Source organism: Longitalea arenae (assembly GCF_016924755.1).
In the GTDB taxonomy this organism is placed as follows: domain Bacteria; phylum Bacteroidota; class Bacteroidia; order Chitinophagales; family Chitinophagaceae; genus Niastella; species Niastella arenae.
Window position 1 is genome coordinate 230,685 of record NZ_JAFFJX010000002.1, and the last position, 115,343, is coordinate 346,027.

89 protein-coding genes and 1 tRNA gene (1 of these 90 only partly in view) are annotated in these 115,343 nt (G+C 45.6%); 58 read left to right on the forward strand and 32 right to left on the reverse strand.

The features are described from left to right. Positions 1-321: 321 nt before the first annotated feature. Both JT717_RS05950 and JT717_RS05955 read left to right on the forward strand, forming a co-directional pair. Complete coding sequence (locus tag JT717_RS05950; RefSeq protein ID WP_205509284.1) at positions 322-714, forward strand: response regulator; 393 nt, start codon at positions 322-324, stop codon at positions 712-714. 47 nt (positions 715-761) lie between these two features. Then, the gene (locus JT717_RS05955) at positions 762-1,835 is read left to right on the forward strand and encodes a sugar transferase (protein ID WP_205509285.1); all 1,074 of its coding nucleotides are present in this window, start codon (positions 762-764) and stop codon (positions 1,833-1,835) included. Between the two features lie 278 nt (positions 1,836-2,113). On the opposite strand, the gene atpC is transcribed toward JT717_RS05955, so the two are convergent. Both atpC and atpD read right to left on the reverse strand, forming a co-directional pair. After that, entirely contained in the window at positions 2,114-2,371 is a 258-nt protein-coding gene (gene atpC, locus JT717_RS05960) for an ATP synthase F1 subunit epsilon (protein WP_205509286.1), read from the reverse strand. A gap of 137 nt (positions 2,372-2,508) precedes the next feature. Further along, the gene (gene atpD, locus JT717_RS05965; protein ID WP_205509287.1) at positions 2,509-4,008 is read right to left on the reverse strand and encodes a F0F1 ATP synthase subunit beta; all 1,500 of its coding nucleotides are present in this window, start codon (positions 4,006-4,008) and stop codon (positions 2,509-2,511) included. A gap of 142 nt (positions 4,009-4,150) precedes the next feature. On the opposite strand from atpD, the gene JT717_RS05970 reads away from it, so the two are divergent. Continuing rightward, the gene (locus JT717_RS05970; RefSeq protein WP_205509288.1) at positions 4,151-4,393 is read left to right on the forward strand and encodes a hypothetical protein; all 243 of its coding nucleotides are present in this window, start codon (positions 4,151-4,153) and stop codon (positions 4,391-4,393) included. A gap of 22 nt (positions 4,394-4,415) precedes the next feature. Here the strand turns inward: JT717_RS05970 and JT717_RS05975 are convergent, their stop codons facing one another. Further along, positions 4,416-4,571: a hypothetical protein gene (locus JT717_RS05975; RefSeq protein ID WP_205509289.1), complete on the reverse strand. Its 156-nt coding sequence runs from the start codon at positions 4,569-4,571 to the stop codon at positions 4,416-4,418. An 81-nt stretch (positions 4,572-4,652) separates the two neighbouring features. On the opposite strand from JT717_RS05975, the gene JT717_RS05980 reads away from it, so the two are divergent. Continuing rightward, positions 4,653-5,816, forward strand: coding sequence for a hypothetical protein (locus JT717_RS05980; protein WP_205509290.1), 1,164 nt, complete (start codon positions 4,653-4,655; stop codon positions 5,814-5,816). A gap of 274 nt (positions 5,817-6,090) precedes the next feature. Here JT717_RS05980 and JT717_RS05985 read toward each other — a convergent pair whose 3' ends face one another. The 5 genes from JT717_RS05985 to JT717_RS06005 form a co-directional block, all read right to left on the reverse strand. Next, positions 6,091-7,023, reverse strand: coding sequence for an NAD-dependent epimerase/dehydratase family protein (locus tag JT717_RS05985; RefSeq protein ID WP_205509291.1), 933 nt, complete (start codon positions 7,021-7,023; stop codon positions 6,091-6,093). A gap of 153 nt (positions 7,024-7,176) precedes the next feature. Then, positions 7,177-10,227 carry an efflux RND transporter permease subunit gene (locus JT717_RS05990; protein WP_205509292.1) on the reverse strand — a complete coding sequence of 1,017 codons (3,051 nt, stop codon included), beginning with the start codon at positions 10,225-10,227 and terminating at the stop codon, positions 7,177-7,179. 148 nt (positions 10,228-10,375) lie between these two features. Next, positions 10,376-11,416, reverse strand: coding sequence for an efflux RND transporter periplasmic adaptor subunit (locus JT717_RS05995; protein WP_205509293.1), 1,041 nt, complete (start codon positions 11,414-11,416; stop codon positions 10,376-10,378). A 253-nt stretch (positions 11,417-11,669) separates the two neighbouring features. Next, entirely contained in the window at positions 11,670-13,034 is a 1,365-nt protein-coding gene (locus tag JT717_RS06000; protein ID WP_205509294.1) for a TolC family protein, read from the reverse strand. A gap of 68 nt (positions 13,035-13,102) precedes the next feature. Beyond that, entirely contained in the window at positions 13,103-13,735 is a 633-nt protein-coding gene (locus JT717_RS06005; RefSeq protein WP_205509295.1) for a TetR/AcrR family transcriptional regulator, read from the reverse strand. Between the two features lie 161 nt (positions 13,736-13,896). On the opposite strand from JT717_RS06005, the gene JT717_RS06010 reads away from it, so the two are divergent. From JT717_RS06010 to JT717_RS06020, 3 genes are all read left to right on the forward strand, one after another. Next, entirely contained in the window at positions 13,897-15,855 is a 1,959-nt protein-coding gene (locus JT717_RS06010) for a DNA polymerase III subunit gamma/tau (RefSeq protein WP_205509296.1), read from the forward strand. A 272-nt stretch (positions 15,856-16,127) separates the two neighbouring features. Then, positions 16,128-17,777, forward strand: coding sequence for a pyruvate dehydrogenase complex dihydrolipoamide acetyltransferase (locus JT717_RS06015; RefSeq protein ID WP_205509297.1), 1,650 nt, complete (start codon positions 16,128-16,130; stop codon positions 17,775-17,777). A 330-nt stretch (positions 17,778-18,107) separates the two neighbouring features. Next, positions 18,108-18,962, forward strand: coding sequence for a hypothetical protein (locus tag JT717_RS06020; protein WP_205509298.1), 855 nt, complete (start codon positions 18,108-18,110; stop codon positions 18,960-18,962). Positions 18,963-19,066: 104 nt separating this feature from the next. Here the strand turns inward: JT717_RS06020 and JT717_RS06025 are convergent, their stop codons facing one another. Next, positions 19,067-20,908 carry an outer membrane protein assembly factor BamB family protein gene (locus JT717_RS06025; protein ID WP_205509299.1) on the reverse strand — a complete coding sequence of 614 codons (1,842 nt, stop codon included), beginning with the start codon at positions 20,906-20,908 and terminating at the stop codon, positions 19,067-19,069. Between the two features lie 409 nt (positions 20,909-21,317). On the opposite strand from JT717_RS06025, the gene JT717_RS06030 reads away from it, so the two are divergent. From JT717_RS06030 to JT717_RS06090, 13 genes are all read left to right on the forward strand, one after another. Next, the gene (locus JT717_RS06030) at positions 21,318-21,917 is read left to right on the forward strand and encodes a hypothetical protein (RefSeq protein ID WP_205509300.1); all 600 of its coding nucleotides are present in this window, start codon (positions 21,318-21,320) and stop codon (positions 21,915-21,917) included. A gap of 36 nt (positions 21,918-21,953) precedes the next feature. After that, on the forward strand, positions 21,954-23,540 hold the full coding sequence (locus JT717_RS06035; protein WP_205509301.1) for a flotillin family protein: 1,587 nt from the start codon (positions 21,954-21,956) through the stop codon (positions 23,538-23,540). A gap of 90 nt (positions 23,541-23,630) precedes the next feature. Next, the gene (locus JT717_RS06040) at positions 23,631-24,494 is read left to right on the forward strand and encodes a UbiA family prenyltransferase (RefSeq protein WP_205509302.1); all 864 of its coding nucleotides are present in this window, start codon (positions 23,631-23,633) and stop codon (positions 24,492-24,494) included. Further along, positions 24,487-25,587, forward strand: coding sequence for a type III polyketide synthase (locus tag JT717_RS06045; protein ID WP_205509303.1), 1,101 nt, complete (start codon positions 24,487-24,489; stop codon positions 25,585-25,587). Before JT717_RS06040 ends, JT717_RS06045 begins: the two co-directional genes overlap by 8 nt. An 84-nt stretch (positions 25,588-25,671) precedes the next feature. Beyond that, positions 25,672-26,424, forward strand: a complete 753-nt coding sequence (locus JT717_RS06050) for a methyltransferase domain-containing protein (RefSeq protein WP_205509304.1) — start codon at positions 25,672-25,674, stop codon at positions 26,422-26,424. 39 nt (positions 26,425-26,463) lie between these two features. Next, positions 26,464-27,603 (forward strand): NAD(P)/FAD-dependent oxidoreductase, encoded by a 1,140-nt coding sequence (locus JT717_RS06055; protein WP_205509305.1) that lies wholly within the window; start codon positions 26,464-26,466, stop codon positions 27,601-27,603. Continuing rightward, complete coding sequence (locus JT717_RS06060; protein WP_205509306.1) at positions 27,587-29,101, forward strand: DUF5723 family protein; 1,515 nt, start codon at positions 27,587-27,589, stop codon at positions 29,099-29,101. Before JT717_RS06055 ends, JT717_RS06060 begins: the two co-directional genes overlap by 17 nt. 698 nt (positions 29,102-29,799) lie before the next feature. Next, positions 29,800-30,306 carry a GbsR/MarR family transcriptional regulator gene (locus JT717_RS06065; protein WP_205509307.1) on the forward strand — a complete coding sequence of 169 codons (507 nt, stop codon included), beginning with the start codon at positions 29,800-29,802 and terminating at the stop codon, positions 30,304-30,306. Positions 30,307-30,631: 325 nt separating this feature from the next. Beyond that, positions 30,632-31,726, forward strand: coding sequence for an epimerase (locus JT717_RS06070; protein ID WP_205509308.1), 1,095 nt, complete (start codon positions 30,632-30,634; stop codon positions 31,724-31,726). A 126-nt stretch (positions 31,727-31,852) separates the two neighbouring features. Next, positions 31,853-32,224 (forward strand): CoA-binding protein, encoded by a 372-nt coding sequence (locus JT717_RS06075; protein WP_205509309.1) that lies wholly within the window; start codon positions 31,853-31,855, stop codon positions 32,222-32,224. Positions 32,225-32,421: 197 nt separating this feature from the next. Beyond that, positions 32,422-32,880: a hypothetical protein gene (locus JT717_RS06080; RefSeq protein WP_205509310.1), complete on the forward strand. Its 459-nt coding sequence runs from the start codon at positions 32,422-32,424 to the stop codon at positions 32,878-32,880. Positions 32,881-32,956: 76 nt separating this feature from the next. Beyond that, positions 32,957-34,543 carry a T9SS type A sorting domain-containing protein gene (locus JT717_RS06085; protein ID WP_205509311.1) on the forward strand — a complete coding sequence of 529 codons (1,587 nt, stop codon included), beginning with the start codon at positions 32,957-32,959 and terminating at the stop codon, positions 34,541-34,543. 62 nt (positions 34,544-34,605) lie between these two features. Beyond that, positions 34,606-35,079, forward strand: coding sequence for a ribonuclease H-like YkuK family protein (locus JT717_RS06090; RefSeq protein ID WP_081146811.1), 474 nt, complete (start codon positions 34,606-34,608; stop codon positions 35,077-35,079). A 94-nt stretch (positions 35,080-35,173) separates the two neighbouring features. On the opposite strand, the gene yihA is transcribed toward JT717_RS06090, so the two are convergent. Next, complete coding sequence (yihA, locus tag JT717_RS06095; protein WP_240347858.1) at positions 35,174-35,845, reverse strand: ribosome biogenesis GTP-binding protein YihA/YsxC; 672 nt, start codon at positions 35,843-35,845, stop codon at positions 35,174-35,176. 100 nt (positions 35,846-35,945) lie between these two features. Between yihA and ubiE the strand changes: the two genes are divergently transcribed. The 4 genes from ubiE (at position 35,946) to JT717_RS06115 (ending at position 39,766) form a co-directional block, all read left to right on the forward strand. Further along, positions 35,946-36,695 carry a bifunctional demethylmenaquinone methyltransferase/2-methoxy-6-polyprenyl-1,4-benzoquinol methylase UbiE gene (ubiE, locus tag JT717_RS06100; RefSeq protein ID WP_205509313.1) on the forward strand — a complete coding sequence of 250 codons (750 nt, stop codon included), beginning with the start codon at positions 35,946-35,948 and terminating at the stop codon, positions 36,693-36,695. Next, positions 36,662-37,408 carry a type IX secretion/gliding motility protein PorT/SprT gene (gene porT, locus JT717_RS06105; protein WP_205509314.1) on the forward strand — a complete coding sequence of 249 codons (747 nt, stop codon included), beginning with the start codon at positions 36,662-36,664 and terminating at the stop codon, positions 37,406-37,408. Before ubiE ends, porT begins: the two co-directional genes overlap by 34 nt. Before the next feature lie 92 nt (positions 37,409-37,500). After that, positions 37,501-38,118, forward strand: coding sequence for a porin family protein (locus JT717_RS06110; RefSeq protein WP_205509315.1), 618 nt, complete (start codon positions 37,501-37,503; stop codon positions 38,116-38,118). Positions 38,119-38,188: 70 nt separating this feature from the next. Beyond that, positions 38,189-39,766 (forward strand): c-type cytochrome, encoded by a 1,578-nt coding sequence (locus JT717_RS06115; RefSeq protein WP_205509316.1) that lies wholly within the window; start codon positions 38,189-38,191, stop codon positions 39,764-39,766. A 65-nt stretch (positions 39,767-39,831) separates the two neighbouring features. Here JT717_RS06115 and JT717_RS06120 read toward each other — a convergent pair whose 3' ends face one another. Beyond that, entirely contained in the window at positions 39,832-42,933 is a 3,102-nt protein-coding gene (locus tag JT717_RS06120) for a T9SS type A sorting domain-containing protein (RefSeq protein WP_205509317.1), read from the reverse strand. A gap of 507 nt (positions 42,934-43,440) precedes the next feature. Next, complete coding sequence (locus JT717_RS06125) at positions 43,441-45,015, reverse strand: hypothetical protein (protein WP_240347859.1); 1,575 nt, start codon at positions 45,013-45,015, stop codon at positions 43,441-43,443. Positions 45,016-45,174: 159 nt separating this feature from the next. On the opposite strand from JT717_RS06125, the gene JT717_RS06130 reads away from it, so the two are divergent. The 4 genes from JT717_RS06130 to JT717_RS06145 all read left to right on the forward strand — a co-directional run bounded on the left by JT717_RS06130 (position 45,175) and on the right by JT717_RS06145 (position 51,146). After that, positions 45,175-46,563, forward strand: coding sequence for a dihydroorotase (locus JT717_RS06130; RefSeq protein ID WP_205509319.1), 1,389 nt, complete (start codon positions 45,175-45,177; stop codon positions 46,561-46,563). A gap of 26 nt (positions 46,564-46,589) precedes the next feature. After that, positions 46,590-47,903, forward strand: coding sequence for a MutS-related protein (locus tag JT717_RS06135; protein WP_205509320.1), 1,314 nt, complete (start codon positions 46,590-46,592; stop codon positions 47,901-47,903). A gap of 8 nt (positions 47,904-47,911) precedes the next feature. Then, positions 47,912-49,504, forward strand: a complete 1,593-nt coding sequence (locus JT717_RS06140; RefSeq protein ID WP_205509321.1) for a M1 family metallopeptidase — start codon at positions 47,912-47,914, stop codon at positions 49,502-49,504. Between the two features lie 97 nt (positions 49,505-49,601). Then, on the forward strand, positions 49,602-51,146 hold the full coding sequence (locus tag JT717_RS06145) for a YifB family Mg chelatase-like AAA ATPase (RefSeq protein ID WP_205509322.1): 1,545 nt from the start codon (positions 49,602-49,604) through the stop codon (positions 51,144-51,146). A gap of 75 nt (positions 51,147-51,221) precedes the next feature. Here the strand turns inward: JT717_RS06145 and JT717_RS06150 are convergent, their stop codons facing one another. Further along, complete coding sequence (locus tag JT717_RS06150) at positions 51,222-51,878, reverse strand: sugar transferase (RefSeq protein WP_205509323.1); 657 nt, start codon at positions 51,876-51,878, stop codon at positions 51,222-51,224. Between the two features lie 562 nt (positions 51,879-52,440). Between JT717_RS06150 and JT717_RS06155 the strand changes: the two genes are divergently transcribed. The 3 genes from JT717_RS06155 (at position 52,441) to JT717_RS06165 (ending at position 54,868) form a co-directional block, all read left to right on the forward strand. Beyond that, the gene (locus tag JT717_RS06155; protein ID WP_205509324.1) at positions 52,441-53,262 is read left to right on the forward strand and encodes a glycosyltransferase; all 822 of its coding nucleotides are present in this window, start codon (positions 52,441-52,443) and stop codon (positions 53,260-53,262) included. A 111-nt stretch (positions 53,263-53,373) separates the two neighbouring features. After that, the gene (locus tag JT717_RS06160; protein WP_205509325.1) at positions 53,374-54,510 is read left to right on the forward strand and encodes a glycosyltransferase; all 1,137 of its coding nucleotides are present in this window, start codon (positions 53,374-53,376) and stop codon (positions 54,508-54,510) included. 10 nt (positions 54,511-54,520) lie between these two features. Beyond that, on the forward strand, positions 54,521-54,868 hold the full coding sequence (locus JT717_RS06165; protein ID WP_205509326.1) for a hypothetical protein: 348 nt from the start codon (positions 54,521-54,523) through the stop codon (positions 54,866-54,868). 501 nt (positions 54,869-55,369) lie between these two features. Here the strand turns inward: JT717_RS06165 and JT717_RS06170 are convergent. From JT717_RS06170 to JT717_RS06185, 4 genes are all read right to left on the reverse strand, one after another. Continuing rightward, positions 55,370-56,371, reverse strand: a complete 1,002-nt coding sequence (locus JT717_RS06170) for an FkbM family methyltransferase (protein WP_205509327.1) — start codon at positions 56,369-56,371, stop codon at positions 55,370-55,372. Between the two features lie 273 nt (positions 56,372-56,644). Beyond that, positions 56,645-57,382 (reverse strand): hypothetical protein, encoded by a 738-nt coding sequence (locus JT717_RS06175; RefSeq protein ID WP_205509328.1) that lies wholly within the window; start codon positions 57,380-57,382, stop codon positions 56,645-56,647. Between the two features lie 65 nt (positions 57,383-57,447). Continuing rightward, positions 57,448-61,668, reverse strand: coding sequence for a glycosyltransferase (locus tag JT717_RS06180; protein ID WP_205509329.1), 4,221 nt, complete (start codon positions 61,666-61,668; stop codon positions 57,448-57,450). 16 nt (positions 61,669-61,684) lie between these two features. Next, complete coding sequence (locus JT717_RS06185) at positions 61,685-62,449, reverse strand: hypothetical protein (protein ID WP_205509330.1); 765 nt, start codon at positions 62,447-62,449, stop codon at positions 61,685-61,687. Between the two features lie 104 nt (positions 62,450-62,553). On the opposite strand from JT717_RS06185, the gene JT717_RS06190 reads away from it, so the two are divergent. The 5 genes from JT717_RS06190 to JT717_RS06210 are packed head-to-tail and all read left to right on the forward strand — an operon-like array spanning position 62,554 to position 70,321. Next, positions 62,554-64,446 carry a glycosyltransferase family 4 protein gene (locus tag JT717_RS06190; protein ID WP_205509331.1) on the forward strand — a complete coding sequence of 631 codons (1,893 nt, stop codon included), beginning with the start codon at positions 62,554-62,556 and terminating at the stop codon, positions 64,444-64,446. A gap of 53 nt (positions 64,447-64,499) precedes the next feature. Continuing rightward, entirely contained in the window at positions 64,500-66,635 is a 2,136-nt protein-coding gene (locus JT717_RS06195; protein WP_205509332.1) for a glycosyltransferase, read from the forward strand. Further along, entirely contained in the window at positions 66,605-68,776 is a 2,172-nt protein-coding gene (locus JT717_RS06200) for a glycosyltransferase (protein ID WP_205509333.1), read from the forward strand. The genes JT717_RS06195 and JT717_RS06200 overlap by 31 nt, the downstream gene beginning before the upstream one ends. Positions 68,777-68,779: 3 nt before the next feature. After that, the gene (locus tag JT717_RS06205) at positions 68,780-69,577 is read left to right on the forward strand and encodes an ABC transporter permease (RefSeq protein WP_240347860.1); all 798 of its coding nucleotides are present in this window, start codon (positions 68,780-68,782) and stop codon (positions 69,575-69,577) included. Positions 69,578-69,583: 6 nt separating this feature from the next. Then, positions 69,584-70,321, forward strand: a complete 738-nt coding sequence (locus JT717_RS06210; protein ID WP_205509335.1) for an ABC transporter ATP-binding protein — start codon at positions 69,584-69,586, stop codon at positions 70,319-70,321. A gap of 79 nt (positions 70,322-70,400) precedes the next feature. Here JT717_RS06210 and JT717_RS06215 read toward each other — a convergent pair whose 3' ends face one another. After that, complete coding sequence (locus JT717_RS06215; RefSeq protein ID WP_205509336.1) at positions 70,401-71,717, reverse strand: O-antigen ligase family protein; 1,317 nt, start codon at positions 71,715-71,717, stop codon at positions 70,401-70,403. A 174-nt stretch (positions 71,718-71,891) separates the two neighbouring features. Between JT717_RS06215 and JT717_RS06220 the strand changes: the two genes are divergently transcribed. Beyond that, positions 71,892-72,971, forward strand: coding sequence for a glycosyltransferase family 4 protein (locus JT717_RS06220; RefSeq protein WP_205509337.1), 1,080 nt, complete (start codon positions 71,892-71,894; stop codon positions 72,969-72,971). Then, a complete protein-coding gene (locus JT717_RS06225) occupies positions 72,968-74,104 on the forward strand; it encodes a DUF1972 domain-containing protein (protein WP_205509338.1) in 1,137 nt (378 codons plus the stop codon). The genes JT717_RS06220 and JT717_RS06225 overlap by 4 nt, the downstream gene beginning before the upstream one ends. A 63-nt stretch (positions 74,105-74,167) precedes the next feature. Here JT717_RS06225 and JT717_RS06230 read toward each other — a convergent pair whose 3' ends face one another. Both JT717_RS06230 and JT717_RS06235 read right to left on the reverse strand, forming a co-directional pair. Continuing rightward, positions 74,168-75,421: a hypothetical protein gene (locus JT717_RS06230; RefSeq protein ID WP_205509339.1), complete on the reverse strand. Its 1,254-nt coding sequence runs from the start codon at positions 75,419-75,421 to the stop codon at positions 74,168-74,170. A gap of 17 nt (positions 75,422-75,438) precedes the next feature. Continuing rightward, positions 75,439-76,707, reverse strand: coding sequence for a flippase (locus tag JT717_RS06235; protein WP_205509340.1), 1,269 nt, complete (start codon positions 76,705-76,707; stop codon positions 75,439-75,441). Positions 76,708-76,787: 80 nt separating this feature from the next. Here JT717_RS06235 and JT717_RS06240 point away from each other — a divergent pair, with 80 nt between their 5' ends. The 5 genes from JT717_RS06240 to JT717_RS06260 all read left to right on the forward strand — a co-directional run bounded on the left by JT717_RS06240 (position 76,788) and on the right by JT717_RS06260 (position 84,120). After that, complete coding sequence (locus JT717_RS06240; protein ID WP_205509341.1) at positions 76,788-77,633, forward strand: hypothetical protein; 846 nt, start codon at positions 76,788-76,790, stop codon at positions 77,631-77,633. 114 nt (positions 77,634-77,747) lie between these two features. Further along, positions 77,748-79,022 (forward strand): O-antigen ligase family protein, encoded by a 1,275-nt coding sequence (locus JT717_RS06245; RefSeq protein ID WP_205509342.1) that lies wholly within the window; start codon positions 77,748-77,750, stop codon positions 79,020-79,022. 316 nt (positions 79,023-79,338) lie between these two features. Next, positions 79,339-81,129 carry an ABC transporter ATP-binding protein gene (locus JT717_RS06250; RefSeq protein WP_205509343.1) on the forward strand — a complete coding sequence of 597 codons (1,791 nt, stop codon included), beginning with the start codon at positions 79,339-79,341 and terminating at the stop codon, positions 81,127-81,129. Between the two features lie 46 nt (positions 81,130-81,175). Beyond that, on the forward strand, positions 81,176-81,640 hold the full coding sequence (locus JT717_RS06255) for a DUF983 domain-containing protein (protein ID WP_205509344.1): 465 nt from the start codon (positions 81,176-81,178) through the stop codon (positions 81,638-81,640). Positions 81,641-81,837: 197 nt separating this feature from the next. Next, positions 81,838-84,120, forward strand: coding sequence for a GH92 family glycosyl hydrolase (locus JT717_RS06260; protein ID WP_205509345.1), 2,283 nt, complete (start codon positions 81,838-81,840; stop codon positions 84,118-84,120). A gap of 112 nt (positions 84,121-84,232) precedes the next feature. Here the strand turns inward: JT717_RS06260 and JT717_RS06265 are convergent, their stop codons facing one another. The 5 genes from JT717_RS06265 to JT717_RS06285 all read right to left on the reverse strand — a co-directional run bounded on the left by JT717_RS06265 (position 84,233) and on the right by JT717_RS06285 (position 91,824). Then, positions 84,233-86,071, reverse strand: coding sequence for an ATP-binding protein (locus JT717_RS06265; protein WP_205509346.1), 1,839 nt, complete (start codon positions 86,069-86,071; stop codon positions 84,233-84,235). Between the two features lie 123 nt (positions 86,072-86,194). Next, positions 86,195-86,839 carry a response regulator gene (locus JT717_RS06270; RefSeq protein ID WP_205509347.1) on the reverse strand — a complete coding sequence of 215 codons (645 nt, stop codon included), beginning with the start codon at positions 86,837-86,839 and terminating at the stop codon, positions 86,195-86,197. Positions 86,840-87,151: 312 nt separating this feature from the next. Next, entirely contained in the window at positions 87,152-88,732 is a 1,581-nt protein-coding gene (locus JT717_RS06275; protein WP_205509348.1) for a DUF1501 domain-containing protein, read from the reverse strand. A gap of 16 nt (positions 88,733-88,748) precedes the next feature. After that, on the reverse strand, positions 88,749-90,440 hold the full coding sequence (locus tag JT717_RS06280) for a DUF1800 domain-containing protein (RefSeq protein ID WP_205509349.1): 1,692 nt from the start codon (positions 90,438-90,440) through the stop codon (positions 88,749-88,751). Between the two features lie 208 nt (positions 90,441-90,648). Next, on the reverse strand, positions 90,649-91,824 hold the full coding sequence (locus JT717_RS06285; RefSeq protein WP_205509350.1) for an acetyl-CoA C-acyltransferase: 1,176 nt from the start codon (positions 91,822-91,824) through the stop codon (positions 90,649-90,651). A gap of 789 nt (positions 91,825-92,613) precedes the next feature. On the opposite strand from JT717_RS06285, the gene JT717_RS06290 reads away from it, so the two are divergent. Both JT717_RS06290 and JT717_RS06295 read left to right on the forward strand, forming a co-directional pair. Continuing rightward, positions 92,614-93,780 carry a quinone-dependent dihydroorotate dehydrogenase gene (locus tag JT717_RS06290; protein WP_205509351.1) on the forward strand — a complete coding sequence of 389 codons (1,167 nt, stop codon included), beginning with the start codon at positions 92,614-92,616 and terminating at the stop codon, positions 93,778-93,780. Positions 93,781-94,063: 283 nt separating this feature from the next. After that, the gene (locus JT717_RS06295) at positions 94,064-94,852 is read left to right on the forward strand and encodes a TerC family protein (RefSeq protein ID WP_205509352.1); all 789 of its coding nucleotides are present in this window, start codon (positions 94,064-94,066) and stop codon (positions 94,850-94,852) included. Between the two features lie 300 nt (positions 94,853-95,152). Here the strand turns inward: JT717_RS06295 and JT717_RS06300 are convergent, their stop codons facing one another. Further along, a complete protein-coding gene (locus tag JT717_RS06300; protein ID WP_205509353.1) occupies positions 95,153-95,881 on the reverse strand; it encodes an RsmE family RNA methyltransferase in 729 nt (242 codons plus the stop codon). Positions 95,882-95,983: 102 nt separating this feature from the next. Beyond that, positions 95,984-97,567, reverse strand: coding sequence for a replicative DNA helicase (dnaB, locus tag JT717_RS06305; RefSeq protein ID WP_205509354.1), 1,584 nt, complete (start codon positions 97,565-97,567; stop codon positions 95,984-95,986). A 438-nt stretch (positions 97,568-98,005) separates the two neighbouring features. Between dnaB and JT717_RS06310 the strand changes: the two genes are divergently transcribed. The 4 genes from JT717_RS06310 to JT717_RS06325 all read left to right on the forward strand — a co-directional run bounded on the left by JT717_RS06310 (position 98,006) and on the right by JT717_RS06325 (position 101,483). Further along, the gene (locus JT717_RS06310; RefSeq protein WP_205509355.1) at positions 98,006-98,248 is read left to right on the forward strand and encodes a hypothetical protein; all 243 of its coding nucleotides are present in this window, start codon (positions 98,006-98,008) and stop codon (positions 98,246-98,248) included. 54 nt (positions 98,249-98,302) lie between these two features. Further along, positions 98,303-98,551 (forward strand): hypothetical protein, encoded by a 249-nt coding sequence (locus tag JT717_RS06315; RefSeq protein ID WP_205509356.1) that lies wholly within the window; start codon positions 98,303-98,305, stop codon positions 98,549-98,551. A gap of 179 nt (positions 98,552-98,730) precedes the next feature. Next, positions 98,731-101,163, forward strand: coding sequence for a phenylalanine--tRNA ligase subunit beta (gene pheT, locus JT717_RS06320; protein WP_205509357.1), 2,433 nt, complete (start codon positions 98,731-98,733; stop codon positions 101,161-101,163). A gap of 32 nt (positions 101,164-101,195) precedes the next feature. Next, the gene (locus JT717_RS06325) at positions 101,196-101,483 is read left to right on the forward strand and encodes a hypothetical protein (RefSeq protein WP_205509358.1); all 288 of its coding nucleotides are present in this window, start codon (positions 101,196-101,198) and stop codon (positions 101,481-101,483) included. 5 nt (positions 101,484-101,488) lie between these two features. Here JT717_RS06325 and JT717_RS06330 read toward each other — a convergent pair whose 3' ends face one another. After that, entirely contained in the window at positions 101,489-101,743 is a 255-nt protein-coding gene (locus tag JT717_RS06330) for a hypothetical protein (protein ID WP_205509359.1), read from the reverse strand. A 140-nt stretch (positions 101,744-101,883) separates the two neighbouring features. Between JT717_RS06330 and JT717_RS06335 the strand changes: the two genes are divergently transcribed. From JT717_RS06335 to JT717_RS06360, 6 genes are all read left to right on the forward strand, one after another. Further along, entirely contained in the window at positions 101,884-102,174 is a 291-nt protein-coding gene (locus JT717_RS06335; RefSeq protein ID WP_205509360.1) for a cell division protein ZapA, read from the forward strand. Positions 102,175-102,512: 338 nt separating this feature from the next. After that, positions 102,513-104,066 (forward strand): ribonuclease Y, encoded by a 1,554-nt coding sequence (gene rny / locus JT717_RS06340; RefSeq protein ID WP_240347861.1) that lies wholly within the window; start codon positions 102,513-102,515, stop codon positions 104,064-104,066. A 92-nt stretch (positions 104,067-104,158) separates the two neighbouring features. Continuing rightward, positions 104,159-104,536, forward strand: coding sequence for a 50S ribosomal protein L19 (gene rplS, locus JT717_RS06345; RefSeq protein ID WP_205509362.1), 378 nt, complete (start codon positions 104,159-104,161; stop codon positions 104,534-104,536). Positions 104,537-104,719: 183 nt separating this feature from the next. Beyond that, positions 104,720-104,959, forward strand: a complete 240-nt coding sequence (locus tag JT717_RS06350) for a Sec-independent protein translocase subunit TatA/TatB (RefSeq protein WP_240347862.1) — start codon at positions 104,720-104,722, stop codon at positions 104,957-104,959. Between the two features lie 66 nt (positions 104,960-105,025). Further along, entirely contained in the window at positions 105,026-106,471 is a 1,446-nt protein-coding gene (gene gatA, locus JT717_RS06355; RefSeq protein WP_205509363.1) for an Asp-tRNA(Asn)/Glu-tRNA(Gln) amidotransferase subunit GatA, read from the forward strand. A gap of 148 nt (positions 106,472-106,619) precedes the next feature. Continuing rightward, on the forward strand, positions 106,620-107,711 hold the full coding sequence (locus JT717_RS06360; protein WP_205509364.1) for a lytic transglycosylase domain-containing protein: 1,092 nt from the start codon (positions 106,620-106,622) through the stop codon (positions 107,709-107,711). Positions 107,712-107,765: 54 nt separating this feature from the next. On the opposite strand, the gene JT717_RS06365 is transcribed toward JT717_RS06360, so the two are convergent. The 4 genes from JT717_RS06365 to JT717_RS06380 form a co-directional block, all read right to left on the reverse strand. Next, the gene (locus JT717_RS06365) at positions 107,766-109,001 is read right to left on the reverse strand and encodes an anthranilate synthase component I family protein (protein WP_240347863.1); all 1,236 of its coding nucleotides are present in this window, start codon (positions 108,999-109,001) and stop codon (positions 107,766-107,768) included. Positions 109,002-109,093: 92 nt separating this feature from the next. After that, entirely contained in the window at positions 109,094-109,555 is a 462-nt protein-coding gene (locus tag JT717_RS06370) for a hypothetical protein (protein ID WP_205509366.1), read from the reverse strand. A 94-nt stretch (positions 109,556-109,649) separates the two neighbouring features. Beyond that, positions 109,650-110,915 carry an adenylosuccinate synthase gene (locus JT717_RS06375; RefSeq protein WP_205509367.1) on the reverse strand — a complete coding sequence of 422 codons (1,266 nt, stop codon included), beginning with the start codon at positions 110,913-110,915 and terminating at the stop codon, positions 109,650-109,652. Between the two features lie 322 nt (positions 110,916-111,237). Next, positions 111,238-113,466 carry a RelA/SpoT family protein gene (locus tag JT717_RS06380; RefSeq protein WP_205509368.1) on the reverse strand — a complete coding sequence of 743 codons (2,229 nt, stop codon included), beginning with the start codon at positions 113,464-113,466 and terminating at the stop codon, positions 111,238-111,240. Positions 113,467-113,632: 166 nt separating this feature from the next. Here JT717_RS06380 and JT717_RS06385 point away from each other — a divergent pair. From JT717_RS06385 to tig, 3 genes are all read left to right on the forward strand, one after another. Next, positions 113,633-113,714, forward strand: a tRNA-Leu gene (locus tag JT717_RS06385). Between the two features lie 198 nt (positions 113,715-113,912). After that, positions 113,913-114,734 carry a universal stress protein gene (locus tag JT717_RS06390; protein ID WP_205509369.1) on the forward strand — a complete coding sequence of 274 codons (822 nt, stop codon included), beginning with the start codon at positions 113,913-113,915 and terminating at the stop codon, positions 114,732-114,734. Positions 114,735-114,812: 78 nt separating this feature from the next. Next, positions 114,813-115,343, forward strand: the start of a protein-coding gene (gene tig, locus JT717_RS06395; protein WP_205509370.1) for a trigger factor. 849 nt of this gene lie beyond the right edge of the window; only the first 531 of its 1,380 coding nucleotides appear in the window; it begins with the start codon at positions 114,813-114,815; the stop codon falls past the right edge of the window.

Here is a 115,343-nt window from a genome sequence, read left to right on the forward strand (position 1 = left end):
CGAGGGATGGGTACCGGGGGGTATTGCATTTATTGGGTTTTGTTATTACTTTTATTGTGCCTATCCATTGAAAGCCGTAAGGATTAATTATTTGTAGCTTATCAACACCACAAATCCTTAGAAATTCCCCACAAACTGGTTAACACTATCACCAAGTAGAAAGTTAATCTAACAATCCTGTAAAGCCGTTTTTCCTATTGTATATTATTCCCGGCATTCATATGTCCGCGAGTATGTAGTCCAATTCCTGTGCGGACCGTATGCATCTGTATGTCTTATAGAAACCGGTTAATTCTTTTGTTCAGCATTTAACGTACAAGAATGAGAAGAAGCATACTGGCTATTGACGATAGCAAAGCGATCAGGTTTCTGTTACATACGGTTTTGGGAAAAGATCACCAGGTTGTTACCGCCCCTGATGCCTGTTCGGCCATGTTCTGGTTAGCAAAGAAAAAATTACCCGATCTCATCATCGTTGACCCGCAATTGTCAGATGTGCAGGATTGGGAACTGATCGCCGAATTTACATCCAGCGCTATTTACCGGGATATTCCTCTCATTGTACTATCATCCCTCGACAAAGAGGTAATTGCTGCCAAATGCCTGCAATATGGAATTGCAGATTATTATACGAAGCCATTTAATCCGCTTGAATTAAACGAAACAGTTCAAAAAGTTATGAGCAGGGTGGCACCAGTTTCGCATGTGCACTAAAGTGAAAGCCGGGAAATAACCGGGATTGAACAATTAAAATGTCTTCTATGGATCTAACAATTCTACCCACGAAAAAAATTATTAATACATACAAACGTTACAGTTTGCCTGTAGCTGAAGAACCAACTGACATTACGAAGTTGCAGTTCTTCTATGTAGGTACCCAAGCCCGTTATACCGAACAACTAAAGGAGTATTTTGCATTCGGTTATTCCAGTGTGTCGGTCGACAGCGCCATTTTCACATTAAAAAGATTATTAAAGAAACAGGATGCGGTTACCATCCCCGACGTCATTATTGCCGACGGATCCCTGGGCACAGACCGTTTGGTAGCACTGCACCAGTTCATTTACAGCCATAAAATAATGGCCAGCATTCCTTTCGTTGTGGAAGCCTCCGGCTTATCCAATGAAGTTTTAGCCAAATTGAAAACATATACGTTTATTGACGAGCTGTTGCTCCTGCATGAGTTCACGGCTCCTGACCTGGAGCGTAAACTGGGCTTTTTGCAAAAGATGAAACAAAAGCGTTTACAAGCGCCCGAAAGCTGCCAGGTAGAAACTTCTTTCCCCAGGTATGCGAGTAAACGCGCCTTGCTGAAAAGAGGGCTTGACCTCGCCATTTCATCAGTAACCCTGGCCTTGCTGGCGCCGCTGATGCTGCTGATAGCGCTGGCAGTTAAATTGGATACCGGAGGCCCTGTATTGTATACTACCATCCGCACCGGCCGTGGTTACCGCATCTTCCAATTGTACAGGTTCAATACGATCATCCAGGATGCCGGTAAAATAAAAAATGGGGTTTTGATCAGTAAGATCGGTTTGTTCCTGCGCAAGACCAGCCTCGATGAACTACCGCAATTACTGAACGTTTGGCTGGGCGACCTGTCGCTCGTAGGGTACCGCGCGTTGCCATTATACGAAGCGGAAAAATTGACGACCAATGCCGCCGCCAATCATTTCCTGGCTCCGGCCGGTATCAGCTGGCAAACGCAAAAAGAAGGCAAGCTGGTTATACCGGCAGAAATGCAGCTGGCTACGGAAGCCGATAAATCCGATCTGCTGTATGACATCTGGCGCATGGCCAACAAGCCTTCAACAGTAATTCAAGAGAATGCCTGATCTACATTTATATTGAACAGTTGTGTTTAGCTATCAACAGTAGGATCTCCTGCCTTTTGGTAGGAGATTTTTTTTGGAGCTGCCCGGCAGGACGGCTTTGCCTTTGCGTTGGTTGGAGTGTTTTGCCCTTAGCTTTCAGTTATTTGCCACCAGTGCGTTTTTTGCGTTTTGGCCTGAACCTTCAGCTTTAGCCTAAAGCACTATTTGCGCTGTGGCCAAAAAAAATCCTCCCGACCAAAGCCGGGAGGAAGATATAATTGAATCTAGCTGAAAGTAAGTTATTCTGCCGTAGTAGCGCCTTCTACCAGCACGGTAGTTTTATTGTTCAGCACTTCTACAAAACCACTCTGGATATCGTAATAAGCCAGGTGATTACTTTTATCTTTTAACACTTTTACCCGGCCCGATTTAAGCGCGCTTACCAGCGGAGCGTGTTTGTCAAGCACTTCAAACAAACCGGTTATACCTGGCAGTTGAACGCCATACACTTCACCACTGAACAGCTTTTTCTCCGGAGTTAATATCTCTAAATTCATAATGTGCTAATTTGCTAATGTGATAATATGCTAATTATCTCTATGCAACAGACTAATATTATGTCAGCTCTCAAATATTCCAAAATTGAAGGCCGCGTTTAAGCATTAGCTAATTAGCAAATTAGCTAATCAGCTAATTAACCTTGGGCCTGCGCCAACAGTTTCTTACCTTTTTCGATAGCGTCGTCGATCGTACCTACCAGGTTGAAAGCTGCTTCCGGATAATCATCTACTTCACCATCCATGATCATGTTAAAGCCACGGATCGTTTCTTCGATGGGTACCAGTACGCCTTTCAGACCGGTAAACTGCTCAGCCACATGGAATGGTTGTGACAGGAATCGTTGTACTTTACGGGCGCGGAATACAGTTTGTTTATCCTCTTCGCTCAACTCATCCATACCGAGGATGGCGATGATATCCTGTAATTCTTTATAACGTTGGAGGATCAGTTTTACGCGGTTAGCGCAGTTATAGTGAGCATCACCCACGATCTGCGGCGTAAGGATACGGCTGGTAGAATCCAGGGGGTCAACCGCAGGATAGATACCTAAGTCGGCGATTTTACGGCTCAATACTGTAGTAGCATCCAGGTGGGCGAAAGTAGTAGCCGGAGCGGGGTCGGTCAAGTCATCCGCAGGTACGTAAACCGCCTGTACGGAAGTGATTGAACCGTTTTTAGTTGAAGTGATACGCTCCTGCATCAAACCCATTTCTGTAGCCAGGGTAGGTTGGTAACCCACCGCAGAAGGCATACGTCCCAACAGCGCCGATACTTCAGAACCGGCCTGGGTGAAACGGAAGATATTATCAACGAAGAAGAGGATGTCGCGGCCTTTGCCCTGTCCGTCACCATCGCGGTAGTACTCAGCGATCGTCAGACCACTCAGGGCCACACGGGCACGGGCGCCTGGGGGCTCGTTCATTTGTCCGAATACGAAGGTAGCTTTGGAATCAGACAGCTCTTTCATGTTCACTTTGCTCAGATCCCAGCCGCCATGTTCCATGCTGTGTTTGAAATCGTCGCCGTATTTCATAATGCCGGCTTCGATCATTTCACGCATCAGATCGTTTCCTTCGCGGGTTCTTTCACCCACACCGGCAAACACTGATAAACCGGAATATGCTTTTGCGATATTGTTGATAAGCTCCTGGATCAATACTGTTTTACCCACACCGGCACCACCGAATAAACCGATCTTACCACCTTTTGCATAGGGCTCGATGAGGTCAATTACTTTGATACCAGTGAATAATACTTCCTGGGAAGTACTCAGGTTCTCAAATGCCGGGGGTTTGCTGTGAATGGGACGGCCGCCAACTTTAGGAACAGCAGGCAAACCATCGATAGGATCGCCGGTCACATTGAACAGACGGCCCTTAATTGCTTCACCGGTTGGCATGGCAATGGCAGCACCGGTATCTGCTACTTCCATTCCCCGCACCAGACCTTCGGTACCGTCCATGGCGATACAACGAACGCTGTCTTCACCCAGGTGTTGCTGCGCTTCAAGCACCAGCACTTCACCATTTTGGCGCTTTAATTCAAGCGCATTATAAATTTCAGGGAGTTTTCCTTCAAACTGCACGTCTACTACAGCACCGATGATCTGCTTGATCTTACCAACATTTGGCATATAATAGTTTGATTTTGCGTGAGCGTTTATTTAACTACTTTGATTTTCAACGCTTTAATTACAATTCAAAGCAGCCTTTTTAATTTCGGCTGCAAAGGTAAGTGATGGATGGATAATTTGGTATTTTAAACGGTGACATTTTTTGGAGGGTTGCCAGTTACCGGTTGCCGGTTACCAGTTACCGGGTGCTGGTTGCCGGTTACCAGTTACCAGTTGCCGCGGTTTCAGGTTACAGGTTACAAGTTTCAGGGCCAGTTGCCGGTTGCCGGTTACCAGTTACCGGGTACCGGTTGCCAGTTACCGGGTACCGGTTGCCAGTTACCGGGTACCGGTTGCCAGTTACCGGGTACCGGTTGCCAGTTACCGGTTACAGGTTTCAGGTTAGAGGGCCGGTTACCGGATACCAGTTACCGGTTACCGGTTGCCGGGTGCCAGTTGCCGGGTGCCGGGGCCTCTTTGCCTTCTCTATGCCTTTTTGCCTCTTTGCCTTTTTGCCATTTGCCTTTTGCCTCTTTGCCTTTTTGCCATTTGCCTTTTGCCTCTTTGCCTTCTCTATGCCTCATTCCCTTTTCTTGCCTTTATTAGCGCTTTTTCGCTTTATTTGTACTTTGAAAACGGACACTGCGATATCCTTATAGCCGAACATGCAATTAATTGAAGTAACGACATCAAGTACAGCCAGAGATTTCATTAGGGTAAACGTTGAACTAAATAAGTCCAACCCGAATTACATCCGCCCCCTCGATAAGGATGTGGAAGAAGTTTTCAATCCCGAAAAAAATAAAAGCTTCCGGCATGGCCAATGCACCCGCTGGATCTTAGTCGGCCCCGATGGAAAATATCTTGGCCGCATTGCCGCATTCGTAAATAAAAAGTACAGGAACAAAGGAGATGAATTCCCCGTAGGCGGTATCGGGTTTTTCGATTGTATCAATGACCAGTCCGCCGCCGACATGCTCTTTGATGTTGCCAAACACTGGCTCATGCAGCGCGGCGTGGAAGCCATGGACGGCCCCATTAATTTCGGGGAACGCGACCGCTGGTGGGGCCTGGTGACCGAAGGCTTCCAGGAGCCTCTGTACTGCATGAACTATAACCCACCCTATTACCGCCAGCTGTTCGAGACCTATGGGTTCCGCCCTTTCTTTAACCAGATCTGCTTCGGCCTGAACCCGAAAAAGAAATTGAGCGACAAACTGCATGAACGGCATGCGCATTATGCCACCCCCGATTACCGCTGTATCCGCATCGATAAAAAACAACTCGGCAAATTCGCCGGCGACTTTGCCTATATATATAATAAGGCCTGGGCCGGTCACGGCGGTCTGAAGGAATTGAAAAAAGACCAGGTACTGCTGATGTTCAATAAAATGAAGCCAGTCATGGACGAACGGATCATCTGGTTCACCTACCACAAAGAACAGCCGATCGCCATGTTCATTAACCTGCCCGACCTCAACCAATGGTTCAAATACCTGAACGGTCAGTTCAGCTGGTTCCATAAGCTGAAATTCCTCTGGATCAAAAAAACCAAACCCTGTAAAAAATGCACCGGGCTGGTATTTGGTATTGTTCCTGAATTTCAGGGCAAGGGCATCGATGCCTATATGATCGTTGAATCGGGCAAGGTGATTCAATGGCAAACGCCCTATACCGAATATGAAATGCAATGGATCGGCGACTTCAATCCCAAAATGCTGAACGTTGCCGCCGGCCTGGGCGATACTTTCCGCAGCCGGGTATTGACCACGTATCGATATCTGTTCGACAGAACCCGGCCTTATAAGCCACACCCTATGGTGAGCTGATTCTCCCCCGGCCTCATCCCAGCCCCTAAAGAGGGAGTAATTATTCGTTGCCCTTACTGGTCATGAAGGGTGAATGGAGAAATTGGTGAATAGGCAATGGATCCTTCATTCTCAACTTGTCCCGCACCTTAGCCAGGATCTGCTAACCAGCTTTGCATCCTTCTGCCTTTTGTCTTTTTGCTTTGTTGCCTTGTTGCCTATTGCCTGGTTGCTTTGTTGCCTTATTGCCTTTTGCCTTGTTGCCTATTGCCTTGTTGCTTTGTTGTCTTGTTGTCTATTGCTTCAAAGCCCACTGCACTGTTTCTTTTATTCCTTCAGAATAGGATGTGGGCGTAAAGCCAAAGGCATTGTTGAACTTTTCTGAACTGAACAGGTAAGGATATTCGTTCTGGTAATTCATTTCTATTAATTCTTTCATGGTACGATTGAACAAACCGGCTACACGCAGCATCCAGTTGTGGATCACAGTCACGCCATTAGGCTTTTGCAGTAGCGCAGCGGCCTCTTGCACAAACTGCCGCCCGGTAATCAGCTCACTGGCTGTTGGTAAATGCCAGGTTTGATGGAAGGCATCGGGCCGGTTGGCCAACAGGTAAAGCGCTTTTGCCGCATCGGACACATAGGTGATGGAATGCGGTTGGTCTGCATTGCCCAGCCATTGCGCTTTCTTTCCCTTTAACAGGTTCTGGATCACCAGCAGGTTCGGCACACTGGTCTTAAATCCGATAGGGCCATAAAAATCTGCACTGCGTGCGATCATGGCTTGGAGCTTACCTGCTTTGCTTTCCTGCAGCAATTGGTTGGCGATGCGAGCCCTTATTTCTCCTTTTTTACTACAGGGATTGAGCGGCGTTTCTTCACTCATCCACCCATTGACCTTTCCATACATATATACGTTATCGAAGAAAATAAGTTTTGCCCCCGTTTCCTTGCAGGCATTGCTCACATTGGTCATGATCAATGGCCATTGTGCCGCCCAGATGCGGCTATCGTAAGGCAAACCTATCAACAGGTATACAATGGATGACCCCTTGATGGCGTTCAGGGTCTGCTGGTAATTGGTAGCATCTGCGGCAACGGCTTCCGCACCGCTTACTGATCTTGCTTGCCTTGATACCAAACGCAGTTTCTCTTTGTTATTAATTAGGATGGGAACTAACTGGTCGGCCACAGCGCCTCTGGCGCCAAAGATGGTATGTATGTTCATAAATGATATAATTCCTGATTAAGTGGTTTGTTACCCTTATTTTTGAATAATTCGAATCGATACCTGGCAGCAATAGTAAATGCCAGTAGGGATTTCTTTCGTGACTCGCTTCTTTCCGCAGCACCGGTCTCCCTGCGCCCGCTCTCTGCGCTATCAACCTGTCAACACCTCACTGATCTTCGGCGCCAATAATTTATACAGCACCGGCGTTACGATCCTGGTCAATAAAGTTGAACTGATCAATCCCCCGATGATCACCAAAGCAAGTGGTGAATACAAAGGATTATTTTCCATTACGAGTGGCAGCAATCCACCGATCGCAGTTAAGGTGGTTAGAATAATGGGCACAAACCGCGTTTCACCCGCCTCCTGGATGGCTTTATCGAGACTCATACCCTGTTTGCGAAGCTGATCGGTATAATCAACCAGCAAAATTGAGTTTTTTACTTCAATTCCGATCAGGGCAATCAAACCAATTACAGCCACAAATGAGAAAGTGTTGCCGGTAGCCAGTAACATCAGCACGGCGCCGATAATTCCCAATGGTATTACTGAAAGCACTATGAGCGTTCCGCGAAATGTTTTGAACTCCAGGATCAGCGTACGCAGGATCCCGAAGATGGTTATGAGAACAATGGTGCCTAATCCGCCAAAGCTTTCCTGGCTGGCCTCTACTTCCCCGGCAGCCACATAATGCGAATTTGGTGGAAAACGCATGGTATCCAGTTGCTTTATGATACCCTCCGTTAGTTTACCGGTGTTGTACCCGCTTTGCACAAATGCAGTGGTCACCGTATAGCGATCTTTATTGTAGTGTTTGATCGTGACAGGAGAAGTTTCAAAGCGGATATCGGCTAATTGGTTCAGGGGAATGGAAGCGCCGGTCAAACTGCTTACATATACTTTACCAAATGCATCGAAGGTTTGCCTTTCTTCACGCGGCAGGGTAACCGTAATATTGTATTCATCACCATTCTCTTTTCTGAAAGTGCCAATGTTCAGTCCGGCTACCGCCATCCGGATGGTGCGGTCAATCTCATTTACCGGAACGCCCAGCAACCCTGCTTTTTCTTTATTAACCTTCACCCGCAGATCGGTTTTCAGGGTAGTGAGCTCATTGTTCACATAAATGGTGCCGGGTGTCTTTTTTAGCAGCGCTTCTACGCTAGCCGCCAGCCTGCGTAAAGTATCCAGGTCTTCACTAAACAGGCGGATCGCGATCGGCGCCTCTACCGGCGGGCCCTGTTCAAAATCCTTTACTTCAATTTTTGCATTGGGATAATGTTTGAATTTTGCCCGTAATTCATCTATCAGTTCTCTTTTTTCCGCAGGGGGTGTTTCTTTCAATTGCACAAAGAGCTGCGCATAATTGCTCACTTCGTTCTGTGGTATCACATTATAATATATCCGCGGGTTGCCACGGCCTACATTGGTAGCATAATTCTTCAAATCGGGAATATTGTTGATCTCCTTTTCCACATACCGGGCTACCTGGTTGGTGGCTTGCAAACTGGTGCCCAAAGGCGTTTCAATATTGATGAGGAACATCGGCTTTTCAGACGCGGGGAAAACACTAAACCCTACTACCGGCACCAGGGCCAGCGAGCCCACAAAAATGGCCAGTGCTACCAGGAGGGTGGTAACCGGACGGGCAATGGCGGTATTCAGTAATCGGCGATAGGAACCACCAATGAATTTTTTCAAACCCCGCATGAACAAATTGCCCTCAGGGTTCTCATGATTGCTTAAGATCCGGCTCGATAGGAACGGCACGATCGTAAGCGAAACAAACAACGAGGCCAGCACCGTGGTAACAACCGCAGCCGGTAAACTACGGATGAAATCTCCAGCGCCTTCCGGCAGGAACATCAGCGGTAAAAAGGCAAATATTAAAGTGATGGTACAACCGATCACCGCCAAACCGATCTGTTTGGTGGCCGACATAGCTGCTTCGCGCCGGCTATACCCCATGCGCAAATAGCGCTCGATATTCTCTACCACCACAATACTATCATCAACCAGTAAACCCAATGCGACCACCATGCCGACAATGCTCAGCTGGTTAATGGTTATTCCAAACAGGTCGAGTAAAAACAGACCAATGGCCAGTGACAGGGGTATTGATATCATTACTACTATGGATGCGCGCACACCCAGCGGCAGGAGCGTCAGCAAGACAAGGAATATGGCAATAGCGAAATCCCGGGTAAAGCCGCCGAGCCGCGTACGAACGCTCTGCGCATTATCGAAGCTTTGTTCATAGCTGATGTTTTTTGGAAGCTCTTTGCGAAAATGGTCAAGCACCGGTTTTATTTCTTTTTCAACGGCGAAAATGTTAGTGCCCATCTTACGGCTGGCCGTAACAAATACACCACGTTTACCATTTAACCGCGCGATATAGGTTTGTTCTTCATAATTGAAATCTACCTGCGCAACATCTTTCACATATACCAGCTTTCCATTCACATTGCTTACAATGGTATTTCTGATCTCCCCGATGCTTTTATAATCTCCGCTGGTCTTGATGTTGAATTTCTTCTCCCCCATTTCAATACTGCCACCCGGGATATTCACATTTTCGCTTTGAATAGCACCCAGTACTTTATTCAATGGAATATTATATTGCGCTAGTTTTTCCAACTGTAGCGACACCCGTACCTGCTGCTGGGGAAAGGCCCAGTTGTCAACATTTTTTAAGGTTTTAATCTTTTCCAGGCGTTCTTTCAATTGCTTGCTCCATTCCTCCAGGTCTTTATAAGGTGCTGTTTCACTCAACAGCGCTATTTGCAAGATGTTTACATCTGATGGGTTGAACTTCAGGATATCAATATCCAGGATATCGTTTGGCAATTCATTGCGAAGGGCATCCATTTCACGAACAACGTCCTGGTATTTTTTATCAGGATCCATTTCGTATTTGAACTCTACCTGGATCACAGCCAATCCATCATCTATACGGCTGATGACACGTTTGATATCATCCAGCTCATTCATCCTCTTTTCCACCGGATCAACCACCAGTTCTTCCATATCTTTCGGACTGGTACCGGGATACACCACCACGACACTGAACTGGGGCGCTGCAAAGTCGGGATCTTCGCCACGCGGCATGTTCAGGAGTGAATTAACACCTATTGCGATCAGCATCACAAACACGATGAGTGTGAACTGATAATTTTTTACAGAGAAATCAGTTATCTTCATAACAGCCTGGTTTGAATTTGTAACATTGTTTTAAAGCGCAGTAACTGAAAACCGGAGTTGATGTCTTTTATTGGTCTGATCGTACCATTCGCTCAACACCGTCAACAGTTCATTTCCAATAGAAGAATCCTCTTTCATATACGATGTTTTATTGTATTACTTTCACAATAGATCTGTGTGTCAGATAGCCTACCCCTTCGGTGATGACTTCTTTTGCACTGTCTAATCCACTCACGATGGCCGCTTTATTGTTTTCAAGAAATGCGATGGTCACTTTGTTCCTGGTGACTGTTTTTCCATCGGCATTAACGGTATACACATAACCCGTTTTGCCATCTGCTTCGGAAATGGCGCCGATAGGTACCAGGGTGACTGTTTGCTCGGCGGCTGGCTGTAAACGCACGGTAGCAAATAAACCGGCCGCAAAACGCGCTCCGCCTGGTAATACTTTTACTTCTATTTCATAAGTGCCACTTGCCATGTCGGCGCCCTGGGCTATTTCGGTAATGATGCCGGTAAAAGTTCTGTTGGGATAAGCATCTATTTCTACGGACGCCTTATCGCCTCTTTTCAATACAGCCCAGTCTTTATCTGATACCCCAAAGCGGATCACCCAGTCATTACCCGCTGTGCCATTGAATTCGAATACGGGCGAACCGGGATTGGCAAATTCTCCTTCATTCATGAGTTTTTTCAGAATGGTGCCGCTTTCGGTGGCGCGGATCTGCGCATATTGCTGGTTGAAACGCGCAATGCGCAAACCTTCTTCTGCAACCTGTAGCTGGGTGGTAACGTTCTGCAATTGTTCCAGGGTAGCCACAGTATCGTTGTACAGGTTCTTTACCCGGTTCACATCCCGTTGTACTTTTTCAACACCCTGCGCAGCCTGCTGCACCTGTGCATTTATTTCGGTAAGATTGAGCGTTGCCAGCAGCTGTCCTTTTACAACATGATCGCCCTCTTTTACATATATTCTTGAAATGATACCGCCTGTTTTGAACAATAACCTGGCTTCGGCAGTAGAGGCCATAATACCTGAATATTTTAGGACCGGTGCATAACGGGTAGTGGTAACCGGCTGCAGTTTTACGGCAATAGCTTCATCGGTTACACTGTCCGCCTGTGAACCGCCGTTGCAGGCTGATAATAAACTTGCTGCTACCGGGATCAATAGAAATATGCGTTTCATGTGATAATTTTTTTATTGTTTCTTTTGCCACATGGAATTTGCCATAAAAATTTCCATCGCACTCGACATTAGTTTGCTCGAAAATTTTTATCGCTTATTTCAGTTTGAAAGATTTTTGTTAAATGAGGGGTTTGCTCTTAATGAATGGCTAATGTTGGGATTGTGCGATTTTGAGATTTCCGGATTTTGAGATTTAGGGATTTGGCACTGGGGGTGAGGTTCAAATTGGAACTAATGCCGAAATACCCAAATCTCAAAATGAGAAATCATAGGAGGCGGTCGCCCTTTCCAGTTCAGCAGCGCGGGCTAACACAGCGAGCTGCGCCAGGGAATAATTCAGCTGGGCATTGGTTAACTGGGTGCGGGCATCAATGAGCTCTAATTGCAGGGCCTGCCCTTCACGGAACCGCCTTTCTGCAAAACGATAGGTTTCTGTAGCACTTTGCACTTCATCTGTACGTGCGGCCAGGGTTTGTATGGCCGAACGGTAATTGGCGGCCGAAGTAAACACCTGCAATGTGAGTTGCTGCGCTACATCTTTGTACTGCGTGTTAAGCTGCTCGAGGTCCAGCTCCGATTGCCGGATCTTATACTTATTATCATTGCTTTTGAACAGATCCCATTTGAACTGCAGTCCGCCTAACTGGTAGAACTGATCATTGTTGAAGTGAAAGCCGAACCCCTGAAAGCCGATATTATAAAAAGCGTTGAGTTTAGGCACCAGGTAATTACGGTTCATCTTAAGACTGGTGCCCAGTACTTTTTGAGCGCTTTGTAATTTCATCAGCTCTTCCCGCTGCGCCGGCAGTTCCAACGGGGCATTGATAGTGGTATTCAGCCGTTCGAACAAGGTTGTATCGGCAAGAATCGGCGCATCCAGTGATTGATTTAAAAGACAATTGAAATAAGCGGCCGCATTTAACTGCTGATTGTTTGCAGCGATCAGAGAGGCTTTCACCTGGCTCACCTGGGCTTTTGCTCGTAACACCGATTCTTTGGTGGCCATGGCATTCTGCATTAATTTATCGCTTACCCGCAGGTTTTCACTGGCCAGTGCCAGCGCATTCGTATAAATGTCAACGGCTTTACCGGCCTGCAGGTATTGATAATACGCTTCCTTGATATTCTTCACCAGTTCGCGTTTATAGATATCGATATCCGCCTGTTGATTATGGATCATTTCCTGCTTGATCGCCTTGTTGTAATGTAGATCTCTATTCACTATCGGCACTACTACTTCCAGCCTGGTGTCGTGAAAGTCGTTTGGCAGAAAGGCGATGGACTGGTTCTCCACCTGCGGAAATTTGTTCTGTCCGGTTAGCTGATTAAGCGTAGCATACACATTATTCAAGAGGTCGCCGATGGGAATATCCTGTGTACGGCCGCCAGTTGCCAGGGTATATTGTGAATTGAGGCTGGCCTGCGGATAAAATAAGGCTTTCGCGCGTTTCAGGTCCAGTTCGGCCTTCTGCCGGTCGAATGTTTTCTGCTGCAGCGCCAGATTTCCTTCCAGCCCTTTTTTAATATATTGATCGAGAACTGTTTGTGCAGTTGCAGAATAGGCAAAAAACATCCCCGCAACCCCGATAGCGATCGGGACTGATAGACTCTTTTTCATAAGTCGATCTGTTTATTTTATGATGTAAATATTCTTAACAGTGTTAATCATTGAAGCAAAAAAAACCATTAGGTTTTATTGCCGGATGCGTCGAGCACATTTAACAACCAGGTCAGTCCTTTATTCATCATCGGCACCATTTCTTCCCGGGGTACTAATTTATCGAAGCGGTTACGGATAGCCAGGGCCACCATACCATGAACCATACCCCAGATCGCCATTGCAATCGCATGTACATCGCCTTTCTCTATCAGGTTCTTATCCATGCATTCCTGGATGGTCTCCTTCAACTTGCCCAAGGCCTGGTCACCGCTTTTCCACTGGCAATTGTCTATCGTTTGTAAAGCTTCCATGGGCGCCTGCAGGATGAACATCAGATCATAGAATTCGGGGTTCTCCAATCCAAACTTCATGTAGTACTCGCCCATTTTGTGCAGACGAACGACCGGGTTCTTTATTGTAAAAATGTCGGCCGTATATTCAGCCATTTTCTGAAATCCTATTTCATGCAAGTTGAACAGGATCTCGTTCTTGTCCTTGAAATACAGGTACACCGTGGTTGGACTGTATTCAATAAGATCGGCGATCTTTCGGATGGAAACATTTTCATAGCCTTGTTCCACAAATAGTTTCATGGAAGCGTCTAATATTGCCTTTCTCAGATCCTGCTTTTGTTTTTCTTTTCTTTCCGCAATGCCCATAATAGTTAATTAACGACACAAATATACTTAACACTGTTAAGTTGTCAAATTTTTATCCCCTTTTCTTTAAAACTTTCTAAACCCCACTTTCACAGCAAAAGAAGGTGACTTGTGCCTACTTTAGCCGGGATTTCACATTATTCTTACATTTGCGACATACCATGGATAAATTCATTGTTTCAGCCCGGAAATATCGTCCGCAGACCTTTGATACGGTCGTGGGACAAGCCCATATTACCACCACCCTGCAAAACGCGATCAAAAACCGCCAGCTGGCGCATGCCTTCCTGTTCTGCGGTCCGCGCGGGGTTGGTAAAACTACCTGTGCCCGTATTCTGGCTAAAACCATCAATTGTGAGAAGCCTACGCCGGAAGGCGAGGCCTGTAACGCCTGTCCCTCATGTGTGGCTTTTAATGAAGGAACTTCGCTGAACATTCATGAACTGGATGCGGCCAGTAACAACTCGGTAGACGATATCCGCTCCCTGGTGGAACAGGTGCGCTTTGCTCCCCAGGCCGGAAAATATAAAGTATATATCATTGACGAGGTGCATATGCTCAGTTCCTCGGCGTTCAATGCTTTTCTTAAAACGCTGGAAGAACCGCCTTCTTATGCCATCTTCATTCTGGCCACTACCGAAAAGCATAAGATCCTGCCCACCATCCTCAGCCGATGCCAGATCTTCGATTTCAAACGCATTACCAGCAACGATACGGTAGAACACCTGCAGCACATTTGTACAAAAGAAGAGATCAATGCCGAGAAACCGGCTTTGCAGGTAATTGCCCGCAAGAGTGAAGGTTGTATGCGCGATGCGCTCAGCATTCTCGACAAAATAGTAAGTTTTACAAGCGGCACGGTCACTTATCAGAATACCCTGGAACATTTGAACATCCTGGATGCAGATTATTATTTTAAAATGATCGACTGCATGCAGCAGCAGGACCTGGCGGGGGCTATGTTGCTCTATGACGACATAGACCGCCAAGGCTTTGAAGGCGACCTGGTGTTGAATGGTTTTTCAGAATTCATTCGCAACCTGCTGGTATGTAAAGATGAAAAAGTTGCCAGATTGCTGGAAGTAGTTGAAAGTTTCCGCGACAAATACATTGCTACTGCGCAAAAAACGCCGGTAGCGTATCTTATCAGCGCGCTGAATATCCTGAACGAAGCCGAGATCAATTTCAAAGGCGCCCGCAACAAAAGATTACACACCGAACTGGCCATTATAAAATTAACCTACCTGCAGCAGGCCCTGGAACTGACGGCCACCGGCGATGGTATTGGTAAAAAAAAAGTAGTTGAAAATGCGCAGTCGGTTGCTTTCCGCAAGCTGGGCATGGTAGAAGCCAAAAGTCAGAAACCGGAAGCGGGAGGGCAGAGGTCAGCGGCCGGAGCTCAGAAGCCGGAAGCACGAAGCCAGCAGCCCGAAGCGGGAGCGCTGCCGCAAGCACAGCAAAACGCAACAACCGCCTATCGCCAGCCCTCCGATGAAGCCAGGTTGATGATAGAAGAACCTTCGGTTGATTATATCAGTCCGGAAGAAGAGGAACAGAATTATCTGAACGCCATGCAATCGGCGCCCACATCGGGTCAGCCGCAGCCGGCGAACCGGCCACTGGCAACGACCGCCAAAACTTCCTCTGCTGCCGCGGGCAGCCAGGGCGGTGCGGCGAAACTTGGCACCCTGGAATCCATCCGCCAGAAATTCGCCAACAAACAGGTAGGAAATGCCAATCCGGTCATTCCGCTGACGTATGATAAATTGCGGGAACACTGGGCCAACTTCTCTCAAAAATTAAAAGACAATAAGAATCCTGCCGCCCAATCTTTCGACCTGGCGCAATTGATAATTGTTAACGAGAACGCTTTCGAGATCGTTACGAACAATAACCTGGAGCAGAAATTCATTGAAGGAGAAAGGCGTGAACTGTCGGAGTACATGCAGCAGCATTTCAATAACCGCACCTTATTGTTCACGATTGTCGTTACCGACAATCCGGTCATCCAGGAGCCAACGGAGCGTCCTCTTTCAACAAAGGAGCAATACCAGAAGCTGGTGGAACAGTATCCGCTGGTGAATGAGCTGCGAAGCAAATTGAAATTAGGTTTTGATTAATGCCGGTTACCGGTTTGCTGGTACCAGTCGCCAGCTTTAACGTCGAGCCTTTAAAGGTAAATAATACAAATTATGGCATGAGCCGGCAACTATGACCCCGCCTGTGGGCCGGACAAGCTCTAATATGGAGACATTTACTTAAAATCTCCTCTGATCGCATGTTTCGGGAAACCGGTATCCGGTAACTGGCAACCGGTTTTTCCAATTGCTCATTTTGCTGTAATTTCGACCACTCAAATCGAAAAATCAGAAATATCAAATAAGAAATATTTATGGCTGAAGTGATCTTAATGCCCCGCCTGAGCGATACCATGACAGAAGGCGTGATAGCGGCCTGGCATAAAAAGGTAGGCGACAAAGTAAAGAAAGGCGACTTACTGGCTGAGGTGGAAACCGATAAGGCCACCATGGAACTGGAAAGTTATAAAGATGGCACCCTGCTTCATATTGGTACTGAGAAAGGGGGAAAACTACAGGTAAATGATCTGCTGGCCATTATTGGTAACGCCGGCGAAGACATCAGCTCCCTGCTGGGTGGTGGCGGTCAGAAAGCCGCAGCTTCAGCCGCACCCGCAAAACCGGAAGAACCTGCCAAAACAGAAGCCAAAGCCGAAGCCAAACCTGCCGGCGAATCACTCGATCTGGCCAATATGCAGGAAGTGATCCTGATGCCCCGCCTGAGCGATACCATGACAGAAGGCGTAATTGCCGCCTGGCATAAGAAAGTGGGCGACAACGTGAAAAAAGGCGATCTGCTGGCCGACGTGGAAACCGATAAGGCTACCATGGAGCTGGAAAGCTATAAAGAAGGTAAATTATTATATATCGGTGCACAAAAAGGCGACAAGGTTCCTGTAAACGCCCTGCTTTGCATCATTGGCGATGAGAAGAAAGTAGATGTAGAAAAGATCGTAGCTGCCGCCAAAGGTGGCGTGATGACCAGCGGAGGCGCTGCCAAAAGCCAGCCCGAAGCTGCTGCCCAGACTACCCAAACTGCCAGTGCACAGACGCAGACAGCTGCTCCTGCTGCTACTTCAGAAAATGGCCGCGTAATTGCTTCTCCCCTGGCCAAAAAATTAGCTTCAGAAAAAGGTATTGATATTTCGAAAGTAGCCGGATCCGGCGACGGTGGCCGCATCATTAAAAGAGATATTGACAATTACGTTCCTGCTGCAGGCGGACAACAGGCTGCTGCAACAGCTGCTCCTCAACCAGGCAAGGCTCCTGCTATTGCTGGTCAGGAAAGCTATGAAGAGATCCCTGTATCGCAAATGCGTAAGGTAATTGCCAAACGTTTGTCTGAAAGCAAATTCACTGCTCCTGAATTCTACCTCACCATGGAGATCAACATGGATAAAGCAGTAGAAAGCAGGGCAAAGCTGAATGATATTTCTCCGGTTAAGATCTCTTTCAACGACATGGTATTAAAAGCCTGCGCCATTGCCCTTAAACAACACCCATGGGTAAACAGCAGCTGGAGAGGTGATCACATCCGCATGAACCATCATGTGAATATCGGTGTGGCCGTAGCTGTTCCTGAAGGCTTACTCGTACCCGTTGTACGTTTTGCCGATCAGAAATCATTATCACAGATCGCTACAGAAGTAAAAGATTACGCAAAGAAAGCAAAAGATAAAAAACTGCAACCCAGCGATTGGGAAGGCAGCACCTTTACCATCAGTAACCTGGGTATGTTTGGCATTGAGGAATTCACCGCCATCATTAACCAACCAGACTCCTGCATTCTGGCCGTAGGCGCCATTAATCAGGTTCCCATTGTAAAAGATGGTCAGATCAAAGTAGGTAATATCATGAAAGTTACCCTAACCTGCGACCACCGCGTGGTTGACGGTGCAACGGGTGCCGCATTCCTGCAAACCCTGCAAGGTTTACTGGAAGAGCCCCTGCGCATGCTCGTGTAATTAATTCATTGTAACCTGAAATAAAGTAGGTCTCACCGTTGTGGTGGGACCTTTTTGTTGGGGTATGGGCGGTTGCAGTGAGCAGTTGGCAGTTCGCAATTCGCAGTTGGCAGTTTGCAGTGGGCAGTTGGCAGTTCGCGGTTGCCGTTGGCAGCTGGCAATTGGCATTCAAACGGCGGCCTTGTTGCCTTTCTGCCTTTTTGCCTCGTTCCTTGTATTGCCTTGCTGCCTTTCTGCCTTGTATTGCCTTGTTGCCTTTCTGCCTTGTATTGCCTTGTTGCCTTTTCCCTACTTTTTAGCTACTTTTATCGCCATTCAAGACCCAACCCCATGAAACCTATATTACTGTTCTTCTCTGCCATCATAATTCTTAACTCCTGCTCTGATAATGCCAGCACCGGACTGCCTTTCACCAAAGATTCGCTGATCGGCAACTGGATGATGATCAGGGTAAAACAAAACGCAATCATCCTCTCCGGACGCAGCGATGCATTTTACGATTACCGCGATTCAGTAATGGAGCCTTTATACAATAACCTCGAAATGGCCGCCTTTCGCTTTCAACCTACAGGCGTGGTGACGGTTGACGAAGGCAAGGTTGAAAAAACAACCGGGAACTGGGTGTTCAACGACAAACGGGAACTCCTGATGCAGTATAAATACCTTATCGAAAAAAACAAATCCCTGTTCTCGGTAAAACATTACTGGCACGATAGCCTGCAGCTGGAAAATGTGATCGAGAGAAATACAGACACAATGTATGTCACTTACTACCTTGTAAAATTAAGGACCAACGATACCGTTCCCGACCTCTTCGACCCTGCCATCAATAAATGGCGCGAAAGACCACAACAGGCCGAAAGCGAAGATGCCATTAAATTACGGCTGAAACAGGTTTTATATTATTACTCCGCCTACTTTGCCAACATTTCAGCCAACAAAGTACCGTACTTCAATATCACAAAGATCCTGGCCCCTATTAAGTTCTATAGCGGCGGCATTGGCGTTAAACGTTATAAGGAAGACGACGACTGGACGAAGGTCTTTTACGATAACGAGGACGCAAAAAAAGCACACGTGATGCTTAATCATGCTTTCGATAACATTAAAGGTTACCCTGACAGAGGCCGCGATTATGTACAGGAATATATAGCTGCCCTGAAGATGGTAGCTGATGCTTTATAGTGAATGGACAATAGCAAATAGTGAATAGGTCGCAAATGTGCAGATCAATAAACGGACTTGCACCGCCGAACGACATTGACCATTCACCATTGGCCATTGATTAATTATTTAACGCTTAGCAACACCACCTTCCCATCCATGGTAGAAGCAATCAATTCTTTCTTACTCAGCACCCGTATGGTATTTACCATGGAATTATCGATCTTGTAAGCCCAGCTGGTCTTTTGAGTAGCGGGATCAATAGCGTATACCACGCCATTGCGTGTACCAAAGAATACCTGCCCGTCTTTTTCAATCAGCATCGATGGCACATGCTCATAGCCAAAACCGGCATTCATTACCCAGGCAGGCCGCTGTTCGGTGCGGCTCGTAGCATATGCCGCCACCGTATCCTGCATGGTTTTTCCGTATACGTACTTACCATCGGCCGAAATGCCGATCGATTCCCGTACGCGCGTTTCACTATTCTTCCATAATGTATTGCCTGTAATTGCATCAATGGCGTATAAGGTTCGGTTCGGACAAACCACATACACTACACTGTCATGCGCCACCGGAATACAGGCGGCAGGCGAGAAATTGATGACGGAAAAACCCGGGTTCCATTGCCAGGCCAGCTGTCCGTTACTCCTGTTCACTGCATATAAATGTTTATCCCAGGCGCCGAAGATCACTGAATTACCATAGATCAAAGGGGTGCTCACCACCGGCCCCTGAAGGCCGTTGAAGGTCCAGATAGCAGCGCCGTTCTTTAAGTTCAGCGCCCTGAAACGATGATCGCTGCCCCCAATGAAAACCGTATCGCCAACGATCACCGGGGAACCCAGCACTGAAGCATCCGTTTTTACTTTCCAGATCAATTGTCCCGAGCTAACATTTAAACAATAGACATGGCCATCACCTGAGCCCAGCACCAGCTTTCCGGCCTGCACCGCAGGTGAAGAAAAAACAGCGCCATTCGTTTTATAACTCCATTTCTTTTTACCGTCTTTTTGCGACAAAGCCATTACGACCCCGTTCTGGTTTCCGAAAACCACGAGGTTATTGGCAACTGCCGGTGTGGATATCACATTGGCATCGGAAGAATATACCCATTTCGGTTTTACCTGAGGGTAATTTGTATTGATGACATAGGAAGGCCGCTCAAAACGTTTGGATGTATCGATCTTACTGAATGTAACTTTCGTCCAGGAAGGCAGGGTTTCAACGCCCGGCCTGCGCTCGGTATACACTACGGAGTCATTATAAACATCCACCAGGTTATAGCCGCCAACCGCAGCTTTGGCGCGCAGGTTCGAACGGCCCATCACCCCGGGAATACCTTCAAAATTCAATGCATGGTTATTATGACCATGACCACAAATAATAAGTTTTGTATTAAAGTGTTTCAAGCGGTCAGTGATCTCGTACCAGTTATCGAGACTGTTATCAATGGGATAATGATTACAGAAAATAATGGGCTTGTCTTTGGGGGTTTTAGCCAGCAGGCTATCGAGCCAGACAATGGCGCTGCGGGGAATATGTCCATCGCTCATTCTTACATAGGGGCCTGAAGCGCAGCCAATGAAACGAACGCCATTGTAATCGAAATGAAATTTGTCGTAACCGAAGGTGCTGGTATAATGGTCGCCACCGCTTTCACTCCACCCCGTGTCGTGATTACCCGGAATGATATAATACTTCACTTTTAAACTGTCGAGGATCTGTTTCGCAACCAGCAACTGGGCATCGGTGCCCAGTTCGGTAATATCGCCGGTGATGATCACGAAGGCCACATCAGGCTGTTCGTTGATATCCCGAACGGTTCGGCGCAAGTCTTCCTCGGCCGATCCATTAGGTGAACCGACGTGGGTATCACTGATATGAATAAAACGGAAAGATTTAATTTGTGCCGAAAGGGTCATGCACCCCAACAGCAACATGGAGATAATAAAAAGCCTTTTCATGGCTGGCAAATTAATATATAATTGAGCTGCAACTACCAGCACAAAACAGCAAGCATATTAAATTATCATTTCGGGGATTTGAGGTTTGCGGATCTTTCGATTCTGACCTTTCTGGATTTTGCCAAAAGGTTAGCATCTAACTACGTCTCAAAGATGCCGTAATCGCATATCAGAAAACTTAGGACTCGCCTGTAATTTTTGCATTATTTCCGCTACCAATTATAAAAGAATGCAACATGATGAACGCCGAACGTGAAACACCAAAAACCAAACGCTTAATGCGGTACGCTTAATGCTGCTTTCCGCATCAGCGAACGTTGAGTAGGCAGGCTTTGATCCAGGACCGTAGCGATCAGCATTTACCGTTCTACGTTCTGCGTTTTCCACTCAATTAAAACCCTTAACCACTATGTTACTAAGTATTGCTGACTGGTGGCAGCACCTCGGGAACTTCGAAAAGGTCCTTTGGGGTATTGCCCTTGTGTTCTCTTCACTTTACCTGCTGCAAAGCGTATTATCCATTTCGGGCGGTGATGCCGATCATACGGGTGGTGATGCAGACAGCGATGTAAACCACGATGATGGTATAGATCACCAGTTCTTTACGATCAAGAATATGATCGCATTTTTCACCATGTTCGGCTGGGTGGGCATTGCCAGCCATTACAGTGGTATGAGCAAGATAACAACCATTCTGCTTGGCCTGGCTGCAGGAACCATCCTTGTGTTAATGATGATGTTCATTTTGAAGAATATGAGCAAACTGCGTCACAATGGCGCCATGCAAATGCAGAACGCGATCAATAAAACAGGTACTACTTATCTTTTTATTCCAGCCAAAAGGGGCGGCGTTGGTAAAGTTCATATTAAAGTGCAGGGAACACTGCATGAATTGCCGGCCATTACAGATGATGAAACAGAAATTGCCACCGGCAAACTCATCCGGGTAAAGAACATTATCAACGACCGCATTTTACTGGTAACAGTTGCAGACAATAGTCTTTTTTAAAAATCAACCAACATATCAACCCTTAATTTTCCACGTATGGATTACATTCTCATTGCGGTGGCAGGAACTGTGCTGTTCCTGTTCATCCTTATCATTTCGATGTTCAGACGATACAAACGATGTCCCAGTGACCGGGTGCTCGTTGTATACGGTAAAGTAGGCCGCTCACAAGATGGTACTGAAGGTAACCTGAGCGCCAAATGTATTCACGGCGGCGCCGCTTTTATCTGGCCCATCATCCAGGATTATTCATTCCTCGACCTTACGCCAATTTCCATTGAAGTGAACCTTACCAATGCGTTAAGTAAGCAAAACATCCGCGTTGATGTGCCTTCCCGCTTTACGGTTGGTATATCAACCGAACAGGGTGTTATGCAGAATGCCGCTGAACGTTTGCTGGGTTTGCGGCAAGATCAGATCCATGACCTGGCAAAAGATATTATCCTGGGACAAATGCGGCTGGTAGTGGCCATGATGGATATTGAAGAGATCAACAGCAACCGGGATAAGTTCCTCTCAAATATTGCTTCTAACGTTGAAGCGGAGCTGAACAAGATCGGCCTCAAAATGATCAACGTAAACGTAACCGATATTAAAGACGAAAGCGGTTATATTGAAGCGCTGGGTAAGGAAGCTTCTGCGAAAGCCATCAATGAAGCAAAGAAAAGCGTGGCCGAGCAGGATAAAGTGGGTGAAATAGGTAAAGCGATCGCCGAAAGAGAACGCGACATCAGCCTGAAGCAAACCCAGAAAGAGCGCGACGTACAGATTGCCGAAACACAACGCGACCGCGATACCAGGATCGCCGTAGCTGAAAAAGACAAAGAGATCCTCATCGCAGGGGCAAAAAGAGATGAACAGATCGGCAAGGTAGAAGCAGAAAGAGATACCCGTATCAAATCGGCAGAAGCGAACTCTATTGCGGTACAGGGGGAAAACCTGGCAAAGATCCAGATCGCCGATTCAGAAGCTTCCCGTCGTGAACGCGAAGCGGAAGCCCTCAAACGCGCCATCGCTGCTGAAAAAGTACAGGCGGCGAAAGCTTTGGAAGAAGCATACCTCGCTGAACAGAAAGCGGAAGATGCACGTGCTGAAAAAGAACGTGCATCTCAAAACGCGAACATTGTGGTAACCGCTGAGATCCAAAAACAGAAAGCCATCATTGAAGCGCAGGCCGAAGCCGAAAAGATCAGGGAGAAAGCAAAAGGGGAAGCAGACGCCATTTATGCGAAACTGGAAGCGGAGGCGCGTGGTATGTATGAGATCCTGACCAAACAGGCGGAAGGCCTTGACAGGATCGTGAAAGCTGCCGGCAATAATCCGAAAGATGCCGTGCTCTTGCTCATCTCAGATAAACTGCCTGAGCTGGTAAGAATGCAAACCGATGCTATCAAGAACATCAAGATAGATAAGGTTACAGTTTGGGAAAACGGCCAGAACGGCGCTGACAAAAGCTCAACCGCCAACTTTATATCGGGCATGTACAAGGCGGTACCTCCGTTAAAAGATATATTTAACATGGCTGGTATGGACCTGCCCTCTTACCTGGGCCATACAAAGAAAGAGGAGCAGAACCACAAGGAAATAGCGAATAACGCAACGGAACTTATGGTAAAAGAGTAATATACCGTTAACCGTATTACGGTTCGCAACAAGCCACGGTTACTATATTATCACTATCTTTAAAGAGTCCCGCAACAAGCGGGGCTCTTTATGTTACGATCATCTACCATACAATTACTTCGGTTTCATTTTTCCTTCTTTCTGTTACCGGTATACCTATTCGCTGTAAGCCAGGTACCGGCTATTCATACAGCAGATGCCCTGCTGATCTTTTTTATACTGCATTTGCTGGTGTATCCTTCGAGCAACGGGTACAATTCTTATATGGATCGCGATGAAACGAGTATCGGCGGCATTAAAACGCCGCTCCCGCCTACCCGGCAGTTATTCTATGTAAGCATAATGATGGACCTCATGGCGATCGGTTTAAGCTTCATCATCGGCTACTGGTTTACTATTTGCATAGTGGCTTATATAGCCGCATCAAGAGCATACAGTTACCGGGGCATCCGGCTGAAGAAATATCCGGTTGCAGGCTATCTGACCGTCATCATTTTTCAGGGCGCCGTAACATTTTTTATGGTATATCATGGAAGCAGTATCAATAAAACACTGGCAGTGCCGCCAGCCGGCATGGCAGCGGCCAGTTTACTGATCGGTGGGTTTTATCCGCTCACCCAGATCTATCAGCATGAGGCCGACAGGAAGGACGGCGTTATTACCATCAGCGCTTTACTGGGCTACCGCGGCACTTTTATTTTTACCGCCCTGGTGTACAGCATAGCAATGTGTGTGCTTGCCTGGTGGTTCATCAGCCATGACCAACAAATAAAGTTCCTTGCATTAGCAACTATGATGCTGCCCATTCTCGTATATTTTTTCAGTTGGGCCGGTTTGGTTTGGAAAGATGAACAAAGGGCCGATTTTTCCAATACCATGCGCATGAATATACTGGCGTCTATCTGCACGAATCTGGCTTTTCTTACCTTATTAATCTGGAGGGGATTTGAGTAAAATTATTGCCATTGGTACTGCGGTGCCTTCATTCCGGCACAATCAACAGGATATTCTGCAATTCATGCAGCTGATCTATTCGTACACAGAGGCCGACAGGCGACGCTTGCGCTTTTTGTACCATCAGAGCCATATCGATACCCGTTATTCCGTCATTCCCGATTACAGCCGTCCCTGTGCTGAATGGAAGTTCTATCCACATAGCGAAAACCTGGAGCCATTTCCTTCGCTGGAGCAACGCATGACCTGGTATCACAAATACGCCCCGCAGTTGTCGGTAAATGCCATTCGCGATTGTCTCGATGGCAAATTATCAGAATCGGCTATCACCCACCTGATCACGGTCAGCTGCACCGGCATGAGCGCTCCCGGGCTCGACCTGTATGTAATGGAGCTGCTCGATCTGCCGCGGCACACGGCGCGCTCTTCTATCAATTTCATGGGCTGTTATGCCGGCATTCATGCATTGAAAACAGCCGACGCCATTTGCAAAGCCGACCCGCGGGCGAAAGTACTGATCGTATGCACCGAACTGTGCACATTACATTTTCAACGCGAGCCAACGATCGACAATATTGCATCGAGCCTCTTATTTGCCGATGGCAGTGCTGCTGCCGTTGTAACCGCCGATGATCATCCCGCCAAAGGCATTCGTCTCGATGGATTTTATTCAGAAGTGATCCCCAAAGGCAAAAAAGACATGGCCTGGGAAATTTCATCTACGGGCTTTCTGATGACCCTGAGCAGCTATATACCCGATCTGCTGGAAGAGGATTTCAGCCATTTCACTTCCAGGGCGCTGGCAAACTCGGGGTTAAGCCTCCAGGATATTGGCCACTGGTGTATACATCCGGGCGGAAAGAAAATCCTCGAAGCCGTTCACAAAACACTGTCGTTACCTGCCCACGAATTACAGGCTTCGCACGATATACTGCAGCAATATGGCAACATGTCGTCGCCTACCATACTGTTCGTGCTGAAGAAAATGATGCCTTCCCTCCTCCACAACCATAACAGGAAAGAACATATTTTCGGCGCGGCCTTCGGCCCGGGCCTCACTATGGAAACCTTTGTAGCCTCTGCGAATTCCTAATATTTTGTTATTAGCCGTCAGGCTGCATCTTTCCGGCGGCTTTGCCTGTTTCGCGGGTCGATTAGAAAATCATAAATTACAATCGTGAATTTTCGCCACCGATCATACCAGCTTGAATTGCTCGACCGTCCGGATATTCCATTTGAAGACATCGAACGGAATATGCAGGAATTGAATTTCATTAATACCTGGCTGGGCGGCCATGCGATCACGCTCCAAGGCGTACAGGCCATACTGAATATAGAAAACCCTGCACCGCCGACCGAAGTTTTCGCGAAGCCGGTCACCATTTGCGAAATAGGTTGTGGCGGTGGCGATAACCTGGCAGCGATTCAAAAATGGTGTAACCAAAAGAGCATCCCGGTAAACTTTATCGGCATTGACATCAACCCCCATTGCATTGATGTTGCCGGCAAAAGATTGCTGGATAACACCCAACTCATCAATGCAGATTACAAGACCGTTGAACTAAAGGCGCAACCGGATATTATTTTCTCTTCCCTGTTCTGCCATCACTTTTCAGACCGGGAAATGGTAAAGCAGCTGCAATGGATGAAAAGCAATGCCCGGCTCGGGTTCTTTATAAATGATCTGCACCGGCACCGGGTGGCTTATTATTCCATTAAACTGCTCACTGCTTTGTTTTCGAACAGTTACCTGGTAAAACACGATGCGCCTTTGTCGGTAGCCCGGGGATTCACCAGGGAAGAATGGTTGCAGTTTTTCAATATAGCCGGCATTAGTGAATGCTCCATTGAATGGAAATGGGCCTTTCGCTGGCTGATCGTATGCAGGAATACAAAACCAGAAAATAACACTAACCGGAAAAGGGAATAAGGCAAACACAACTATTTACAGAAACAGTAAAACCTGAACTTGAGCCTTCAACCCAAATATGATATAGCTATTGCAGGCGGAGGACTGGCAGGACTTGCCCTGGCCATTCAAAGCGCCCGTGCAGGTTACAAAACCCTGCTGGTGGAAAAAGAAAAATATCCTTTTCACAAGGTATGCGGCGAGTATATCAGCCTCGAAAGCTGGAATTTTCTGCAGGATCTCGGCCTGCCCCTGAGCGACATGCAGCTGCCTGTTATCAACCGGTTACTCATCAGTACACCTGATGGTAACTATCTTGAAACCACGCTGCCACTGGGAGGTTTTGGCATCAGCCGGTATACGATCGATAGCCTGCTGGCCAATATTGCCCGGCAGGAAGGCGTTACCATGCTTGAAGAGACCAAAGTAATGAATGTGGTATACCGCAACAATGCATTCCTGGTGTTTACCAGCAAAGGCGATATGGAAGCCCAGGTTGTAGCCGGCGCATATGGCAAAAGAAGCAACCTGGATGTGAAATGGAAAAGACAGTTCACTACAGTAAAACCCAATAAGCTGAATCACTATATTGCCGTAAAGTATCATATCCGCACGCATCATCAGGCCGACCTGATCGCCCTCCACAATTTTGAAAATGGCTACTGTGGAATTTCCCAAATTGAGGAAAACAAATATTGCCTCTGCTACCTCACGACGGCTGCTAACCTGCGCAAATGCCGGAATGATATTAGCAGTATGGAAAAGGATATTCTTATGAAGAATCCTTTCCTGGAAAAGATATTTTCCAACGCTGAAATGCTCTATGAAGAGCCATTAACCATTTCCAGGATCTCTTTCAACAAAAAAACACAGATCGAGAACCACGTCCTGATGATCGGCGACACAGCAGGGCTTATTGCACCCTTGTGTGGTAATGGCATGAGTATGGCCCTGCATAGCAGCAAACTAGCCTTCGAAGAGATCAATTCGTTCTTACAGGGACGAATTAACCGCTATGAAATGGAAATTCAGTACACCCAGCAATGGGAAAAAGAATTTGGCCGGCGCCTCCAGGCCGGACGTTTATTGCAAAGTTTTTTCGGAAGCACTATCCTATCCAACGTACTCATAAAACTGGTAAAGCCTTTTCCAAAGTTTGTAGCGTTCCTAATACAGCAAACACATGGAAAACCCTTTTAAGCGGAGAACTTCTTTATTGCCTGTTATAATTTTACTGCTGGTTTACGCGCATGGTCATTCGCAAAATTATTATGCGATCCAGGGCAGCAATTATGCAGGCAGCCTGGGCATTGGCAATAACCCGGCCTCCATCGTTAATACACCTTACAAATGGGATATCGATCTGTTTTCAATACAGGAGAAAAATGCCACCAATGGCGTTGTCATCCGTAATTATTCCTACCTGGGCAATCCGCGCAATTCTGAATATACTATTGAAGAAGGTGATTTCCGTCGCTTTGCCTATACCGACTTTAATGTAAACCTGTTGAACGCACGCCTGGCGCTCAATCGCAAACAGGCTATCGGCATAGGCATTAACCTGCGGGGTTATGCCCAGGCAAGCACAGGCCCGGTAAATTTTATCGATACCTTAGGATCAACGCGCGACTTTTTTGACCTGGGTAATTATACCCGGAAATTATATGGCGATATGGTGCACAGCAGCTGGGCTGAGTTTTTCGTTACCTGGGCGCAAACCATCTGGGACCGTGCAGACGCCCGCCTCAATGCCGGCATTACCGCAAAGGTCTCCCGCGGCCTCTCCGGCGCCTATATCAACATCGTGAACGGCACCGTGTCGCAAACCATCCATGGTAATTCCTTTGCCTATACCATGGAAGATGCCTTTGTAGAATATGCCTACTCCCATAATTACGATACCTGGCAGGACGAAAAAAATACCAGGCAGAACCTAAAGGATTTTCTAAAAAATACCCAAACCGGCCTTTCTTTCGATCTGGGTGCGGAATACCTCATCAAACCCGGACAGGTATCGGCTGTTTTTGATGAAGACACTTATTACGACTATGACTGGAAGATCGGATTATCGATACTGGATATTGGATTCAACCGATTTCAGTATGGGCGGAACAGCCGCGTTCATACCGGCTTCCAGGACAATATCACCGACACCGTGCTTGATATCAGATTCGCCGACATAAGCAACCTCGACGACTTTAATAACAGAGTGGTTGGTGTTGCCGGCAGCAGCCAGCAGCCAGGGGGTAGATTTCATGTCGTGAATCCTACAAGGCTGGTATTGAACGTTGACCATTTTATCACCGGCGCCTGGTATGTAAATGGAAATGCATCATTGAACCTGTCATCGTTAAGTGGCAGCCAGTGGCGCCTGTCTGAATTGAATATGCTGACCATTACACCCCGTTGGGAAACCAGGCGCCTGGGCTTTTACCTGCCTGTGCATTTTAACACCAAAGAACAGTTGTGGGTCGGCGGGGCTGTAAAACTGGGGCCTTTGTTAATGGGTGTTCATAACTGGGCCACTGTATTTTCCAAAAATAAAACACAAAATGGTGGCGCTTATCTTGCCCTGGTTATCCGGCCAGGTAAACATACGGACGAGCGTACAGATAAAAGACTTAGCTGTCCCAAAGAACGCATTAGATACAAAAAGAACCGCCTGGGCCAGCAATTAAGTTGCCCGCCACGGCGATAATGCTTGCGGACGGCGCAGGAACCGAATGACGTGAACCATAAGAAATTGCATGCAGGCCCCCGCGGCGCATTTCGTTTATTGCGCATAAAACGCCTTTAGCGGTACCTGCAGCGCGTTAACTTTTATCGATTTGTATCACCGACATGGGGAGTACCCCCCGTTTCTTACCAGCGCATCCACACGCTTAAGATTTGCATCATCGGTTGTGGTACCCACATAGCCTCACCAGCGCATCCCTTGCGTTGATTAATCTGGTCACCAGCGGGCACTCGTTAACGATTTGTATTACCGGTTGTAGTACCCGTATTGCCTCACCATCACCGCATGCACTGGCTAACGATCTGTATACCGGCTGTAGTACCCGTATAGCCTCCATCACATGCAGTTCCTAACGATTTGCATTACCGGTTGTAGTACTCACATAGCCCCATCACCGCATGCACTCCCTAACGATTGTATTACCGGCTGTAGTACCCGTATTGCCTCACCATCACGGCATGCACACGCTAACGATTTGTATACCAGCTGTCCCCGCATAGCCTCCTTCGCATCCACTCGCAACGATTTGCATTCCGACTTCGAGTGCCGCAGCCTGGCTGCTATATTAACACCGGCACACCCACCTGCACTTTATAAAATATATTTCACTAAGTTTTGAAACTTCAGAAATAGAGCCTAATTTTGAGTGAAGGAATATTATGAAACTGGAAGAAGCGCAACAGCAATTCATTGCCTCCTGGGGGGCCTTCGGATCCCATTGGGGCATTAACCGCACCATGGCGCAGATCCATGCATTATTGATGATCAGTCCTGACCCGTTGAGCCAGGATGACATCATGGAAAAGCTGAACATCAGCCGGGGGAATGTAAATATGAATATCCGTGACCTGGTAGACTGGGGACTGGTATTTCGCATACTTATCCCGGGGGAACGAAAAGAGTTTTTTTCTGCCGAAAAAGATATTTGGAAAGTAGCCACGCAGATCGTGAAAGAACGGAAGAAAAGAGAGCTGGACCCCATGCTGCGCCTGCTCGATCAGTTGGAAGACGTAGAGGGCGATAAAAAAGACAAACACATTAAACAGTTCACCGAAACCATCAGCAGCATCAGGCGCTTCGGCTTACAGGCCGATAAAATGCTCGATGGTCTGGTCAGGGCCGATGAGAATTGGTTCCTGGGCAACCTGATGAAAATCTTCCGGTAAACAGCCGGCTTCGAATAATGCAGAATGACGGTGCTTATTAATCTTGTGCCAAGCCCGGAACAACTGTGAAATATTACAGCGATCATCAACTATAATGTATACATTCAAAATTGCCGGTTCGCCGGCTTTTATTAAGCCTATGCATTTCACTATTTTCTGAAAATATGAAAAGAATGGATAAAGTCCTGGTGTACGAATGCAAACATGGTTAACTGCTACCACCTTATCTCGTCTGTGAACCCGCCAGTGCGATCGGCTTATGCTATCTGCCTGTTTGTGCCTTTTGCGAAATAAACAGCGCCTCTCAACCTTTAAACGCACATGTATGAAACACAAAAAAATAGTCATTGCCGGCGGTACAGGATTCATCGGCCAGGCAATGGCCCGGTATTTTGGCAAAGAAAATCATGTAATAATACTCAGCCGCCAGGTAGTAGACAATCAGAATAACAATTATGAGCAACCGCTGGTTACAGCAGCTGGCGGCTATAACATTACTTACTGGCGATGGGATGGAGAACATGTAGAGAAACATTGGCTGCAGGATCTTGATGGAGCAGACATTGTTATAAACCTTGCCGGCAAATCGGTGAACTGCCGCTATACTGAAAAGAACAAATCGCAGATCATCAAGAGCCGTACGCAGGCTACCAAAACCATTGGAGAAGCCATACGGCAATGTATCGTTCCGCCAAAACTTTGGATCAATGCCGCTTCAGCAACTATTTACCGGCATACGACCCACAAACCCAACGACGAGTTCACCGGCCTTATCAGTGAGGCGAGGGCCGACAATATGCCGTATTCCTTTTTCGATCAGCTGCGATACAGGTACAAAAAATGCATGATACGGTTAAAGGAAGGCAGAAACAGCGAGCGCTATAAAGAACTTGACAAGGATTTCTCGGTACAGGTTTGCAAACAATGGGAACAGGCGCTTTTTGACCAACGCACGCTTTTTACCCGAAAAATTGCATTGCGCACGGCTATTACGCTGGGACAGGGCGGTGTAATGATCCCTTACTGCATTCTGGTAAAAGCCGGGCTAGGGGGCTATCAGGGCAATGGCAAACAAAGGTATAGCTGGATACACATAGAAGACCTGTGCCGGATGATTGAATGGTGTTATGAGCACAATGAGCTGGAAGGCATTTACAATGCCAGTGCACCGACGGCCGTGACCAATGCCGAATTTATGCATACCCTGCGCCGGATAACAGGTAAGCGTTTCGGCCTGCCGGCCTTTACGTGGATGCTGGAAGCCGGCGCTGCGCTCATAGGCACTGAAACAGAATTGATCTTAAAAAGCCGCTGGGTGTATCCGGCCAGAATGCTGCGATCCGGCTTTTCGTTCAGGTATAACGCACTGGAGCAAGCGCTCGCAGATATCATGAGTAAACTGCCCGGGAAAAAATATTAATTTTTAGAATATCAATCGGTGGTGCATTGCATCGCGTTATGAACACATTATGTACTGTTTTGTTTACCGGGAAATATTATAGTTTTGAATGACAACCATTGCCGTAAACAGATTGTTTTATAACATATGGAAAGAGCTAATAAAAAGACATTGGTACTGGGCGCTTCGGAAAATCCGAACCGTTATAGTTTTCTGGCTATAAATAGTTTACGCAGGCATCAGCACCCGGTGGCAGCCATTGGCCGGAAGCAGGGCCGGGTATCGGATGTTGATATAACCACTGAGAAAAAACCCCTTGATACGGTTGATACAGTTACCCTCTACCTCAATCCCCTGCATCAGAAAGAATACTACGATTATATACTATCCCTTCAGCCAAAACGTATTATATTCAATCCTGGCGCAGAAAATGCTGAACTGTATGAGCTTGCAAAAAAGAACGGCATTCAGCCATTGGAAGCCTGCACTTTAGTGTTGTTAAGCACGGGCCAGTACTAAATAGTGATAGTAAATACCCCTAGTAGTATCCATATTTAACACTCATAAACATCGATTATTCCCCTGTTGTAAAATAACCGAATATCATTTTCGTTCTACATTTGTGTTAGATCGAAAGGCACAAAGATCGATAGACTAACACACCCTAAGACCCATACCAACGTAATCCAGATCCGTACAATTTAAACCCGTACAAAATGAAAAACCAACAAGCTGTCGGGCTCTTAGTGGCATGCTTATTCGCATTCCAAAGCTTATCGGCCCAACAACAACCCATCACCCAAAGGCCTTTTCTAAACAAGGCTACCTCACTTAACCAGCTTCCGTTAAAACTGGAATGTAATCTTTCTTTATTAAAAAAGTTGTCCTCTTCCCGCGTATCGGAAAAAGTAGACCTGGCGCTCGGCAATTTCGAATTTGCCGGCGAACTGGTTGAAAAAGTAAAACAGGCAGCCGGTGTGGAAACCATGAACATCCGTTCAACCACAATGCCCGGCGCATTCTGTACGGTATCGGTAATTACCCAGCCCGACAATTCGCAAAAACTGGTAGGCCGCATCATCAACCCCCATGCAGATGAGGTACTGGTACTAACAGAAGAAAACAACCGATATTACTGGATAAAGAAACCGAAAGCCCATTTCCTGGTTGAATAAACATCCTGAGCGCGTATAACCTATAGAAACCTTTTGAGCACTATTTAGTTTAACCTCCAAATCCGCATCAGATCCAATGAAAACCATTTTCACCCTACTGTTTTCACTTGCAGTTACGTCTACCTTGCAAGCACAGGTTCCCTCCCTGAACAGTTATCCATCGGCCAGGGCCACCATTTACCTTGACTTCGACGGACAATACGTAACCGGCACCTCCTGGAACTGGAGCGGCCCTATTAACGCCCAGCATTCGGGCTTCACTACCGATGGCATGACCGAGATCTTTAACCGGGTTGCCGAAGACTACCGCATTTTTAACGTTAACATTACAACCGATTCAACCGTATACGCAGCAGCCCCTTTGAAGCAACGCATGCGGGTGATCATTACCCCTACCCACCAATGGTATGGCAGTGCAGGCGGCGTAGCCCTGGTTGGCTCTTTTTCCTGGGGCGACAATACACCTTGCTGGGTATTCAGCAGTCTGCTCGGAACAAATCCCAAGTATGTGGCCGAAGCTGCTTCGCATGAAGCCGGTCATACCCTTGGCCTGCAACACCAGAGTGCTTATACCACCGCCTGTCAGAAAACCGAATACAATCCCGGCACCGGAACTGGTGAAACCAGTTGGGCGCCTATTATGGGTGTAGGGTATTACAGGAACATTACTACATGGCACTATGGCACCAACGTGTATGGCTGTAATTATTACCAGGACGATATGGCCATCATTTCGGGCCCGGCCAACAATTTTGGCTACCGCACCGATGATATTGGCAATACGCATATGTCAGCCACTTCTGTTGGATTTACCAACACGGGCTTTACTACTACCGGCTTAATAAACTCCGGTACCGACAAGGATGTTTTCAAATTTACAATTGCTAATCCAACCTACGTTCACCTGAGTGCAGTGCCGCAGAACGTAGGCTCTAATAATTCAGGCGCTAACCTCGACATCAAAGTAAGCCTGTTGAACGATAAAGCAGATACCATTGGCCAGTACAATCCTGCTGCTTTAGTGAATGCCAGCATCGACAGTAACCTGAACACGGGTACTTATTACCTGGTGGTGGAAGGCACAGCAAATGCACACCTGGTTAAAAACGAAAGCCTGGGGTACTATTCCATCAGCGCTTCACCTATAGCTATATTACCTATTCACCGGCTGGCATTATCAGGTAAGGCAAATGCAGGAACACATACCCTGAGCTGGTCGTATGAGGCCGATGAAGCGGTTAAACAGATCGAGATCCAGAACTCAAGAGATGGCGTTCGCTACGAAGCGCTGGCCCAGCTAAGCCCCGGTACCAGGAACTTCTCATGGAAGCCATTAACTGACAATGCCCCTTTTTATCGCGTGCGCGTGATCACTGCGGCTGAGGAAAGATCATACTACTCGAACGTAGTTACACTGCGCGACAGAAACGACGATAAAGCTCTTGCAAGGATCATGAACACCATGGTCACTAATGCGATCGTTGTTAACGCTGACAAAGAAAATAACTACCAGGTACTCGATGGCACCGGCCGCCTCTTACAACGCGGAAAACTTGTTTCCGGCACAAATAACATTGATATAACAAATGCACAAAAGGGCCTGGTGCTGCTTAAAATACAGGGCGAATCGGAGACTGCTACCTGGAAATTAATAAAACAATAATAAGCATCTGATTTGGTAAAAAACGGGTTTTTCGGTAAATTCGAAAAACCCGTTTCGCTATGATGTTATGGAGAAAATTTAATGGCGACCCGATTGACCTGCCAATTATCGATGCCGTTGAGAATGCGATCAAACGAGAAACTGAAAAGGGGTATCACCTGAAAGTTTGTATCGGTACCGATTCACAGGTAAAGGGTGCAGAAACAGAATTTGCTACGGTGATTGTTTTTCTACGTGAAGGACATGGAGGTTTCATGTTCATACACAATGAAAAGACCAGGAAACAATACAGCATCAAAGAAAGGATGCTTGTAGAAGTGGCCAAGAGCATCGAGATCGCTTATGATCTTTGTCACCTGTTCACCCTGTACAATGTAGACATGGAAGTGCATGCGGACATTAATACCAATCCGCATTTCAAAAGCAACGATGCCTTGAAGGAAGCCATGGGCTACATTCTGGGAATGGGCTTTGCCTTTAAAGCCAAACCTGAAGCTTTCGCCAGTAGCAGTTGTGCCAATAAAGTAGTTAACTAGAAACCCTCACGCAGCAAACGGAGGGTTTTTTAATGTTCAGTTGTGTACACTTCACAACTCGGGGTCTTGTCGCCTCTATTGTTTGTAACACGTATCACATGTCGCTTTCGCTTCCTGCATTAGCCGCCTCAATATTACAGGCATCAATAAATTGCAGTAATTTTTCCCTTCCCATTTTCTTCTCGGCACTGGTCACAAAATGTTGTGGTAAGAACTGCCAGGTCTTACGCATGGCGTCAAGGAATGACTTTACATTCTTACTCACTTCTTTTTGCGTTTCTTTATCGGCTTTAGTAAATACCAGGGTAAACGGCACCTGCCATTCGCCTAACTGGTTTATAAAATCAAGATCGAGCTTTTGCGGGCTGTGCCGGCTGTCGATCAGCACAAACACGTTGATCAGGTTTTCGCGGTTACGGAGATAGTTCTCGATCATTTTCTCCCATTGTTTACGCTGCGTTTGCGAAACTTTGGCAAAGCCATAACCCGGCAGGTCAACCAGGTACCAGGCAGTAGTTTCCGCGCGCCTCGCTGCAGCGGGAGCATTTGGCCCGGAAATGCTTTTTATATCGAAATGGTTGATCAATTGCGTTTTGCCGGGCGATGCAGATGTTTTGGCCAGTTTGTGGTTATCACAGATCATATTGATCAATGAGGATTTGCCCACGTTACTGCGGCCAATAAAAGCATATTCGGGCCGGTCGGCCTTGGGACATTTGGTATAATCAGGGCTGCTGATGAGATAGGTGGCTGACTGAATGATCATGCTGCAAGATAGAACTAGTTTATGGTTTGAAGTTTGCGGTTTCTGGTTCTTCACCCCTAAACGATAAACCACAAGCAATAAACTATTAACTTTGCCGCCCATGTCGAAATATTCACACGATAATATAGTGCCGTTCAACGAGTCGAAGCAGACCAAAAAAGAGCAGGTAGCGGCCATGTTCGATCAGATCGCCTTCCGGTACGATTTTCTGAACCGCTTTTTATCGGGCGGTATCGATGTCTCCTGGCGTAAGCGTGCCATTAAGGAGCTCAAAGAGCTAAATCCCCGCATGGTGCTGGATGTGGCTACCGGTACTGCGGATGTAGCCATAATGACATGGAAGTACCTGCGGCCAGAAAAAATTGTTGGCATAGATATTTCGGAGGGAATGCTTGGATTAGGCCGGCAGAAGATTGATAAATTATTGCTTAATAAGCAAATAGAATTGTTAAAGGGCGATAGTGAGGCAATAAATTTTCCCGACCAGACGTTTGATGCCATTACAGTGGCCTTTGGTGTACGGAACTTCGAAAACCTCGAAAAAGGACTCTCGGAAATGTTCCGTGTATTAAAGCCTGGTGGTAAAGTAGTTATACTTGAATTCTCGAAACCCCGTAAAACGGGCTTCAAAAGTTTATATAACCTTTACATGAACATCGTTGCGCCGCGTGCGGGGCAATGGCTGTCGAAAAACAAAGACGCGTATCAATATTTGAATCAATCAGTAAAAGCATTTCCCGAAGGCGAAACATTTCTACATATTTTACAACAAGTTGGGTTTACGAATACTACACTAAAACGGCTGAGTTTAGGAATATGTACAATTTATTGCGGCGTAAAAGCCAGTTAAAAGGATGGGCAGCAGGGCTAATGCTTTTGGTTACCTCTCAACAGGTAAACGCTCAATTAAGGGATGCATTGAATCTTCCCGATCATGATAGTAAAAAATATTATCTGGGTATTGGGCTTATTTACAACAACTCCCGCTTCCAGGTAAGCCAGCACCCCTCATTTCTCAATGAAGACAGCGTAATGGTGTCGGAGCCGGAAAATGTAGGCGGGTTCGGACTGGCGGGTATGCATACCCTGCGTTTGTCGAACCGCTTTGAACTGCGGGCGATTTTTCCCCAATTATTATTCGCTTATAAGAATCTCACCTATCATATAAAGCACCCCGATGTAAGTAAAAATGAACAACCTATCATGACAAAAAGGGTTGAAAGCATCTTACTCGGTTTGCCCATACACCTCAAATTCAGGAGCGACCGCATCAATAATTTCAGGGTATACATGTTCGGGGGCGCCAAATTCGAGTATGACCTGGCCTCCAATTCTACCGCCCGCAAAGCAGAGGACCTGGTAAAACTGAAAAAATACGATTTTGGGGTAGAAGCCGGCATTGGCTTCAACTTTTACTTCCCGGTATTTATTCTTTCGCCAGAGATCAAGGTGAGTAACGGTCTGTCGAATATTCACTCCCGCGATGTGAACCTTAAATATTCCCGCGCCATCGATCAGCTGAACTCCCGCATGATCGTATTTTCGCTTATATTCGAAGGTTAATAGTAAGGGTTCGGAAAAAATGATCACACAGGTAAGTAAGGCATACTGATGCCATTGCTCCTGTTTTTTATTTTTTAAACCCCTTACACACAATGAAGTTTTATCCTTACCTGATTGTAGCAAGCCTGTTCATTTGTAAGATCAGCACCGCCCAAAACCACATTCATTTTGGCATAAAAGGAGGCTGCGGGCTTTCGACTTTTGAATACAAAAAAAGGGATCGGGGCTATTATAACCTGGAGCTTACCTGGACACCCAGCTTTTACGGCGGGTTTATGGCAAATGCCCCCTTCGGAAAATTTTTCTTTCAACCCGAAGTACTTTATTCACTTCGCGGATTTCGCTATCCGAATCATACCCGGGGCACCCGGTATCATTACCTGTCTATGCCATTGCTGCTTGGATTTAAACCTTTGAAAAACCTGAGCATCCTGGCAGGCCCCGAGTTTGGGTATGTGCTTTCATCGCGGTCGCATTTTACTATGAACGGACCAGCCAATACTACCAAATACATTACATACAGGAATACGATTGATATCGATGCCGGTTTAGCCTGGGCCATCACCCCCAAACTACAGGCTGAAGCCCGTTATGTATGTGGCATTAAACCTTTATACAGGGAAGCAACTACATCAGGGACCAATCCGGAATTTAAAAAGGACGGTTATGGTTATGTTTTTCAAATCGGAGCCAGTTACCGGTTAAGATAATACCACAAGCAGCTTTTAATGTATGGAATATACATCCCCTGACATCTTACTGTAACTATACACCCAGCGTATGAAAACATCCCTCGTTATTATAGGTCTGCTGGTAACCGCTCTGTACGGCTGCAACCAGCGTGACAAAACAACTAACCGCTTACTTGGTCCCGGCAGACTGGCCTCCCAGGTCTTCCAGATAGACAATAGCAAAGACACTATCCTGCACACAAAAAAAGGAGCGATCATCCGTATTCCGCGGGGCGTATTGTCTTCGGTTAATAAAACAGTGCAGCTGGAGGTGAAAGAAGCTTACAGTATGCAGGATATTTTAAGAGCGGGATTAACCACCCAAAGTAACGGCCGGCCATTAAGCAGCGGCGGAATGATCTATATAAATGCAGTGGGCGAAAACACCGTAAAGATCACTCAGAAAATATCGATTGCGATACCTGCCCCTTTCCTCGAGAAGAACATGCAATTGTTCAAAGGCGAAATGCAGAGCGATAGTACTATTAACTGGACGGATCCCAGGCCGCTGGCCGAAAATCCACAACTTACTGCCCTCGAGGCGGGTAAGTCTTTATTCGATGTCAATTGTGCTTCCTGCCATAGTCTTGCCAAAGACCTTACCGGTCCTGCCCTGGCGCATATAATGAAAAGATCATTTCCTGCACTGTATGATACCACGCAATATGGCCTTGATCATTTTTATGAATTCACCCGCAACCCGGCAAATGTGATGGCGCGTGAAGGCTATTATCGTTGTTTAAAGGAAAAATTTGGGGGCGCCGTCATGACACCATTCGATTTGACAGATACCGAATTGGATCAGCTCTATGCCTGGGTTGAGAACGAATCGGAGCGCAGGGCTTTACCTGTACCTGACAACGGCATTTTGAAGTGCCGGGATAGTTGCCAGCGCTACCTGGAAACAAGCGCCCGATGGAATAAAATAAAGGCCGGATTGGAGAACGACACCGTTGAGATGGTGCAGGAACATAGAACATTTGCCGCCGGACAGCCGCCATTGCCCGATACTGCAGGCCCGCCTACTAAAGTATCACCGCTTAGTAACAGCGCTTTGTATTATCAATTTACGGTGGAAGCATTCGGCTGGTACAATATAGATATGCTGCTCAGAAGCAATGCCGACCTCAAACTAAGCGAGCTCAGGGTACGCATCCAGGGAGCCTATAAAGAACGATTTCATCTTTACCTGCTGATCCCTGCTGTTAAAACGATGGAAGCCGGTGGCCCGCTGCCCGATGAAGCGGATACCTATGGTTTCTTTGAAGCCGACGGCACCATTCCCCTGCCCCAGAACACAAAGGCTTTTGTTATTGCCATGGGTGAACACGAAGACCAGGTCATCTTTGCCTCAAAGGAATTTATAACCCGCGAAAAACAAGTCATTGATCTGTCACTGACGGCGACCACGAAAGAAGCGTTTCAGCAACAGCTCGCAGCACTGTCATTAAATGACATTGCTATAAAGGTAAATGATACAAAGAATGCAGCAGCACTAAGACAAGCCATTAGAGAACTGAAGAACGCCGAACAGTTGAAACCCAAACAATGCGATTGTGACTGTTTCGTGATCACACCCATACCAACGAGAACAGCTGCTGAAACGGAATACCTGCGGGACTATTAATAAAGCTGGCGGCCTTATAGAAACAACCCGGTCATGAGATGACCCGGTTGTTTATTCAGCATGCTTTATTTTACTTTCTGCAGCATTTGATGCCAGATCACTTCATTACCAGTTACCAGCTGCAACACATAGATCCCATTTGCCAACGCAGCAGGGTGCAACAAAATGGTATTGTTGCCTGAAGAAAGAAGCTGGTTCAGCCTATACAATTCGCGGCCGGTCAAATCAATGATCCGGATCGCAGCTGGCGCCACCTGACCGGCATACAACTGTACGCGTAGCGTAGTTTCAAAGGGATTGGGCGTTACCGACAATACAGTCGTGTTCCAGGTTTCATTGGCAATGCGAATGATATTGCTGTAACGCGCTATACCATCCGTATCTACCATACGTAAGCGATACCAGGCATTGTTTATCACCGGTTTGTGATCGGCATAGGTGTATTTAACACGGTTAATGCTGTTGCCGGTTGCTTTCACCTTTCCAATCTCAGCATATGCACGGCCATCGTCGCTGCGTTCAATGGCAAAATGATCCACCTGCTCTTCGATGACCGTTTCCCAGCTGAGCTTCGATCGCCCTTCAATATAGCGGCCGGTGAAGTAAGCCAGGGTAAGCGGCAGTGCCGAACTTACAGTAATGGTAGCCGCTGCGCTTGACACACATCCTGCCCCGGATAAAGAAACCGCTTTTACCAGCACATTAAAGGTTCCAACCGAATTAAATGTATTGGTAGGAACTGATAAACCGCTACCCGTTCCCCACTTAGAGACCGCATAATTGGTAGTGGCTGCACTGGCATCTGTTACCGAATAAATAATACCCGGTTGGGTGGTGGTTATGTTATAAGTAACGGTTTGTCCCGTTTGAATAGAAGAAGATGTGGGCGAAATAACAGGCGTTGTTGGCAAGGCACATCCCAGGGTAACGCTGCCACTGCAATTGGTTCTTTCAGCCGCGCCGGTGGCTTGTGTAGTGGCTGTTAATACGCCGCCCGCATATAAAGAATTGCTGTACGTTGAATTTAAACCAGTGATGGTCCATGAGGTGGCGCTGCTGACACTTACAGTTCCAATGCTGATACCATCGAGGTATAAGCGGATGGTTCCGGTAAATGCACTGGGCAATGTCCCCGATACGGAGGTGGTACTGGCGGTGTAGGATCCTGTAATGGTTGGGCAAACAGTAGTTGCAGCCAAAGCGGTAGCGGCAGTAGAAGCAACGCTGGCGGCACAGCTTCCATTCTGTTGGGTAGCTGTATAACTCCTGGTAGCTACCGGTGTATAGGTAAGGATCCATGTTCCGTCAGCCTGCACACTCGCTGTACCTATACTCACCCCATTCTCCAGAATGGTGACGATAGCACCAGCAGGCTCGCCCGACCTGCCGGTGATGCTTGTTGAACCTGCCGACAGGTTGCCATTGTTGTCCGTTATAATCACAGGAGGCGTGGTAAAACATGAAACCGTACGGGCTGCCACGGCGCTTACACAGCCCCCACTTACCTGGGCCACTACATTTACAACGTCGCCCTGTGTCAATACCAGGTTGCTGAAACTATAGTTACCTCCTGTGGCGGTAGCAGTAGTTTGTAATTTACCATTCACATACAGCCGCACGGTGGCGCCACTGGTGGCCGTACCAGAAACCATCGTTGAGCTGCTGTATAAATTGGTTTGTGTAATAACAGGTGTACTAGCTGGTGTCAATGTAAGGCAACCAAATACCGGTCCCGATTCACATTTACCGGCCTCCTGTGCAGTTAATGCATAACTGCCGTCAGGCACGTCATTGGTGGCACTTGTACAGGGATCAGTGCCGCCGCCACTGGGACCATCGTACCACCAGGTGGTAGCTGTGGGATAGGTTATTCTAGAAACAGTGGAATTATCATCAGCAAATAGGGTAAGACCTGTTGTGGTGACCGTATATAATCTTACGGCTGCATTGGCAGGCCGGTTACCCTTCATTCCTTTACGTTCAATACAGGTAAAGTCCAATCCCGTAGTAGTAGATGTGTTAGCAGGAGAACAGCTTACCACCTGCACACTGTTGGATTGCAAACACATGGATTCGCCGGCGGCCTGGGCTCTTGCATATAATATGTCGCCACTGGCCACCGTAATACCAGTTATGCTCCAGGTATTGCCAGAGCTTACGGAAGTAGTGCCGGCAGAAATCCCATTTTTATACAGGGTGATGGTAGCCGTTAAAGGTTTTGTAACATCAAGGGCTGTCCAGCTGCCGCTGACGGTAATGCCACTGCCTGCCTGTACGGGGCTGGTAATGGTCGGCGATGCTGTACAAACTGTACCTGCGCCACTACCAGCGTTCGTTAAATTGGTCAATGTAACCGGCGGCGTATTATTGATCGCTGCTTCCCAGCTTTTCATAGGGTCTTTCAGAGAACCGTCATTTACGCCAAAAATATCAGATTTCGGTCCGCCAATGGCGGCTGCAGGCGCCATTACCGTAGTGGCGGCCATCCGTAAAGGGGTGCTTGCTGTAATGCCCAGCACGCTGATGGGTACATAAAAATCATAAAAATAATCGGGGGTAGAAGACACCGTTGACAATGCTACCGAAACCTGGGAATGGGTATTGATGCCATAGCTGTTGATCAAAGTAGGAGAACTTGTACCATCTACATTGTAAACAGCGACCCTGAAATTGGTTTCCAACACTACTTCCAGTTCAAAACCCGGGTTGCCATTTACTCCTGTTGTTGCCGCCTGATAATTGGGATCGGCAGCAGCACCGGTATTGCCCATTTTCGCATCTGTATCTATTAATACGCTATACCCTTTGGAGCCACTAACAATGCTGCCGAGCCGCAGGCGGAACAGCAGGTTGGTACCATCGTTGTATACATAAAAGCCGCTGCCATCAACCTGGCGAACCAGGTCGCTGTACAGGTCAGCAGGCCCTCTTAGCAGATCGGCCGTAGGTTCCAGAAAGACCGGGGGAATCGTTTTGTATGGTATTTCACTTTCCGTGATATCGCTACTTATAAAACCACTGGTACCGGTGGAAGAAAACTCATCACCGTTGGGGTTAAGCGGGGTCACCCCGTTGCCTGCTGCCGGCCTCACAATAATGCCGGGCGATTGGGCCATCATTACAGTGATAGTAAGAATGCAGCATGAAAAGAGCAGCAATCGTCTCATGGCTTAATGGTTTTGAAAGTTGGTAATTGTATTAGTTATAACAAATATAACTTATTTGCATCTTCGTTTAAGCGTCATTTATACGGGATTATACAAAATACCTTGCTGCCATATTAATAGAGCGAGGGCCTCTTCGGGTCGCATGGACGTTAAGGAAAGTTCCACCACGCTGCTGCAAAGACTAATCAGCCAGCCCTGCTTTACCCCCGCCCCAGGTACGTTCACATACAAAAAACGGTCATTTACATACAAAGGATCATGCTGTGCCTTTTTGAACAGTAGCTTAGCACCCGGCACCTACATAAAGCCATGAGATAGTCGAAAAGGAAAAGGCAAGATAAACGGTACACAAGCCTGAAACCGGGGTTCTGATTTTTAACAGGTTCTTAAAGAGGTGGTTCCAATGGTGATACCCTTATAACCCGTTCGGTGTATCACCGAATAAAAAAGCAGGCGGCATTATTGCCGCCTGCTTTTTTATTCGCCTACCCTCCTAAGGATGGCGCCTTAATAATCGTATTCCCGCCGGAACATATTCATGCGAATGCCGGCAGTGATGACTGAAGAATTTCTATCGCTTAAACTGCCAATCCCCGATTTATAATTCCTGATGAGGGCTGAAGCTTCGAGGAACAGGTTCTCTTTCACTTCATACGATATCAGTAGTTGTGCATTTACGCCGGTGGCGCGGGGACCATTAGGTAACTTATACCCATAGTCACCGGCCGGGCGGTTCCTGTTGGGAATGAAAATATTGGAGCCGAAATTACTGTCCGCCGTATCTGTTCCCTGTTTCCAAACGATCAAACGGGCCGAGGTGGTCCATTTGGGATGGGGCTGATACCGTACAATACCGATAGCTTCCACAAAATTGGCGCCCAAAGGATGGGCCATGGGCTGATTATAATGCGTGTAATTGGCCACACTATCGAAATGCGAATAGGTAAATGGCCGAACCAGGTTGATCTCACCCTGTAGATCGAGGTTTTTCACGCTGAAAGCATTGATATATTTACCGCCCATTTGAATGGCAAACTTGTTAGCCCACCAACCATTGCCATCTTTCAACTCTTTCACCACCAATTCATCGAGCACCAGTTGTCCATAAAACTGTAAGCGTTTGGCAACATTTGCCTTCAGATCAATGCCCACAAACGCATTATCCGCGCTGCCATTTTGCTGCTCTGCCAGGCGGAGGAAGATGACGGGGTTCAGGTAAGAAAATTCAAAATGATTTTCGCGGCCAAATACAACGGCTTCAAATACCCCAACGTTCAACCACTTGGTAACGTCCATACTCAAATGGTGCATAGCGGCATATTTTTTATCGAGCAGTTTATTACCCGCATTGATATTGATGGTTTGTGGGATCAGTTCGGTGAACAGGTTCATGTAATTGAACTTCCAGATGCGGGTATTGATCTTTAAGAACAGGTAACTGTTGCTGAAGTCGCTCAGAAACAAACTCCGGTAACCGTTGCCGATGAATTGTTTGTCATAACCGAATTGAAAGTCGAGGTATTTTGCAGCTGTGAAATGGATAGAACCGCGGGCATCCAGGTAATCAGTGGCCGTTGTTTTGTAATCTTTATAAAAGCCATAACCAGGTACTGCGTCGTCGCGGATTATTCTTTCCTGCACGAACTGCGGTCCCCTCTCCTGGTTATCGGTCATGTATGCCGAAAACCCGATCTTTTTTGCAATGAGGCCACGTACGGTAATTCCTCTTGTATTTAAAAAAAGCCGGTCTCCTGAGTAATCGCTTTCGGCAGATAGGCTTGCCTGTAATACAGGGTTCACGGTGAAGAAAAAATCCCTGGTATTTATTTCCAGTAAATTAGCCTTTGTTTTATAAAAAGTGTTCCAGATACTTTTCTTACTGTAGAAATCACTGGTATCTGTAGAGGTCACCCATTCTGAATTATTCATCAGGAGGCTGCGCAGGTTATATTCATCTACCTTAGATAGTAAATTTCCGGTAGCCTTATGTACTGAATCTGCGTATTCGGCCGCACGAACGGCAAATCTGCGGCTTAACGGCTTTACAGTAGCCAGATTGAGGTCATCATTACTTTGCAGCAATATTTCAAGCCGGTTTAAAAAAGGCTGGTGTTTGCTACCCTGTGGTAAATACGTTGACTGTGCTAACAACCCGACTGGAATTAATAAAAACAATAAGGGGACAATGGTTTTTATAATATATTGCATGGCCAGTTTTTAAAAATATTATTTTTTCAAGATATGCAAAATTACCTGATAAAAAATATAATGGTCGTGAATGAAGGCGTTTCAGCCGTACAGGATGTACTGATCAGGAACGGCCACATTGAGAGGATAGATCGTAACATTCAACCAGATATATTAGTTACTGAAATAAATGGCGAGGGTTTGCATTTGTTACCTGGCGCCATTGACGACCAGGTTCATTTTCGGGAACCGGGCCTTACGCACAAAGCTACTATTTATACCGAATCGAAAGCAGCTGTAGCCGGTGGCGTTACATCCTTCATGGAAATGCCCAACACCATGCCGCCTGTATTCACCCACGAACTTCTGGAAGAAAAATATGCCATTGCCGCCAATAGCGCATTGGCAAATTATTCATTCTATATGGGAACCTCCAACGAAAATGCAGGAGAAGCACTGAAAACGAATAGCCGTAAAAAAGATATTTGTGGTATCAAGATCTTCATGGGCTCTTCTACCGGCGGTTTGCTGGTTGATAACTACCTCACCCTCGATAAGATCTTCCAAGAAAGCGAAGTGCTCATTGCTACCCACTGCGAAGATGAAAAGATCATCAGGTCGAACTTCGAAAGATTAAAAAAAGAAAAAGGGATATTGGAACCGGCGGATCATCCGTTGATCCGTGATGAGCACGGCTGTTTTGAAAGTTCCTTGGCAGCCATACAATTTGCCCAGAAATATAACACCCGCCTGCACATACTACATATCAGCACAGAAAAAGAGCTGGCCTTGTTTTCCAATATGAAGCCGCTTGGTCAAAAAAATATCACGGCCGAAGTATGTGTACATCACCTGCATTTTACCAGCAACGATTATAGCCGGCTGGGCAATCTTATAAAATGTAATCCTGCCATTAAAGCGCCCAATAACCGCGAAGCGCTTTGGCAGGCGCTGCTCGACGACCGGCTGGATGTAATTGCTACCGACCACGCTCCTCATACCCTGGAAGAAAAAGGCGTAAGCAGGAATGTGGCCGGTGCATTAACACTGCCGGCTGTTGAACCGGGGTCTTACGAAAAGTGCCATGCGGGTTTGCCGCTGGTGCAACATAGCCTGCTGCTCATGTTGCATTATGTAAAAGAAGGCCGCATTTCCCTGGAGAAAGTCGTTGAAAAAATGAGCCATGCCGTTGCTACCTGCTACCAGATCGCCGACCGGGGATATATCAGGGAAGGCTATAAGGCAGACCTGGTAATAGTTAATATGAATGCAACCACCACAGCGACAAAGGAAAATATATTGTATAAATGCGGCTGGAGCCCGCTGGAGCAATTTAACTTCCCGGCAGCCATTACACATACTTTTGTAAACGGCAACCTGGTTTATGGAAACGGACAGTGGAATGAGTCTAATAAAGGAGAACGATTGTTATTTAATCGGTAACTTACGAAAACAACAGCAGCAGATCCATGGAACTGGACAATACCACCTATAACGACCTGTCGGTTTTTCAGCATGAGGAAGAATTTTCCATTTTTCACCGCCTTTGCTTTACCCTGACCTCCCAGGGGCGCGACTGGCTGCTGAAATACTTCAGCAACCCATTCAGTGACCTGCGCCCTATACTGGATACCCAGCAGATCCTGCGGTCGATCATTGCCCAGATGCACCAATGGCCTACCGAGATCACCAATGGCACGCTGATGGTCATTGAAAAGTTCTATGACAGCAATGTTGATACAATTCCCAACGCCAACCCGTTTAATGCTTTTATCTATAAAATCGGCAATGTTGGCGATTTCTCCCTCGTACGATATTCCATTGCGCATTTTTCAGACTTCCTGAAAGGTATGCATCAACTGGTGCAGCTGCTCGATAAAGACGATGCGCCATTGATGTTACGTACCTATTTAAGGCGCGCCGCCGACCTGATGAATAAACCGGTATTGATCGAGCTGAGAGACCGCCAGCGTGGGAAAGAATTCAGCTGGACCGAGACATTATATTACGGCCGGTTCATCAGGGATGAGTTCAGGCATTCTTCATTTGAACTCATTGCAATTTACGGCCGTATCGACGCCTGGTATTCCATGGCCGTAGCTGTAAAAAAACTGGGGCTTTGCTTTCCTGCGTTCATCGACCAGCCGCAACCGGCTATTGAGGCGCACAAGCTGTATCACATTCTACTGCATACACCGATCCCATATGATGTAACATTAAGTCCCGATAATAATTTCCTCTTCCTGACCGGCGCCAATATGGCCGGCAAAAGCACCTTCATTAAAGCAGTGGGCAGCACGGTCTTCCTGGCGCACCTGGGCATGGGTGTACCGGCCGAGTCTATGCGATTAACGCTTTTCGATGGTCTGTTAAGCAATATCAATGTGGTTGATAATATAATAAGGGGCGAAAGCTATTTCTTTAATGAGGTGCAGCGCATTAAAAATACGATTACCAAGATCAATGACGGTCGCAAATGGCTGGTGTTGATTGACGAATTGTTCAAAGGCACGAATGTACAGGATGCCATGAAATGTTCCTCGGTGGTGATAAAAGGATTGATCAGAATAAAAAGTTCGCTGTTCATTCTTTCTACCCATTTATACGAGATCGGCGAAGAGCTGAAACAATACCCCAATATCAGCTTCCGCTTTTTTGAAACTTCCGTTAAAGAAGATCAGCTTGAGTTCAGTTACCAGTTGAGGGAAGGCATTAGCAACGACCGCCTGGGTTACCTCATTTTGAAAAGGGAAAAGGTAGTGGATCTGCTGGAAAAGTTGTAAACTGCTGTATGAAAAAGATATGGCTGTTTATAGCCACACTAGCCAGTGCATTGATTACAGCTGCCCAGCGGCCTGGTGCCGCCGTTGATGTACAGCATTATCAATTTGCCATCGCGCTTAACGATACAAATGATCTGATAAAAGGAAATGCAGCCATAGAAATTCTGTTTACAAAAGATACCCAGGCCATCAGCCTCGACCTTATTTCAAAGGACCATACTAAAAAAGGTATGGTGGTTTTACAGATCACCGAAAATGGAAAACCGCTTAATTTCTCTCATAATAACGACCTCCTCATCATGCGATTCCCAGCCATCGTCAAAAAAGGAGAAAGGAAAAAGATCCAGATTATATACGAAGGAGTGCCCGCTAACGGACTCATCATTACAAATAACAAATTTGGTCATCGCGTTTTCTTTGCTGATAACTGGCCTAACCGCGCCCGGCACTGGCTGCCCTGTGTTGACCATCCGTCCGATAAAGCCGCGCTTGATTTTATTGTAACCGCTCCTGCTCACTACGAGGTCATTTCAAACGGAATAAAAATAGAAGATACATCGCTGAACGGCCGGCAACGGCGCACTCATTATTCGGAAACTATGCCCCTTTCAACCAAAATAATGGTGATCGGCGTTGCGCGGTTTGCCATTCAGCAGGCCGGGACTGTACAGGATATCCATGTGTCCAGCTGGGTTTACCCGGAAGAAAAAGACAAAGGCTTTTATGATTATGCACTAGCAGTTGACATTCTCCCCTTTTTTATAAAAAATGTAGGTCCATATGCTTTTAAAAAACTGGCAAATGTAGAATCAACTACGATGTTCGGTGGCATGGAAAATGCCAGTGCGATCTTTTATTCAGACGAAACGTCCATCACTGGTACTCGCAAGAGCGAAGCATTACTTGCCCATGAGATAGCCCATCAATGGTTTGGTAATATGGCTACCGAAGCCGACTGGAGCCACTTATGGTTAAGCGAAGGCTTTGCTACCTACATGACCGTTTTATACTTTGAACACAAATATGGGATCGACACAGCAAATAAAATGCTGGCAAAGAACCGGGATATTGTAATTGATTTCTCCAAAAAGAAACTGCGGCCCGTTGTTGATACATCAGTGACTAATTATATGGAACTGTTGAATGCCAACTCATATCAAAAAGGCGGCTGGGTGTTACATATGTTGCGGCGGCAGCTTGGAGACTCTTTGTTTTGGAAAAGTATTCGAATCTACTATAGCAGGTATGCCGGTAAAAATGCGGTATCCAATGATCTTTGTAAGGTAATGGAGGAAGTTTCAGGCGCCGATCTGAAACCTTTTTTTCACCAATGGTTGTATACAGCAGGCCATCCCAAATTGGATATTCGCTGGACATACAGTGCTATAAAGAAAGCCGTAAACATCACTGTTATACAGCAACAAAAAGAGCCCTATTTTTTTCCGCTCACTGTACAGATCGGCAGCGAGCTAAAAAAACAGCTCACCATTACAGCTTCCGAAACGAGTTTTACACTGCCTGTACAATCGCGCCCCGCAACAATCGTTGTCGATCCGCAGGTAAACCTGTTGTTTGAAGGCAGCGTGCGGGAAATAAAATAACACTCTTTATTCAAACTTAGTACAAGTAAGAACAGAGTCCTCCATCAAATAAATATTTTTTATTATCTTTCCATACGTTTAACCATAAACTTTATTCATGCTTGTCAAAACGTATGGAAGCGCCGTGTACGGGGTAGAAGCCATTACCATTACGGTGGAGGTAAATGTAATGCCGGGCAATATCCACTATTATATTGTAGGATTACCAGATAGCGCCGTAAAGGAAAGTCTGCAACGGGTAGAAAGCGCTATAAAAACCATCGGCTACCAGATGCCCCGCACCAAACTCGTCATCAACCTGGCGCCTGCCGATATAAAGAAAAGTGGTTCTGCCTTTGATCTCGCCATTGCTATTGGCATCATTGCCGCCAACAAACAACTGAATGATGCCGACAGGTTAAAAGATTATGTGATCATGGGTGAACTCAATCTCGATGGCACCATTCATCCCATCAGGGGCGCCTTGCCCATCGCCATTACTACCCGCAAGGAAGGCTTTAAAGGTTTGATCGTTCCTAAACAAAACTGCCGCGAAGCCGGTATGGTGAACGCGCTCCCGGTATATGGCATAGGGCACCTCACCGAGCTGATCAATTTTATGAATGATGCAGACAGTATTCAACCGGTAGCTGTTAATACACGGGAGGAATTCTTTCACGCACAGGATGATTTTGAATTTGATTTTAGCGAAGTAAAAGGCCAGGAAAATATCAAACGGGCGCTGGAGATCGCTGCAGCCGGTGGTCATAACGCTTTACTGGTTGGCCCGCCGGGAGCTGGTAAAACGATGCTGGCGAAACGCCTGCCCAGTATCCTGCCCCCACTATCGTTGCGCGAAGCCCTCGAAACTACGAAGATTCATTCAGTAGCAGGTAAGTTACCCGAGCATGCGACCCTGATCGCCAAAAGACCTTTCCGTTCACCTCATCATACCATCAGCGATGTAGCACTGGTGGGTGGAGGTGGTATTCCGCAGCCTGGTGAAATTTCGCTGGCGCATAACGGTGTTTTATTTCTCGATGAGCTGCCGGAGTTCAAACGAAGTGTGCTTGAAGTGATGCGGCAGCCGATGGAAGAGCGGCGGGTAACCATCAGCCGGGCTAAAGTAGCCATTGACTTTCCGGCCAGTTTTATGCTGATCTCCTCTATGAACCCCTGCCCCTGCGGATTTTATAACCATCCTGAGAAAGAGTGTACCTGTGCGCCGGGCGCTGTACATAAATACCTCAATAGGATCTCAGGGCCTTTGCTCGACCGGATCGACCTGCATGTAGAAGTGACGCCCGTTCCGTTTAATGACCTAAGTGCGCATAAGAATGGGGAGTCTTCTGAAAAGATCCGAGCGAGGGTGATCGATGCAAGAAATATTCAAACGGAACGGTACAAGAACAAGGCCGGCGTTTACTGCAACGCTCAAATCAACAGTAAGCAATTAAAAGAAGTATGTGAACTTGATTCAAGCGGGCATACGCTGTTAAAAGCGGCTATGAATAAATTGAATTTATCAGCCCGGGCTTATGATCGCATTTTGAAAGTAAGCCGCACTATTGCTGATCTGGCGGCCAGTGAAACAATTTTGCCGGAACATGTGGCAGAAGCTATTGCGTATAGAAATCTCGACCGGGAAGGTTGGGGAGGATGAGGATAGTCAATATCAAACAGCTATGGCAATGCTAAAATATGGCAGGGAAAATACGGCAAGCAATGAACCAGTGCACTAGTTCTGGATCGTCTTAAGGGAAGAAGGGTTCCATTCTTCAGCAGTTACATTCTTCGCATTCTTATTTTTGAAGACGGTGGCAAATACTTCACCAATGATCTGAGCAACAGTCTTACGCACAATACGAATATCTAACCAGAAATTGGCATTGCGAACATAAAATGCATCGAACTGGTAACGGTGGAAAATGCTTTCAAAATCTTTGGTAGGGCCGCGGTAACCTTTGATCTGCGCCAAACCGGTGATGCCGGGTTTTGCCAGGTTCCTGAATTTGTATCCGTTAATAGCACCGGCAAATTTGTTACAGTCGGCTTGCATATGTGGGCGCGGGCCAACAATGCTCATTTGTCCCAGCAGCACATTGAAAAATTGAGGGAACTCGTCCAGACCGGTAACGCGTAAGAAACTACCTACCCGGGTTATACGGGGATCATTCTCACTGGCCTGACGGATATCAGCATCCTTATTAATGTACATCGTACGCAGTTTGTAGCACCAGAACACCCGGCCTAAAAACCCTACACGCTTTTGTTTGAAGAAAACCGGTCCTCTTGAATCAAGCTTAATTAAGACCATCAATACAGGCAGTAACCATGACAGTAAGAGAACGATCACCATCAGGGATGCCATTATATCGAAACACCGCTTCGCCACGAAATATCCTTGTTTCCGCTCAAGATAAAGTCTAAGGGATGAAGGGTGTTCAGTAAAAAACTTTACTCTTTTATAAACCAAATTTTCAGGTTGCTCGATCATAGCATAGGTATTATGGTTCTTCAAGGATTTTGTTAACGAAATTAGTGCCGTATTAGTGCCTGCCTCTGCCTTTAACTACACTTTTAACATCTAAAACAACAAAATCACTTAAATCCCTAATAATTAAATGTTAAAACAAGATATAAACCTATAAAATCACACCATTGACAATGCAAACTTAAGAAAGGTTGCACCAAAAAAGGTTTAAAAATATTTCACGATTTATTTTGACCCGCTTGGCTTTCACGAATATTGTCAAAAACTGCACGAATATTTGCTAAAACAACACGGTTATTGCTCAAATGGCACAGTTAGCATGATTTATACTTTCTTTTAAGCAACGTTTTAAGGCATTTTTGCAGTCCATTAATTCACAAATGTTTAAAAATGCTTTTACATTTGCACTATTAATAAAAAACCACTGTGAGCTGAGGTTAGATCGTATAACTGTTATTAGAACATGGATTCTCATCCCCATAAAATTGATTTTTACCTGTTAATACCCTTCTACAATAACCTGTCGGGACTGCTTCATTCGTTACAAAGTGTACAGTATGATGCAGATAAGTATAGAGTGGTGATTGTTGATGATGGCAGCGATCAACCTGTTACCCTTGATGAGCTATATAAGCAAATTTCCCGCAATATATCCGTTGAAATAATACAATTACCTTCTAATAAGGGCATTACAACCGCTTTGAATGCAGGATTACAGTGGATCCTGGATCAGGATAATGCCAGCTATATTGCCAGGCTCGATTGTGGAGATACCTGCACACCAGAACGGTTCTATCGCCAGGTGGCATTTTTACAACAAAACCCACAGGTGAACCTGGTTGGCAGCTGGTGCATATTTAAAGATTACACAACCAATGTAGCATTCCGCTATATTACCCCCACCCGGCATAATAATATTAAAAGGGGTATGCATTTTCGGAATATTTTCATCCACCCTACTGTTATGTGGCGATGTGATGCCATAAAAGACAATGAACTATACCCTTATAGCTTTCCGGACGCGGAAGATTACGGTTTTTTTTACCAATTAATGCAGAAGGGAGAAGGCGCCATTATTCCGGAATATCTGGTAACCTGTGAGATCAATCACAAAGGAATTTCGCTGAGTTCAAGAAAAAAGCAGTTAAAAAGCCGGATAAAAGTGGTGAAAGAATACGGAAAAAATAGGGTTTTACGTTATTTGGGAGTTTTTAAACTAAGGTTATTACTTATTATTCCATACAAGCTTGTTTTTGCAGTAAAGAGAACCTTGTATGGAGTATAATATGTAACAATATAACACACTAACAAATGCCATATGAAGAAATTAGGGACTTATTTAGCCAAAGTTCCTGATACACAACGTGCTTGCTGTTTACCATTAAATCCATTTATTATGAAAATAGTACATGTGGCGGAGGCTTTTGCAGGGGGGATCGTCATGTTTGTTAAATCCTTGGTTGAGAATATGCCCAATGATGAGCATATTATTGTGCATGGCGAAAGAGCCCATGTTACAAGATTTACGGATATAAGAAAACTGTTTGCCCGCACTAACGCCCGTTTTGTCCGTTGGCATTCAGCGCAAAGGAGCATTAAAATATCTAAAGACTTTGCCGCATTTCTGCAATTATACAGGATCTTAAAACGGCTTAAAAAACAACACCAGATAGATGCAGTACACCTGCATTCCTCAAAAAGTGGTTTTATTGGAAGAATTGTATGTAAACTACTGGGAATCAACAATGTAATTTATACACCCAATGGCGCTCCTTTTTTAGTGGGAACCAGTAAGGTATCCAACTACATTTACAGGGTGCTGGAACGCCTTGGAAGTGGTTTCGGCGGCCAGGTAGTATGTTGTTCGCCTTCAGAACAGGCTGAGTATGAAAAAGCTGGCATTTCGGCGATCACTATTAATAATGGAATAACATTCGACCGCCGTAGCCATGGCAGCTATGACGCCAGCCCTGCGAATAAAAAGTTCTGCATTGTAACCAGCGGACGGATCATCAACCAGAAGAATCCTGCCCTGTTCAACAGTATCGCCCGGTACTTTGAAGAGTTTCAGCAATTTGAATTTATCTGGATTGGCGATGGACCTGAAAGAGACCTTTTAACTGCTTCTAATATAACGATCACCGGCTGGTTACCTGGCGAGGAAGTAGCCCGCCTGATCTCCTCCGCAAATGTGTACGTATCAACTGCCAACTTCGAAGGTCTGCCCTATGCTGTGTTGGAAGCCCTTGCTTTGAGAAAGCCGGTGCTGCTTACAGACAGTGTAGGTAATCGTGACCTGGTGAAATCATGTTTAAATGGCGATCTGTTTAAAAATCACTCAGAAGCAATTGTGAAACTGTTGCAATATTTTAACAATAGCAGTATGCTCAATATCATGGGTGAATTTTCAGCGCTTCATGGTAAAGAATCCTTTAATGTAAATCATACCTTTACCAAGTACAGGCATTTATATGCTGGCAATCATATTGCAATGGATAATTATTTAAAGCCGGCCCTTGTAAATGCCAATTAAACAGTCAACCATGGAGAAACAACTAAACGGGGTCATGAGCCACGACATGATCAGGCAGAACCTTGATAACATACGTAGTTTTATTGAACAGGAGCTCGCTGAAAAAAAAGCTACTATAAAAGAACAGGCCAAGGAAATAGAAGAATTAAAAAAGGTATTGCAACAGAAAGATCTTGCCATCAGTATGTTTGAGGCTAACGCCCGTGAGGTCCAGGAAACGGCTGAAGGAAACAGACAGCTTATCAATAAATTGTTGGGCGACATCAGTAAGCTTCAGAATGAAATTGAATGGTATAAAAGAACCTATGAAACCCGTAGTTTTCTTGGCACGATCAAAGAAAAGTTAAGAAGAAAGTAGACTATTCGGATTTCGCTAAAATCAAAGACATGTTTTCTCAGCGAAGCATATTGTTTAAATACCTGATTGCCGTTTTATTATCATTTTATCCTGCGCTTGTTTCGAATACCAAAATTCACTTACTCAGTTTTATTTTGGTTTTTCCGGGGTTGTGAAGGAAAAACAGACACGCTATTATCAAAGGGTTGGGAATTAAAAAGCAATTATATCGTATCTTATTCGCATCAACACGAACATGCTTACAATTGCCGGTATAATACAGAATTGGAAAGTAATCGTTCGGGCCTCTTTGCAAAGGATAACGGACTCAAACAGTCATTGAAGTCTTTTCTGGAGGTAACCACCATCCTGCTTTTACTGCTTGCTTTAATAGCCTGTTATCATCATTGGCCCTTTCAAACTATTAAACCAGCCAAAGGTACAGTTGAAACAGCAAAGCGTGCATGAGAACAGATGTAGTTTGTTAAACCATCTGATCTCATGCAATTATTTGCTTATTCCTTATTTTCGGGTAAATAAAATAGCACAAACATGATCTGAGGTAGAGGCCAGGTAGTCATAAGTCACTTCTGAAGCGCTGCCATCGCGCCAGTCCAATCTGTATGGCTGCAATTTTTTTCCTTTCAGGAAGGCAATAACTTCTTCCGGGCTTGCGCCATGACCTCTGAACTGATCGTTATTCCACTCGATCAGTAATTTAACCTGCGGATTGTTGTTAATCACATTTTCGGCGCCTTTCAATACCTTAAATTCAGCACCTTCCACATCTATCTTTATAAAATCAACCCTGGCGCCTGCACCAAGGATCTGATCCATTTTTTTAGCGTTTACGGTAACTATTTCGGCAGTATTAATACCTTCAGAGTCTTCATTGTAAGAATCCATCTGTGAGCCCCCAAATCTATACTTGTAATTTTTAAATTGTACAGTGCCTTCGCTATCACTCAATGCAACATAATTCAATGAAACTGCATTCCAGTCAATCCAGTTTATCATAATGTTTTTTTGAAGCAACGCAAACGCATTTCTGTTTGCTTCAAAAGAATGCACCTTTCCACCCTTGCCGGCATTGACCCTTTTGGCTGCCAGGCAGGAATAATATCCGAAGTTGGCGCCAACATCTACAAACACTGAATCTTCCTTTACATTATTGAGGAAGTATTTTGTTAGTTCGCTTTCATAAACACCATGCACAATAAAGTGAGGCGCCAGCGTACAATCATAACTGCTGACAAGGTATAAAATATCAGTATATGCCCTGGTCAATACAGTACCTTCTCCCATATAAACCGCAAAAGGAACATGTTCATCCTTTTGTTTAACAAATCCGCTGATAGCAGCATTATTGTTGTTTACTTCTTCCCGGATGATCTTTCTAATGATATCTTCTGTAATCGTGGGGGAATGGGTTGGAATATCTACCTTGTTAAAAGCATCATTCATTACCTTGTTATTCGTACTCAATTCTTCCCTGACGATCGCCCTGATTTTATCTTCGTTCAAAAACATAGTATATAAAGTAAGTTGTTAATTGGATTCAAATTATAAATTTATATAAACCTTATAAGAAAAATATGCGTTTTTTTCTTTCAGAATGGCAAATACCTCTCCGGTTTTTGTATTGACAGCTTTTATTGAAGCAATGTGGCAGTTGTGATGATTATTTTTTATGCTCTAATGCATTCATTTTTTACGCCTAAAAAAGGCAGAACTTTAAATATACGCATTAATTGGCAGATTATTATAAACTGTGTAAAGGTATAGGAATACTGTATTTTACCGTTTTGATAGCCGCCTGCCCAAAAATGCATAAAAAAGGAAATAAAAGAAGATCGCATAGAACAGAGCGGATAGAACATACCCTGTCACATGCGAAGCGGCTGAATCATTTAACACGGTTGCCTGTTTTACATCGACTGGGTATTTATATTCTTTGCTTTCATCGGCATACAGGTCGATAATTTCCTGCTCCTTTCCATTGGTGATCTGTACCATGCCCGACCATCCGTGTTTTAGAAATACCAGCGAAGCATTTTTTGAAACGTAGTCAAGTTTAACATGTAATGTAGCGGGAAACTGGTCTGCCGCATAAGCACTATTATCTTTCAGCTTCCACCCGCCGTTTAATGGCAGGGCATGTAGATCCACCGGTCCGTTATTATTAATTTCTTTCAGCCAAACCTCGTAAGCCGAAGACTTCTCATTCTTTTTTCCCAACGCGGTGAGGGTTATTTCGGCAACCCTCCTGCTTCTGACAACTTCCGGCACCACATAATTTCTGCCAAGCCACGTTATTACTATTGATAAAATAAATGCGGTAATTAAGATTTTCTTATTAAGTGGTTCTCCTTTATGCTTTTCAGTAAACGTTTTTAAATACAGCCGGGCGATGAAAAAGAACAAAAAGGCTAAAAAAAGATACCTGAAAGCGGTAGGAGTAAAATGCTGGCCAATAACCAATGATACATATATAGCACACAGCATTGGAATGATCCAATTAACTATCAACTTCATAAGATATTAAAAGATATAATGAACATTCGGTTTAAAGTCATTCTCATTCCCACATGTATGGCCGCTTACAGCTGTTCTATTGAGCTTTTTTGAAAGTTGTAGAACGTTTCTTTTCTATCAGTTAATGTACCAGGCTGCTTTTTATTGAACAAGCCCCATTTCAATCCTTCATTAAATCCTTTTTTAAGCAATTGCCTGTACTTTTTGTACTCCTCGTTTGATATAACATTGTCTTTGTAAGCCTTTACAACTTCGCGGAAAAAGTGCTTTTTTCTAAAATACAGTATCGCTTTTATAACCCGTACAGGGAAAGCATCATATCCGCTTTTCAACGCATAGAACATGTCTGAGCGTGCAATAATATCCCATCTGATATCATATGCACTTTTTCGTACCCCACTGGGCGCTTTGAAATGTTTGATATAGTTTATGGGATTATTAATAACCACATACCCTTTCCGGGCAAGGCGAATACACATATCGGTTTCATCGAGGTAATATATAAACCGTTCATCAAAGCCGCCAATTTCATACAAAGCGCTCTTCAATACAATATTGTTACCACCGGGCACACCCTGCACCCATCGCTTTCCATCAAGTGTATGACTTTTTAATTCTTCTTCTCTGAAGATCTGGAAACCGTAGTCAGAAGTGGCCCCGTTCTTAAACTCATAATGCTCCGTATGTTTATGCTTTACCGGGCCGCCAACGGTTCCGATCTTTAGATTTTTATTGTAGACAATAAAATAAATATAGTTCTCAATCCAGTATTTATCGCAAGGCAATGCGTCGTCGTCAATAAAAGCAACATAATTGCCCGACGACATTTCAATGCCAATATTTCGCGATTGACTCAAATTCGCTTCCGGGCAAGTACCCACTTTTATCCGTCCTTCATACCTGGCCAACACCTCATTTGTTTTGTCGGTGGAAGGACCATTCACCACCACAATTTCATACCATGGATAAGTTTGCTCTTCTAGTGCTTTGAGCAGTTTTTCCAAATGCTCTGCCCTGTTGAGTGTATTGATGATCACAGAAACCTTATACTTTTCCTCCAGTTCTTCGTCAGATATTTCTACAGGAAAGTGCTGCTCAAAAGTGGCGCCTCCGAAAAACACTTCGCTGCCCCGGGCGAAAGGACTTCTTTTTGAAAGTGTTCTTATAGTAACAGTATGAAGCTCCTGTTTAAATACTTTTTTTAACCTGAATGTTTTTTGTCCATGTTCCGGTTGATAGAGATCCAAAATCTCTCTGTACCGGCCGTCTACAATAACCTCCACCATGCCACACCACGGATGGGTGATAAACTTCAAAGCAATGGCTGTAAAATCTTTTTCGAAAGTAATGTTGTCACCCTTCTTTCCCTCATTAAACTTAAAACATTCATCCTTTATACTCCATTCAGGCGTATACACAAACAGGTTACTCAAAGCGCCTGCATCCTCGATACGTCGGAATACTTTACCTTCTGCTGTCGTTTTTTCATCATCAGCCTCCGGAAAATCAAATACATCATCTTCCCAGGTCCCATCCTCTGTTTGTACCAGTTTCTGTACTTCTTCCAAGGCTCTCTTTTCGGGAGCATTAAAAGGTTTCTTTAATTTAATGGAATGCAAAAAAACCTCATTGCCTTTTGCAAACGAATTGCATTCACCGGTTTGCCATATTTTAACGGTATGCAGCCCTGTTTCCAGTTCTTCATTGAACGAAATATTCTTTAGCTTTCTGTCAGTGGCAAACAGATCAAACACCTTGGGCTCACGATCATCCACCTGAACCTTTACTTTGCCGCTCCAGTCATGCGACAGGAAATTGATCTCAACATCGCTAAAGACTTCTTCCACCGTAATTCCGCTTCGGTTGTTTACCAGCACAAACTGGTTATCTATCAACTGAATGGGCTCCAGGCTTTTCAATCGGCTATCGTTATAAAAGATAAACTCCTCCAGTAAAAGATCCGCATTCTTCTTTAAAAAGCTGATCCGCTCAAAGTGCTTTTCATCAAGCAGAACGTGCAGGCCGGCAAAGGCTTTGGCGATGCTTTCCTTTGAAAAATTTTCCAGGTGTTTCCACTGCCTGGTTAAAACAAGCTCTTTCCACTGTGCATCGGTCCTGAGCTTTTCTACTATTTCACTTACCAGAACTGCATCTTTTGTACTGAATAAACATCCGTTCTCACCAACGGTATCGGGTACCGCCGTACAATTAAACGCTACCACGGGAATATCAAAGACCATGGCTTCGGCCAGCGGAACGCCAAATCCTTCGTGTTCGCACATCGACAGGTATATATCGGCGCTTCTATAGTACGCGTACAAGTCCTCGTTGCTAACCTTGCCGGTAACAGTTACCTTTTTGCCAATATTCAACTCCCTGATCAGAGTACCCAGCTCATTTACATAACCCGGAGATCCACCTCCTATAATTGAAAGATGGCTGTTGGGGTTAACCTGTTCTGAATAATATTTAAAGAACTTTACCAGGTCGGTTTGTTTTTTGTGGGGAGCAATGCTGCCTACAAAAATTATATGGAAAGGATGTTCGGCCCTGATAGAGTTAGCCAGTTCCTGATTGAACGGCCTTTTTAAAATCAGGTTCTTATCAATATGGGGCGGAATAATATGCGTTGTAATAGGCCTTGCCAGTGATTGACGCAAAATTTCAAGCGAGTAAGCAGTATGCCCTATATATACATCAAAATTATCGAGGGTGCTTAATTGCCTGAAACCTTTGGACGTAGTATGATACGCTTCGTCATCAACTGAAAAAAAATCAGGGGTGGTGATGTTATGGAAGAAAAAGGCTTTCTTAGGGAAAGTAAGCCTGTTGAAATAATCACCTTTATCGCAATAATTCCAGTAATGATAGATGACTGCATCCGTTTCTTTAAACTGAACGCTTTCGATGGGTTTTACTAAATGCTGCACCGCGGGTGAAGCATACGAACCCAGAATTTGCGTTGCGGCGCCTTCTTCTTTTAATAATTTGTCAAAATCAACGGTTGTATTGCTTACACCATCCCTGTCGGTAAGGCAGTTCATTACCTGGAACACCCTGCTGGTATTCTTGAACACAATGTTTTCAAAGAACACGGCACACTCAGCTGCCATTCGGGCAGAGGAGAAGCGGCTGATCAGTTTCTGCAATCCGTTGCGCCCTAATTCGTGGCGTAAACCCGGATCATTTTTTAACTTTTGTACCGAATCAACTACTTTCCGGGGTTCGTTAAGTGGAATACAAATGGCATCTTTTCCATCTTCGAAGATCTCAGGCACAGCACCAGTTTCAAATACGATAAGCGGTTTTCCTTTTCGCATCGCTTCCAGGTACAACAGACCGAATGACTCGTATTTTGATAACGCAAAAACAATATCAGCCTCTCCGTATAGCGTATCCAGCTTCTCATCGCTTACATACCCATACAGGAAGATCTGTTTATTAAGATATTGCTTAAAGTTCTTTTTTATGTATTCATGATAGGTAAAACCTGTTTCTTCTTTAAAACCATCCCATTCTCCGCTGTCTTTACCCACCAGGTGAATTTCAATGCCTGAAACATTTTCAAGCAGTAACGGCATTATTTCTTTTACGAGAACATCTGACCCCTTTCTTTTTTCAAGACGCCCTACCGATAAAATACGGCAATTACCATTATTAACAGGAACGGGAACTTCGGCAGATTTTATTCCTTTCAGATCGATGCCATGATGAATTACTGCATACGGCTTTTTGTCGAACCTGACTTTATATAAACGTTCCGTTTCCTTTAATATCGACCAGCTATCGAAAACATAACCGTCAGCAATTTCAAGAAAATGAGTTTCTATTTCACACAGAACATCTTTTTGAGGCGTTTTACCGGAAACCACTTCTTTCAGCAGCATGGTGGTAGTTTCCAACCGAACTATAAAAGGGATCTCCGGCATTTTTAGCCTGGTGATATAACCTTCTATATCCCATAAAGGCGACTCTATTAAGTGCAGGGGGCTTAGTTCATTCAACTGTTTTATACGCTTGTACACCAGATAGCTATAGGCTAACTGGTTATGCAAATTACCGGGTGCCTGCAATTGATAAAAGGCATCCGACGCTTTCTTTTCCCAACCAGAGATCTGGTGGATATATACTCCATCTATAATTTTTTCACAGGTATCTCTTCCTGAAGTAATAATATGCACTTCATGGCCTAATGCTCTGAATTGCTGGGCGTAATCCCATCGGTTACGAGGAATGCCCTCCGTGGATACCGGAGGCAGGTATTTGGTAATGATACAAATGCGCATGGCAGGGTTTAATCGCTTAATGGTTGTGAAAATTCTCGCTTAATAAATTATTATTAACGTAGTTACGGTAGAGTTTGGCAAAGTATAATTTCCTGGACCGGTTTTTTGTAAATAAACGATATATGCTTACCAGCATTTTCCTGTAAACCTTCCTTTTAAAACCCGCAAATCCTTTTGAACCATCCGGGGCAAACATTTTATTGAATACCACGTGATCCAGCTGGCGCTCCGATTCTTCGGTTGAAAGAAACCCGCGGAAATACCGGGCGTTTACAAATTGCTCTATTTCCCTGAGGGAAGCAGCGCCGCCTGAATGTTGTTGCCGGCTGGCATATGGCCCACGGTTGGCTTTTGTGTTTCCTGTTGTATGGTCTTCAGACTCCAATTCATTCACTTTTAAAGCAATGTTTTCGTCGAGCCCCAATAACATTGAAGTTTCCTCCTCTACATCCTGCACCATTACAGGGCTCACCGGCAACTGCAGCGTTAGGCTGGTTCCCTTTGTCAATAAGAAAACAATTGAATGCTCTTCTTTACCTATGGTATTAAAATTGTATTCAATTTGTTCCGATATTTCAGACAAATTATATACCTGTTCGTTCTTATTAACGTTTTTATTGTTAATGAACACTTTAAGAATAGGGGAATCGTTAGCAGGATTAAGAACGTTCACATGGTAGGCGTACTTACCTGGTGGTGTTTTTCCAATCGATACCAGGTAAGGTTCATTTAAACTCAACGTAACAGGATTGCCACGTGTGAGGGTGTTAGTCAAGTGCATTGAGGCAGGCTATAATTTATTAAGAATCTGATGATTAAATTACAAACTTATTAAAATTGACCTTATTTTCGGTCCCCAAATTACAAAATTTGGATCGCCAAATTATGAAAATTTGCTTAATCACCAGGGAATGCTTTCCATTTACGCATGGTGGAATAGGTACTGCGTTCTATTCCCTGGGAAAAATGCTGGCGAATTTAAACCATGAGGTGATACTTTTAACCCAAAAACCGGCCAATTTTAACCAGGAAATCTACAATCAGCATTATTCAAATAAATTTAAAACTGAATGGGTCGACTATACTGAAGGCGAGTTTTCTGTACACAGCCTGCTCGACTATTCTTTTCAATTAGAAAAACATTTCGATCGCTTTAATAATGATTTCCAGGCCAACCTGATACTATATGCGGAATTTGATGGCGAGGCTTTTTTCCTCCTGCGTGAAAAAAATAAAGGCATAAAATACCAGAACACTTCTTTTGTAGTTCATTATTCAGGGCCCTTGTTTGCACTGCTGGCTGTGGAAGAAAAGATCCCCACAGTATATCAGGAACTGATCTGTAAAATGGAAGCTTACTGCATCCAGGCCAGTTCTTTTGCCATAGCCCCCTCTTCTTTTGTCCTGAATTATCTAAAGAAACTATTTAACCTGCAACATCAGCAGCATTTTATTATTCCCAATCCGATAAACAATACCATATTTCCCGAACCGGCATCTCCCGCTGCCATAAATGACAATACAGAGAAAAACATATTATTCATCGGGCGTCTGCAAAAAACAAAAGGCGTCGATTATTTACTCAATGCCTTTCAGGAACTGGTTGAATCAGGTTATGAAAATATCCGTTTACAACTGGTAGGCAGAGATGTATTGTGGAGCGATTACAATATGACCTTTCAGGAATATTGCAAGGCCAATTTACCGGAAAACATATTATCAAAAATTGAATTCGCAGGTCACATTTCCCAGGCCGACATGCTTGCGTATCACAAGCAGGCATGGATAGCCGTATTCCCTTCCCGGTTCGAAACATTCGGTAATGTTGCCCTTGAATGTTTGTACAATGGAACGCCCGTTATCGTTAATAAAAATACGGGCCTGGCCGAGGTTACCGGGGAAGATTACAACTTTTTTTGGAAGGAAGAGAACGGCGCAAAAGCCCTTGCCGAATTATTGAAAGAAGTGCTTGCCAATTCAATGTTGAGAAACGATCTGGCCTTACAATCGCACAAAAGGGCAAGGTTCCTGCACACTCATTTGCCCAGCCAGTTTATAAATACGTTTCAGGAAATTATTACCGCCGGTAATAAACAGGCTATTGCCGTTAATGATAATGACGAACAGGTATTTTTATTATTGAACCGGTTCAGCGCCGCGTGGCAGCAGGAAAAGATAACAGAAATAAAGAACGTTTATATACAGAAGGATGAAGAATTGAGAAAAGCCTGGGAAAATTTTGATAACAAGAACAAAGAACTGGCAGCGCTTTGGCAGAAACACGATGACCAGTTAAAGGATGTATGGTCGAAATACGACGAAAAGGATAAGCAGATGCTGGATGTATGGAAGCAGTACGACGAAAAAAACGCAACACTGCAGAAACTCCAACAACAGACTCATGCGAACGAGGAACAGCTGCATCGGCAATATGCTGAGCTGCAACAACAATACATTCAGTTTCAACAAAACAATATCGATCTGTTGCAGCGATTCAATGAAACCCTGCAGGAATATAATGAGCTACAGCACCAGTATAACCACTTGCAGCAACAGTATAACGAATTGCTTCCTTTTCACAATGAACTATTGCAACAGCATCAAAAGATGAATCAGCAACTTTCTACCTTAAATAAAGACATCGAAAAATATTTGAACAGCAACATTTCCAATCCGCTTAAATTAATAGCTAAGGACAATAAAGATCTTTTGCCTGAAATTGCACTCTTATATTACCAGATTGGCATATTGAAAAAAAAAGGACGCCGTTTTTTTTAAACGGGTTAAACTGAACCAAAAATTGTTTACAAAGCCACATTTACTTTTAATTCATGAATGCCGAAACAGGTATAAGCATAGTAACACCGTTCTATAATCAAACCGAAATATTTTGGGAAACTTATCATGCGGTTATAAATCAAACCTACACTAACTGGGAATGGGTTATTATAAATGATGGAAGCAACACACCTGCTTCCATCCGTGTACTGGAAAAGTTGAACGCCTTGAATAATCAAAAGATCAGGGTGGTTACATTGTCTCAAAATATGGGCCTGCCAGCTGCCAGGAACCAGGGTGTAAAGCACTGCATCTTTGATCTTATCTTCTTTCTCGACGCTGATGATCTCATTGAACCCGACTATCTCGAAAAGGCCTTTATAACACTGCAATTGAACCCAGATTTCACTTTTGTGAACTCCTGGTCAACGGGCTTTGGCGCCAAAAATTATTTTTGGCAGGCAGGGTTCGATAAAAAATCAGCATTCCTTCAACAAAACTGGGTAGCTTTTGCCGGACTATTCCGTAAAAGTGTGTTTACAAAGCTTCAATTCAACGAAGGCCGAAGGAATGGCCTCGAAGACTGGGAGTTTTGGCTGGAAGCAGCCACACATAATTTCTGGGGATATACGATACCGGAATATCTGTTTCACTATCGCAATCATGAAAATCATGATAAAAAGTGGGCCAATTGGGATCGGGGCAGCGAGCAGAAAAAAATAACGAGGCGATTTCAGACGACATACAGTTCATTAAAAAAACAGTTCCCTGACCCTCAAAAGCAACAGTACCCATCATTAACCGACCTTCCTGCGCTTGTCGGTGTACCGTCGCCTGTTGGGAACAGAAAAACGGTGCTTATTGTATTACCCTGGCTCGAACTGGGAGGTGTGGAACGGTTCACACTGCATTATATGGCTGCCATGGCGCATATGTACGATTTTGTAATGGTTACCACCAATGCAGGCAAACACAGCCATGAAGCCGAATTCAAAAAATACTGCAAACAGATATATCATTTCGCTTCCCTCGCAGACGGTACCGCATACCCCGCGCTATGGAATTATGTTATCAATACCTGGCAAATTCAACTGCTGGTTATTTCGCATGCACAGCCTGCATATTATATATTGCCTTATTTGAAAGCGACATTCCCTGGAGTACGAGTTACCGACATACTGCACCTGGTAGAAGAAAACTGGAAGCAGGGTGGTTACCCTAACATGGCTGTTGAATACAGCAGGTATATAGATAAACATGTAACTGCCAGCAACCAGATCAATGAATGGATGGCCAGCCGGGGCGTAGCACGCGATAAGCTGCAAACTATTTATATTAACGTAGACACAAAGAAAATACAACCTCTCGATGAAGCAGTAAGGCGCTCAAAAAAGAAAGCCTTTTTCAAATTACTATCAGACGATCAGTTGGTACTGCTTTTCTCAGGACGGCTTACTGCCCAGAAAAACACTTTATTACTACCCGATATTGCTGCCATACTGGCTAAAAAAGGTGTAAACTTTACAATTGCTATCGCAGGCGACGGCCCGGAAAAAGATTTGCTGGAAGAAAAGATCTATCAAAAAAAATTACAGCGCTATTTCACTAACCTGGGTTCATTATCACACACAGCCAATATAGAAGCCATACAATTGGCCGATATTCTGATCCTGCCTTCTGCCTGGGAAGGTATAGCCACCGTGCTATTCGAGGCCATGGCAGCGGCCACACCTGTAGTGGCAACCAATGTGGGAGGGCAGCAGGAATTAATAGAACCCGGTACGGGTATGGTCATATCTTTAACAGAAGATATAAACCAGTTTGTTGAAACGTATTCCAATAACCTGTTATCCTTCATAGAAAACAGCACTTTAAGAAAAAAAACAAGTGAAGCAGCCAGGAAACGGGTAGAGCAATATTTCGATGTGTCGCTTACCCATAATAAATTGCAATTACTGTTTGAAGCATTGCTTTCGCAGCCTGCAGCCGCTGTTACCCCACTTCTACCACAAACTGTTCAACACTATTATCAAAATATTAGTACCTGGAAGCAGGAACAATCATTACCTTCCGCCCCGAATTGGAAACAGCTGCGGATCATGAAACTTTTAAAAAGAATGTATAAGGTTTCTACCGGAAAAAGACCTTTAAACTACTTATGGAGCAGAGGAAAAAAAAGTATTGGTTAATAACGACAGAATATCCACCCATGTACGGTGGTGGCATAGGAACCTACTGCTATCACACGGCAAAGATGTTACAACAGAATAACTGGGAAGTAACCGTATTTGTGCCTAATCAATATTCCGAAAATGATATTGTAAGCAGCGACAACGGCATCAGAATAATCCAGTTTGGCAGGTACCAGACGAACGTACATAATTTTCTCGGGCCGGAAACCGGGCTTGCTTTCGAGTTCGCCCATGTTATTAAGAAATATCTGGCTACAGAAGGGCTGCCCGACATACTGGAATCACAGGAATATGCCGGCATTGCCTATTACATTCTGCAGTACAAACATTTAAATTATCCGCTTTTTAACAGCCTCAAAGTTGTTCTTACTTTACATGCGCCCTCCTTTTTATATTATGAATATAACCAGGTGCCTGCAATGCAGTTGCCCTACTTCTGGATAGGCCAAATGGAGCGTTGGTGTATTATGGCGGCCGATAAACTAAATGCCCCCAGTGCATTTATCATAAAGGCGATCAAGCCATTTATCCCATCGCTGCCCGAAGTAACGGTGGTGCCATTACCGTTTGAACAAACCCAGTCAACAAATAGCAACCATACTAATGATCCGAGGGGCAACTGGTTCTTTTTTGGAAAACTAACGCCGCAAAAAGGCATCCTTCCGCTGTTAAAAGGTTTTAGAACTTTGTGGCAAACAGGATGGGCAAAACCCCTGTACCTGATTGGCGGCGGCAACCATTATTTCCATCCCGAACGCATGGATATGCAGGAATGGATAAAGAAAAAATATGGTGGTGAAATTCAGTCGGGCAAACTGATCCTGCTGGGCAGCCTATCCCCTGCCCAATGGAAAGAAAAAACGCAGAACGGGGCAGTGATCCTGATACCCAGTATCGGTGACAATTATCCCTATACTGTTATAGAATCGCTGATCAATGGAAACATTGTGCTGGCCTCCCGGCAGGGCGGACAAACTGAAATTCTCAAAGATGGCGAAAACGGCTTCCTGTTCGATCACCAGGAGGAAGACAGCTTAACTAAAAAGGCGCATGTGATCAACAACTTACCCGTTGAGCGGATCCAAACCATAAGAACAAACGCCAAAAGATCGGTTGAAGAAAGGCATTCTTATCAAAATGTGTATGCCCAGAAGGTGCAGATAATAGAAAGTACGGATGCAACTGATACTAAAAACCAGCTATTCCCGTTTCTTACCGGCAGCAAAACCTGGGAAGATCTGCAGCCAAAAGGCAGGAAGGATCTGCTTTCAGTGGTGATCCCTTTTTACAACATGGGCCTTTATCTGGAAGAAGCCTTACAGTCGGTTCATGCATCCGATTACAGGAACATCGAAGTAATTGTAGTGAACGACGGTTCTGATAACGCAGACAGCATTGAAGCCCTTAAAACGCTGCAAAACAAATACAAATTTATACTGATAGAGCAGCGGAACAGGGGTCTTTCGGCCGCCCGGAATACAGGTGCACAACAGGCTTCTGGCGAATTCATGGCATTCCTGGATCCAGACGATGCGGTTGATCCAACATATTTCAGCAAGGCCATTGAGATTCTTAAAAACAAACAGAATGTGCATTATGTAGGGTGCTGGGCGCAGTATTTTGAAGGGTCAACAGGTAGCTGGCCTGCATTTACGCCTGAACCGCCCTACTTGTTGTATCATAATATGATCAATAGCAGTGCGCTTGTTTATAGAACAACCGCTTTTACCCAAAACGGGTGGAATGACCCGGCTTTGGAGTACGGATGTGAAGATTGGGAAAGCGTCATCAACTTAACCAAGAACGGCTGGCGGGGGGTTGTCATTCCGGAAAAACTGTGGTTGTACCGGATCAGGAAAAAGTCAATGGCACGCAGCTTTACACGCGAAAAACTGTTGTTTTCATACCGTTATATCGCGCAAAAACATTCAGCGTTTTATTCTATCTTTGCCGCCGAATTAACCGGGCTGCTGAATGCTAATGGACCGGGGTATAAAATTGATAATCCGACGTTTGCTACAGATGAGCATATTCCGTTTAACAAAAATAAGATCATCAAAAAGGTTATTAATTATATCAAAAAGAAACCGGCATTAAGAAAAAATGCCTTGTATATTCTATCCAAATTAAAAAAGTAGAGAATGATCTTTTCAGTTCTTGGCGATTGGTTTTCTAGATCGAATAAATTTGAACGAATTTGGTTGCTTGCTAAGATTGAATTTAAACTCCGTTATTACGAGAATAAATTGGGGCTTTTTTGGGCCCTGTTAAAACCGTTGATGGACATTGTAATTTATTATACAGTGTTTAATATCATTCTTAATCAGCAAATCCCCGGCTTTGCTTCCTTTCTATTCATTGGATTGATTCTATGGAACTTTTTTGTAGAATCAACTACTGGAACTATTCAGATCCTGAACACTAAAAAGTATTTGTACGAGTATAGCAATATGAATAAGCTCGAAATTTATATTGCTACCCTGTTTAGTACTACCATAGGTTTCTTCTTCAATTTCATGATGTTCTTGTTGTTCTATAACTTTATAGAACCGGCATCAAAAGGAACAGGCGCCCATAGCCTGTGGATCATTCCCATTTTCTTTAACATGTTCATTCTGTCGCTTGGTTTTTCCCTGATACTTTCGAACATTTATATCATTGCCAAAGACATTAACCAGGTATGGCAGGTACTTGTACAGTTCCTGTTCTTCCTATCACCCATATTTTACAAGCTGGAACTATTCACTAAGGCATTACCTTCTATGACCTATGCCAATCCAATAGCAGGTATTATCATCAACGCCCGTATGGTTATGATCGACGGAACCACACCTCATTTAAAATTACTGGCTTATGACATGGCATATGCATTTGCATTCCTGTTATTTGGCTTGTACCTGTTAAACAAACTCGGATCAAAAGCTGCTGAAAAACTATAATCAATCATGGAAAAAGTGCCGGCCATTGAGGCGAAAAATATAAGTAAAACATTTCATATTTCAGAAGACAGCCATAATACTGTTAAGCACAGACTGTTCAATTTATTCAATCCGCCACGCGCCAAGAAAGTAGAGGCAATCAAGAAAATGGATTTCGTGGTGTACAAAGGAGAATGTATTGGCCTGCTGGGAAGGAATGGATGCGGTAAGTCAACCCTGGTACGTTTACTGGCCGGTGTTTATCCAACTGATACCGGACATATCAATATTTATGGCTCCACGCTTTTAATGAACCTGGGCGTAGGTATGAGCCACCAGCTTACTGCCCGCGAGAACATATATGTATCCGCATCCGTACTCGGCTTAAAGATCAAAGAAATAGACAATATTTTTGATAAGATCGTTGACTTTGCCGAGCTGCGCGAATTCATCGATACAAAGATCAAATACTTCTCATCTGGTATGGTGGCCCGCTTAGGGTTTTCCATCGCAGTAAATGCCGGCGCCGATATCATGTTCCTCGATGAAATATTTGCGGTAGGTGATATGAAGTTCCAGGAAAAAGCGGTAAAGGTATTTGAATCGAGCTGGATTGAAGGTAAAACGGTGATCCTCGTCAGCCATAGCATGGATGTAATTAAAAAATATTGCTCCCGTACCGCATTCATGAAAAACGGAAGCCTGGTTTTCTTTGGCGAAACCAATGAGGCCATTGACATGTACGTGAAAGACAATCACGAGTAAACTTAAAGGCTCTTACCTCCTACACAAATACATCTTTAATAAAAAAGCAAAAGTCTCCCGGTATAGGGAGACTTTTCTATTATTTATACAAATGAGCAGGATCAGCAGGCGGCTCCCTGTAACTCACAATAAAAGCAATAAAAAAAGCAAACATCATATTGCCCATACTGCGATCGAAATAGTTCTCAGGAATAAATGAGAGCATGAACGCAGCGATCACCAATATGCCAAAAAAGTCTTTTCTGTGAATGCAATGGCGCAAAGGCTCTATTAAAAATCCCCAGAGGAACAAGAGGAAACCGGTTATTCCAAAGGTTACCAGTATGTCGAGGTAATTGTTGTGCATGTTGCGGCGGCTCTCATAGGCAAAATCAAAATGTTTGGCTGCATATACATCTACCAGCCGGTGTAATTTGTCGCCCAGCTGTACCCCCAGCCAGGGATGCTGTTTTACCAGTTCCCATCCACAGCTCCATACTGCCAGCCTGATATTGGCGCCATTCCACTGATCGGGAGTTATCACCATATCGAAATGACTTTCCACCCCTTTATGGGTGTACTCATAGTTGGTATACTTCAGTTCCCGAAAACGGTTCAGGGTTTTCGGGAATATACTAACCAGTAAAATGCCCGTTACCGCCACGCCTGCCACCACCATTGCCAACAGCTTGAATTTCTTTTGCTGTACGGCATACCATATGGCCGTGCAAATAATACTGCCATATAAAGTAATAATGGCAATGCGGCTGGCCAGTAAAAAATTAGCCACCAGTAGAATGAACAGGCAACCATATACCAGCCACTTATTGGTTATCAGTTTTGAGCGGATGGCCAGCAGGTAACCAAAACCAAATACGGCCAGGTTCACCAGCAGGGCTATGTATATCGATTGTTTGTCGGTAAGAATGGTAAGATTGTCATTGTACAACAGCGTAAGGTCCTGCCTCGAAATAGTGTGGTAAACCGACCATACAGTGCAAATCAATAATGTAAACGCGGTGATGACCGAAAACACCCATATTATCCTTTCTTTCAGCGCCTGTTTAATATACACGAGCCCAAGCGAAACCGGGAACACGAATAAAGGCATCCGCACCACCACCCAGGAAAAACCTTCCGCCTGATCTTTTGAAAAATAAGCACTCACAATATGCAATAAATAAAACAGGGTCATGGCCACCACTTCTTTCCGCTTACGCAATAAATAATATTTTTCGCGGAATGTGCTGTAGAAGAAAAAGCAGTATACAGAAAGGAGCCCCAACGCCACATTGTTTACCGCTGGCATATGGCCAGGATAAAAAGTGAGCAGGAATATGACCACCAGAATATATAAAATTTTATCCTTTATCGTCAGTAAACCAGCCGCATTATCCATCAGGAACAGGGATCGCATATAGGGTATCTCCTTTACGGGCAAAAATACATTTACCCGGTTACTTACAGGAATAATATACTTCCAATTAACGAATTCATGATCCCTATGTTGCCGGGCGCAGGCAAAATAAAAATTATGCCAGGCAACTGTAGGGCATTTTGCTACGAATAAAATAGGATAAGAAAGGCTATCATGAAAATTGCGTTCATTACCAGGTCTACATTATTTACGGTTAAGGGCGGAGATACCTTTCAGCTCATCAATACAGCAAAGCAATTAAAGTTGCTGGGTATTGATGTAGATATTAAATTGACCAACCAGGAGATTAAATACCAGCAATACGACCTGCTGCATTTTTTCAATCTTGTGCGGCCGGCCGATATCTTATGTCATATTACCCGGTCGAAGAAACCATTCGTGGTTTCACCCAACCTGGTGAACTACTTTGAATACGATCAACTGTACCGGAAAGGCATCGCGGGCAGGCTGTTCCGTTTGCTGTCAAAAAACAATATAGAATACATTAAGACGATTGCCAGGTGGGCACAGCGGAATGATGTTCTAATGACTCCTTCTTATTTATGGAAAGGTCATAAAAAAAGCATTCAAACCATTTTACAGCAGGCCGCGCTGGTGCTGCCCAACTCTAAACTGGAATACGCCCAATTGGCGGAATATGACACTGCTTTGCCCGGTCATACCGTCGTTCCCAATGGCATTGACCCGAACCTGTTCCATTGGAACAGGAGCCAGCCCAAAGAGCCGAACCTGGTCTTATGTGTAGCAAGGATTGAAGGGTTGAAGAACCAGTTAAACCTGATAAAAGCGCTGAACAATACGAAGTACCGGCTCGTAGTGATAGGCAATCCGGCCCCCAACCAGTTACAATATTACCAGGCATGCCGCCAACAGGCAGCCGCCAATATTTCCTTTTTACAACAGATCCCCCAGGAAGCATTGGCCGGCTGGTATCAGAAAGCCAGCATTCATATTTTACCCAGCTGGTTCGAGACCTGCGGCCTTTCTACGCTGGAGGCAGCTGTTATGGGATGCAGCGTAGTGATCACTGACAAAGGGTACACCCGGGAATATATTGGGCAGGAAGCTGCTTATTGCGATCCGGCCTCCCCGGAAAGTATACTTGAGGCAGTGAAAAGGGCTGCAGTAACCCCGGCTTCAATTACCCTCCGCAAAAAGATCTTAGATCAGTATACATGGCAACAGGCGGCCCGTAAAACCGCCGCAGCTTATAAACAAGTATTACAACAATGACATTACGGATAGGCATCTTAGGTACCAGGGGCATTCCCAATCATTATGGCGGGTTTGAACAGTTTGCAGAATACCTGTCCACCGGCCTCGTTGAGAAAGGCCATGAGGTGTTCGTTTACAATTCACACAACCACCCCTACCATAGCAATACCTGGAAAAATGTGCAGCTCATTCATTGCTTCGATCCCGAATACCAGTTGGGCAGCTTTGGCCAGTTTATCTACGACCTCAACTGCATCCTCGATGCAAGGCGCAGGAACTTCGATGTGATCCTGATGCTGGGCTTTACCAGCAGTTCAGCCTGGGGTTGGTTCTATCCCAACCAAAGCACCCTCATTTTTAATATGGACGGCCTTGAATGGAAACGCACCAAATATTCAAAACCGGTTCAACAGTTCTTAAAGCTGGCCGAAAAACTGGCGGTACGCTTCAGCCACTATTATATTGCCGACTCCGTTGTTATTCAATCCTACCTGCAAAGTAAATATGCCATTGCCAGCGAACATATTCCCTACGGGGCAGAGATCCATTACAATGAAGATGAAAACCTGCTGCAGGAGTACGGCGTAAAAAAGAACGGGTATTTTTTGTTAATGGCGCGTATGGCTGCCGAGAACAATATCGAAATGATCCTCGACGGTTTTCATGCCAGTAACAGCACGAAAAAATTCCTGGTAGTAGGTTCTGTTGACAATAAACCGGGCCGTCAACTGGTACAAAAATTCGGCAATGACGAACGGATCGTATTCACCGGTGGCATTTATAACCATCCGCAAAAAATACATTCCCTGAAAGTATATTCAAACCTCTATTTCCATGGGCACAGTGTAGGTGGCACCAACCCCTCCCTGCTCGAAGCAATGGCCAGCCGGGCACTGATAGCCGCCCATGACAACCCCTTCAACCGTTCCGTATTACAGCAGGATGCTTTTTACTTTTCTTCCTGTAACGAAGTGCGGGAGATCATTGAGAACACCCACCGCAACGGCCGCGAAATGGTAATGATCAACAATAACCTCCAAAGGATCAGGGAACAGTTCAGCTGGGATCATGTCATAAAAAAATACGAAGATTTCATTCAACGCTGCGTACTCGAAAAGATGAGCAGGTCGTTACAGGGATCTAAATTCTAATTTCAAAGTTCTAAGTTCACCATTCAAAGTTCAAAGTTCTAAGCTCACAGCCTTAGTAGCGGTTTAACTGGTTAGCTTCATTACGCTGCCAACGTTCCGTTTTTTACCTGAAAAAACAGGTACGTCTCGTTTACGACAATCATACTCCTTAAAGACAGGCGTAAAGGCCATTATCCAGATAACATATTCCGCCACATTGGTTATGAAGCTGCCCGTGAACTGGTAAATAAAAATAAAGCTGAACAGGAGCAAGCGATAGTAATTGTTCCATACCCTGGTGTATACAAAAAAGAAACAGGCGGCTGCTATTCGTATCAAAAAACCGGTCCAGCCAAAAATGGCCAGCGTTTCCGCCGCCGCATTGGGTATCGCCACGCGGGTGGTATCGGCTCCATAGTGATAGTAATTGGTGATCAGGTCAAAGCCAAGGATCTTGATCTGGCCGGGGCCAATGCCCCACCAATAGCTCTTTTGACCCAGTAACTGCTCCGCCAGCCAGAAAGCCTCAAATGTTCTGCCCTTGCCTGAAGGATCTTTGCCGCTAAGAACATTTTCAATACGTACAAAGAGGATATTATCAGGAAAAAAAAGAATGCCCACCATCAATGCGGCCGCCCCCACCATACCGGCAAGCCCCAACAGGTTAACGAGCCGCCGGTTGCGAATAAATGTTTTGAAATGAACCGCGCACGTAATGGCAAGGGCCAGAAATATAGTGCTGATAACCCCCAGGGAAAATGAAAGCACCAGGGGCAATAACAGCATCGCCAGCAACAACCAGCTATTGATCGTGTTCCTGGAAAAGATCAACTGCAGCCAGAAATAAAAGAACAGCGGGGTGAACAGCAGGGCATAATAGGAAGGCTCATAGGTGAGCATGCTTAACCGCTTGAAGTTATACACCCCGGTTGTGAGGAATTGTTTCGCCCATACCCAAATGTTATATGGCGTAAAGAACAAGGCTATAGCCAGCAGGCAGAAAATAAAATTGATGACCAGCAGTTGCTGAAAGATCTTTCCCGGTCGGTCACATTGGAGCAGGAAAGTGTACACGGTTTGACTAAATACATACACCATGGTCATATTCAACAATGAAATAAAATAGCTTTTGGCATCTACTCCCAGGCAGCAATGAATAACGGCAAAAGGGGTTAGGAACAGCCAAAAAGGCCAGAGTACTTCCTGCCGCCTGGTTGCCAGCACCCAAAGGTAAAACAGCGGGCTCAACAGGGCAGTGTAGGTCAATCCAAATGGCAAGGCAAAAGAATTGATAAAAAAGTAAATGAATGCAAAAGGAAAGTATTTACTGATTCGCATACCAGTCTGTTGTAAAATTAGCGTAAGCCGGCGCTTACATAAGCTGCCAGTTTGTTTTTATATAGTGCCCTGTTTAAACCAATTGTAATAAACAATTCTGTGAGCAGCACACTCAGGGTGGTGCCTACTGCCCCCCAAAGAGGAACCAGGGTCAGGTTACATAGCGCGTTTATGAAAGCGCCCCGGGTCAATACATAGAGGTAACTTTTCTTTTGGTCGGCCGCCATTAACAGCTGGCTGGCCGGAATGTGCAAACAAACGATAACAGGCCCCAGGCAAAACAACCGTAACAGCAGCACTGCCTCGCCATGCTCCTGCCCCAGAAAAAATGAAATGATATAAGAGGAAAAGCTGAACAGCAGCACGCAGGCCAGTAGTACCAGCATTAAAAAAGGCAGGTACACTGTTCTGAAAAAGGAGCGCGTGGCCGACTCTCCCTTGTGCAGCAGCTGGCAGAGCGGCGGATATATTACCTGCGAGAACATAACGGCTATTTGCCGGGTGGCCAGGAAGATCTTTTCAGCAACACTGTAGTAACCGGCAATAAGGTCATTGGTAAACAAACGCAATATGAATACATTGATGCTTAAAAAAGTGTTGATAGAGATATTGGAGACCATCACAGGCCAGCCGTCTTTTAACTCTTGTTCCACATCGCGCCACCTGGGACGAAGCACTGGCAGTTGAAAAAGCCGCATGGCCTGAAAGATGCTTAAAATACCAGCCAGCAGGCTTCCAATGCCCATAAATAAAATAAAGAACCTGTTATCTGCCTTTTCCCTGATAAACGCAAATACCAGCACTACAAACAGTAAGCGCGCCAGTAATGTGTAAATGGTGATATACTTCATCTTTTCCACGCCCTGAAAGAACCAGCTCACCAGCAGCGCCTGCCCGATCACCCAGGTAAAACCGAACAGGTATAATTGAAAATGCGGTTTAAAAAAGGGCACCAGTGTGATCAGCAGCAGCAAGACCCCCAATAAAAGCAGGCAGATAAACAGTTTTGCAGTTAGCACCGTAACAAAAAGCCGGGCATTCTTCAATGCATCATCCCGGTGCAGGGCAAGGGCGCGGGTAGCCGTTAAATTAAAGCCATAATCGGTAACCGTACAAAAGAAAAGCATCACTACCTGGGCCACCGACACTACCCCATAGCCATCGGCCCCGATCCTTTTTAACACAAAAGGCATTACCAGTACAGGCAGCAAAAAATTCGTTCCCTGTAAAATGCCCAAAGCCACGAAATTCGAAAATACCCGGCTGCGCCTGTTGGTGCCTTCCATATCGATTTATTCAGAAAATGGTAAATGTCAAATTATACGATCAACGCAACCTTTATTTATTATTCTCCGTAGGTCTGTTTATGAAACAGGTTAAACGGGTACAGATCCCCACAGACGAATTTGATATAACGGCGCTTTTTGAAAATGCCTTCTCATTTTTCAGGCATTACGGGAAACTATTAGTTTTAGTTGCTTTGGCGGGTATGTTAACCGGATTTTTCCGGTTCTGGAATACACCGAACCTTTATTCCTCTACCCTCTTATTGCAACCAACCCTGCTAAGTGCTCCGGAACAGATTGCCCTGATCGACAACTGGTCGGCCCTGCTTACAAAAAAAGAATGGCCTGCGCTGGCGCGTTTATTCCGGGTCGAAGTGAGCACCCTGAAAAAATTAAAGTCCATTAAAACCGAAGAATTACAAAAGTCTTACGACCCTAAAAATTACTCCGCCTACACGCTAACCGTACTTGTAACCGACACGGCCGTTTTACGGCCCCTGCAAAAGGGCATTACGTATGCGCTTGATAACAGTGAACATGTGAAGGAGAAGTTGGCATTTAAAAGGAACAATCTGCAATCGATGATCCAATCCATGGAACAGGAAATAACGCGCCTGGGCAGCCTGCAATCAGCGGTTGAAAGCAGTTTGCACCAAAGCAGCCGTAGCGGCGGTCAGCTTATGTTAAACGTTTCGGACATCAGCGGGCAAATAGCCGGCCTGAAAGAAAAACAGCTCAACTTTAAAGAAGCTTTATCTTTCACCTCGGCCGTATATGTGTTGCAAAACTTTTACAGCCCATCAAGGCCTACCTACCCCCAACTGATCAAACAATTGCTAATGGGCTTGGCAGGCGGCCTCTTACTGGGCAGCTTCATTGCTTTTTACCTGCATATTCAACGAAAAACCAATGTCAATAGACAATAAGTAAAAAGCAAGGTGTTCCACATTTCCCGTCAACGCCAAAAGCACCTGGGCACACCTGATTACCTTTTTGAGGCGCTAACGCCAAACCGAATATTGAAAACGGGTATCGTTCGAATGACTGAAAAAAAGAACCTGATCAACTGCCTCTTACTTCTTCTTTACGGGTGTTTCCTGGCCAGCGTGGTTTGTGGCTTCAGGGCCATCAGCAGCATATCGATCGGGTTGGTATTAATGACCGCTATCATTAAAAACAGGATGGAAACCGGCTCCTGGCTGCATCCTGCTGCAAGGAACAGGTATGTATTGGCCTGCAGCTTGTTCTTTTTGTTGCAACTGATCCCGCTTGCCTTTAGCGATAATTTTATGGCAGCCTGGAAACATGTTCAGGTTAAAAGCGCATTGCTCTTCCTGCCCCTTAGCGTTTATTGTTGCCCATTCATCAATAAGACCCGCTTCCGGCTTTTGATGACAGCAACCGTTTTTATGCTGGCGCTGCTGCTTAGCTGGTGTTTAGGCGTTAGCTTTATTAAATACCAGCTCCATCATGCAGGCACAGGCATATTTTTTTATCACGAGCTGGTGGCTAACCTGGGGCATCATGCGGTACAATACGCGGTACTGGTGTATGCGGGATTGATCTGGCTCTTGCAAAGCGGTTACGAGGGCAGGTATCTTTTAAACAGAAATATACACCTGTTGCTGATGGGCTATTTCATTGCGGGCATTCTTTTACTCTCGTCGAAGCTGGTGATCCTTTTCATGGTGGGCAGCCTGGCCTATTATCTTTTTATTACGCTGAAAAAAAATACCAATAGCTGGCAGGTGGTTTTTGTTATAACGATTGCCGGTTTATTGATCAGCAGTATTATTCTGCTTACCACGAACCCTATCAGCCGCCGGTTCAATGAGATCATGCAGGGGAACATGGCCCTGGTGCAACAAACCTCCTTCAATCCCGGCGACTATTTTAACGGAGTGCAGTTCCGCCTCCTGCAATGGCGTTTCGTGAAAGAAATATTGCAGGAAAACAGGGCCTGGATCACGGGTGTTTCTCCTGCAAAGGCGCAGTCTTTCCTGGATCAGAAATACGCAGCCACGCACATGTACACCGGCGTAGCAGGCACAAATGACCGGGGATTTTTAGGCTATAATACGCATAACCAGTTCCTGGAATCCCTGCTGCAATCGGGGCTCATTGGCTTGTTTTGTTTTCTTTTTATCTGCTTTGAAACGGTCAGGCTGACCGTCCGGAAAAACAGCCGCATGCTCTATGCGTTCGTATTATTGCTGCTGGTTTACTGCTTTAGCGAATCAGTGCTTGAAACTCAATACGGCCTGATCATTTTTATATTTTTCCCTTTGTTATTTAGTTTCGCTAAAGCCCAGTGACACAGTTCATTGAATAGAACCGGTAAAGTTTGTAACGGCAGATTGCCTGCTAAATGCTCCCCGTCAATAGTTTGAAACGGGTCGCTAAAAACTATTAACGACCCATTTCGAGCTATAAATTATACGCCAGACCCTCTTTATATCCCATTTTCAGCGATAAAAGATCTTGCACCAGCACTCCCCCATTGTACTTTTCGCGGATTTCCCTGCACTCTTTGTTCAGCGGAAAGCCATTTTTGGCAGATTTCTATAAATTGTAGGCTGATTCCATTTCAGCTGGATAAACATTCGGGTTAGTAAACTGTTAATTGCAATTATGAAGATTCTATTCACGTATCTGAAACCATATAAATGGCTGGTCGTATTAACGCTTTTCCTGGCAGCCGTAAATACCGGATTTTCATTATTTGATCCCATCATTTTTGGCCACCTTATTAACCTGGCCAATAACTACTTAGACAATCCAAACAATTTCCCCGGCAGATCATTTTTTACCGCCACCACGCCCTACTATGGGGTCATTTGGCTTTTATTGGCGTCCATTGGCGTGGCCATGGTAAGCCGTATTGCAAAGAACTTTCAGGACTACTGTTTAAATGTGATCGTTCAGAAATTCGGCGCAAGGGTATTTACCGATGGGCTGAAACATGCTATGCGCCTGCCCTACCAGGAGTTTGAAGATCAGCGTAGCGGTGAAACCCTGAGTGTGCTCACCAAAGTGAGAACGGATACTGAAAAGTTCATGAATTATTTCATCAATATATTATTTGGTGTATTGGTAGGCGTAACCTTTGTAATGATCTACGCTTCATTGTGGATCAGCTGGTACATCACCATTGCATATGTTATCGGAATATTCCTTCTTACCTGGATCACTAACCTGCTGAGCAAAAAGATCAAATCCATCCAAAAGAACATTGTATCACAAACGACGGCCCTGGCCGGTGCTACCACTGAATCTTTGCGCAATATTGAACTGGTGAAAAGCCTGGGGCTTACCAACCAGGAAGTGACCCGTTTGAATAAGAACACCTATAAGATCCTGGGCCTTGAGCTTACCAAAGTAAAACGCGTGCGCAGCATCAGCTTCGTACAGGGCACTTTTGTAAATACCCTGCGCCAGGTAATTCTATTCATCTTAATGTATCTGATCTTCCACAAAGAAATGAACGCAGGCGAGATGGTGACCATGCAGTTCTTCTCTTTCTTTATATTCAGTCCGCTGCAGGAGATCAGCAACATCATTATTGCCTACCGCGAGGCAGAAGCATCCCTGAACAATTTTCATAACCTGATGCAAAAAAAGCCGGAAAGACAACCGGAACATCCGAAACACCTGGGCGATATTCAAACGCTCGATTTCCAGTCGGTAAGCTTTAAACACCAAACAGCACAGCAAAAAGCGATCGACGATATCAGCTTTTCTGCCAAAACCGGTGAAACCATTGCCTTTGTTGGCCCATCGGGCTCCGGCAAATCAACCCTGATGAAATTGCTGGTGGGTTTGTATCGTCCGCAGGATGGCAAGATCCTGTATAATGGCATCGATGAGACCGACATCAATTTTGAAGACCTGCGTAACCAGATCGGTTTCGTGACCCAGGATACCCAGTTATTCTCAGGCACGATCAGGGAGAACCTGATGTTCGTTAATACAACTGCCACCGAAGAAAACCTGATGGATGCCCTTAAAAAAGCTTCCTGCACCAATTTGCTGGCCCGGGCAGAAAAAGGCCTGGATACCATGATCGGGGAAGGCGGTCTTAAATTATCGGGTGGTGAAAAGCAACGCCTGTCCATTGCGCGGGCACTCTTGCGCAATCCACGCTTGTTGATCTTTGACGAAGCCACTTCTTCCCTGGATTCACTCACAGAAGAAGAGATTACCAATACCATAAAAGAGATCTCATCCCAGCGCAATCAGATCACGATCCTGATAGCTCACCGTTTATCAACCATCATGCATGCAGATCGCATATATGTACTGGAAAAAGGCGATGTAGTGGAAACCGGCAGCCACGAAAGCCTGCTCGAAGAAAAAGGTTTGTACTTTGCCATGTGGCGCCAACAGATCGGCGAACGTAAGAAAACCCTGGCAACGGCATGATCCCGGCTAATTTTTATACTTTTGCCGTTCAACAATCAGGTTCATCATGCCCGCTTCGTCAAAACCCAATTTCCTCTGGAGCATCCTAACCATGAAATGTCCCCGTTGCCGCCGTGGACCCATGTTCAGGAATAATAACCCCTGGAAGCTTAAAAAAGTGTTCGATATGCCTGTACATTGCGAAGAATGCGGTCAAAAGTTTGAAATGGAAGTAGGCTTCTGGTACGGCACCGGTTATGTGAGTTATGCATTATCGGTGGCCCTCTCTGTAGCCACTTTTGTTGCCTGGTATGTGCTCATAGGTATGAGTACCCAGGACAACCGGTTCTTCTGGTGGTTAGGCATCAATATATTTCTGCTCATCGTTTTACAACCATGGCTCATGCGTATAAGCCGGGTCATCTATCTGTACTTCTTTGTACGCTACGATCCCAATTATAAGAACACCAGGGCCAAAAAATTCGATTATGAAACTGATTCTTACTATGAGGGCGGGGAAAGCCAGCAATAAATAAGCGATCGTTCTCACAAGTATATAAGACGCCATAAACGCTGTTTATGGCGTTTTTTTTATGTTCAGGCCAGGCCAAACCACTCCATCCTGTTGCTAGATGATATTAGCACTAGTTTTGTAGGCTTCATTCTATTTATTATAAAAAAGATACATGTAAGTTAAAGGCCATCTGGCAAAAAATTAAACATATTTCGATGAAAAAACGGTCGCTATTGTTATGGGTGTTACCCTTATCCGCATTTGCACAACAAAAGAACCTGGTACAATATGTAAATCCATTGATCGGTACACAACGCATGGGACATACCTTTCCCGGCGCTACCGTTCCGTTTGGTATGGTACAGCTCAGTCCCGATACCGATACCCTGCCCTATGAAATGAATGGAAAGTATAATCCCGATGTATATAAGTATTGCGCCGGTTACCAGTACGACGATAAAACCATCGTGGGTTTCAGCCATACCCATTTCAGCGGCACGGGCCATAGCGATCTGGGCGATTTCCTCGTTATGCCTACCAAAGGCGAGCTACAGTTGAATCCCGGCATTGCCACTGATACAAAGACCGGCTTCCGCTCTGCTTTTTCCCACGCCAATGAAAAAGCAGAAGCAGGTTATTACAAAGTACAGCTGGATGACGATAACATCACTGCTGAATTAACCGCCACTACGAGAACCGGATTTCATCAATACAGTTTTCCGAAAACAAATGATGCCCATATCATCTTCGACCTGATGCATGGCATTTACAATTACGATGACAAGAACGTGTGGACCTTCGTTCGCGTAGAGAACGATACGCTGGTTACGGGTTACCGGCAAACCAATGGCTGGGCACGTACCCGCACCGTTTATTTTGCAATGACCTTTTCAAAACCTTTCAAGGAATATGGCTGTAAAGACTTCAGCAAAAAGCAGGTTTACCGCGGCTTCTGGCGCAAGTTCGATCAGTCGAAGAACTTTCCCGATCTAGCCGGCAAGCAACTGCGTATGTTCTTCAACTTTGACACAGAGGAAGGCGAAAAGATCAAGTTGAAGCTGGCCTTATCATCAGTAAGTACGGAAGGCGCCTTGCTGAACCTCCGAACAGAAATACCGCACTGGGATTTTGAAAGAACAAAAGCAGCCGCACAGGCCAGCTGGAATACAGAGCTGTCAAAGATCACGGTAGAAGCAGCCGAATCGGAAAAACAGAACTTTTACACAGCCTTATACCATGCCTTCCTGGGTCCTACTGTTTATATGGACGTTGACCGCAGGTACCGGGGGCTCGATCAGAACATTCACACCGCCAGTAACTTTACCAACTATACCACTTTTTCGCTCTGGGATACTTACCGCGCCCTGCATCCTTTCTTCAACCTGGTACAGCCTGCGCGTAATGGCGATATGATCAATAGCATGCTCGCGCATTACGATCAAAGCGTGTTGAAGATGCTGCCCATATGGAGCCATTATAACAATGATAACTGGTGTATGAGCGGTTATCACAGTGTGTCGGTGATTGCAGATGCCCTCGTTAAAGGGAATAAATCATTTGATGCGGCCCACGCGCTGGAAGCCTGTGTTGCCACGGCTACCCGCAAGAACTATGAAGGGCTCGACCAGTACATCAACAAAGGTTATATTCCCGATGAAAAGCTGGGCACCTCCGCTTCCACTACCCTGGAGTATGCCTATGATGACTGGTGCATAGCACAGATCGCGCGCTTACAGGGGCGTTCCGATGTCAATGCCACATTCTTAAAACGGTCGGCCAACTTTAACAACGTGTACGATGCAGGAACTGGCTTTATGCGCGCCCGCAGGGAAGATGGCAGATTTAAACAGGAATTTGATCCTTTAAGTACGCATGGACAGGGTTTCATTGAAGGTAATTCCTGGAATTACAGCTTTTTTGTGCCGCATGATCCCGGAGCATTGATCAACTTAATGGGTGGTAAAAAGAAATTCAGCGCCCGGCTCGATACCCTGTTCACCATGTACCTGCCCGATAAATATTTTGCCGAAACAGAAGACATTACCCGCGATGGCATCATTGGAAATTATGTGCATGGCAATGAACCGGCCCACCATGTGGCCTACCTGTACAACTTTGCCGGACAGCCGGCGAAAACGCAGCAACGGGTAAGAATGATCCTGAAAAATCAATACAAACCAGCGCCTGATGGCTTAGGCGGCAATGATGATTGCGGCCAGATGAGCGCCTGGTATCTTTTTTCAACGCTGGGATTTTATCCGGTATCACCGGGATCTGCTGAATACCAGTTGGGCAGTCCGGCCATCAATAAAGCGAGTATACAACTCGAAAACGGGAATACGTTCAGGATCGAAGCCATTGGTCAAAGCGATAAGAATGTATATGTACAGAAGGTATTGTTGAATGGCAAACAACTTACGCAGCCGGTTATCAGTCATGAAGACATCAGCAAAGGGGGTACACTTACATTCTATATGTCGGCCAAACCCAATAAATAAAATCAAAAGCCCCGATGGTACCATCGGGGCTGTAAACATATATCATCAAGGGTTAGTAAGTAAAGGTATAACGTTAAGTTACAAAAATTATTATAATCAGGCAATAGCCTATTTACTTCTTTAATGTTACTGTAAAAACCGATCCCACCCCTATTTCACTTTCGCAGGTGATGCGGCCGTTGATCTCTTCCACAATCCTTTTCACAATTGACAGACCAAGCCCATTAGAAGCTTCTCCATCTGTAGGCCGGGAAGAGATCTTGCTGTATTTCGAGAACAGGAAAGGCAATTCTTCTTTTTCAATGCCCACGCCTTCGTCGCGCACCTTAATAACAACGGTATCCTGCTCATCGTGAATGGTCATCCATACCTGCCTGCCATGTGGGGTATATTTGATAGCATTCGATAACAGATTTTCACAAATGCGGCTCACCAGGTAGCGGTCGCTTAAAATGAACAGCTTTTTCCCCGAGACCTCTGTATGCAGGTGGATATTCTTTTTACCGGCCATCGGTTTAAAGTTGTCGGCCACTTCTTCTGCAAGGGCCTTCAGATCAAATTTTTCCAACTGCATTTTGTGATTACCGATATCTGCCCGTTCTACGTCGAGTATCTGCCTGATGAGGCGCTCTCCATATTCACCGGCCTGCAATATGCGTTTCAGCGCTTTTTGCTGTTCCGGCGATAAACGGGCGGCGTCATTCTCAAAGACCTGGCCCCAGATCTGTATGGTGGCAAAAGGCGTATTCAGGTCATGCGATACGATACTTATGAGCGAGTTCTTTTCATAGTTCAGTTCTGATAACTTTTCGTTTTGCTGTACAATGAGGTCATTGGTTGCCATTAACCGCCGGTGCGCGTTCCGTTTTATCACAAATCCTATTGCAATTAAGACCCCAATGATCCCGAGGGCTGCAGCTACCAGGGTAAGCTCACGGGTGCGGATGGTTTCCTTTTCTATTCTTGCCTGCAACAGTTTGTTCTCAGCATCGCGTTCACTGGCATGAAAGCGTTCCTGCAGGGCCGCAATGGTCTTATAGGTATCACTGTGCAGAATAGCCGTATCGAGCGAATACCATTTCTTAATGTACTGGTAGGCTTTACTGTAATTGCCCTGGTACTCAGCCAGCTTGGCCAGTATGGAATAGCTATCGGCCTCCTTGCTTTTTGATTCCAGCCTTTGCGCCAGTTCCATGGCGCTTTCTGCATACCTGGTGGCTGAATCAAACTGACGTTTTTCCGCATACAGATCAGCCAGGTTCAACCTGGCCACCCATAATCCGTTCAGATCACTATCCCTTGAATGTTTGATGAGGTTCTGCCTGAAATAAGGCAGCGCTTCATCAAACTTTTTTTCTTTGAAATATAAATTGCCCAGGTTATTATAAGTGCTCGATAAGCTGATAAGTCCCCGCCGCTCCAGTGGTTTGCCCAATTGCACGGCCTTTTCGAGCAGGATATGCGAGCTGTCGTATTGTTTCAGCTGGGTATAAATAACCGCCAGGTTATTATACATATTGATCAGGGAAGGTATTTTTCCATCGGCTTCCGACAGCCGGGCGCATTGTAAATAAAACTCTTTTGCCTTTTCCGGTTCCCTGATCGCAAAATAAGCAATGGCCAGGTCGCTGAGGGCCGCAAGTTCATATTCCGGTGCATGAATTGACCGGGCGGCCTGTAAGGACTGCAGATAATAGGCAATGGCTTTTTCATAATTATTACTCAGGTCTTCAGAGATCCCTTTCAGCCGCAGGGAAAGCACATTGCCCTTATTGAATTTAAGCTGTTCGGCTTCTTTTGAGATGTAATCGGCGTAGTAGCGAATGGAGTCTATCTTGTCTTCGGAGAAATCGAGGCAACGGTCGTACAAGTTCTTTAACTGTGTTGTATCGACCTGTGCAAATGAACATACGCAGGAAATCAAAGCCCCTATTAGCAGATAGTATTTCACCGGATTGCCGAATTATACTACCAAATTAAGGGTTTTTACTTATTAAGTAAAGTAATTGCTGTAATTAAAGTATCGTTACGTGATAGCGCCCTGTTTATTAAATGTTTTGAAGACAGGAATGGATCATTCGATGAGCTTGTTCTTTAAAGCGAACTTTACCAGTCCCACAGTATTGTTTACGCCCAGTTTGGCGATCAGGTTCTTGCGATGGGTCTCTACCGTACTTACGCTTAAGAAAAGTTTTTTGGCAATTTCTGAATTACTGTATTCTTTGCAGATCAGGGTCAGGACTTCTATTTCTCTTTTTGATAATATTTCATCTACCTTCTTATCTTCAATAGTTACCGTATTGCGGAAATCCTGGTTGGTATCGAGGATGTTGATCTCTTTACTGAAATATTTGTTGCCGCCGGCAACGGTTTCCAGCGCTTTGGTAAGTTCGGCAATATTGGTATTCTTCAGCAGGTAACCCTGGATATCGTATTTCAACAGCTTGTGAATATAACGGGTGCCGCGCATGATGGTGAGGTACAGGATCTTCAGCCCCGGTTGAATCTCACGGATCTTCAGCAGCAGCTCTTCTTCGCCAATATCAGGTAAGTGTACATCAAGCAGCAGAATGTCGATTTCATTGTTCGGTAACTGGCTCAGGAGGCTTTCACCCGTAAAGGCGGAACCGATCACCTCTATGCCGGGTTGCTTGTTCAGCAATAAAACCAGGCCCTCAAGGTATAGTTCATGGTCATCTGTTATAAAAACCTTCAACATAGTCAAAATTAAAGACCGGTCAGTTTTCAGGAATAATGGTTATTTACCGATCCAAAGCAAATTAAAACTATTTACTGTAGGATAACAAAAAGGAGGCCATTCCATTTTTTTTAAATTCCTTATTGCGCAAGGCCATCGCTGCTGTTGGCGCATAGGCCCGCCCTGGCCGTCAGCCATTTCCTTGAATCGCTGAGCATTTAGCAAGTTTTAGCAAAGCAGATGTTGCCGGCCATCAGCAAGCGTTGGGTTAAATGAAAAAAGCCTCCTGGCAGAGGCCGGGAAGCTTTCCTTATACGGATTAAATTTTCTACGTCATCGCGTTTTCAGCATGGGTCGTACCTGCTGGGTGGCGCCGTTTTGAAAACGGGCATAATAAACACCCAATGGAAGCCCATACCCGTCGAAGGTTACAGTATAGGTACCGGATGTATATACTTTGTCTGTAAGCACTCGTATAACCCTGCCCATGGTATCCAGCACCTGTACCAGGGTATGGCCGCCTTTGGTATTGAAGGTGATGGTGGTTCTTTCAACAAATGGGTTCGGATAGTTGATGATCAACTGCTCGCCATCGTTCCTTACATCGTCGATACCGGTGGCGCCACAGGCCGGATTGATGACCAATGGAATGTTCGGGAAATCGCGCAGCAAAACGGTTTTCAGATCAGCATCGTTTACACAGAACCATTGCCTCAGGATAGAAGCATAAATACTTCTGAAATCGTATTGATAAGGAACGTTGTCGTTTAAGCGCGCATTGGACGAAATGGTTGGATTGGTACCAATGATGCCGCCCCGGATATTCTTACCAAAGAGGATGACCGGTGCGGCAGCGCCATGGTCAGTACCATAACTTCCATTCGATTTTATACGGCGGCCGAACTCTGAAAAGGTCATACCGATCACCCTGTCCTCAACGCCCAGTCCTTTCAGGTCGTCCATAAAACATTTAATGGCATCAGACACGCGGGCCATCAGTTTGGCATGCGTTCCTACGGTTGTATCGGCAGTATCTACCTGGCTCGAATGGGTGTCGAAACCTCCGGTGCTAACCATGTATACACGGGTCTTTAAACCGCCTTTCACCAGCCGGGCTACGATCCGAAGCTGTTGGGCCAGGTCATTGTTACTCGGGTAAGACCCCTGGGATGTGACTTTGGCGGCAGCAGCTCTGATAACATTTCCGTAGGCTTCCGTTTGTCCCATGATCATGCGGATATATTCCAGCTCTTTACCCCAGGGCGTTGCAGGCACCGGGTCATTTACGTTATCAAGGTAATCGTAGAAGGTGGAAGGGTCGCTGATGGTCATACCCATGGGGAATGAAGGCCCCTGCGATGCCAGCGATGCAACAGAACCGATCTGAATCGCCAGCGGATCGGGCATTTGCGCTGTTGGATAACCAAACGGGAAGTTTGGAAATTCGAGATTCAGGTAGCGGCCGATCCATCCGCTGTAAAGTACCTGTTCCGAATCGGAAGCAGACATCCAGATATCGGTTGCGCGGAAGTGAGAAAAGTTAGGCCTGTCATATCCGACAGCCTGTACAATGGCCACTTTGTTTTCGTTATACAGGGTTTGTATACCGGTCATGCTGGGATGCAATCCTGTTTTTGAGGTTCCGTTCAAAGGAAGGATCTTGTTCTGGGCGATCGCAATATTGGAACGGGCATTATAATAGTCTCTGTAAATTTCAATGGGGATCACCATGTTCAAGCCATCGTTACCACCATTCAGTTGTATCATCACTAATACCTTGTCGGTGTCGGTAGCCATGAGGGCCCTCACCAATGGAGAGGCGCCTGTAAAAGCCTTAACGGAAAAACCGTTGAGTAAGGCAGGCAGCGTTACAGATGCAGGCAATGTTTGTTTAAAAAAGTCTCTGCGCTTCATAAGATCGGTTTTAATGTTAAGCTAATTGATACTCGGCCAGGTTCATCAAACGAAGGAACAGCGTTTGCAGGCGGGTAGCCACCGTATTGTACGCTGCCATATCGCCGGGCGTATTGTACAATTTATCGTATTCATCTGACCAGTAGTAATCCTGCACCTGGCCACTCAGCAATATTTCCCCTTTCAGCTTTGCTTTAACAGTAGCAGAAAGCGGTACCCGGTAAAGCACTTCCACGATCGCATCGATCAGGAGATTCGGATCGCGGGCAAGTGCTTGCGGCCAGCTGTTTTTCGTAAAGGCTACCGGATCAATGATCAGCTTAACATTATCGCGCATATAACCGCGCATCAGCATCGTCTCGATGAACCTTGCCCGTTTAGGCACGGTATCGTGGTTGATCCACATTTCATAGAACTGTGGAAGCTGGTAGTAAGCGGGCCAGCCTGAAACGCCGGGCGGGTCTCCAATATTCTGCTGCATCAGCACCGACTGATTGTGCAGAAACTCCAGCATATTATAGTAATTGACATAATCAGAAGCGGCAGGCATGGCTACATCAAATTCCCGCATCAGCATTACGATCATATCGAGCGGGCTCTTGATCAAACATCCCTGGCTATTGGGATCAAAGAAATGTTCGCTTTTTAACAGCGTAGCCAGCACCGGCTTAATTTCCCAGCCACTATCGCGGAACTGCCGGGCCAGTGGTTTTATAACGTTGGTAATGGTATCGGGCTCAATAGTGTAATACACAAACCATGTGTACAGTTTTTTTACAATGAATTCAGAAACCTCTACCGATTTGGTGAAGATCATATTGATGAGATCATCCAGCTCGGCCTCGCCACCGGTAGCATCGCTGCGGCCGGCTATTACGGCGCCATTATAAAATGAAGAGAATGTTTTACTGTTCTTGTCGTGATCCTGAGGCTTGAAGTACACCGATTCATCTTCGGGCTTTATGCGCCAGCCGGTGAGTACACGGGCAGCCGTCATCACATCGTCTTCTGTATAATTGGGATTGTTCTCTTTTCCCAGGGTAAATAATTCCTGCAGCTCCCGCGCATAGTTCTCATCAGGAGCCGTATAGGTGTTCAGATAGCCGTTGAGGTAACGCAGCATGGCAACGTTCAGGGTCATGTCTTTTACCAGTTTCTTAAAGTTGCCAACGGCGCTTTCACACAACAGGTTATGATAACGATAACCATAAGTGCCTATTTCATCATACATCGTTGATTCGGTTGTCCAGTGATTGTGCCAGAACAGGATCATTTTTTCGCGAATGCTTCTGTCCTGGTTGATCATGTTGCCGATCCACCAGCACTTCAAAGAATTCATACGCCTGATATTGGCGCCCGGATCTTTTGAAATGGTGTTCACCCAAGTTGCTCCCTGTGCTACCGTATAGTCTCCATCGGTAGCATCAATGTCGGCATTGTCGTAATTTTTCACGGGAGGCGCCGGGAGGGAAGTGGGTACATTCAACAGTTCATCAACCGCCTGGGATAGAGACATATTCTTGAAATGTTCAATGTCTGCTCTTTTGGCCCCGAACATGGTTCGTTTCAATAAATGAATGACTTCTTTTTCTGTCCAAGGACCGGAGTAAGGTGCTAATCCGGAGTAAATTTGCCGCAAGCCTGCATAGGGCTTCGGAGAAGTAGCTTTGGCTCTTCTTTTCAATGTGAAGAATTCTCTTCTGTCCATAAGGTTGATTTTGGGAGATTGCATTCATATAGTCGGCCTTTTGACTACATGATGACAATCCTAGTATGAACGGTGATTGAACAAAAATGTTGCCACTTGATGTTTTGGGGATAAGTGACGTACATTTTCATCGGCTGCTCGTACTAGTACGAGCATAAAAAAAGCTGCCTCCAATGAGAAGCAGCTTGCTACATAAAAATTATTTTTACTAATTAATATTTTCTATAATCCCTGCGATACCCTGACCACCACCAACACATGCAGTAACGATCCCGTATTTTTTATTCAAACGTTTCATGTCATGCGTAATTTGTATAGTCAGCTTACAGCCGGTACATCCTAATGGATGTCCCAGGGCAATGGCGCCGCCATTTATATTAACGATCTCAGGGTTCAGCTCAAGCTTACGGATAACAGCCAGCGCCTGCGAGGCAAATGCTTCATTCAATTCAACCAGGTCGATCTGACCCAGGCTCATAGAAGCCTGCTTTAACACTTTGGGCACTGCTTCTACCGGACCAATACCCATAATACGTGGATGCACACCCGCTGATGCGCAGGCTACCAAACGGGCAATGGGTTTCAGTCCCAGTTCGTTCACCATTCTTTCACTCATTACGATTACAAAAGCAGCGCCATCACTGGTTTGCGAAGAGTTACCGGCCGTTACCGTTCCGGTGGCTGCAAATACCGGTTTCAGTTTATTCAATACTTCCAGGCTGGTATCTTTCCGCGGACCTTCATCGGTATCAACTACATAAGTCCTGGTCTTCTTTTTATTCTTTTCATCGAGGTATACTTCTTCAACCGTGATCGGTAAAATGCCATTCTTAAAGTAGCCATTCGAGATCGCATTGATGGCCTTCATATGCGATTGATAAGAGAATTGATCCTGGTCTTCCCGGCTCACATTATATTCTTTGGCCACTGCTTCAGCAGTTAAACCCATGCTCAGGTAATAATCCGGTTCATCTTTCGCAATGGAATAGGCAGGTACTGTTTTCCAGCCGGCAGTTGGCACCAGGCTCATGCTTTCCGTTCCACCGGCAATGATGCACTCAGCCAGGCCGGTGCGAATTTTAGCGGTAGCAATGGCGATGGTCTCCAAACCCGAGGCGCAGTACCGGTTCACCGTCATGCCGGGCGTATCAAAGCCCAGTGCACGGGCCGCAATGATCCTTCCCACCTGTAAGCCCTGCTCTGCCTCTGGTACCGCATTTCCTACGATCACATCATCTACCCGTTTGGGATCCAGTTGCGGAACAGAAGCCATCAAACCTTTGATCACATCAACGGCCAGATCATCGGGCCGGTAAAACCGGAAACCGCCTTTTTTGGCTTTTCCAACCGCTGTGCGGTAACCAGCTACGATATATGCTTCCATATTATAAAGTTTAGCCCCCCAGCCCCCAAAAGAGGCAGCAAGAAGCAGGTTAAAATTATTTTTATTTTACAGACATCCATCAGGCAGATATTGCCATTTATATTTTGCGTTTTCCGATGGTCTTTATACCTATCGTCGTTCTTCCGCACTTTGCGAACACGCAAACGTCATGATGCACTATACTACTAGTTGTTTATGCAACTTTCTATACCAAAGTTAAGGATTGCCGGGGGGAAAACAAAATTGCCGGGGATACCGGGTGGCAAGTTCGAGGTTACAGGTTACAGGTTACAGGTTACAAGTTCCAGGTTACAGGGTGCAGGAAAATTCAGTTCCCGGTTACCGGTTTCCTGTCACCGGGCACAAACCAAAAGCATATTAATTATTGGCTGCCATGCAGAGATCAGGGCTGGCAACTGGTAAACCGGAGACAGGTTACAGGTTTCAGGGGGTGCGGTTACAGGTTACAAGTTCCAGGTTACAGGGTGCAGGAAAATTCAGTTCCCGGTTACCGGTTTCCTGTCACTGGGCACAAACCAAAAGCATATTAATTATTGGCTGCCATGCAGAGATCAGGGCTGGCAGTTGGTAACCGACAACTGGTAACTGGTAACTGGTAACTGGAAACCGGTAACTGGTAACTGGTAACCGACAACTGGTAACTGGTAACTGGAAACCGGTAACCGGTAACTGGAAACCGGTAACTGGCAACTGGTGAGTTCATCCCCTTTCCGGCTCCCTGAAACTTGTACCCTGTAACCTGAAACTAATTTATCTTCGCATCGAATTATGTACAACTTACTTCGCCGCCTGTTGTTTTGTTTTCCTACAGAAACGGTCCATCATTTTTCCATGAATATGATGAAACTGGGCTGTTCTGTGGGCCCCATCAGAAAATCCATTTCCGCCCAATGCGCGCCCACTCAGGTCGGCCTGTCAAAAGAGTTGTTTGGCCTCCGGTTTAAAAATCCGGTCGGACTGGCTGCCGGGTTCGACAAAAATGCACTCTACCTTACCGAGCTGGAAGCCCTGGGTTTTGGCTTTGTGGAGATCGGGACTGTAACGCCCAAACCACAGGCCGGAAATGACAAACCCAGGCTGTTCCGCCTGCCCAAAGACAAGGCCCTGATCAATCGCATGGGCTTTAATAATGATGGCGTACAGGTAGTGGCCCAGCGCCTCAAAGACTGGCGCGAGAAGCAAAGGACAACAAACAACAAGCAATGGCCAGGCGGCAAAATGCAAACTGCCGGCAGTAACAGTTCTCCTTTACATGAGGGTTCCCATTCACCATTGACGATTGACCATTTACCGCTGATCATCGGCGGTAACATTGGTAAAAACAAGGTCACGCCCAACGAGGACGCCTGGAAAGACTACGAGATCTGCTTTCGCGCCCTGTTCGATTGCGTAGATTATTTTGTTGTGAATGTAAGTTCTCCCAATACACCCGGCTTACGGGAATTACAGGAAAAAGATTCCCTCCGCAAGATATTATCCCACCTGCAAACCATTAATCAACAGGAAAGCGGCCAACAGGAAAGCGGAGCAGAAACCGATCGCAAGCCTAAACCTATCTTATTAAAAATAGCCCCCGATCTTACGCCCCAACAGATCGATGATGTAATAGACCTGGCTATGGAAATAAAATTGGATGGACTGGTTGCTACCAACACCACCATCAGTCGGGAGCAGCTGCAAACAACCGGTGAGCAGCTCGAGTCCATTGGCGCGGGTGGACTAAGTGGTGCGCCGGTGCGCAAACGTTCCACCGAGATCGTTCAATACATACATCAAAAAACAAAAGGGCAACTGCCAGTCATTGCCTCCGGTGGTATTTTTACGGCTGCCGATGCCCGGGAAAAACTCGCCGCCGGTGCTTCCCTGGTGCAGGTATGGACCGGCTTCATTTATGAAGGCCCGGCTATAGTAAAGAATATTTGTAATGGACTTTAAATGACCAGTGCGTGACCACCGGAAACTTGCAAAGGGTCATAAACCCAGCGGGTGATCGAAGGGCTGGCAACCATTTAAATACAAAACGCTAAAATGTTTTGTCTTTAGCTACCACTACATTATTGCCGGTTATTTTTTTATTCCTGTTGAAACAATTCGGCATATGTTCCTACTAATTAGGCACTGATGCAAAAAGAAAGCATAACCATTGCATATTGCTTATTGCCTGTTGCCAATTGGTTTTTCGCCTTATTTTTGCCCTTCATTTTTATTACCGACCAACATGCAAGAATTATTAACTGTAGACGGATTAATCAGCTTACTTACCCTAACGGTACTCGAAATTGTATTAGGTATCGATAACGTGATCTTCGTGTCGATATTAATGGGCCGCCTCGATAAAAATCAACAAACGAAAGCCCGCCGTACCTGGATGATCGCCGGTATTGCCGTGCGCGTTTGTTTATTAATGGGTATCGGCTGGTTGGTAAAGAACGGGAATGCCCGGCTGTTCGGTTTCGAATTCAGGGGGCACGACGCTGCTTTTACCCTGCGCAACCTCATTATGCTGGCCGGAGGTTTGTTCCTATTGTATAAAACAGTAAAAGAGATCCATCATAAACTGGAAGGCGATGAAGAAATGTATGAAGGCAGCCCGCGTAAGTCATCTTTTGCCGCGGTAATGGCCCAGATCATTATTATTGATATGGTATTTTCTTTCGACAGTATCATTACGGCGGTGGGTCTTGCCCAGCATGTACCGGTGATGATAACGGCCGTTATCATTGCCATGATCATCATGTTCTTCTTTTCTGATAAAATTGCCAATTTCATCCATAAGCATCCCACGCTTAAAATGCTGGCGCTGTCATTTCTGTTAATGGTTGGCTTCAGCCTCTTCTTTGAAGGCCTGGAACCTATACACGAAAGCCATATACAAAAAGGTTATATCTATTTCGCGATGGCCTTTTCGTTTGGCGTTGAATTGCTGAATATGTGGATGCGCAAAAAATCAAAACCGGTGCAGCTGCACGAACCCATCGTTAAAAAGGAAGAACAGAAATCGATATAACCATAAGCAATTGACAACAGGCAATAAGCAGATCATCTTCGCTTATTGCCTGTTTCTTTTATATCAACACTGCTGTCTGGTTATGAAGTGGAAGATTGCCAATTGCCCATTGCGAACTGCCCATCGCCCCATTGCCCATTATGTATTGTTAATGCTCCTTTTAAGGGCCGGGGTTATTGCTCTCTGCTAACTGCCAACTGCCCATTGCCAACTGTGTATTGTTAACGCTCCTTTTAAAAGGCTGGGGTATTGCGAACTGCTAACTGCCCCTTGCCAACTGCCTATTTTAAGGCCGTGGTATTATTGCTCGGGGGTTATTGTTTTCAACAACACAGCCGCTACCATGCCGGCCGTTTCACTGCGCAGGCGGGTATCGCCCAGGCTTACCGGCATAAAATAGTGATCCGTTGCAAAAGTCACTTCTTCGGGTGTAAAATCGCCTTCAGGGCCAATTAAGATAATTTGAGAAGGAAGAGAAGCATTTACCAGCGCTGCCAGGTTTTGCTTGGAGCCGGGCATACAATGCGCTATGAACTTTTGCGAGGTAGCAATAACTTCTTCCTGCCTGAGTAACTGCCCGAACCCCACCGGCTGATGTAAAACAGGCAGCCATGCCTGTTGTGATTGCAGCATGGCGCTCACGAGGATCTGTTGCATCCGGTCGAACCGGAAATGTTCTTTTTCGGTTCTGTCGCAGATCAAAGGTATGATCTCGCTAATGCCGATCTCGGTCGCTTTCTCGAGGAACCATTCAAAACGGCTGCTGTTTTTTATCAGCGAAATGGCGATGCTGGTTTTACGGTTGGCGGGTGCTACAAACTGTTCTTTCAATACGGTTACACGGCACCGCTTTTTATGATCATCTGTAATGGCGGTAACTAACAAAAAGCCTTTACCATCGGTCAAATGCAGCTGTTCGCCTTTTTTCATGCGCAATACGTTCACCACATGTTTTGACGTGTCTTCATCCAGTTCAATGTCCGGCTGGCCGGTTATTACATCCGAAATATAAAAAAGCGGCAGGTTCATGATCGGTTCTTTGCTGCAAAGTAATGCATATTATGTACCATCTAACTAACAAAAAGCCCCGGCGGTATCGTCGGGGCTTCTGATAAAAAAGACAATATTGAATTAAAACGGGGCCTCGTCATCATCACCGAACGGCATATCGTTCATTTTGCTGCCGGCCTGGATGTACAGCCTGGCTCCATCATCGCCACCTGCGCCGGCACTGCCGCCGCCATCAGGTACCGGTTTCCAGCTTCCGCCACCCATGCCCAGGCCACTGAAATCGTCACCTTCAAACTCAACAAATTTTTGAATATGCAACTGGGCCTTCAGCTTAATGGTTTCCAGCGAACCGTTACGGTGTTTGGCTATACGCACATGGGTTTCCCCTTTATTGCTTTCTCCCATTTCATTGGAAGTAATGTCATAGTATTCGGGCCGGTAAATAAACATTACCATATCGGCATCCTGCTCAATGGCGCCCGATTCACGAAGGTCACTCAGCTGCGGCATTTTATTTCCGTCTTTACGCGTTTCCACCGCACGGCTTAACTGCGACAAAGCTATGATGGGAACCATCAACTCCTTCGCCAGCATTTTTAAGTTCCGTGAAATGGTACTGATCTCCTGCTCACGATTCGTGTTCTTACCGTTGCCCACGCCGCTCATCAGCTGTAAGTAATCGATGATGATAAGGCCGATATTGTGTTTGGTCTTCAAACGGCGGCATTTCGCACGCAGCTCGAATACGTTCAGGGCCGCCGTATCGTCGATAAAGATGGGCGCCTGCGCAAGTTTTTGAATACCCTTGGCGTACAACTGCTTCATCTCATAATCTTCCATCTTACCACGCGAGATCTTCTCGAGCCACACTTCACTTTCAGCGCTCAGGATACGTGTTACCAGCTGCGCCGAGCTCATTTCAAGGCTGAAGAAAACGATGGGGGTTGGACGAACCGTATTCAATGCCGCATTACGGGCCAGGTTAAGGGCAAATGCCGTTTTACCCACGGCCGGGCGTGCAGCCAGGATGATGAGATCGGAACCCTGCCATCCATAGGTTACTTTATCAAGGGAAGGGAAACCGCTTGGCACCCCGGTAATATCATCGGTACGGTGACGCATATCTTCGATCCGCTGTACGGTTTGCACCAGTACGGTATCGATACTGTCGTAGTTCTTCTTCATGTGGTTGTTCGTGATCTCGAACAGCTTCGCTTCGGCATCGTCGAGCAGGTCGAACACATCGGCACTGTCTTCATAAGCGTCACTAATGATCTCACCACTGATCCGGATCAACTCGCGCTGAATGAATTTTTGCAAAATGATCTTTGCATGCGCTTCTATATTGGCTGAAGAAACAACTGAATTGGTTAAACGGGTTACGTAATAAGGACCACCTACCATTTCCAGCTCTTCTTTGCTGCGCAGTTCTTCCACCACCGTTAAGATGTCTATCGGCTGGCTTTTCTGCTGCAGGCTGAGCATAGCCCGGTAAATGCGTTGATGGGCGTCTACATAAAAGCATTCGGCTTTCAAAATTTCCACGGCTACGTCAAAGGCAGATTTTTCGAGCATGATAGCGCCAAGTACGGCTTCTTCCAGGTCTTTTGCCTGCGGGGGTACTTTACCGTACACCATCGTGCTCAGGTCAATTGAACTGCGTCGGCGCTGTTTTCGGTCTTTGTTCAGATTTGTTAAATCCATCGTTAACGGTCTACAAAAATTTTAACCATTGGTTTGAAAAAAATAAAAAATTGGATATCTCATGGTGCTGAAGTGTTTCTGATGTGCGGAGCCACTTCTGATTTATACTGCCAACCAATGACGCATTGGGTCGTTTAAGGCTAAGGTTTGTTACGGGAATATTATTGCACTGTTACCGCAATGTTACCCCTATTAGGTCAGGACGGCGAATATATACCCCTCTCAATTCCGGAAAAAAGAATTGCTGTTCTATAATTAATAACAACAATCCACACACCAATCCACGAAATTAGGGCACTTATCCCCAAGTTCCCGCCTATATATACACAATTTACAAAAGTTTGCCACCCTTGTTCAAACGAAATTCACACATCATGTGTGTAAGAATTATGCCCTGAATATTTGGAGATGACAGCGGGAAAATAAGATGCAAGCGGGATGGGAATTTCCGAAATCCGGTTAGTGAAAACGCTTACCAGTACAGCATTTTCCAGTTATGGGATAAATGAAACTGTGACTGACCGGTCCTTCCAGCGCCCCACCAACCCTGAAGTTCGCCACCCATGCACTTTCCAGCCCGGTTTTTTCAACCAATGGCATAAAATTGGCGTATACAGTAAAGAAGGAACCGGGATAAAAGAACGTCAAACCGGAGATCAAAACAAAAAGATGATGTTCTAATATCAAATTTAACCGGAGTACCGTAAATTAGATTCTTTAATATTAAATCAGACCATGCGCGTATACCAGTTGCGGCATTATGAGGTAATGATGCCTGAAGAAAATAGCAAAGAAGCACAGCACCTGCTGTACTACGAACGGCTTTGTTACGACCTGCTCACCGCCCATGCGATCAGCTTCTCGCGCGCTGTTGAGGTCATGAAACTGAAATACGGCCGTATTGAACAACGCCCCGGCCGCATTCACCGCATTTTAAGCGCCACAGAGATCCCTGCTTTCTGTTTTATTGTTTGTAAGAATTGATCACTCCTCCTGCTTACCCCCCGTCTGGCCATCCTTCCGCCCGGCCTGCACTGCCTTCCCCAACTGTCTTCACCTGAAAACATTGAACTACAATTGCAAACCGGCAACTGTGCACTTTGAACTTTGAACTAACCTATCTTTGCCACCATCGTTAAATTATAAAATTTATAGACTGATCCATGACTATTTCCTATAATTGGTTGCACGATTATTTACCCGTAACCATTGATCCAGAACGGCTTAGTAAATTATTGACCTCCGTGGGCCTGGAAGTTGAAAGCCTGGAGCGCCACGAAAGCCTGAAAGGCGGCTTGCAGGGACTGGTGATCGGGGAAGTGCTGGCGGCCGAAAAACACCCTAACGCCGATAAATTAACCGTTACCAAAGTAAATACCGGTTCGGGAGATCCCCTGCAAATTGTTTGTGGCGCCCCGAATGTAGCAGCTGGTCAAAAAGTCGTAGTAGCAACGGTAGGCACCACTATCTATCCTAAAAATGGCGATCCGCTGACCATGAAAATAGCCAAGATCCGCGGCGTTGAAAGCTATGGCATGATCTGCGCTGAAGATGAGATCGGCCTGAGCGACGACCATGCCGGTATCCTGGTATTACCCGCCGATGTAAAAGTGGGCACCCTCGCCGCTGATTATTTCAAACCATATACCGACTGGATCTATGAAATTGGTTTAACGCCGAACCGTATGGACGCCATGAGTCACCGCGGCGTAGCCCGGGATGTGTGCGCGTACCTGTCATACCATGACAATAAAGACCTGCAGGTAAACGCCCTGCCGGTGCACGGCTTTAGCGTAGAAAACAATTCCCTGCCCATTGAAGTAAACATCGAAAATACCAGTGCCTGCCAGCGTTACAGCGGTATAAGCATTTCGAACGTTACCGTAAAAGAAAGTCCCGAATGGCTGCAGAATAAGTTGCGGGCGATCGGTCAGCGGCCAATTAATAATATCGTAGATATTACCAACTATATCCTGCACGAGACCGGTCAACCCCTGCATGCTTTTAATGCCGATGCCATCACAGGCCGGAAAGTGCTGGTAAAGAACCTGCCCGAAGGCACGCCTTTTGTTACCCTCGACGAAAAAGAAAGAAAGGTAAATGCCGAAGACCTGATGATCTGTAACGGCAATAGCGAACCTATGTGTTTTGCCGGCGTTTTTGGCGGCCGGCACAGCGGCGTAACAGATACCACCAAAAATATCTTCCTGGAAAGCGCCTGGTTCAACCCGGTGGATATTCGCAAGACCTCTTTCCGCCACGGCATGCGTACCGATGCGGCTACCCGTTTTGAAAAGAATATCGATATCAGCAATACCGTAAATGTATTGAAGCGTGCCGCCCTCCTTATTAAGGAACTGGCCGGGGGCGAAATTGCGTCTGACATAATAGATGTATATCCCAACCCAACACCGCAACCGCAGGTTCAGCTGAAATACCAGTTCCTGCGAAAGCTCAGCGGCAAAAATTATCCGGCAGCAAGCGTTAAGAAGATCCTGCTCAGCCTTGGCTTCTCCATCATAAAGGAAAGCGCCGATGATATCCTGGTAACAGCACCTTACAGCAAACCCGACATTCACCTGCCGGCCGACATAGTGGAAGAGATCATGCGTATCGACGGGCTCGATAATATCGAGATCCCCAAGGCCATCACCATTTCACCTTCGGTAGAAACAGATCGTAACAAACATATTTACCGCGAGAAAACGGCCAATTACCTGGTGGGATTGGGCTTCAATGAGATCTTTACCAATTCCATTACCAACGCCGCCTATTTTAATGAAGAAGAACTGAGCACAACAGTTAAACTGCTGAACAACCTCAGCGCCGATCATAATATTATGCGCCCCTCCATGCTGCAAACCGGACTGGAAGCGATAGCGCATAACCTCAACCGCAAAAACAACGACCTGCGCTTTTTTGAATTTGGCAAAACCTACAGCACATCAGGGCCCGGAAAGTACAGCGAGCATGAACATGTATGCCTGTACATAACCGGCCAGGTGCAGGATGATGCCTGGAAAGGAAAAGGAACGGCAGCTGATATCTTTTACCTGAAAGGCATAGTGGCAAGGATATTGCAATTAACTGGCATCTCTAAAGCTGCCTTTGCCCCCGAAACAAGCGGCGGCAACCTGGTAAACGCCTTGCAGGTAACTATTAATAAAGATGTTATTGCGCGGCTGGGACAGGTGAAACCACAGGAAGGAAAACGTTTCGATATCAAGCAACCGGTTTTCTATGCCGATCTCGACTTCGAATTATTGCTGAAATACATCTCCGCCAACTCTATAAAAGCAAAAGAATTACCGCGCCAGCTGCCCGTACGCCGCGACCTGGCCATGGTAGTACCGAAATCCCTTCCCTTTGCTGAGGTTGAAAGCACGGTGAAAAAAGTGAAACTCGAGAAGTTACAGTCAATACAGCTGTTCGATATTTTTGAAAGTGAAAAGCTGGGGGCCGATAAAAAGTCCCTCGCAGTAAGCTTTACTTTCCTCGATGAGGAAAAGACCCCCACCGATAAAGATATTGACGGTATGATGAATAAAATTATGAATGCCCTGGAAACAACATTGCAGGCAGAGATCAGGAAATGATCCGCAGCAATGGCCAGGCTAAAATTTGTTCAATGGAGGGATTACAGGAACAACTAACACGGATCACAGAAAAATTGCAGCAGGTGGTGCATCGCTATCAGTTGCTGCAAAAAGAGCACGAGCAATTGAGCAGGGAGGTGACTGCGTTGCGTGAAAAAGAGAAAGCCAGGCTGATACGTATTGACGAGCTGGAGATGAAAATGACAGCACTGCAAACCGTAACGGGACAACTGAATGAACCGGAAAAGAAAGAGGTGGAAAAAAGGATCAACCGTTACATCCGGGAAATTGACCGGTGCATCGCTTTATTAAGTGAATAAGAGGTTCAAATCCTTTTAACGAGACGCATTTTCATTTCATCATTGCCCTGCGAGAGCTCGAGGGTATAAACACCATAAGGCAGGTCGTTCAGGCCTTTCCAGGTAACTGATTTATCACCCTGGGGAATATTGGTTTCGAACCGGCTGCATTCATAACCCCGTTCATCGCGTAAAATGGCTTTCAGGCTCGACTGGATGGGTGCGATGAACTCCAGTGTAAGCGCGTCGATGAAGACGTTCGACCTTAGTTTAGCGAACATGGTAATCGTTTGGTTTTGGTGAGTAATCATAGCATACGATAATTTGCATTATTACCATCCAAAACGATCCTTTTGAAGCCCGGAAGTATTCCTGATGTGTGTGAATAAAAATAGAACAAGCTTTTCAAAATTGCAAGCCCATGGAAGAATTAATTCCCATTAATGTTTTAATAGGCGACCGAACATACCGCATTCGTATAGCCCCTACCGATGAAGAAGTGGTACGAAAGACGCTGAAGTTGATCAACGACAAGATCCTGGAGTTTAAAACCACCTTTGCCGGCAAGGATATGCAGGATTATGTAGCCATGGTGGTTCTATGGTATGCCACCCAGCAAAAAGCCGGCGACAGCCAGCCCTTGGTAGATAACCAGACCTCCGAACAGTTACAGGCCATGGAGAAGTTGCTTGACAGGATGTTAGTTGATTGAGTCACCAGTTACCGGTTCCCGGTTCCCGGGCTCAATACCCGGGAAGCCAGATAATTATCAGCACTCCGGAACAGGTACCCGGCAACTGGCGACTGGTAACCGGTGACTGATCCTTAGATCCCGGAACAAAAAATTTTGAAATACACGCCGTAACAAAGACACACTCAAATAACCAAATTCCCCATCTACAAACAACTGACTTCAAAATGCTTGCAGCGCTGCTGCCTCTTTTTTTGTATTTTCGCACATTCACATCTCACTATGGTAAACCCGAGACACATAGAGAGGGAGAGACAATGTAGAATTCTTTAAACATGTAAAACACAATGGATCAGAGTATGTTAACCGCTATAATAGGATTAGTGGCGCTACTGGCAGGCATAGTAGCGGGCAAATTCATATTTGCCAAAAACACTAAGCAAAAAATTGAAGAGGCCGAAAATCAGGCCCGCAAGATCGTCGCCGACGCGCAAACGAATGCCGAAACCATCAAACAACAAAAACAGCTCGAAGCAAAAGAGAAGTTCCTGGCCCTGAAAGCCGAGCACGACAAAGAGGTGATGGAACGCAACCGCAAACTTAGTGAAGTCGAGAACCGCGCCCGCCAGAAAGAACAATCCATCAACCAGAAAGAAAGCCAGCTCGATAAGCAGATCAAGGAAAATGAAGCGATCAAAGATAACCTCAACCGGCAGATAGAAGTAGTAAGCCTGAAGCGCACCGAACTCGAAAAACACCAGGAAGAACATATCCGCCGGCTCGAAAAGATCGCTGGTTTAACTGCAGATGAGGCTAAGAAACAACTGGTTGAGAGCTTAAAACAGGAAGCCCACACCCAGGCCCTGGCCCTGCAGCAGGAAATTGTAGATGATGCCCGCCAGAAAGCGAATAAAGAAGCCCGCAAGATCATCATTCAAACCATCCAGCGCACCGCCGCTGAGCAGGCGATCGAAAACTCCATCACTGTTTTCAACCTCGAAAGCGATGAAATAAAAGGCCAGATCATCGGTCGTGAAGGCCGTAACATCCGCGCCATTGAAGCCGCAACCGGTGTTGACCTCATCGTTGATGATACCCCGGAAGCGATCATCCTTTCATCTTTCGACCCCCTTCGCCGGGAAATTGCCCGCTTAAGTCTGCAACGACTGGTGGCTGACGGCCGTATTCACCCGGCCCGTATTGAAGAAGTGGTTGAAAAGACCCGCCGTCAGATCGAAGAACAGGTAGTGGAAATAGGCGAACGTACGGTCATCGAATTGGGGATCCACGGTTTACACAAAGAGCTGGTGCGGATCGTAGGTAAAATGCGTTTCCGTTCTTCGTACGGACAAAACCTGCTAATGCACAGCCGTGAAGTAGCTAATCTTTGCGGTATCATGGCGGCAGAACTGGGTCTGAACCCCAAACTGGCCAAACGCGCCGGCTTATTACACGATATTGGTAAGGTACCTGATGAAGAATCAGAACTGAGTCACGCCCTGCTGGGAGCCAAACTGGCTGAAAAATATGGCGAGAACCCCGCTGTTGTGAATGCCATCGGCGCCCACCACGATGAAATGGAAATGCAGTATGTGATCTCTCCGATCGTACAGGCCTGTGACGCCATCAGCGGCGCCCGCCCCGGTGCGCGCAGGGAGATCATGCAGCAATACTTACAAAGGATCAAGGAGCTCGAAAACCTGGCCCTGAGCTACCAGGGAGTTGAAAAAGCCTACGCCATTCAGGCGGGCCGCGAACTGCGCGTCATTGTAGAAGCAGAAAAGGTGACCGATAACGACTCAGACAAGCTTTCTTTTGATATTGCCCAGAAAATTCAGACCGAAATGACCTACCCCGGGCAGATCAAAGTGACCGTGATCAGGGAGAAAAGAGCCGTAAATGTGGCCAAGTAATAAAAAAATGCAGTAAAACCGGGTGGTTTCGGAAATTAAAAATGATTAATTCGATTTTTTAATTAACTTTGCCTCCCCAAAATTTGAATGTCATGAATGCAGCAGTTCAATTTGTACATGAGCAGTTGACAGGAAAAAAAGAGTTCCCGAAATTTAAAGCGGGTGACAATATAACTGTGAACTATAAGATCATCGAAGGTGGTAAAGAGCGTATCCAAAGCTTTCGTGGCGATGTAATTAAACGCCAGGGACAAGGTGGTACTGCTACATTTACTGTACGTAAGATCTCCGATGGTGTAGGTGTTGAAAGAACATTCCCCATTTATTCGCCCAATATCGAATCTATTGAGCTGAATAAAACAGGTCTGGTTCGTCGTGCAAAACTTTACTTCCTGCGTGAACGCAGCGGTAAGAGCGCCAGAATTAAAGAAAAACGCGTTAACACAACAGCTACTGCGGTGGCTCAATAACCACCTGTACATAAAACTATTTAAAGCGGGATCAGTAGATTCCGCTTTTTTATTAACTGCTTTGTTAAGCATCGGCAAAAAGGCCTTTTTTACCGTTAGGTTCATGTAATTTGCGTTGTAAATTCGCGTTTTACGTTCTAAAAGAGCGTAATTTTGTATTCCTAACTATTTAAAAAGTTTATCATGTTAAGTATTGTAAACCTGTTGTTCATCTCAATGCCTGGTGGTAGTGAGTGGTTGCTGATCGTGCTCGCGGTCTTGGTTTTGTTCGGTGGACGTAAAATTCCTGAATTCATGCGCGGTATCGGCCGTGGGATCAGAGAATTCAACGATGCCAAGAACAACGTGAAAAAAGAGATCGAGGACGGCATCAACGAAAAGGACAGCAAACAAACACAGGCTTCCTCTTCTTCTGCCCGCTAATTCCAAGACCTTACATATCTTTTTCCTCTAACCGGTTTGTGTATTCAGGCCGGTAACAACCAACTCTTGTTTAAGTATCATTCAATAGCGCAATATCACCAGGACCTGCTTACCGGCACTACATCATGTGTGGGAGCGGTTCAATATTACCTGCAGCAGATAGATGCCCGCAAGCACCTGAATGCCTATGTAAATACCTATGGTGAAGAAGCGCTGGAACGCGCAGCAGCACTCGATGCAAGCCGGAAAGCCGGAAAACCAACCGGTAAACTGCATGGCGTAGTGATCGCATTGAAAGATGTAATTGCCTACAAAGACCATCCGCTTACAGCCGCGTCGAAGATACTTGAAGGATTCAAACCTGTTTTTAACGCAACAGCCGTTGAAAGATTACTGGCCGAAGAGGCCATTATTATAGGTCACACCAACTGCGATGAGTTTGCCATGGGTTCTACCAATGAAAACTCATCGTATGGTAAGGTGTTAAATGCGCTGGATGAAACCAGGGTACCCGGGGGCTCCTCCGGCGGTTCTGCCGTTGCCGTTCAGGCCGGGCTCTGTATGGTTAGCCTCGGCAGCGATACAGGCGGTTCGGTTCGCCAGCCGGCCGATTTCTGCGGCGTGGTAGGGCTTAAACCCACTTATGGCCGCATTTCGCGCCATGGCCTCATTGCCTACGCCTCCTCCTTCGACCAAATAGGCATCTTTGCCGCCAATGTGCCCGATGTGGCCCTGGTTCTTGAAGTAATTGCGGGCGCTGATGATTTCGACAGCACCGGCGCACAGCAGCCCGTAGACGCCTATAGCAACCTGAGCGCCTTACCCCGCAAGCCGCTGCGCATCGCCTACTTCAAAGAGGCGCTCGACAGCCCGGCCCTCGATAAAGAGATCCGCGCCTCCATCCTGGAGTTCACTGAAAAATTGCAGGCCGACGGACATACGGTTGAACCTGTAGATTTCGAATACCTCGATTTCATCGTTCCTGCCTATTATATTTTAACCACTGCAGAGGCCTCTTCGAACCTCTCGCGCTATGATGGGGTAAAATATGGGCAGCGTAATAGGGCGAAAAACATTTCTTTAACAGATTTTTATTGTGCCACCCGGTCAGCCGGATTCGGCTGGGAAGTGAAAAGACGCATCATGCTGGGAACCTTCGTTTTAAGCGCAGGTTACTACGATGCCTATTTCACCAAGGCACAACAGGTACGCAAATTATTAGTAGATAAGATCAACCTGATCTTCAGCCAGTTCGATGCAATATTATTGCCTACCGCCCCCTCCACCGCCTTTACCATCGGCGAGAAGACGGAAGACCCTATTTCCATGTACCTGGCTGACATTTTTACAGTATTTTCAAACCTCACCGGTATTCCCACCATCTCAATCCCGCTTTTTTGGCACAGTAATGGTATGCCTTATGGCGTGCAGATTATGACGAACCAATTTTCCGAGTTATATTTGCTCCAGCTATCCCAGTTGTGGATGCAACAGTTCAGACATGCCGGCTAATGAAAAGCCTAAACCCTTCGACCCCCGGCTAAAATGTTGTCCTGTTACTCCAACAGATCCTAAGAAAACTGCATCCGATTCCATCCTGTAAAAACATTCGTTCAATCCATACCCCCGGGTCGATCATTCTTAGTTTTAACTAACGAAAATGAAACGAAAACTTTTTATTTCGGGTATTTTAGGCCTGGGATGGTTATGCATGGCATACAGCACTGACCACGGAATAGCAAAGAAAAGAGTGAAGAGTGAAAAGATGTTGAACCGTTTTGTTCTTTCGCAGCAATTCGAATTCCCTGGAAAAGCAGTTAATGACTCCGCAGACCCCCAGGAAGAAGACATAACCCACGCTTTTGAACTGGGTTACAACGCTTCCAATGGCATTCGGTTAAATCCACGCGCTATTCAATTCGTGCAGGATTACATGGAAAGAAATGGCGAAGACCTTCGTAAAATGAAGAGCTGGGCCACGCCGTATTTCAAGACAATAGATAATATTCTGTTGAAATACGGACTTCCTTCAGAATTAAAGTACCTCGCAGTTATTGAATCTGAATTGAAATCTACCGCCACCTCCTGGGCAGGCGCCGTAGGTCCCTGGCAACTCATGCCGCAAACCGCGCGTGACCTGGGCCTGAAGGTGAACCGCTCAGTTGATGAACGGAAGAGCTATACCAAAAGCACCCATGCGGCTGCTAAGTACCTGCGTGACCTGTACCGGGAATTTGGCGACTGGCTGCTGGTGATCGCTGCCTACAACGGCGGACCGGTGAATGTGTATAATGCTATCAGGAGAAGCCAGGGAAGCCGGAACTTTTGGAAGATCCAGAACTTTTTACCGGCTGAAACCCGCATGCACGTAAAGAAATTCATCGGCACGCATTATATCTTCGAAGGCCAGGGGAGCGTAACCACTCTTACCAAGGCCGAGGTGACCGAGCAGTTAGGAGTTACGGCCACGCACCTGATCAACCGGCGCTTAACCAGCGCCGAACTGGCCAATGCCAAAAGTATGGAGGTATCGGGGAAATATTATTCGGCAGCCATTATTAAGAACATTATGATGGACGCCGCAGAGTTTAACCGGTACAATCCCGATTTCGACGCTATTATGGCCAGTAACGACAATGCATACGAAATGAAATTGCCGGCCGATAAAATGGAACTTTTTATAGCTAATAAATATATTATCCTGAACGAGTCGGTTCAGTTGCTATTAAGCGGCGCTACAGTAATAAAATAGGTCCTTGAGCCACATATCACATCTCATACTATGCCATCCGCAAGGGTGGCATTTTTATTTATCACCCAAAACCTTTTTTATGGCAGCCGCCTTTAACAGGCATTCTTCATATTCCTTCGCAGGATCGCTGTAAAATGTAATGGCCGAACCGGCCTGGAAAGCGAGGTACTGGCTGGCAGCATTGTACATTATGCTGCGGATCACCACATTGAAATCAAAATCGCCTTCCGGGGTAATATACCCTAATGCGCCGGAGAAAATGCCGCGCCGGGTTTGTTCATATTGCTCAATCAGTTCCATGACCCTTCGCTTAGGCGCACCAGTCATAGAACCCATGGGGAATGTTGCTTTAATTGCTTCTATAAAATGAATATCGCTGCGCAGCTGTCCACTAACGGTCGAGATCATCTGATGCACCTGCGGAAAGCTGTAAATGCCAAACAATTCGTCTACCTGCACCGATGCTTCCTCGCAGATCTTCGACAGATCGTTGCGCACCAGGTCAACGATCATTACATTTTCTGAACGGTCTTTTGCACTATTATACAGATCCTCTTTATGTTTCACATCTTTGCGGGCATCATGCAGGTCACGCTGGGAAGTGCCCTTGATCGGCTGTGAATAAATGCGCCTTCCCTCCTTCTTAAGATAGCGCTCAGGACTGGCACAAAGCAGATACTGTTGTCCGCTTTTATAATAAGCGGCAAATGGATTGGGTGAAGTATCGCTTAATGAGCAGTAGACCTGCAAAGGATCAATGGTTACCGATGTGGCAAAGAATTCCTGGCAGAAATTGATCTCATAACAATCGCCCCGCAGAATATGCTGCTGTAATTGCCGGATGGTTTCAAGATAATCCGCTTTGCTGATGCGGTTGTTGATGGGTGTTGTTAATGCCTGCGCCATTGCCTCAAAGGGCTCAATTGCACAGATGGCTTGAAAAACAGTTTCATGCCGGCCACCGAATGTACCGATCAGCAGCGCATCTTCGCTTAGTTGCAGTAAAACTTCGGGAATAAAAAAACAAAGGTCCGGGAAACCAAGATGATCGGTATTGGAACTGGTAAGGCCTTCTGTTTCATTCTTGAGATCATAGCTTAGATGGCCAAAAAGCCAGTCGCGGTTTTGTTCATACAGCTGCTGCAACTGATCAAATGCAGTACCGGCCGCAGTTGCAAGGGTTTGTACAGCCCCTGCCGCAGCCATACATTCAAAGCTATGATGCGGTAAATGATAATGTTGGTTGTCGAGAAAACAACAAATGTTGAACTGGTTGGCCCAGCTCAACATTTGTAACTTGGTTCGCTGAAAATCAGCGATGGGAAATGATATGTATTGTCTGCGCACTGTGGAAACAGGGTGAGCAGTAAAAGAAGTAACCACTAAAAGTCCTCCTCGTCATCATCGAAGCCGCGGTCGTTGAAGAGGTCAAGGTCTTTGAATTCATCATCAATGCCAAGGTCGTCGTCATCGTCGCCGCCTTTGCCCTTTTTACCACTTCCGGTGCCACTACCACTAACTTTCTTTCCTTTTGATTTTGGTAAATCAAACTCTTCAAAGTCAGGGTCCCAGTCTTCTTCTTCCTCCGGCTTATCCCAATCATCTACTTCGTCATCCAGATCCTCGTCGTCATCGTCATCCTCGTCTTCATCGGATTTCTTAGAAGAAGCTTTGCCTGCTTTTTTTGCATTCTTCGGCGTTTCTAACTCATCATCTTCCATGTCTTCATCATCCTCATCTTCTTCTTTCTTAGGTTTTGATGAGGCTTTTTTCGGAGTTTCCTTAGAAGACTTTGGTGCAGAGTTTCCGCCGGTCTTTTTTTCCTTGTCAGATTTTGCTGCCATTGTCTGGTAAGATTGTGTTTGTAAAATTTCAGCGAAGTTTTTAATTCGCCAAATTTTTTAAATAATTTTTCAATCAAAAAATCCGAAGTGAAAACTACTGAATTTCTATCAATTGTTCACGCCCCGGACCATTTGAAATATAATTTATATTCACACCTAGATATGAATTTATAAACGATACATATTCATTCATAGTTGCCGGTAATTCCTTAGCCGATCTGAAGCTGTCAGTTGGGGTTTTCCAGCCCTTGAAGCTTTTCAACTCAGGGTTTATTTCCATCCTGGTCATCTGGAAAGGAATTTCAGCTGTTTTTTTACCACCTACGATGTAAGAGGTACATACTTTTAGTTCTTCAAAAGCGTCCAGCACGTCGGCCTTTGTCATAACCAGTTTCGTTACACCATTAACCATGCAGGCAAAACGCAACGCAACCAGATCGATCCAGCCACAACGGCGCGGACGGCCTGTAGTAGCGCCAAACTCATTGCCAATGCGACGAAGCTCTTCGCCGGTTTCATCGTGCAACTCGGTTGGGAACGGTCCACTACCTACGCGAGTGCAATACGCCTTGGTAACACCGATCACTTCCCTGATCTTTTGCGGCGCCACACCCAAACCGGTACATACGCCCGCAGAAATGGTATTGGAAGAAGTTACAAACGGGAAAGTACCAAAGTCAACATCGAGCATACTGCCCTGCGCACCTTCCGCCAAAACCTTTTTGCCCTGGCTTATTTTTTCATTGATGAAATATTCGCCATTCACGATCTTGAATTCTTTCATGAATTCAAGCGCTTCAAAGAACTCTTCTTCCCAGGCAGAAATATCTTCATGAAAGTTGAGACTGTCGAGCAGCTTTTGATGCTTCAGCCGCAGACGGATGTATTGCGTAGTAAAGCTTTTATCCAACAGATCGCCAACACGCAAACCATTACGCCCTGTTTTATCCATATAAGCCGGTCCAATGCCTTTTAAGGTAGAACCTATCTTATCGTTTCCTTTTGATAATTCAGAAGCTTTATCCAATGCACGGTGCGTAGGCAATATCAGGTGTGTTCTTTCTGATATGAACAGGTTTTTCCGGTAGTCGATACCAAAGGCTTTAACCGTTTCGCATTCTCTTTTTAATGTCACCGGATCAAGCACTACACCATTACCAATAAGATTCACTGTATTCTCGTGAAAAATACCGGAAGGAATTTGATGCAGCACAACTTTTTTATCGTTTACATATAACGTGTGGCCTGCATTGGGACCGCCCTGAAAACGGGCAATAAGATCATAACCGGGCGCAAAGTAATCAACGATCTTACCTTTGCCTTCATCGCCCCATTGAAGACCTAATAAAACATCAACCATTATTAATTTTTTGAATAATTTGTAGGAACGGGGGCAAAAATAGGTTAAAAACGCTAAGAGATTTTGAGATTTTGGGATTTTGAGATTTTGGTATTTTTCTTCTCTGCAAAACCCAAGATCAAAGTACCAATACCGCGCTGCCTAGGTATGTAGATCTCAGGTACTTCGAAATCTTGAATTATACCATCGAAGCTTTTGACCATATCTAAAATAGAACAATCGAAGCAGCAGATTTTGCGATTTATCTAAAAATCCCAAAATCATATATCCGCGAAATCAGAAATCACGAAATCAGAAATCCCGAAATCAGAATTCATAAATATTATTGCTGTTCCGTATCGTACCTGTCGACCGTTTCAATACCGGGCAGCTTTTTGAGCCGGTTCACCAGTTCGTCCAGCTCTTCCTTATCATGCACGTATACCCTGATATTTCCATGGAATAAACCTTCCCGCGCTTCAATGGTCATGGCGTTGATATTGATCTTCATTTCACCCGAGATGAGATTGGTGATCTTGTGAATTACCCCTACATCATCGAGCCCCACGATCTTCAAACCGGTGAGGAAGGAAATCTCCTTATTCTTTGCCCATTTGGTTTTTACCACCCGGTGCCCGTAGTTGGCCAACAACCGCGCGGCATTCGGGCAATTGGTGCGGTGTATGGTCAATCCCTTGCCGGTACTTACAAAACCAAACACGTCGTCGCCCGGAATGGGTTTACAACAGTTGGCCAGTGTGTACACGATCTTGTCGCTGCTTTCGCCGAAAATGATCAGTTCCGCATCTTTTTTAGGCAGGGCATGCGCCGGATCGTGCTTTATTTCCGGGCGGATTGGTTTGGGCGGTTCCAGTTTATCGCCCAGGACATGAAACTCGCTAAGTTCTTTCAGGTCGAGCGCCTTTACCGAGATCTGGTAATACAGATCAAGCGGCGAGGGTAATTTATAAAAAGAGGCCAGAATATCAACGTTATGCTGATTAAAGGCGGCGCCCATATTCTCCAGCTTACGCTGCAGCACGTATTTCCCATCATCGGCCACCTTTCTTTTTTCTTCCTTCAGCGCATCTTTGATCTTGCTTTTTGCCTTGGCGGTCACCACGATATTCAACCAGTCTTCGTTGGGCTTTTGCTTGGCGGAAGTAATGATCTCTACCTGGTCGCCGCTGCGCAGTTTATGGCTGATGGGAACCAGCTTGTGATTTATTTTGGCGCCAATACATTGAGAGCCCACCATACTGTGAATGGCAAAGGCGAAATCAAGCGCTGTACTGTCTACCGGCAGCATTTTCACATCGCCTTTCGGCGTATACACATATATTTCTTCCGCCAGGAAGCTGGTCTTGAAATCATGTAAGAAGTCGATGGAATCGCTGTCCTGGTTATTGAGCACTTCCCTGATCTGCTGGAACCATTTATCGAAGCGGCTTTCGTCGGCCGTACCCTCCTTATATTTCCAGTGGGCGGCCAGGCCTTTTTCGGCGATCTCGTTCATGCGGCGCGTACGCACCTGCACTTCCACCCATTTTCCCTGCGGCCCCATCACGGTGGTATGCAGGGCCTCGTAACCATTCGATTTCGGATTGCTCAACCAGTCGCGCAACCGTTCGGGCGAAGGCGTATATTCATCGGTGATCACTGAATACACTTTCCAGCAACCTTCTTTTTCCTGTTCAAGCGGGATGTTCAAAATGACCCGGATGGCAAAGAGGTCATATACTTCCTCGAAAGCCACCCCTTTCTTCTTCATCTTATTCCAAATGGAGTGTATGCTTTTCGGCCGGCCGTATATTTCAAATTCGTAGCCGGTTCTATCGAGCTTTTCTTTTATAGGCTTAATGAACTCATTGATATACCTCGACCGCTCGCGTTTTGTTTCCGCCAGTTTCCGGGCGATCTCTTTATAGGCTTCCGGTTCCAGGTATTTCATCGCCAGGTCTTCCAGCTCGGTTTTAATGGTGTACAAACCCATGCGATGGCTCAAAGGCGCATATACGTATACCGTCTCAGAAGAAATTTTAAGTTGCTTTTCCCGCTTCATGCTGTCGAGGGTACGCATGTTGTGCAGGCGGTCGGCCAGTTTGATCAGAATAACCCGGGGGTCATCCGTAAGGGTAAGCAATATTTTTTTGAAATTCTCCGCCTGCGCCGATGCATTGACGTCAATAATATTAGATATTTTCGTCAACCCATCCACAATGCGGGCTATTTCAGTACCGAATTCCCTTTCAATATCTTCCAGGGTTACATCGGTATCTTCAACAGTATCGTGTAAAAGGGAGCAAATGGTAGAACGTACGCCCAGGCCGATCTCTTCCACGCCAATGCGGGCAACGGCCAAAGGGTGAAGAATATAGGGCTCGCCGCTTTTCCGGCGCATGGTCTTATGCGCATCGGCAGCTATTTCAAAGGCACGGCGAAGCAATTCTTTATCGCCCGGTTTCAGTTTGGGTTTCAGAACGCGTAAGAGGGCCCGGTATTCCCGAAGGATCAGCTTCTTTTCCTGCTCTTCATTCAAATTATATTTCGGTATCGCTGCAACAGAATCCATAGTTAACGAATTTACGTAAAAATGCCCTATGTTTGCAACCCCAAATCGGCGGGGTAGTTCTTAGGTTAAAGTTTTAAGTTATTCCTTTACGCCTGGCTTCCCGTTATTTTCGGAAGATTGGCGGGCAGGAACCTTGCACTGGGAACTATGAACTTACGAAGAAAAAGCGCATGTGGTGAAATTGGTAGACACGTCAGACTTAGGATCTGATGCCGCGAGGTGTGGGGGTTCGAGTCCCTCCATGCGCACTGAAACACTAAGGTGGGTCATCCTGTAAAGGCGGCTCACCTTTTTGCTTTTGACCCTTTTGCTCCAGGCTGCCGGCTATCAAAAGAAAAAATGCCCTTTTTATAATTTCCCATAAGAACTATTATTTGCCTTCCTGATCTTTATCATCCGTCACATATTCAAACTTGCTAACTTTATACAGCTTTAATTCTACATATATGAACACCATTCTTGTGCCGGTTGACTTTTCTCCTGCCTCCCGCAACGCTGTGGCCTATGCAGCAGAGCTGGCCAAAGTACTCCAAACCAGGCTGCTCCTTTTCCATGCCTACATGCTGCCTACACCGATCAGTGAAGTGCCTTACGCGATGGTAACCGTAGATAACCTGCAAAAAGAGAATGAGGATATGTTAAAAAAGGAAGCCGACTGGCTGTTCAACCAGTATGGACTTGAGGTAGAAAGACTCGTTCGCATCGGTATTGCTTCAGACGAAATAAAGACCATTACCAAAGAACGGCCCATCGGCCTTATCGTAATGGGCATGAAAGGCGCCGGCGGCCTCGACAAGATCATTGGCAGCACCACTACCAATGTGTCGCGCAAAGTTAAAACCCCGGTACTGGTAATTCCACACAATGCCACCTATACCCTCATTAAACACATCACCTACGCCAGCGATTTTTCTTACAAAACCAGTCCCGAACTGTTCAGACCCTTGCTCGAACTGGCCCGGGCCTTCGGGTCCAAAACCCATGTTCTTTTCATAAAACAAACCCATAGCGGCCATTCCGAAATGGAACTGACAGGCAAAAGAACCAATGAGATCATTTTTCAGGGGCTCGACCATGAATACGTCACAATTGAAGAACCTTCTGTAAATCAAGGTATTAGCAAATATTTGCAGCAGCAATCCAGCGAGCTGCTGGTAATGGTGGCCCATAAACATACTTTTCTTGAAAGGGTATTTTCGAAAAACCACACCACGGTCATGGCCTACCAGACCCATATTCCCCTGTTAATTTTACAGGATAAAGATTAACGGAATATACTCTGTTACTGGTTTTGACCGATTTAACTGTTTGCCTTACCTTTGCAACCCAATTTAAAAAAAAGCGCTATGGCAACAGTAACCAGAGAGAATATCGGACTGCTGAATGACAAGATTACCATAAAAGTAGCCGGTGCAGATTATCTGCCGTCATTTGAAAAAGCACTCAAGAATTATAGCAAACAAGCCAATATACCTGGTTTCCGCAAAGGCATGGTACCTACCGGCATGATCAAAAAAATGCACGGTCAGTCAGTATTTGCCGATGAGGTGATCAGAACCGTGGAAAAGGAACTGAGCAACTATATGGTGAATGAAAAGCTGGAGATCTTTGCCCAGCCTTTACCGCTTGCACAGAACGAAGGCCCTAAATTAGACATGAATAACCCCACTGAGTATGTGTTCGATTTTGAAGTAGGGTTGAAACCTTCGTTTACAGTTGCCGACCTGTCGAAAGAAACGATGACCCGCTATAAAGTAACGGTAACCGAAGAAATGATCACTGAAGAAATGAACCGTTTACAGCTGCGTCATGGAAAAATGAGTGACCGCGAGGCCGTTTCTGAAGACGAAAATGTACTGAATGTGACATTTACAGAG

Bases quoted from the DNA above. Each gene is read 5' to 3' on its own strand.
- JT717_RS06310 (WP_205509355.1), top strand. From the start codon at position 98,006: ATGGGAATTTCCGAAATCCGGTTAGTGAAAACGCTTACCAGTACAGCA.
- JT717_RS06090 (WP_081146811.1), top strand. From the start codon at position 34,606: ATGTTATGGAGAAAATTTAATGGCGACCCGATTGACCTGCCAATTATC.
- atpC (WP_205509286.1), bottom strand. From the start codon at position 2,371: ATGAATTTAGAGATATTAACTCCGGAGAAAAAGCTGTTCAGTGGTGAA.
- yihA (WP_240347858.1), bottom strand. From the start codon at position 35,845: ATGATCATTCAGTCAGCCACCTATCTCATCAGCAGCCCTGATTATACC.
- JT717_RS06160 (WP_205509325.1), top strand. From the start codon at position 53,374: ATGAAAATAGTACATGTGGCGGAGGCTTTTGCAGGGGGGATCGTCATG.
- JT717_RS06315 (WP_205509356.1), top strand. From the start codon at position 98,303: ATGCGCGTATACCAGTTGCGGCATTATGAGGTAATGATGCCTGAAGAA.
- JT717_RS06195 (WP_205509332.1), top strand. From the start codon at position 64,500: ATGAATGCCGAAACAGGTATAAGCATAGTAACACCGTTCTATAATCAA.
- JT717_RS06115 (WP_205509316.1), top strand. From the start codon at position 38,189: ATGAAAACATCCCTCGTTATTATAGGTCTGCTGGTAACCGCTCTGTAC.
- JT717_RS06215 (WP_205509336.1), bottom strand. From the start codon at position 71,717: ATGCGATCCCTGTTCCTGATGGATAATGCGGCTGGTTTACTGACGATA.
- JT717_RS06260 (WP_205509345.1), top strand. From the start codon at position 81,838: ATGAAAAAACGGTCGCTATTGTTATGGGTGTTACCCTTATCCGCATTT.
- JT717_RS06130 (WP_205509319.1), top strand. From the start codon at position 45,175: ATGCAAAATTACCTGATAAAAAATATAATGGTCGTGAATGAAGGCGTT.
- JT717_RS06190 (WP_205509331.1), top strand. From the start codon at position 62,554: ATGAAAATTTGCTTAATCACCAGGGAATGCTTTCCATTTACGCATGGT.
- rny (WP_240347861.1), top strand. From the start codon at position 102,513: ATGTTAACCGCTATAATAGGATTAGTGGCGCTACTGGCAGGCATAGTA.
- JT717_RS06065 (WP_205509307.1), top strand. From the start codon at position 29,800: ATGAAACTGGAAGAAGCGCAACAGCAATTCATTGCCTCCTGGGGGGCC.
- JT717_RS06245 (WP_205509342.1), top strand. From the start codon at position 77,748: ATGACTGAAAAAAAGAACCTGATCAACTGCCTCTTACTTCTTCTTTAC.
- JT717_RS06335 (WP_205509360.1), top strand. From the start codon at position 101,884: ATGGAAGAATTAATTCCCATTAATGTTTTAATAGGCGACCGAACATAC.
- JT717_RS06225 (WP_205509338.1), top strand. From the start codon at position 72,968: ATGACATTACGGATAGGCATCTTAGGTACCAGGGGCATTCCCAATCAT.
- JT717_RS05950 (WP_205509284.1), top strand. From the start codon at position 322: ATGAGAAGAAGCATACTGGCTATTGACGATAGCAAAGCGATCAGGTTT.
- JT717_RS06365 (WP_240347863.1), bottom strand. From the start codon at position 109,001: ATGTTGAGCTGGGCCAACCAGTTCAACATTTGTTGTTTTCTCGACAAC.
- JT717_RS06020 (WP_205509298.1), top strand. From the start codon at position 18,108: ATGAAACCTATATTACTGTTCTTCTCTGCCATCATAATTCTTAACTCC.
- JT717_RS06110 (WP_205509315.1), top strand. From the start codon at position 37,501: ATGAAGTTTTATCCTTACCTGATTGTAGCAAGCCTGTTCATTTGTAAG.
- JT717_RS05985 (WP_205509291.1), bottom strand. From the start codon at position 7,023: ATGAACATACATACCATCTTTGGCGCCAGAGGCGCTGTGGCCGACCAG.
- JT717_RS06235 (WP_205509340.1), bottom strand. From the start codon at position 76,707: ATGGAAGGCACCAACAGGCGCAGCCGGGTATTTTCGAATTTCGTGGCT.
- JT717_RS06010 (WP_205509296.1), top strand. From the start codon at position 13,897: ATGGATAAATTCATTGTTTCAGCCCGGAAATATCGTCCGCAGACCTTT.
- JT717_RS06300 (WP_205509353.1), bottom strand. From the start codon at position 95,881: ATGAACCTGCCGCTTTTTTATATTTCGGATGTAATAACCGGCCAGCCG.
- JT717_RS06185 (WP_205509330.1), bottom strand. From the start codon at position 62,449: ATGCACTTGACTAACACCCTCACACGTGGCAATCCTGTTACGTTGAGT.
- JT717_RS06060 (WP_205509306.1), top strand. From the start codon at position 27,587: ATGGAAAACCCTTTTAAGCGGAGAACTTCTTTATTGCCTGTTATAATT.
- JT717_RS06030 (WP_205509300.1), top strand. From the start codon at position 21,318: ATGTTACTAAGTATTGCTGACTGGTGGCAGCACCTCGGGAACTTCGAA.
- JT717_RS06330 (WP_205509359.1), bottom strand. From the start codon at position 101,743: ATGTTCGCTAAACTAAGGTCGAACGTCTTCATCGACGCGCTTACACTG.
- JT717_RS06275 (WP_205509348.1), bottom strand. From the start codon at position 88,732: ATGAAGCGCAGAGACTTTTTTAAACAAACATTGCCTGCATCTGTAACG.
- JT717_RS06220 (WP_205509337.1), top strand. From the start codon at position 71,892: ATGAAAATTGCGTTCATTACCAGGTCTACATTATTTACGGTTAAGGGC.
- JT717_RS06205 (WP_240347860.1), top strand. From the start codon at position 68,780: ATGATCTTTTCAGTTCTTGGCGATTGGTTTTCTAGATCGAATAAATTT.
- JT717_RS06140 (WP_205509321.1), top strand. From the start codon at position 47,912: ATGAAAAAGATATGGCTGTTTATAGCCACACTAGCCAGTGCATTGATT.
- porT (WP_205509314.1), top strand. From the start codon at position 36,662: ATGTACAATTTATTGCGGCGTAAAAGCCAGTTAAAAGGATGGGCAGCA.
- JT717_RS06295 (WP_205509352.1), top strand. From the start codon at position 94,064: ATGCAAGAATTATTAACTGTAGACGGATTAATCAGCTTACTTACCCTA.
- JT717_RS06285 (WP_205509350.1), bottom strand. From the start codon at position 91,824: ATGGAAGCATATATCGTAGCTGGTTACCGCACAGCGGTTGGAAAAGCC.
- JT717_RS06280 (WP_205509349.1), bottom strand. From the start codon at position 90,440: ATGGACAGAAGAGAATTCTTCACATTGAAAAGAAGAGCCAAAGCTACT.
- JT717_RS06250 (WP_205509343.1), top strand. From the start codon at position 79,339: ATGAAGATTCTATTCACGTATCTGAAACCATATAAATGGCTGGTCGTA.
- JT717_RS06360 (WP_205509364.1), top strand. From the start codon at position 106,620: ATGAAACGAAAACTTTTTATTTCGGGTATTTTAGGCCTGGGATGGTTA.
- JT717_RS05995 (WP_205509293.1), bottom strand. From the start codon at position 11,416: ATGAAACGCATATTTCTATTGATCCCGGTAGCAGCAAGTTTATTATCA.
- JT717_RS06350 (WP_240347862.1), top strand. From the start codon at position 104,720: ATGTTAAGTATTGTAAACCTGTTGTTCATCTCAATGCCTGGTGGTAGT.
- JT717_RS06210 (WP_205509335.1), top strand. From the start codon at position 69,584: ATGGAAAAAGTGCCGGCCATTGAGGCGAAAAATATAAGTAAAACATTT.
- JT717_RS06175 (WP_205509328.1), bottom strand. From the start codon at position 57,382: ATGAAGTTGATAGTTAATTGGATCATTCCAATGCTGTGTGCTATATAT.
- dnaB (WP_205509354.1), bottom strand. From the start codon at position 97,567: ATGGATTTAACAAATCTGAACAAAGACCGAAAACAGCGCCGACGCAGT.
- JT717_RS06180 (WP_205509329.1), bottom strand. From the start codon at position 61,668: ATGCGCATTTGTATCATTACCAAATACCTGCCTCCGGTATCCACGGAG.
- JT717_RS06075 (WP_205509309.1), top strand. From the start codon at position 31,853: ATGGAAAGAGCTAATAAAAAGACATTGGTACTGGGCGCTTCGGAAAAT.
- rplS (WP_205509362.1), top strand. From the start codon at position 104,159: ATGAATGCAGCAGTTCAATTTGTACATGAGCAGTTGACAGGAAAAAAA.
- JT717_RS06200 (WP_205509333.1), top strand. From the start codon at position 66,605: ATGGAGCAGAGGAAAAAAAAGTATTGGTTAATAACGACAGAATATCCA.
- JT717_RS06230 (WP_205509339.1), bottom strand. From the start codon at position 75,421: ATGCGAATCAGTAAATACTTTCCTTTTGCATTCATTTACTTTTTTATC.
- JT717_RS06255 (WP_205509344.1), top strand. From the start codon at position 81,176: ATGCCCGCTTCGTCAAAACCCAATTTCCTCTGGAGCATCCTAACCATG.
- JT717_RS06135 (WP_205509320.1), top strand. From the start codon at position 46,590: ATGGAACTGGACAATACCACCTATAACGACCTGTCGGTTTTTCAGCAT.
- JT717_RS06070 (WP_205509308.1), top strand. From the start codon at position 30,632: ATGAAACACAAAAAAATAGTCATTGCCGGCGGTACAGGATTCATCGGC.
- JT717_RS06390 (WP_205509369.1), top strand. From the start codon at position 113,913: ATGAACACCATTCTTGTGCCGGTTGACTTTTCTCCTGCCTCCCGCAAC.
- ubiE (WP_205509313.1), top strand. From the start codon at position 35,946: ATGTCGAAATATTCACACGATAATATAGTGCCGTTCAACGAGTCGAAG.
- JT717_RS06375 (WP_205509367.1), bottom strand. From the start codon at position 110,915: ATGGTTGATGTTTTATTAGGTCTTCAATGGGGCGATGAAGGCAAAGGT.
- JT717_RS06025 (WP_205509299.1), bottom strand. From the start codon at position 20,908: ATGAAAAGGCTTTTTATTATCTCCATGTTGCTGTTGGGGTGCATGACC.
- JT717_RS06165 (WP_205509326.1), top strand. From the start codon at position 54,521: ATGGAGAAACAACTAAACGGGGTCATGAGCCACGACATGATCAGGCAG.
- JT717_RS06325 (WP_205509358.1), top strand. From the start codon at position 101,196: ATGGAGGGATTACAGGAACAACTAACACGGATCACAGAAAAATTGCAG.
- JT717_RS06040 (WP_205509302.1), top strand. From the start codon at position 23,631: ATGTTACGATCATCTACCATACAATTACTTCGGTTTCATTTTTCCTTC.
- JT717_RS06240 (WP_205509341.1), top strand. From the start codon at position 76,788: ATGAAACAGGTTAAACGGGTACAGATCCCCACAGACGAATTTGATATA.
- JT717_RS06370 (WP_205509366.1), bottom strand. From the start codon at position 109,555: ATGGCAGCAAAATCTGACAAGGAAAAAAAGACCGGCGGAAACTCTGCA.
- JT717_RS06035 (WP_205509301.1), top strand. From the start codon at position 21,954: ATGGATTACATTCTCATTGCGGTGGCAGGAACTGTGCTGTTCCTGTTC.
- JT717_RS05980 (WP_205509290.1), top strand. From the start codon at position 4,653: ATGCAATTAATTGAAGTAACGACATCAAGTACAGCCAGAGATTTCATT.
- JT717_RS05975 (WP_205509289.1), bottom strand. From the start codon at position 4,571: ATGAGGCATAGAGAAGGCAAAGAGGCAAAAGGCAAATGGCAAAAAGGC.
- pheT (WP_205509357.1), top strand. From the start codon at position 98,731: ATGACTATTTCCTATAATTGGTTGCACGATTATTTACCCGTAACCATT.
- JT717_RS06145 (WP_205509322.1), top strand. From the start codon at position 49,602: ATGCTTGTCAAAACGTATGGAAGCGCCGTGTACGGGGTAGAAGCCATT.
- JT717_RS06005 (WP_205509295.1), bottom strand. From the start codon at position 13,735: ATGGGCATTGCGGAAAGAAAAGAAAAACAAAAGCAGGATCTGAGAAAG.
- JT717_RS06270 (WP_205509347.1), bottom strand. From the start codon at position 86,839: ATGTTGAAGGTTTTTATAACAGATGACCATGAACTATACCTTGAGGGC.
- JT717_RS06015 (WP_205509297.1), top strand. From the start codon at position 16,128: ATGGCTGAAGTGATCTTAATGCCCCGCCTGAGCGATACCATGACAGAA.
- JT717_RS05990 (WP_205509292.1), bottom strand. From the start codon at position 10,227: ATGAAGATAACTGATTTCTCTGTAAAAAATTATCAGTTCACACTCATC.
- JT717_RS05955 (WP_205509285.1), top strand. From the start codon at position 762: ATGGATCTAACAATTCTACCCACGAAAAAAATTATTAATACATACAAA.
- JT717_RS06290 (WP_205509351.1), top strand. From the start codon at position 92,614: ATGTACAACTTACTTCGCCGCCTGTTGTTTTGTTTTCCTACAGAAACG.
- JT717_RS06000 (WP_205509294.1), bottom strand. From the start codon at position 13,034: ATGAAAAAGAGTCTATCAGTCCCGATCGCTATCGGGGTTGCGGGGATG.
- JT717_RS06120 (WP_205509317.1), bottom strand. From the start codon at position 42,933: ATGAGACGATTGCTGCTCTTTTCATGCTGCATTCTTACTATCACTGTA.
- JT717_RS06380 (WP_205509368.1), bottom strand. From the start codon at position 113,466: ATGGATTCTGTTGCAGCGATACCGAAATATAATTTGAATGAAGAGCAG.
- JT717_RS06085 (WP_205509311.1), top strand. From the start codon at position 32,957: ATGAAAACCATTTTCACCCTACTGTTTTCACTTGCAGTTACGTCTACC.
- atpD (WP_205509287.1), bottom strand. From the start codon at position 4,008: ATGCCAAATGTTGGTAAGATCAAGCAGATCATCGGTGCTGTAGTAGAC.
- JT717_RS06155 (WP_205509324.1), top strand. From the start codon at position 52,441: ATGGATTCTCATCCCCATAAAATTGATTTTTACCTGTTAATACCCTTC.
- JT717_RS06080 (WP_205509310.1), top strand. From the start codon at position 32,422: ATGAAAAACCAACAAGCTGTCGGGCTCTTAGTGGCATGCTTATTCGCA.